General features: G+C 70.8%; 88 protein-coding genes and 2 pseudogenes (2 of these 90 cut by a window edge). 47 read left to right on the top strand and 43 right to left on the bottom strand.

From position 1 onward, the window contains the following. Positions 1–1,123, top strand: the 3' portion of a protein-coding gene (locus AC0AIB_RS03250) for a GH1 family beta-glucosidase (protein ID WP_465095972.1). The gene continues 275 nt to the left of window position 1, outside the view; the window shows 1,123 of its 1,398 coding nt (coding positions 276–1,398); the start codon falls outside the window, past its left edge; the stop codon is at positions 1,121–1,123. A gap of 293 nt (positions 1,124–1,416) precedes the next feature. On the opposite strand, the gene AC0AIB_RS03245 is transcribed toward AC0AIB_RS03250, so the two are convergent. The 5 genes from AC0AIB_RS03245 to AC0AIB_RS03225 all read right to left on the bottom strand — a co-directional run bounded on the left by AC0AIB_RS03245 (position 1,417) and on the right by AC0AIB_RS03225 (position 7,440). After that, a complete protein-coding gene (locus AC0AIB_RS03245; RefSeq protein ID WP_328345595.1) occupies positions 1,417–3,315 on the bottom strand; it encodes an ABC transporter permease in 1,899 nt (632 codons plus the stop codon). A 125-nt stretch (positions 3,316–3,440) separates the two neighbouring features. Further along, a complete protein-coding gene (locus tag AC0AIB_RS03240; RefSeq protein WP_328345593.1) occupies positions 3,441–4,871 on the bottom strand; it encodes an extracellular solute-binding protein in 1,431 nt (476 codons plus the stop codon). Between the two features lie 337 nt (positions 4,872–5,208). Further along, entirely contained in the window at positions 5,209–6,030 is an 822-nt protein-coding gene (locus AC0AIB_RS03235; RefSeq protein ID WP_465095971.1) for an alpha/beta fold hydrolase, read from the bottom strand. Between the two features lie 11 nt (positions 6,031–6,041). Next, positions 6,042–6,611: a DJ-1/PfpI family protein gene (locus tag AC0AIB_RS03230; RefSeq protein ID WP_328345589.1), complete on the bottom strand. Its 570-nt coding sequence runs from the start codon at positions 6,609–6,611 to the stop codon at positions 6,042–6,044. An 85-nt stretch (positions 6,612–6,696) separates the two neighbouring features. Then, positions 6,697–7,440, bottom strand: coding sequence for a GntR family transcriptional regulator (locus tag AC0AIB_RS03225; protein WP_328345587.1), 744 nt, complete (start codon positions 7,438–7,440; stop codon positions 6,697–6,699). 426 nt (positions 7,441–7,866) lie between these two features. Here AC0AIB_RS03225 and AC0AIB_RS03220 point away from each other — a divergent pair, with 426 nt between their 5' ends. The 8 genes from AC0AIB_RS03220 to AC0AIB_RS03185 all read left to right on the top strand — a co-directional run bounded on the left by AC0AIB_RS03220 (position 7,867) and on the right by AC0AIB_RS03185 (position 17,878). Further along, the gene (locus AC0AIB_RS03220) at positions 7,867–9,252 is read left to right on the top strand and encodes a sugar ABC transporter substrate-binding protein (RefSeq protein ID WP_328345585.1); all 1,386 of its coding nucleotides are present in this window, start codon (positions 7,867–7,869) and stop codon (positions 9,250–9,252) included. Further along, positions 9,249–10,202, top strand: coding sequence for a carbohydrate ABC transporter permease (locus AC0AIB_RS03215; RefSeq protein ID WP_328345584.1), 954 nt, complete (start codon positions 9,249–9,251; stop codon positions 10,200–10,202). The genes AC0AIB_RS03220 and AC0AIB_RS03215 overlap by 4 nt, the downstream gene beginning before the upstream one ends. Next, complete coding sequence (locus tag AC0AIB_RS03210) at positions 10,202–11,119, top strand: carbohydrate ABC transporter permease (RefSeq protein ID WP_465095970.1); 918 nt, start codon at positions 10,202–10,204, stop codon at positions 11,117–11,119. Before AC0AIB_RS03215 ends, AC0AIB_RS03210 begins: the two co-directional genes overlap by 1 nt. Beyond that, entirely contained in the window at positions 11,119–12,186 is a 1,068-nt protein-coding gene (locus AC0AIB_RS03205; RefSeq protein ID WP_328345580.1) for an ABC transporter ATP-binding protein, read from the top strand. Before AC0AIB_RS03210 ends, AC0AIB_RS03205 begins: the two co-directional genes overlap by 1 nt. Then, a complete protein-coding gene (locus AC0AIB_RS03200) occupies positions 12,186–13,262 on the top strand; it encodes an ABC transporter ATP-binding protein (protein ID WP_465095969.1) in 1,077 nt (358 codons plus the stop codon). Before AC0AIB_RS03205 ends, AC0AIB_RS03200 begins: the two co-directional genes overlap by 1 nt. 65 nt (positions 13,263–13,327) lie before the next feature. Beyond that, positions 13,328–14,788, top strand: coding sequence for an NAD-dependent succinate-semialdehyde dehydrogenase (locus AC0AIB_RS03195; protein WP_328345576.1), 1,461 nt, complete (start codon positions 13,328–13,330; stop codon positions 14,786–14,788). Between the two features lie 63 nt (positions 14,789–14,851). After that, complete coding sequence (locus AC0AIB_RS03190) at positions 14,852–16,072, top strand: iron-containing alcohol dehydrogenase (RefSeq protein WP_328345574.1); 1,221 nt, start codon at positions 14,852–14,854, stop codon at positions 16,070–16,072. Between the two features lie 489 nt (positions 16,073–16,561). Further along, a complete protein-coding gene (locus tag AC0AIB_RS03185; protein WP_465095996.1) occupies positions 16,562–17,878 on the top strand; it encodes a ricin-type beta-trefoil lectin domain protein in 1,317 nt (438 codons plus the stop codon). A gap of 123 nt (positions 17,879–18,001) precedes the next feature. Here the strand turns inward: AC0AIB_RS03185 and AC0AIB_RS03180 are convergent, their stop codons facing one another. The 4 genes from AC0AIB_RS03180 to AC0AIB_RS03165 are packed head-to-tail and all read right to left on the bottom strand — an operon-like array spanning position 18,002 to position 21,001. Then, positions 18,002–18,691: a glycosyltransferase family 2 protein gene (locus AC0AIB_RS03180; protein ID WP_465095968.1), complete on the bottom strand. Its 690-nt coding sequence runs from the start codon at positions 18,689–18,691 to the stop codon at positions 18,002–18,004. 5 nt (positions 18,692–18,696) lie between these two features. Further along, positions 18,697–19,314, bottom strand: a complete 618-nt coding sequence (locus AC0AIB_RS03175; RefSeq protein WP_328345572.1) for a class I SAM-dependent DNA methyltransferase — start codon at positions 19,312–19,314, stop codon at positions 18,697–18,699. Next, entirely contained in the window at positions 19,311–20,048 is a 738-nt protein-coding gene (locus AC0AIB_RS03170) for a PIG-L deacetylase family protein (RefSeq protein WP_465095967.1), read from the bottom strand. The genes AC0AIB_RS03175 and AC0AIB_RS03170 overlap by 4 nt, the downstream gene beginning before the upstream one ends. Beyond that, entirely contained in the window at positions 20,042–21,001 is a 960-nt protein-coding gene (locus AC0AIB_RS03165; RefSeq protein ID WP_328345571.1) for an acyl-CoA dehydrogenase family protein, read from the bottom strand. The genes AC0AIB_RS03170 and AC0AIB_RS03165 overlap by 7 nt, the downstream gene beginning before the upstream one ends. 429 nt (positions 21,002–21,430) lie before the next feature. On the opposite strand from AC0AIB_RS03165, the gene AC0AIB_RS03160 reads away from it, so the two are divergent. From AC0AIB_RS03160 to AC0AIB_RS03125, 8 genes are all read left to right on the top strand, one after another. Beyond that, on the top strand, positions 21,431–22,462 hold the full coding sequence (locus AC0AIB_RS03160) for a LacI family DNA-binding transcriptional regulator (RefSeq protein ID WP_465095966.1): 1,032 nt from the start codon (positions 21,431–21,433) through the stop codon (positions 22,460–22,462). Between the two features lie 84 nt (positions 22,463–22,546). After that, complete coding sequence (locus AC0AIB_RS03155) at positions 22,547–23,830, top strand: extracellular solute-binding protein (RefSeq protein ID WP_328345569.1); 1,284 nt, start codon at positions 22,547–22,549, stop codon at positions 23,828–23,830. Next, the gene (locus AC0AIB_RS03150; RefSeq protein ID WP_328345568.1) at positions 23,830–24,792 is read left to right on the top strand and encodes a carbohydrate ABC transporter permease; all 963 of its coding nucleotides are present in this window, start codon (positions 23,830–23,832) and stop codon (positions 24,790–24,792) included. The genes AC0AIB_RS03155 and AC0AIB_RS03150 overlap by 1 nt, the downstream gene beginning before the upstream one ends. A gap of 1 nt (position 24,793) precedes the next feature. Next, positions 24,794–25,654 carry a carbohydrate ABC transporter permease gene (locus AC0AIB_RS03145; RefSeq protein ID WP_328345567.1) on the top strand — a complete coding sequence of 287 codons (861 nt, stop codon included), beginning with the start codon at positions 24,794–24,796 and terminating at the stop codon, positions 25,652–25,654. A 2-nt stretch (positions 25,655–25,656) separates the two neighbouring features. Continuing rightward, positions 25,657–26,727 carry a glycoside hydrolase family 130 protein gene (locus AC0AIB_RS03140; RefSeq protein WP_328345566.1) on the top strand — a complete coding sequence of 357 codons (1,071 nt, stop codon included), beginning with the start codon at positions 25,657–25,659 and terminating at the stop codon, positions 26,725–26,727. A 35-nt stretch (positions 26,728–26,762) separates the two neighbouring features. Then, complete coding sequence (locus AC0AIB_RS03135) at positions 26,763–28,862, top strand: hypothetical protein (RefSeq protein WP_465095965.1); 2,100 nt, start codon at positions 26,763–26,765, stop codon at positions 28,860–28,862. Positions 28,863–29,069: 207 nt separating this feature from the next. Continuing rightward, on the top strand, positions 29,070–29,357 hold the full coding sequence (locus AC0AIB_RS03130; RefSeq protein ID WP_328345562.1) for a type 2 periplasmic-binding domain-containing protein: 288 nt from the start codon (positions 29,070–29,072) through the stop codon (positions 29,355–29,357). Between the two features lie 143 nt (positions 29,358–29,500). After that, positions 29,501–31,855, top strand: a complete 2,355-nt coding sequence (locus AC0AIB_RS03125) for an AbfB domain-containing protein (protein ID WP_465095964.1) — start codon at positions 29,501–29,503, stop codon at positions 31,853–31,855. A 64-nt stretch (positions 31,856–31,919) separates the two neighbouring features. Here the strand turns inward: AC0AIB_RS03125 and AC0AIB_RS03120 are convergent, their stop codons facing one another. Then, positions 31,920–33,137: a chitosanase gene (locus AC0AIB_RS03120; protein ID WP_465095963.1), complete on the bottom strand. Its 1,218-nt coding sequence runs from the start codon at positions 33,135–33,137 to the stop codon at positions 31,920–31,922. A gap of 449 nt (positions 33,138–33,586) precedes the next feature. Between AC0AIB_RS03120 and AC0AIB_RS03115 the strand changes: the two genes are divergently transcribed. The 4 genes from AC0AIB_RS03115 to AC0AIB_RS03100 all read left to right on the top strand — a co-directional run bounded on the left by AC0AIB_RS03115 (position 33,587) and on the right by AC0AIB_RS03100 (position 38,463). Then, positions 33,587–34,807 carry an extracellular solute-binding protein gene (locus tag AC0AIB_RS03115; protein WP_465095962.1) on the top strand — a complete coding sequence of 407 codons (1,221 nt, stop codon included), beginning with the start codon at positions 33,587–33,589 and terminating at the stop codon, positions 34,805–34,807. A gap of 25 nt (positions 34,808–34,832) precedes the next feature. Beyond that, positions 34,833–35,189, top strand: a complete 357-nt coding sequence (locus tag AC0AIB_RS03110; protein ID WP_328345555.1) for a hypothetical protein — start codon at positions 34,833–34,835, stop codon at positions 35,187–35,189. 128 nt (positions 35,190–35,317) lie between these two features. Continuing rightward, entirely contained in the window at positions 35,318–36,583 is a 1,266-nt protein-coding gene (locus AC0AIB_RS03105; RefSeq protein WP_328345553.1) for a prolyl oligopeptidase family serine peptidase, read from the top strand. A gap of 269 nt (positions 36,584–36,852) precedes the next feature. Then, the gene (locus tag AC0AIB_RS03100; protein WP_328345551.1) at positions 36,853–38,463 is read left to right on the top strand and encodes a cellulase family glycosylhydrolase; all 1,611 of its coding nucleotides are present in this window, start codon (positions 36,853–36,855) and stop codon (positions 38,461–38,463) included. A gap of 86 nt (positions 38,464–38,549) precedes the next feature. Here the strand turns inward: AC0AIB_RS03100 and AC0AIB_RS03095 are convergent, their stop codons facing one another. Together AC0AIB_RS03095 and AC0AIB_RS03090 are read right to left on the bottom strand one after the other, a co-directional pair. Beyond that, a complete protein-coding gene (locus tag AC0AIB_RS03095) occupies positions 38,550–39,776 on the bottom strand; it encodes an acyl-CoA dehydrogenase family protein (RefSeq protein ID WP_442930686.1) in 1,227 nt (408 codons plus the stop codon). Positions 39,777–39,885: 109 nt separating this feature from the next. Beyond that, positions 39,886–40,731 (bottom strand): maleylpyruvate isomerase N-terminal domain-containing protein, encoded by an 846-nt coding sequence (locus tag AC0AIB_RS03090; protein ID WP_465095961.1) that lies wholly within the window; start codon positions 40,729–40,731, stop codon positions 39,886–39,888. A 115-nt stretch (positions 40,732–40,846) separates the two neighbouring features. Here AC0AIB_RS03090 and AC0AIB_RS03085 point away from each other — a divergent pair, with 115 nt between their 5' ends. Then, positions 40,847–41,782: a hypothetical protein gene (locus AC0AIB_RS03085; protein WP_328345545.1), complete on the top strand. Its 936-nt coding sequence runs from the start codon at positions 40,847–40,849 to the stop codon at positions 41,780–41,782. Positions 41,783–41,834: 52 nt separating this feature from the next. Here AC0AIB_RS03085 and AC0AIB_RS03080 read toward each other — a convergent pair whose 3' ends face one another. Continuing rightward, the gene (locus tag AC0AIB_RS03080; RefSeq protein WP_328345543.1) at positions 41,835–42,386 is read right to left on the bottom strand and encodes a carboxymuconolactone decarboxylase family protein; all 552 of its coding nucleotides are present in this window, start codon (positions 42,384–42,386) and stop codon (positions 41,835–41,837) included. Positions 42,387–42,623: 237 nt separating this feature from the next. On the opposite strand from AC0AIB_RS03080, the gene AC0AIB_RS03075 reads away from it, so the two are divergent. The 3 genes from AC0AIB_RS03075 (at position 42,624) to AC0AIB_RS03065 (ending at position 45,709) form a co-directional block, all read left to right on the top strand. Beyond that, positions 42,624–43,790 carry a M20/M25/M40 family metallo-hydrolase gene (locus AC0AIB_RS03075; protein ID WP_465095960.1) on the top strand — a complete coding sequence of 389 codons (1,167 nt, stop codon included), beginning with the start codon at positions 42,624–42,626 and terminating at the stop codon, positions 43,788–43,790. 50 nt (positions 43,791–43,840) lie between these two features. Beyond that, on the top strand, positions 43,841–44,959 hold the full coding sequence (locus AC0AIB_RS03070) for a carboxylate-amine ligase (RefSeq protein ID WP_328345540.1): 1,119 nt from the start codon (positions 43,841–43,843) through the stop codon (positions 44,957–44,959). A 150-nt stretch (positions 44,960–45,109) separates the two neighbouring features. Then, positions 45,110–45,709 carry a nitroreductase family protein gene (locus AC0AIB_RS03065; RefSeq protein WP_328348755.1) on the top strand — a complete coding sequence of 200 codons (600 nt, stop codon included), beginning with the start codon at positions 45,110–45,112 and terminating at the stop codon, positions 45,707–45,709. Positions 45,710–45,713: 4 nt separating this feature from the next. On the opposite strand, the gene AC0AIB_RS03060 is transcribed toward AC0AIB_RS03065, so the two are convergent. Continuing rightward, positions 45,714–47,267, bottom strand: coding sequence for an NAD(P)-binding domain-containing protein (locus AC0AIB_RS03060; RefSeq protein WP_328345539.1), 1,554 nt, complete (start codon positions 47,265–47,267; stop codon positions 45,714–45,716). A 153-nt stretch (positions 47,268–47,420) separates the two neighbouring features. Beyond that, entirely contained in the window at positions 47,421–47,735 is a 315-nt protein-coding gene (locus tag AC0AIB_RS03055) for a hypothetical protein (protein ID WP_328345537.1), read from the bottom strand. 580 nt (positions 47,736–48,315) lie between these two features. On the opposite strand from AC0AIB_RS03055, the gene AC0AIB_RS03050 reads away from it, so the two are divergent. The 5 genes from AC0AIB_RS03050 (at position 48,316) to AC0AIB_RS03030 (ending at position 58,079) form a co-directional block, all read left to right on the top strand. After that, positions 48,316–50,286 carry an ASPIC/UnbV domain-containing protein gene (locus AC0AIB_RS03050; protein WP_328345535.1) on the top strand — a complete coding sequence of 657 codons (1,971 nt, stop codon included), beginning with the start codon at positions 48,316–48,318 and terminating at the stop codon, positions 50,284–50,286. Next, the gene (locus AC0AIB_RS03045; protein WP_328345533.1) at positions 50,283–51,260 is read left to right on the top strand and encodes an enediyne biosynthesis protein; all 978 of its coding nucleotides are present in this window, start codon (positions 50,283–50,285) and stop codon (positions 51,258–51,260) included. Before AC0AIB_RS03050 ends, AC0AIB_RS03045 begins: the two co-directional genes overlap by 4 nt. Next, positions 51,257–57,076: a type I polyketide synthase gene (locus AC0AIB_RS03040; protein WP_465095959.1), complete on the top strand. Its 5,820-nt coding sequence runs from the start codon at positions 51,257–51,259 to the stop codon at positions 57,074–57,076. Before AC0AIB_RS03045 ends, AC0AIB_RS03040 begins: the two co-directional genes overlap by 4 nt. Positions 57,077–57,080: 4 nt before the next feature. Further along, complete coding sequence (locus AC0AIB_RS03035; protein WP_328345530.1) at positions 57,081–57,557, top strand: acyl-CoA thioesterase; 477 nt, start codon at positions 57,081–57,083, stop codon at positions 57,555–57,557. Between the two features lie 63 nt (positions 57,558–57,620). Beyond that, positions 57,621–58,079 (top strand): flavin reductase family protein, encoded by a 459-nt coding sequence (locus AC0AIB_RS03030; protein ID WP_328348754.1) that lies wholly within the window; start codon positions 57,621–57,623, stop codon positions 58,077–58,079. A gap of 229 nt (positions 58,080–58,308) precedes the next feature. On the opposite strand, the gene AC0AIB_RS03025 is transcribed toward AC0AIB_RS03030, so the two are convergent. Both AC0AIB_RS03025 and AC0AIB_RS03020 read right to left on the bottom strand, forming a co-directional pair. Beyond that, complete coding sequence (locus tag AC0AIB_RS03025; RefSeq protein ID WP_442930685.1) at positions 58,309–59,676, bottom strand: cytochrome P450; 1,368 nt, start codon at positions 59,674–59,676, stop codon at positions 58,309–58,311. Further along, positions 59,673–60,659, bottom strand: a complete 987-nt coding sequence (locus AC0AIB_RS03020; RefSeq protein WP_328345528.1) for a DUF1702 family protein — start codon at positions 60,657–60,659, stop codon at positions 59,673–59,675. The genes AC0AIB_RS03025 and AC0AIB_RS03020 overlap by 4 nt, the downstream gene beginning before the upstream one ends. A 232-nt stretch (positions 60,660–60,891) precedes the next feature. On the opposite strand from AC0AIB_RS03020, the gene AC0AIB_RS03015 reads away from it, so the two are divergent. Together AC0AIB_RS03015 and AC0AIB_RS03010 are read left to right on the top strand one after the other, a co-directional pair. Next, positions 60,892–61,974 (top strand): NAD-dependent epimerase/dehydratase family protein, encoded by a 1,083-nt coding sequence (locus AC0AIB_RS03015; RefSeq protein WP_465095958.1) that lies wholly within the window; start codon positions 60,892–60,894, stop codon positions 61,972–61,974. Then, a complete protein-coding gene (locus AC0AIB_RS03010) occupies positions 61,971–62,672 on the top strand; it encodes a maleylpyruvate isomerase family mycothiol-dependent enzyme (protein ID WP_328345523.1) in 702 nt (233 codons plus the stop codon). Before AC0AIB_RS03015 ends, AC0AIB_RS03010 begins: the two co-directional genes overlap by 4 nt. Positions 62,673–62,854: 182 nt before the next feature. Here the strand turns inward: AC0AIB_RS03010 and AC0AIB_RS03005 are convergent, their stop codons facing one another. Together AC0AIB_RS03005 and AC0AIB_RS03000 are read right to left on the bottom strand one after the other, a co-directional pair. Then, a complete protein-coding gene (locus AC0AIB_RS03005; protein ID WP_465095957.1) occupies positions 62,855–63,595 on the bottom strand; it encodes a helix-turn-helix transcriptional regulator in 741 nt (246 codons plus the stop codon). Between the two features lie 482 nt (positions 63,596–64,077). Continuing rightward, positions 64,078–65,118, bottom strand: a complete 1,041-nt coding sequence (locus tag AC0AIB_RS03000) for a carboxymuconolactone decarboxylase family protein (RefSeq protein WP_465095956.1) — start codon at positions 65,116–65,118, stop codon at positions 64,078–64,080. Positions 65,119–65,440: 322 nt separating this feature from the next. Between AC0AIB_RS03000 and AC0AIB_RS02995 the strand changes: the two genes are divergently transcribed. Next, a complete protein-coding gene (locus AC0AIB_RS02995; protein ID WP_328345517.1) occupies positions 65,441–66,040 on the top strand; it encodes a carboxymuconolactone decarboxylase family protein in 600 nt (199 codons plus the stop codon). 25 nt (positions 66,041–66,065) lie between these two features. Continuing rightward, positions 66,066–66,941, top strand: coding sequence for an SDR family NAD(P)-dependent oxidoreductase (locus AC0AIB_RS02990; RefSeq protein WP_328345515.1), 876 nt, complete (start codon positions 66,066–66,068; stop codon positions 66,939–66,941). A gap of 78 nt (positions 66,942–67,019) precedes the next feature. Here the strand turns inward: AC0AIB_RS02990 and AC0AIB_RS02985 are convergent, their stop codons facing one another. From AC0AIB_RS02985 to AC0AIB_RS02975, 3 genes are all read right to left on the bottom strand, one after another. Beyond that, positions 67,020–67,625 (bottom strand): copper resistance CopC family protein, encoded by a 606-nt coding sequence (locus tag AC0AIB_RS02985; protein ID WP_328345513.1) that lies wholly within the window; start codon positions 67,623–67,625, stop codon positions 67,020–67,022. Beyond that, the gene (locus tag AC0AIB_RS02980) at positions 67,615–68,205 is read right to left on the bottom strand and encodes a hypothetical protein (RefSeq protein WP_328345511.1); all 591 of its coding nucleotides are present in this window, start codon (positions 68,203–68,205) and stop codon (positions 67,615–67,617) included. The genes AC0AIB_RS02985 and AC0AIB_RS02980 overlap by 11 nt, the downstream gene beginning before the upstream one ends. Positions 68,206–68,360: 155 nt before the next feature. Continuing rightward, a complete protein-coding gene (locus tag AC0AIB_RS02975) occupies positions 68,361–69,707 on the bottom strand; it encodes a carotenoid oxygenase family protein (RefSeq protein WP_328345509.1) in 1,347 nt (448 codons plus the stop codon). A 95-nt stretch (positions 69,708–69,802) separates the two neighbouring features. Between AC0AIB_RS02975 and AC0AIB_RS02970 the strand changes: the two genes are divergently transcribed. Both AC0AIB_RS02970 and AC0AIB_RS02965 read left to right on the top strand, forming a co-directional pair. After that, positions 69,803–70,453, top strand: coding sequence for a TetR-like C-terminal domain-containing protein (locus tag AC0AIB_RS02970; protein ID WP_328345507.1), 651 nt, complete (start codon positions 69,803–69,805; stop codon positions 70,451–70,453). Between the two features lie 198 nt (positions 70,454–70,651). After that, the gene (locus tag AC0AIB_RS02965; protein WP_465095955.1) at positions 70,652–72,190 is read left to right on the top strand and encodes a GMC family oxidoreductase; all 1,539 of its coding nucleotides are present in this window, start codon (positions 70,652–70,654) and stop codon (positions 72,188–72,190) included. 543 nt (positions 72,191–72,733) lie between these two features. Here AC0AIB_RS02965 and AC0AIB_RS02960 read toward each other — a convergent pair. The 4 genes from AC0AIB_RS02960 to AC0AIB_RS02945 all read right to left on the bottom strand — a co-directional run bounded on the left by AC0AIB_RS02960 (position 72,734) and on the right by AC0AIB_RS02945 (position 76,903). Next, positions 72,734–74,197, bottom strand: coding sequence for an MFS transporter (locus AC0AIB_RS02960; protein ID WP_328345505.1), 1,464 nt, complete (start codon positions 74,195–74,197; stop codon positions 72,734–72,736). 219 nt (positions 74,198–74,416) lie between these two features. Beyond that, positions 74,417–75,217, bottom strand: a complete 801-nt coding sequence (locus tag AC0AIB_RS02955) for an SDR family NAD(P)-dependent oxidoreductase (RefSeq protein ID WP_465095954.1) — start codon at positions 75,215–75,217, stop codon at positions 74,417–74,419. Positions 75,218–75,308: 91 nt separating this feature from the next. Then, on the bottom strand, positions 75,309–76,568 hold the full coding sequence (locus AC0AIB_RS02950) for an RNA polymerase sigma factor (protein ID WP_465095995.1): 1,260 nt from the start codon (positions 76,566–76,568) through the stop codon (positions 75,309–75,311). After that, the gene (locus AC0AIB_RS02945) at positions 76,565–76,903 is read right to left on the bottom strand and encodes a YciI family protein (RefSeq protein ID WP_328348751.1); all 339 of its coding nucleotides are present in this window, start codon (positions 76,901–76,903) and stop codon (positions 76,565–76,567) included. Before AC0AIB_RS02945 ends, AC0AIB_RS02950 begins: the two co-directional genes overlap by 4 nt. Before the next feature lie 108 nt (positions 76,904–77,011). On the opposite strand from AC0AIB_RS02945, the gene AC0AIB_RS02940 reads away from it, so the two are divergent. Further along, positions 77,012–77,896 (top strand): alpha/beta fold hydrolase, encoded by an 885-nt coding sequence (locus AC0AIB_RS02940; protein ID WP_328345501.1) that lies wholly within the window; start codon positions 77,012–77,014, stop codon positions 77,894–77,896. A 127-nt stretch (positions 77,897–78,023) separates the two neighbouring features. Next, complete coding sequence (locus tag AC0AIB_RS02935; protein ID WP_328345499.1) at positions 78,024–78,887, top strand: helix-turn-helix transcriptional regulator; 864 nt, start codon at positions 78,024–78,026, stop codon at positions 78,885–78,887. Between the two features lie 192 nt (positions 78,888–79,079). Here AC0AIB_RS02935 and AC0AIB_RS02930 read toward each other — a convergent pair whose 3' ends face one another. Further along, positions 79,080–79,829 carry a DUF899 domain-containing protein gene (locus tag AC0AIB_RS02930; protein ID WP_328345497.1) on the bottom strand — a complete coding sequence of 250 codons (750 nt, stop codon included), beginning with the start codon at positions 79,827–79,829 and terminating at the stop codon, positions 79,080–79,082. Positions 79,830–80,054: 225 nt separating this feature from the next. On the opposite strand from AC0AIB_RS02930, the gene AC0AIB_RS02925 reads away from it, so the two are divergent. Further along, positions 80,055–81,239: an acyl-CoA dehydrogenase family protein gene (locus AC0AIB_RS02925; protein WP_328345496.1), complete on the top strand. Its 1,185-nt coding sequence runs from the start codon at positions 80,055–80,057 to the stop codon at positions 81,237–81,239. Positions 81,240–81,408: 169 nt separating this feature from the next. Here AC0AIB_RS02925 and AC0AIB_RS02920 read toward each other — a convergent pair whose 3' ends face one another. The 4 genes from AC0AIB_RS02920 to AC0AIB_RS02905 form a co-directional block, all read right to left on the bottom strand. Further along, entirely contained in the window at positions 81,409–81,912 is a 504-nt protein-coding gene (locus tag AC0AIB_RS02920) for a cellulose binding domain-containing protein (RefSeq protein WP_328345494.1), read from the bottom strand. A 274-nt stretch (positions 81,913–82,186) separates the two neighbouring features. Next, a complete protein-coding gene (locus AC0AIB_RS02915; RefSeq protein ID WP_328345493.1) occupies positions 82,187–82,579 on the bottom strand; it encodes an acyl carrier protein in 393 nt (130 codons plus the stop codon). Further along, on the bottom strand, positions 82,576–83,868 hold the full coding sequence (locus AC0AIB_RS02910) for a class I adenylate-forming enzyme family protein (RefSeq protein ID WP_465095953.1): 1,293 nt from the start codon (positions 83,866–83,868) through the stop codon (positions 82,576–82,578). The genes AC0AIB_RS02915 and AC0AIB_RS02910 overlap by 4 nt, the downstream gene beginning before the upstream one ends. 28 nt (positions 83,869–83,896) lie before the next feature. Then, positions 83,897–84,904, bottom strand: a complete 1,008-nt coding sequence (locus tag AC0AIB_RS02905) for a biotin synthase BioB (RefSeq protein WP_465095952.1) — start codon at positions 84,902–84,904, stop codon at positions 83,897–83,899. A gap of 280 nt (positions 84,905–85,184) precedes the next feature. On the opposite strand from AC0AIB_RS02905, the gene AC0AIB_RS02900 reads away from it, so the two are divergent. After that, the gene (locus AC0AIB_RS02900) at positions 85,185–86,651 is read left to right on the top strand and encodes a condensation domain-containing protein (protein ID WP_465095951.1); all 1,467 of its coding nucleotides are present in this window, start codon (positions 85,185–85,187) and stop codon (positions 86,649–86,651) included. 365 nt (positions 86,652–87,016) lie between these two features. On the opposite strand, the gene AC0AIB_RS02895 is transcribed toward AC0AIB_RS02900, so the two are convergent. Both AC0AIB_RS02895 and AC0AIB_RS02890 read right to left on the bottom strand, forming a co-directional pair. Continuing rightward, positions 87,017–88,849: a carbamoyltransferase family protein gene (locus AC0AIB_RS02895; RefSeq protein ID WP_465095950.1), complete on the bottom strand. Its 1,833-nt coding sequence runs from the start codon at positions 88,847–88,849 to the stop codon at positions 87,017–87,019. A gap of 169 nt (positions 88,850–89,018) precedes the next feature. After that, on the bottom strand, positions 89,019–90,047 hold the full coding sequence (locus AC0AIB_RS02890) for an Inducer of phenazine A (RefSeq protein WP_465095949.1): 1,029 nt from the start codon (positions 90,045–90,047) through the stop codon (positions 89,019–89,021). Between the two features lie 227 nt (positions 90,048–90,274). On the opposite strand from AC0AIB_RS02890, the gene AC0AIB_RS02885 reads away from it, so the two are divergent. Beyond that, positions 90,275–91,147: a phytanoyl-CoA dioxygenase family protein gene (locus tag AC0AIB_RS02885; protein ID WP_465095948.1), complete on the top strand. Its 873-nt coding sequence runs from the start codon at positions 90,275–90,277 to the stop codon at positions 91,145–91,147. Positions 91,148–91,197: 50 nt separating this feature from the next. Here AC0AIB_RS02885 and AC0AIB_RS02880 read toward each other — a convergent pair whose 3' ends face one another. Beyond that, complete coding sequence (locus AC0AIB_RS02880) at positions 91,198–91,434, bottom strand: hypothetical protein (protein ID WP_328345484.1); 237 nt, start codon at positions 91,432–91,434, stop codon at positions 91,198–91,200. A gap of 746 nt (positions 91,435–92,180) precedes the next feature. Here AC0AIB_RS02880 and AC0AIB_RS02875 point away from each other — a divergent pair. Beyond that, positions 92,181–92,648, top strand: a complete 468-nt coding sequence (locus AC0AIB_RS02875; protein WP_465095947.1) for a hypothetical protein — start codon at positions 92,181–92,183, stop codon at positions 92,646–92,648. After that, complete coding sequence (locus tag AC0AIB_RS02870) at positions 92,645–95,923, top strand: tetratricopeptide repeat protein (RefSeq protein WP_465095946.1); 3,279 nt, start codon at positions 92,645–92,647, stop codon at positions 95,921–95,923. Before AC0AIB_RS02875 ends, AC0AIB_RS02870 begins: the two co-directional genes overlap by 4 nt. 109 nt (positions 95,924–96,032) lie before the next feature. On the opposite strand, the gene AC0AIB_RS02865 is transcribed toward AC0AIB_RS02870, so the two are convergent. Then, positions 96,033–96,956 (bottom strand): AEC family transporter, encoded by a 924-nt coding sequence (locus tag AC0AIB_RS02865; protein WP_328345479.1) that lies wholly within the window; start codon positions 96,954–96,956, stop codon positions 96,033–96,035. 118 nt (positions 96,957–97,074) lie between these two features. Then, positions 97,075–97,677 (bottom strand): nucleotidyltransferase family protein, encoded by a 603-nt coding sequence (locus AC0AIB_RS02860; RefSeq protein WP_465095945.1) that lies wholly within the window; start codon positions 97,675–97,677, stop codon positions 97,075–97,077. 79 nt (positions 97,678–97,756) lie between these two features. On the opposite strand from AC0AIB_RS02860, the pseudogene AC0AIB_RS02855 reads away from it, so the two are divergent. The 3 genes and pseudogenes from AC0AIB_RS02855 to AC0AIB_RS02845 all read left to right on the top strand — a co-directional run. Next, positions 97,757–98,115, top strand: a pseudogene (locus AC0AIB_RS02855) (dihydrofolate reductase family protein); the annotation flags it as partial. A 143-nt stretch (positions 98,116–98,258) separates the two neighbouring features. Then, on the top strand, positions 98,259–98,966 hold the full coding sequence (locus AC0AIB_RS02850; protein ID WP_465095944.1) for a TetR/AcrR family transcriptional regulator: 708 nt from the start codon (positions 98,259–98,261) through the stop codon (positions 98,964–98,966). 135 nt (positions 98,967–99,101) lie between these two features. Further along, on the top strand, positions 99,102–100,250 hold the full coding sequence (locus AC0AIB_RS02845; RefSeq protein ID WP_465095943.1) for an FAD-dependent oxidoreductase: 1,149 nt from the start codon (positions 99,102–99,104) through the stop codon (positions 100,248–100,250). 647 nt (positions 100,251–100,897) lie between these two features. Here the strand turns inward: AC0AIB_RS02845 and AC0AIB_RS02840 are convergent. The 7 genes and pseudogenes from AC0AIB_RS02840 to AC0AIB_RS02810 form a co-directional block, all read right to left on the bottom strand. Then, positions 100,898–102,556 (bottom strand): ABC-F family ATP-binding cassette domain-containing protein, encoded by a 1,659-nt coding sequence (locus tag AC0AIB_RS02840; RefSeq protein WP_465095942.1) that lies wholly within the window; start codon positions 102,554–102,556, stop codon positions 100,898–100,900. Between the two features lie 89 nt (positions 102,557–102,645). Further along, complete coding sequence (locus AC0AIB_RS02835; RefSeq protein ID WP_465095941.1) at positions 102,646–103,926, bottom strand: ABC-F family ATP-binding cassette domain-containing protein; 1,281 nt, start codon at positions 103,924–103,926, stop codon at positions 102,646–102,648. Between the two features lie 221 nt (positions 103,927–104,147). Then, on the bottom strand, positions 104,148–108,506 hold the full coding sequence (locus tag AC0AIB_RS02830) for a non-ribosomal peptide synthetase (protein WP_465095940.1): 4,359 nt from the start codon (positions 108,504–108,506) through the stop codon (positions 104,148–104,150). A 34-nt stretch (positions 108,507–108,540) separates the two neighbouring features. Next, positions 108,541–110,061, bottom strand: coding sequence for an amino acid adenylation domain-containing protein (locus AC0AIB_RS02825; protein ID WP_465095939.1), 1,521 nt, complete (start codon positions 110,059–110,061; stop codon positions 108,541–108,543). A gap of 31 nt (positions 110,062–110,092) precedes the next feature. Further along, on the bottom strand, positions 110,093–110,320 hold the full coding sequence (locus tag AC0AIB_RS02820) for an acyl carrier protein (RefSeq protein ID WP_328345466.1): 228 nt from the start codon (positions 110,318–110,320) through the stop codon (positions 110,093–110,095). A 919-nt stretch (positions 110,321–111,239) separates the two neighbouring features. Next, positions 111,240–111,773, bottom strand: coding sequence for a TetR/AcrR family transcriptional regulator C-terminal domain-containing protein (locus tag AC0AIB_RS02815; RefSeq protein ID WP_465095994.1), 534 nt, complete (start codon positions 111,771–111,773; stop codon positions 111,240–111,242). Positions 111,774–111,885: 112 nt separating this feature from the next. After that, a pseudogene (locus AC0AIB_RS02810) lies at positions 111,886–112,065 on the bottom strand (3-ketoacyl-ACP reductase); the annotation flags it as partial. A gap of 520 nt (positions 112,066–112,585) precedes the next feature. Between AC0AIB_RS02810 and AC0AIB_RS02805 the strand changes: the two are divergent. Continuing rightward, positions 112,586–115,343: the 5' portion of a PQQ-dependent sugar dehydrogenase gene (locus tag AC0AIB_RS02805; protein WP_465095993.1), read on the top strand. The gene runs 50 nt beyond the window's last position; 2,758 of the gene's 2,808 nt are visible here — the first part of the coding sequence; it begins with the start codon at positions 112,586–112,588; its stop codon lies off the right edge, out of view.

Raw genomic sequence — 115,343 nt, 5'->3', positions numbered from 1 at the left:
GTTCCACTCCGCCGGCCTGGACTTCTACTCGCGGCTGGTCGACGGCCTGCTGGAGCGCGGCGTCCGACCGGTCGCGACCATGTACCACTGGGACCTGCCGCAGGAACTGGAGGACGCCGGCGGATGGCCGGTGCGGGAGACCGCGCTGCGCTTCCAGGAGTACGCGTCGGGGATCGTCGCGGCGCTCGGCGACCGGGTACACACCTGGACCACGCTCAACGAGCCGTGGTGCTCGGCCTACCTGGGTTACGGCTCCGGCGTCCACGCGCCCGGTCGGACCGAACCGGCGGCCGCGCTGGCTGCCGTGCACCACCTGAACCTGGCGCACGGCCTGGCCGGGCGGGTGGTCCGGGAGCTGACGCCGGGCGCCGAACTGTCGGTGACGTTGAACCTGCACGTCGTGCGGGGCGCGTCCGACTCGGCCGCCGACTCCGACGCGGTCCGGCGGATCGACGCCCTCGCCAACCGGGCGTTCCTCGGCCCGATGCTGGACGGGGCGTACCCGGCCGACCTGCTCGCCGACACCGCCGCCGTCACCGACTGGTCGTTCGTGCACCCCGGTGACGAGAAGCTGATCGCGGTGCCGCTGGACGTCCTCGGGGTCAACTACTACTCCAGCACCCTCGTCCGCGCCTGGGACGGGCACTCGGCCCGCTCCGACGCCGACGGGCACGGCGCCTCGGCCCACTCGCCGTGGGTGGGCGCCGACGACGTCGACTTCCTGCCGCAGCCCGGCCCGCACACGGCGATGGGGTGGAACATCGACCCACCGGCCCTGACCGAGCTCCTGCTACGTCTGCAGCGCGAGTACCCCGGCCAGCCATTGATGATCACCGAGAACGGCGCGGCGTTCGACGACGTGGTCTCGGCCGACGGACGGATCCACGACGACCGGCGGATCGACTACCTGCGCCGGCACATCGGTGCGGTGGCCGACGCCCGCGCGCAGGGCGCGGACGTCCGCGGCTACTTCGTCTGGTCGCTGCTCGACAACTTCGAGTGGGGTTACGGCTACGACCGCCGCTTCGGCATCATCCGCGTCGACTACGACACCCAGGAGCGCACCTGGAAGGACAGCGCCCACTGGTACCGCCACCTGGCCGGCAACGGCCAACTGACCTGATCTTCCTCCACCCGGGTCCGGTCACCTCGCCGCGGGGATCACGGCCGCAGAGGCTGCCGGTCACGACCCCCGACGGCTGCCCCGGGAGGCTGATCAGCAGGGTACCCAGCCTGTCCAGGCTGCCCGCGACGGCGGAGCCGCCTATCGCGTTCGGGTAGTCGTGGTACGTGACGATCTCACCGTCCCGGATTCGCAGGACGCCGAGTGTCGACTGCGAACAGGTCGGCCATCCGGCGCCGAGCGGCCAGCTGAACCGACCCGACCGCGAGACCGCCCCTCCTCGCTTGTCCCGGTCAGCCCTTCACCGCGCCCGCGGTGAGCCCGTCGGTCAGGAAGCGCTGCCCCAAGGCGTACATGACCACCACGGGGATGCTGACGAGCAGTGACGCGGCGGCGAGCTGTCCCTGCGGCACGACGTCCCCGGTGATCATGGATTGCATGCCCACAGGGAGCGTCTTGTACTCGTCCTTGGTGATGAACACGAAGGCGAAGAGGAACTCGTTCCAGGCGTTGGTCAGGGTGAACAGCGCGACCGCCAGCAGTCCCGGCTTGGCCAGCGGCAGCACCACCCGGCGGAACGACTGGAGGCGGGTGCAGCCGTCGACAAGCGCGGCCTCCTCCAACTCGACGGGGATCGACGCGAAGTATCCCGTCAACAGCCAGGTGGCGAACGGCAGTGTGAAGGTCGGGTACGTCACGACCAGCGACCACAGCGAGTCGGTGAGCCGGACCCCGATGAGCAGCTGGTAGAGCGGGATGAACAGCAACGCGCCAGGCATCACGTAGGTGATCAGGACCGTGACGGTGAAACCCTGTGCCCCGCGGAAGCGCAGCCGGGCCAGCGCGTAACCCGCCAGGGCGGCACAGACCAGCGCCACCACCGTGGACGCCACGGACACCAGCACCGTGTTGAGGTACCAGCGGCCGAACGGCTTGGTGGCGAAGAGGTCGGTGAACTGCTGCAGGGTCCACGGCGTCGGCCACAGGTCGCTGGCGTGCATGACGATCTGACCGTCGGACTTGAAGGCCGTGACGGCGATCCAGTACAGCGGGGCCAGGACGAAGAGGAGCAACCCGGCCAGGGCGATGCCCGACGCCAGGCCCGACACCAGCGACGACGTCCGGCGACGACCCGACGCTCCGAGCGTAGAGACCACCCGGCCGACCACCGCCGCGATCACCACGAACACTCCGAGAACCAGCGCCGCCTTCCAGAAGATGTGCGGCGACACCCAGGCCAGCGCCCCGGTGACCGCCACGGCGACCACCCACGGCAGTGCCGCGCGGGCCGTGCGGGTCGGCGGGGCCGTCCGGGGCCTGCGGGCGCGTCGGGGCGGCGCGGTGCCGGCGTCCCGGCGTAACAGCCGGACCAGGACGAACACCAGCCCACCGATGACCGGCAGCATGACCAGCGTGACCGCCGCCCCCGCGCCGTACTGGAGTTGGAGGATCGCCTTCGAGTAGGCGACCAGCACGTACGGCGCCGTCGCGTCGCCGGGGCCGCCCTGCGTCAGCAACCAGATGAGGTCGAAGTTGTTGAACGTCCAGATCGACGACAGGGTCACCGTCACGGTGATCACGTGACGCAGTCCGGGCAGCGTCACGTGGACGAACCGCCGCCACGCCGAGGCGCCGTCGACGGTCGCCGCCTCGTACAGGTCGGTCGGGATGGCCTTCAACCCGGCGAGGAAGGCGACGGTGAAGAACGGCACCCCCTTCCACACGTTGACTCCGATCACCGACGGCATGGCCAGGGACGCCTCGGACAGCCAACCCGCGGGCCAGCTGTCGACCAGGTGCGCGCTGACCAGCAGCGGCCCGATCCCCGACTCGGTGAGCAGCATGTTGACGCTGCCGAAGATCGGGTCGAGCAACGAGCGCCAGCTGAATGCGGTGACCACCGTCGGCACCACCCACGGCACGAGCAGCAGCCCGGCCAGTACGGCCCGGCCGCGGCGTCGGTGGTGCAGCAGCAGGGCCGAGACGAGCCCGAGCACCGTCTTGAACACCTCGGCGTACGCGGTGAAGACGAACGAGTTCATGACGCCGGTGTGGAACTGCCCGTCGTCGGCCAGGGCGAGGTAGTTGGCCAGACCGACGAAGACACTGTGCTGCCCGTGCCGCTCGGTGGTGCTGGTGACGACAGCCCAGCCGATCGGGACGAGCACGAGAGCGCCGACCAGCACGGCCATGGGAGCCAGGAACAACGCCGCCAGCCGCCAGTCACGACCCAGCCGTCGCTGGATCGCGCCGGGAGAACGGGACTCCGGTCGCGGGGATGCTCCTGACGCCGGGGCCGGTGCCGGGCGGACCGACGTCACTGTGGCAGACCCTGCTGGGTGAAGATCTGCACCATCTTGGCGTGGGCGGCCTGCACGGCCCGCGCGGCCGGCGTGCCCTGGATGACCTGTTGCATCATGTCGGTGAGGACGTAGGCGCCGACGGCTGCCTGCTGCCCCGCGCTGGCCTTCTGCGGGAATTCCAGGCCGTTCTTCGTGGACAGCGGCAGCTTCTGCTGGGTGATCCTGCGCATGATGGGGAACGCCGGGTCGCCGCCGGTGAAGAACGGGTCGGCGTCCCAGACCTTCTCCCAGGCCGGCAACGCCAGACCGGGCGCCTCCTTCGCCACCCCGACCAGTGCGGGCGCGGTGACCAGGTACTGCGCCAGGAGCTTGGCGAGTGCGGCGTTCTTGGCCCCCTTGAAGATGACGAAGCCCTGGGACTGACCGAGCAGCAGGGAGTTGTCGGTGGCCGGCCCGATGCAGTCGGCGAAGACGTGGGTGCGTTCGTAGACGGGGTTCTTCTTCGTCTTGGAGTCCGCGTAGACGCTGAACTGGTTACGGGTGTAGCCGAGGATCCCGGCGAGCCAGTTCTCGTTGTTGCTGGAATCGGTCCAGGCGGCCACCCCGGGCGGCAGCATCGGCTTGTACCTGGGGTTGGTGTAGATGTCACCGAGGAAGGTCACCGCCTGCACCGTCTCGGGAGAGTCGAACGTGACCTTCCTACCGTCGTTGGAGGCGATCGCCCCGCCGTAGGAGTTGATCAACGCCTCGATCATGCCGTTGGCGTCACCGGACCGGTTCACGGTCATGCCCCAGCCGAACCGCCGCTTGCCGGGATCGGAGATCGCCAGGCAGAGGTCCCGTAGCTCCTCCCAGCTGTAGATGTCCCTGGGGGTGATGCCCTCGTCGCTCATCCAGTCCTTGCGCAGGAAGGACCCGATCCCGATGAAGTGGTAGGGGATGGCGAACCATTTGCCGTCGAAGACACAGAAGTTCTTGGACTCTGCGGTGGGTTCGCCGTACTTCGCCGTCAGTGTCTGGACGACGTCCGTCACGTCCTCCAGGTCGCCCAGTGACTGGAACTGGGCGACGAACCGCGAGTCGGTCATGAACGCGAGGTCACGCGCCACGCCACCCTTGACCTCGGCGTCGATCTTGGCCACCAGGTCGCCGGCGTCGGCCTGGACCAGACTGTTTCCGATCTTCGTGCCGGTGGTGTCGGCGAACTTCCTGATCGAGGCGTCGAGCGCCGCGTTCGCCGCCTCCGAGTACAGCTTCTGCGACAGCATCCCCAGCGAGGCGCCCTTCAACGGTGCCGCGGCGTCGACGAGCTCCTTCGGGACCTCGGCCTGCGCCCCGGGCGTCGACGGCGGGTTGCCTCCGCATGCGGCCAGACCGGCCGCACCGAGCAGCCCCACCCCCATTCCCAGAAAGCCGCGCCGGGACCGTAACGCATTGTCTTCCATGGATGCTTTCCTCCTCCACCTCGCCTCGCCGAAACTCGTCGGGGGGTCAGCCATCCCCGATAGACGTCGGTGCCGTTCGCGCCCGGAGACGATCGCCTGCTCGGGGGGCCTCAGCCCACCCCTGGCGCATAGCCATCGGAAAAGTCGCCCCACCACCGGCGGGCCCTCCCCGGCCTGCCCGAGATACTCGTCGCCCCGAGCGGCGGAATGCCAGCCGGGGCTGCGCTGCGCTCACTCTACACATTTGGGAAAGTCGCGACCAGACTTCTCTTCCACCTGAAAGACTGCTTTAGCAATTTACGCTGGCCGATAGGGCCGAACGGATCTGCACAGCCAGTCAGTGACGGCGGTCCCGGCGGAGGAAGCACGACAGGAGTTGCCTGAACTCGTCCGGGTGCTCGATCGCCGGCACGTGCCCGCAGCGGCCGAGCACGTGCAGACGGACATCGGCCAGGTTTTCGAGCAGGGGCCGGGTTGCCGTCCAGAGCGGGGTGACCCGGTCCTCGGCACCGTGCACGAGCAGCACGGGCGCGCGGACCGCCGCCAGCGTGCGCGCCGGGAGGGTGAGATCGTCGACCCATCGTGCCCTGGGTGGCGGGAACAACGACGCGTAGGCGGCCGCCCCCGCCCGCATCGCGTCCGCACGGGCGTCGACTGCCGCATCGGTCACGAGCGTCTGGTCGAGGACGAGGCGACTGAGCATGTCCCGTGCCCCGAGCGGGCCGGCCGGGGCGGCCCAGAGCGCGTCGAGGTCGGCGGAGAGCGGCGCCCCGGGGGCGCCCATCGTCGAGACCGCCACGACCCGGGTGACCTGTCGGGGGCGGGCGGCCGCCAGCGCCAGCGCCACGGCACCGCCCATGGAGTGACCCACCACGGCGTAGTCCTCGATGCCGAGAGCATCCATCAGGCCGGCGGCCTGCTCCGTCCACATCCGGAGCCCACCGGAGGAGCCCGCCGGGACAGGGGTACGGCCGAACCCCGCCTGGTCAGGAGCCACCAGGCGCCAGGACGTGCCAAGCGCCTGGGCCGTGCTCGCCCAGGCTCCGGACCCGGTCGTGCCGGGTCCGGAGCCGTGCAGCATCAACACCGCAGGCCCGGTGCCGCCCTCCAGGACGTGGACGGGGGAGCCGCCGACGGTGACGGTCCGAAGCGCCGTCACCGGGGCGGGGCTCATGCCGATGCGGAGTCGACGGACTTCGAGAAGAGCTCCATCATCGCCCTGCCGAACTGCGGCATGTCGGGCCATCCCCGGCAGGAGACGAGGTTGCCGTCCACGACGTCGGGAGCGTCGATGACCGTCGCGCCCGCGTTCTCCATGTCACCGGTGATGGGCGGGAAGCACGCCGTCTTCCGGCCCTTCAGCAGCCCGTACACCGCCGGCACCTGCGCGCCGTGGCACACCAGCGCGACGGGGAGGTTGCGGGCGAAGAAGTGCTCGGTGATGCGCCTGACGTCGGCGTCGACCCGGATCCACTCGGGGGCCCGTCCTCCGGGGATGATGAGGGCGTCGTAGCGCTCGACGTCGACCTCGGCCCAGGGCACGTCGACCGGCAGCTTCCGGCCGTTCTTCTCCACGTAGGCGTCGGAGTTGGGGTCGAACTCGTGGATGACCAGTTGCACGTCACGTCTCGTCCGTGACGAGACGTCGACGTCCCAGCCACCCTCCTGTACGCGGTAGTAGGGATACATGGTGTCGAGTTCCTCGGCGGCGTCGCCGGTCAGGAGCAGCGCTCTGGGCACCTGCTTCTCCTCGCATGTGGTGGCGGTGGTGGACGCGATCCAATCCGATCCGATTGAGCTAGCATTCCCCTGCCCTGCCCGCCCGTCAAGCCTCCACCGCCACCGCGTCCGCGTCCCCGATCTCGTCGAACAGTCGACGGAACCGCTCGCCCGAACGCAGGATGTGCCGACGCATCGCGTAGGCGGCGGCGTCGGGTTCACGCGCGGCGATCGCGGCCACCACCTCCTCGTGCTCGGCCATGGCCAGGTGGGTGACCTGGGTGTCGTGGTGCAGCCGGAAGAGGTGCACGTGGCTGTGCAGGCGGGCGAGCGCTTCCCGGATGACCTGGTTCTCCGCACTCAGGGCGACGAGATCGTGGAAGGCCGCGTCGCGTAGCCCGAAGGCGCCGTAGGCGGTGGGCCCGTCGCCCCCCTCCAACTCCGCCATCTCCGCCAGCATCCGTCGCAGCCCGGCCACCTGCTCCAGAGATGCCCGTTCGGCGGATCTGCGCGCCGCCGCCGGCTCGAGGAGCAGGCGGGCTTCGAGCATGTCCTCGAATCGGTGCCGGGTGATCTGGGGGGGAATGCGGTAGCCGGCATGGGGCACCCGCACGACCAGACCCTCGGCCTCCATGCGGTTCAGCGCGTCCCGGATCGGCGTCTGCGAGACCCCCAGCTCTCGGGCCAGGACGTCGATCGTGACGCGGGAGCCAGGCTCGATCCGCAGCGACATCAGCTGGCCGAGCAGCGTGTCGTACACCTCGTCGGCGAGCCGGCCGCCAGAGCGCCCCGACGACGTTCCGCCCGTCACGGCCCTGCGGCCCCGGGCGGTCATCGCTTCGTCGTCCATCGTGACGTGAGGTCCTCTCCTGCGTCTTCGGGAACCTGTTGACATCGGTCACCACGCTGCGACATGCTGACGCCCCCCACCGGATCGTATAGGAAAACTGACGGACACCCGTCATCCTGCACCGTCGCGACACCGCCTGCCATCGCTCCGCCCGTCCCCTGGAGCTCCCATGAGCATGCTCGACGTCCTGCCCGGTTCGTCACCGGGCCGCCGATGCACCGACGTCCCTCTCGACGGCCTGAAGACCCGGCACGTCGCGGTGTACCCGTGAGTCCGGTCCGCGGGTCGACCCCCGCACCAGCCCGGCGACACGTCTGAACGACCAAGCACCTGCTGAGCGAGGCCCTGGAAGTCCCCACCCAGAAAGCAGGCACGAAGATGCGGCACCCGAAGCGAATAGTACGAACATCCGTTTCCGGTCGGAAGGTGAAGCTGGCGACGGCGGCCATGCTGCTGGTGGCCACCACCCTGGCGGCCTGCGGCGGCGGCCAGGACGACGGCGCGAAGACGAGCGCCCCCAAGGCACCGGCGACCATCCCGGAGCTCACCAAGGACCCGCTGACCCTCAGCTTCATCTGGTTCGACTGGCCACCCGCCCACGCACTGGAAGCCTTCGCGAACGCGGAGTACAAGAAGGAACGGCCGAACGCGACCGTCAAGGTCAACACCGTGCCGAACGCGAACTGGCACGACGCGATGTTCACCCAGTTCGCCGCGCGCAAGACCGACTTCGACATCGCGATCCTGGACTCGCAACACATCGGCGAGGCCGTGACGAACGGCAACATTCTCGACCTCACCGACTTCGTCAAGAAGAACATCGACGTCAAGGCCTACGACCCGTACCTTCTGGCGGCCTACGGCCAGTTCCCCCAGGCCGAGACCGGCAAACGCGACGAGAACGCCAGCCTGTACGGGCTGCCGCTGCTCGGTGACACCTGGACGATGATCTACCGCAAGGACCTGATCGGCGACAAGCCACCGCAGACCTGGGACGAGATGATCTCCGTCGCCGAGAAGTGCCAGGCGAACAACCCCGGCGTCAGCGGGCTGGCCTTCCACCAGGCCAACGGCTCCGACGCGGCGGCCGTCACCTACAACACGGTCAACGGCGTCTACGGCGGCAACCTCTGGGACGCCAAGAAGCGCAAGATCGATGGCGTCCTCAACGACGCTGCCGGCCATGAGGCGATGGACGTCCTGGTCAACAAGATGAAGCCGCTGACCGCCAAGGGCTCCGGCAACTGGTTCATCGACGAGGTGAACGCGGCGGTCGCCCAGGGCAAGGCATGCATCGGGTTCAACTGGATCGCCGCGAGCGGCGGCCTGCTGGATCCGAAGCAGTCGAAGCTCGGCACCACCCGGGAGCAGATCCTCGACAAGCTGGGCTTCGCCACCCTGCCGAGCCAGAAGACGAACCTGGTTCCGCTCGGCGGTATGGGGATGCACGTGTCGGCTTACTCCCCCACGGCGAACCAGGCCGAGGCCCTGAACTTCATGCAGTGGTTCGAGCGGGCCGACGTCCAGAAGAAGTGGGCCGCGGCTGGTGGCGTGCCGTCGCGTACGGACGCCCTCCAGTCGCCCGAGTTCCTCAATGCCGGGCCGTTCAACCAGGTGTACACCGACTCGGTGCCGCGGATGCGGGACATGTGGAACGTGCCCGAGTACGCGCGTCTCGTCGACATCGAGAACACAGGCGTGAACGCGGCCCTCAACGGCGCGAAGAAGCCGAAGGAGGCGCTCGACGACATCGCCAGGGAGCAGCAGGGCGTGCTCGACTCCAGCAACCGCAAGGGCGGCGGCGGGCTGTGAGTGACCCCATCCCCGTGCCGACCGACCACCCCGGGCAGGTGGCGTCCGCGACGCCGCCTGCACCGGGGCGGTCCCGCCGCCGGCTGGGCGACCGCGGGCTCGCCGTCGCCTTCATCTCCCCCGCGCTGCTGCTGTTGCTCGGCATGTCGGTGTTCCCGTTGCTGTGGGCGTTGTACCTGTCCTTCACCGACTACTCGGCCACCCGCGGCGGGCCCGCCCGTTTCGTCGGCTTCGGCAACTACACCGCCATCCTGACGTCGGCGCAGGTCCACCAGCGGGCCCTGACGACATTGATCTACGTGGTCGGCGCGGTCGCCCTGCAGACGGTGCTCGGTTTCGCCATCGCCTACCTGATCTCCCGGCGTACGCACGGGCGGGGGCTGCTGACCACCCTGTTCCTGGTGCCGATGATGCTGTCGCCGGTCGTGGTCGGGCTGTTCTGGCGGTTCATGCTCGACGCGCAGTTCGGCGTGGTCAACAGCATGCTCGGCTCGCTCGGGCTGGGGCAGGTGGAGTGGCTCACCCGGCAGCGGACGGCGTTGGTCTCCCTGATCATGGTGGACACCTGGCAGTGGACGCCGTTCATCATGCTCATCGCACTCGCGGGCCTCACCGCGGTGCCCAGGTACCTGTACGAGGCCGCCTCGATCGACCGCGCGTCCGAGTGGTTCCGGTTCCGCACCATCACGCTTCCACTGGTGTGGCCGCTGCTGCTCATCGCCGTGTTGTTCCGGGCCATCGAGGCGTTCCGGCTGTTCGACCTCGTCTACATCCTGACCAGCGGAGGGCCGGGTGTCTCCACCGAGACGTTGTCGTTCCACGTCTACAAGGTCGCGTTCCTGGGCTTCAACACCGGCACCGCCTCGGCGTACGGGATCCTCATGGTCCTCGTCGTCATCGTCCTCACGCAGCTCTACCTGCGTTACCTGAACAAGCTCAAGGAGGACTGATGGCCGTCTCCGTCGACGAGGCCGTGGCCGCAGGTCCTGCCCCGGACCCCCGGCCCTCCGCGCGCCGCCCCGGCGGCCGGGGCCGTGGCCGGTCCGCGCTGGAGGTCGCGCTGCTGACCGTGCTGGCCGTCGTGATGCTCTTCCCGGTGCTGTGGATGATCGAGACCTCCATCAAGGAGAACCGGGACGTCTACGCCGTACCCGCCGAGTTCTTCGGCTTCACTGTCACCCTGGACCACTTCAGGGACGTGTTCGTCGCCTCCGGCGGCGGACGCTCGGCCCTGTCCGGCTCGTTCCTCAACTCCGTCGTGGTCGCCGGGGTCTCCACGGTGCTGGCCACCGTGCTGGGGGTGCCGGCGGCCTGGGCCTACTCACGCTTCACGTTGAAGGCCAAGAAGGACCAACTCTTCTTCGTCCTGTCCACCCGCTTCATGCCGCCCGTGGTGGTCGTGGTGCCGATCTTCCTGATGTACCGCCAGGTCGGACTCATCGACACCAAGCTCGGCCTGATCCTCATCTACGCCGCGTTCAACGTCCCGTTCACGATCTGGATGATGAAGGGGTTCGTCGACGAGGTGCCCGCCGAGTACGAGGACGCCGCCATGCTCGACGGCTACACCCGGCTGCAGGCGTTCTGGAAGTTCACCCTCCCCCTGCTCCTGCCCGGCATCGCCGCGACGGCGGTCTTCGCCCTCATCTTCTCCTGGAACGAGTTCGTGTTCGCCATCTTCCTCACCTCCAGCGACAGCGTGCGCACGGCCCCACCCGCCATCGCCGGCCTCATCGGTGGCACCACCGTGGACTGGGGTCTGGTGGCCGCCGCGTCGGTGGTGTTCGCGCTACCGGTGCTCGTCTTCGCCTATCTGGTGCGCAGGCACCTCGTCGCCGGTGTGACGCTCGGGGCGGTGCGACGCTGATGGCAGCCATCGAGGTGACCGCCCTGCACAAGCGCTATCCGGACGGCACGGTCGCGGTCGAGCACGTCGACCTGTCCATCGGCGATGGTGAGCTGTTCGTGATGCTCGGCCCCTCGGGGTGCGGCAAGACGACCACGCTGCGGGCCATCGCCGGCCTGGAGAGGCAGACGACCGGCGACATCCGCATCGGCGACACGCTGGTCAACGACCTGCCGCCTGCCGAGCGCGACATCGCCATGGTGTTCCAGTTCTACGCGCTCTACCCGCATCTGCGCACCCGCGACAACCTGGCGTTCCCGCTGCGGGCCGAGGGGCTGCCCAAGCCGGAGGTGCGCGCGCGGGTCGAGGAGGCCGCCCGGCTGATGCGGCTCGGTCCGCTGCTGGACCGGCGGCCACGCCAACTGTCCGGCGGGGAGCAGCAGCGCGTCGCACTCGCCCGCGCCCTGGTGCGACGACCGCGCGCGTTCCTCATGGACGAACCTCTCACCAACCTGGACGCGGAGCTGAGGGCGGACATGCGTACGGAGATCAAGCACCTCCAGGGAGAGCTGGGGGCGACGATGGTCTACGTCACCCACGACCAGGTCGAGGCGATGTCGCTCGGTCACCGGATCGCCATCCTCAACAAGGGCCGCGTCGAGCAGATCGGCACGCCCCTGGAGGTCTACGACCGTCCGGCGACTCTCTTCTGCGCCGCGTTCATCGGCTCCCCGCCGATGAACCTGATCGAGGTGGAGGTGGCCGACGGGGAGCTGCGCGGTCAGGGCGGACTGGCCCTCACGCCACCGCCGGGCCTGCCGCGCGACAGTCGTCTGGTCGCCGGCGTCCGGCCGGAGGCACTGGAGGTCACCGCACCAGGGGCGGAAGGTTCGGTCCCGGCCCGCGTGGTCTCGGCGGAGTGGCTGGGTGACGAGATCATCTACGTGGTCGACCACGACGGCCGACGCGACGTACGGGTGCGGATGCCACCGACCGTCCGTTTCGCCGCCGACGCACCGGTCGGGCTACGGCACACCGGCGGGACCCCGGCGGTCTACGACGTGCGCACGGAAGAGCTGGTGGCCTGATGGGAACCGTGGCAGCACACGGGCTGTGCAAGTCCTTCGGCAAGGTCCAGGCCCTGGACGGGGTGACGCTGGACGTGCCTGACGGTTCGTTCTTCGTCGTGCTCGGGCCCTCCGGGGCGGGCAAGACGACGACCCTGCGGGCGATCGCCGGCCTGGACAAGCTCGACGCCGGGTCGGTGCACCTGGACGGCCGGGACGCGACCGGTGACACCCCGGCCGCACGCGACCTGGCCATGGTCTTCCAGAACTACGCCCTCTACCCGCGACACACGGCCTACGAGAACATCGCCTCGCCGCTGCGGGCACGCCGCTGTTCCTCGCGTGAGATCGCCGCCGCCGTCGAACGGATGTCGAACCTGCTGCACATCGAACGGCTGCTGCAGCGTCGTCCCGCGCAGTTGTCGGGCGGCGAGATGCAACGGGTCGCCCTGGCCCGGGCGCTGGTCCGCAGCCCGCGCGCGTTCCTCATGGACGAGCCGCTGACGAACCTCGACCTCAAGCTCCGCATCGAGATGCGCACCGAGCTCACCCGCATCCACCGCAGCCTCGGAGCGACCTTCGTCTACGTGACAAACGACCAGGTCGAGGCCCTGGCCATGGCCGACCAGGTCGCGGTCCTCAAGGCGGGGAAGGTGCAACAGGTCGGCACGCCGACCGAGGTGTACGAGCGTCCCGCCAACCAGTGGGTCGCCGGATTCGTCGGGAGCCCGCCGATCAGCCTGCTCGCCTGCCACGCCGAGGGAGATCGTCTGGTCGGCGCGGAGGGTTGGACGCTACCGCGGCCCCGCTGGGCCACCGCCGAGGACGGTCGTGCGCTGCTGCTTGGCCTGCGTGCGGAGGACCTGTCCGTCGAGCAGCGTGGGGACGCGTCGTTGTCGGGGGAGCTCTACGGGCTCGAACCGCTCGGTGACCGCACGGTGGTCGACGTCCGGGTGGGAACGAAGATCATCAAGGTCAAGGCACGACCCACCGTCACCGGTACGCCGGGCGAGCGGGTGCGTGTCACGGTCGACCTGGACCGTGCGCACCTGTTCGACGCGGGCACCGGGCTGTCGCTGTCCGAGGCCGGGCGGTAGCCGCGCCGTGCGGCGACGGCGACCTGCGCCGGCACATCACCACGAGGATCACAGGAGGCGACGCGATGAGTGACCCGATCAACGTCCTGGCCCCCGAGCACCGGCGGCTCCGGATCGGCGACGCCTGGCGCGACGCCGCAAGCGGCGCCACCTTCGCCGTCGAGGACCCGGCCACCGGCAGGACCATCGCCGAGGTGGCCGACGCCGACGTCGTCGACGGGCTCGCCGCCCTGGACGAGGCGGACAAGGCAACGACGGGGTGGGCGGCGACCCCGCCGCGGAAACGGTCAGAGCTGTTGACCGCGACGTACCGGGCACTGACCGAACGGTCCGAGGAGATCGCCCGGCTGATCACGCTCGAGATGGGCAAGCCGCTCGCCGAGGCGCGGGCGGAGGTGACCTACGGCGCCGAGTTCTTCCGCTGGTTCGCCGAGGAGGCGGTACGCGTCGAGGGGCGCTACAGCACCGCTCCCGCAGGTGGATACCGGATCCTCACCGTACCGAAGCCGGTCGGACCGTGCGTCTTCGTGACGCCCTGGAACTTCCCGTTGGCCATGGGTGCCCGCAAGATCGCTCCGGCGCTGGCCGCGGGCTGCACGACGATCACCAAACCGGCGGCCCAGACGCCACTGACCATGCTGCTCCTGGCCCGCCTCATGGAGGAGGTCGGGGTTCCCCCGGGCGTCGTCAACGTGGTGACCACCAAGCGGGCCGGCGAGGTGGTCTCCGCACTGCTGGCAGACGGTCGGACCCGCAAGCTGTCGTTCACCGGGTCGACCGAGGTCGGGCGCGTGCTGCTCCGACAGGCTGCGGACAACGTGCTGCGTACCTCCATGGAGCTTGGCGGCAACGCGGCCCTGATCGTGTGTGCCGACGCCGACCTGGACGTCGCGCTCGACGGTGCCATGGTGGCCAAGATGCGCAACATCGGGGAGTCCTGCATCGCGGCCAACCGGATCTACGTCGAGGAACCGGTACGCGAGGAGTTCACGGCCCGCTTCGCCGAGCGGATGGGCGCGCTGTCGGTGGGCCACGGTCTCGACGACGGCGTGGACGTCGGGGCGTTGATCGACGAGGCGTCGGTCACCAGGATCGACGAGCTCGTCACCGACGCGGTCGACCGTGGCGCCCGGGTCCTGGTGGGCGGCGCGCGTCCGGACGGGCCGGGCCACTTCTACCCGCCCACGGTCGTCGTCGACGTACCCGAGGATGCGCGGATGCTGAAGACGGAGATCTTCGGCCCGGTGGCGCCGGTCATCTCGTTCACCTCCGACGACGAGGTGCTGGCGAGGGCCAACGACACCGAGCACGGCCTGGTCGGCTACGTCTTCACCCGTGACCTGCAGCGGGCGCTGCGGTTCGCCGAGGGGCTGGACACCGGGATGCTCGGCATCAACCGTGGCCTGATCTCGGACCCGTCGGCTCCTTTCGGAGGCGTGAAGCAGTCCGGGATCGGCCGGGAGGGATCGCACGAGGGCATCCTCGAATACCTCGACCTCACCTACGCGGCGATCGACCTACCGTGACCGGCCTGCTGCTCCGGGCGTCCGCCCGACATACCGCCGCCGACGCTCCGGAAAGGCACCGACATGCTTGAGACCGTCCGCGGACCACGCCAGCTGATAGTGGGCGAAGGGGTCGCACAGAACATCCCACGAGTGGTGGCCGAGAGCGGCTCGCGAGTCCTCATCGTGACCGACCGGGTTCTGCTGGGGCAGCCGGGCGTGGCCGGGATCGTGGCCGCCGTCCGGGAGAAGGTCGAGGTCGTCGAGGTGTTCTCCGACGCGACCCCGGACGTGCCGCTCACCGATGTCGACCTTGCCGTCGCGGTCGCCGCCGAGGTGGACGCCGACGTGATCCTCGCCATCGGGGGCGGCACGGTGATCGACCTCGCCAAGATCGTCGGCGTCATCCGGCGCCACGGTGGGACGCCGCGCGACTTCTACGGCGAGTCGAAGGTGCCGGGGCCGACGATTCCGCTCGTCGCGGTGCCGACGACGTCGGGCACCGGCTCCGAGCTCACCCCCGTCTCGGTGTTGACCGACCCGGACCGCGAGCTGAAGGTGGGGGTCTCCAGCGTCCACATCGTGCCCGACTTCGCCATCGTCGACCCCGAACTCACCTACACCTGCCCGGCGACGGTCACCGCCCACTCCGGCATCGACGCGTTCTGTCACGCGGTGGAGAGCTACACCGCGCGGCCCCGGGCCCACGGACCGCGCGACCCGGTGGAGCAGGTGTTCCTCGGCCGCAACCCGGTCACCGACCACTACGCGCTCCTGGCCGCGGAGCGGATCGCCCGTAGCCTGCGTCGTGCCGTCAGGAACGGAGGCGACACGGACGCGCGCGCGGACATGTCCTACGGGGCCGTGCTCGCCGGGCTCGCCTTCTCCCACGCGGGCAACGGGGCCCCGCACGCTCTCCAGTACCCCATCGGTGCGGCCACGCACACGCCGCACGGCCTGGGCGTCGGGCTGCTGTTGCCGTACGCGCTGGACGCGGCCAGGGACGCCGTCGGCGACCGGCTGGCCGTCCTCGCCGGGGTGTGCGGGCTCGACGTGACCGACGCCTCGGAGGCCGAGGCCGCAGACGCGTTCCTCACCTGGCTCGACGGGCTCCTCGCCGACATCGGCATCCCTGCGACCCTGGCGGACATCGGCGTGGCACGCGCCGACCTCCCGCGCTTCGCGGAGATGGCCAGTGGCGTCACCCGTCTGATCCAGAACCATCCGGGCCCGACCGACACCGACAGCCTGACCGCGATCCTCGAAGCGGCCTGGACCGGGGAGCGGACCCGACAGCGACAGTGACCGGCCTTACCCGCGGCTTCGCGCAGGTCGTGCCACAGGTGCCAGCTGTCCGCGACAGAGGCCAGGCCCACTGCTTCATCGACGATCGTCACTTGACGCACTGATGGGCGCGGATCTATGGTGTGTCGAATCGATTCGCCGAGCCTGTGCAAACCCTGTCTGAGTTGGGCCTGTTTGCCCGGTCAGCAGTTCGGCCGTGGGCCAACCCCCCGGCGACCGAGCTGACCCGGGCCCGGCACCGTAGCGCGTCACCTCCACATCCGAGGCTCGACGCACGGTGCCGTCGCGGCCAGCGGAATCGACGAGGTGACCGGGGGTGATCCCGGGAGGCCCGCCGCCGAGGCGCAGACCCGGGGAGACGGCGGTCCGCCACACCGTCTCCGCACCGGCCCGCAGCCCGATGTGACATCTCCAGGACAGAAGGAGTTGAAGGTCTTGAAACACCGGTCAACCGCGGCGACCGTGGCAGCCGCCGCGGTCGCCCTCACCATGGCCGCCGGTCTCGCCCTCAGCGGCGGACTCGCCTCCGCAGCCACCAACACCGCCACCCTGGCGACCACCGCCGGCTGCGGAAAGGCGCCCACCCTCACCAGCGGCACCCACACCATCTCCAGCGGCGGCCGTAGCCGCAGCTACATCCTGCGCATCCCCGACACCTACGACATGAATCACCCCTACCGGCTGGTCTTCTCCTTCCACTGGGTCGGCGGTACCGCCGAACAGGTGGACAACGGCAGCACCAGCGGCATCGAATGGTCCTACTACGGACTTCGTGTCGACAAGTACGGCAAGACCAACACCATCTTCGTCGCCCCCCAGGGCATCAACAACGGCTGGGGCAACAGCAACGGCCAGGACCTCACCTTCGTCGACGACATGACCCGGCAGATCGAAAACAGCCTCTGCGTCGACACCACCCAGCTCTTCGCCTCCGGCTTCAGCTACGGCGGTGCCATGGCTTATGCCATCGCCTGCGCCCGCGCCACCGTCTTCCGCGGCGTCATCGTCTACTCCGGCGGCGTCCTCAGCGGCTGCCAGGGCGGCACCCAACCCATCGCCTACTTCGGCATCCACGGTCTCCGCGACGGCACACTCCCCATCTCCGGGGGACGCTCCATGCGCGACCGGTTCGTCCAGAACAACGGCTGTACCCCCCAGAGCCCGCGAGAACCAGCCCAGGGCAGCCTCACCCACATCGTCACCTGGTACACCGGCTGCCGCACCGGCTACCCCGTCGTCTGGGGTGCCTTCGACGGACCACACGCTCCCAACGCCGTCGACGGCTCCGCCGACCCCTACGCACCCGGCGCCAAGTCCTGGACGCAGGCCGAAGTCTGGAAATTCATCACCTCACTCAACGGCGACGGACCCACCACGCCGCCCACGACCGCCCCGCCCACGACGCCACCACCGGGTAACGGGCAGCAGATCGTGGGCTCCCAGTCCGGCCGGTGCGTTGACGTACCGAACTCGACCCAGAACAACGGCACCCAGGTGCAGCTGTGGGACTGCGGCAGCGCCACCGGCCAGCGCTTCACCTACACCGGGGGCAGGCAACTGCAGGTGTACGGCAACAAGTGCCTCGACGCCAACGGCCAGGGCACCAGCAACGGCACCGCGGTGATCATCTGGGACTGCAACGGCGGCGCCAACCAGCAGTGGAACGTCAACGCCAACGGCACCATCACCGGTCAACAGTCCGGCCTGTGCCTGGACGCCAACGCCGCCAACACGGCCAACGGCACCAAGCTCGTCCTCTGGTCCTGCAACGGCGGCGCCAACCAGCGGTGGAGCCTGCGTAGCTGACCGCCACCTGTCCCGGGGCCGGACCCGGTCCGGCCCCGGGACAGGGCATGCGACAGGTCTCGGCCCCGGTACTCGCCGAGAGCGGCGTCGTTCCTGGCCGGCGCCCCGCCGGACGGCCCTCGCTCAGGCCCGACCGTCGAGGGCCGGTGGCCGGTCGTCGAGGGCGTCGAGGTAGCCGGCGAAGCCGTGCGGTGCTCGGCCATGTCGCCGGGCGCTGGTCCGGACCGCGCAGCCGGCGTCGGTGACGACCCGCATGGCACGCCGACGACCGCGCTCGACGAGGTCGTGGTCCTCGCCGTGGCGCAGGTCGGCGAATCCGCCCAGCCGCTCGTAGGCGGTGGCGGCGCAGCCCAGGTTCGCACCGTGGACGTGCCGGTGACCGGTGCCGGTCAGACCCCGCCGGTACCGGGTCTCGAAACGTTCGCGGACCTGAGTGGATCTGGGCGCCCAGTCGGTGACGCGCACGGTCCCGACCAGCAGGTCGGTGCCGGCACGGGCGTGGCGCAGCTGCCAGCCGCCCCACCGCCGGGGCACCCGGCTGTCCGCGTCGGTGGTGACGAGCCACAGACCCTGCGGGCCGTGCCGCAGCGCGTGCGTCATGCCGGCGGCGCGGGCCCGGCCGACGCTGCGGGCCCGCACCGTCAGCACGACGGCGCCGAGACGTTCGGCGACGGTGGCCGTGGCGTCCCGACAGTCGTCGGCCACGACGATCACCTCCGAGCGCACCGGCAGGTGACGCAGCGAGTCGAGGAGCGAGGTCAGACAGGCGGGCAACAATGCCTGCTCGTCGTGGGCGGGCACGACGACCGCCATCCGGTTCACCACAGACCTTCGGCCTGTGCGACGGATCCGGCCGGCGGCGGCACCCGGAGGAGGACGTCGAGGAGGAAGTCCGCCTCCTCGTGCCGTGCCGTCCGCACCAGGCCGTCCACGCCGGCGAGCAGCCGGTGCACGTCGTCGCCGCCACGTGCGTGCTCGGCCACCGCCGGCCGCCAGTGCACGGCCACGAGCGTGCCGCCGGGTTCGAGCGAGTCCACCGTCCGGGCCACCAGCCGGTCCAGTCCGGCGTCGTCGAAGTAGTAGCCCAGCTCGGAGAGCACGATCAGGTCGAAGCGGTCGGCCGGCCACTCGTCGGGAACGCGCATCCGCTCCACCCGTACGTGCGGCTGGCCCGACAGCCGTTGCCGGGTGGTCGCCACCGGTGCGGCGGCGATGTCGACCGCCAGCAGCCGGTCGCACCGCGGTGCGAGGCGGCGGGTGAGCATGCCCGTCGAACATCCCGGTTCGAAAGCCGACCGGTAATGCCGGCGCGGCAGGCAGGCGACGGTCACCTCGTGCTTACGCTGGTCGTACCAGCGGGTTTCGAAACTCCACGGGTCCTCGGCGCCGGCATACAGGTCGTCGAAGTATCCGGCCGGGGTGCCGCGTGAGGTCATGGTACGAACACCGTTTCGTAGGGACGCGCGAAGCGTGCGAGAACGTTCGGGGGAAGGATCGCGGCGTCGGCGGGCGCCGGCCCGAGCGGCAGGACCTGGCTACGAAAGGCGTCGATCGCCTTCCGCTTGGCCGATCTGGCCACCCCGGTCAGGTCGATCCGGCGCGCACGGTGCCACGGCACGTCGGGATGGTCCGGTCGGGCCCAGTGCCACGTCCACACGGGAAACTCCAGCAGCGTCGCACCGGTACGCCGGCAGGCGACCGCGGCCGCGCGCCCGACCGCCTCGTGGTCCGGGTGGCCGTCGCCGCGCCACGTCGTGACACACCACCGGCCCGGTGCCAGCCGGGTGGTCAATGCGTCGGTGAGCGCCGCTTCGTCGACTCCGCCGTCGGGATGCCCGAGATGGTCGATGGCGGCGGGGACGACCCCGAGCAGCCCGCAGGCCGTGACCGTCTCGGCCCGCCGGATCGCCGCCAGCTCCGCCTGCGAATGGACAGTCGAATCCGGATGTGAGGCCTCGCCGTCGGTGACGACCGCGATCTCGACGTCGCCGGCGAGCATCGCGACCAGGCCGCCGACGCCGAGCACCTCGTCATCGGGATGCGGGGCGACGACCAACGGCGGCACCGTCCACGCCCGGTCGTCAAGCGCCAGTACGGGCCAGCCGGCCGGTGCGGGCCATGCCCGCCAGGTGCCCTCGTCGGTGCCCGTGTCGACGATCGGCCTCACCATCCGGGGTCTCCTGCCGCCGTCACGAGTTCACCGAGATGGGCCAGGTCCGCCTCCGCGTGGCTCTGCCGCAGATACACCGTCAGGTCGGCGACCCGTCGGGCGTGCCGGGCGTCCCGGCACAACGGGCCCGCCCCCAGGGCCCGGCCGACCCGGTCGAGGACCGTGGTGGCGGCCGCCTCGACGGTGGCGCGAACCTGGTGCGCCAACCGGTCCGCGTCGCTGCTGGGGTTCGCGTCGATCTCGTCGGCGGCGGCGAACAGGACGGCGCGGGCGGCGGTCAGGACCGCGTCGACCGCCCCGAGGTGCGCCATGGCGTGCGGGCCGAGGCGGCGGTGCCGCGCCGCGGCGTACAGGGTGTCGGCGATCCCGACCGCCCCGCCGTACCAGCATGCCGCGACGCCGAGCCCGCCGTGCCAGAAGCCCGGCCGCGCGGTGTAGCTGCCGGGTCCGCCCACGGCAACGGCGGTCACGCCGTCGAAACTGACGGTCCGGCTGTCGCTGGCGGCCATGCCGACGGCGGGCCAGGTGTCGGCCAGCGGGGTGACCCCGGCGGAATCGACCTCGACCGCGAACAGCCGGACGCCGTCGGGGGCAGTCGCGGTGAGCAGGGCACGGGACAGCAGCCCCGCCCCGGAGCACCACGGCCGGTCACCGGTCAGCCGCCACCGGTCGCCGTCCCGGGTCGCGGTGACCGAAGCCGGCACGGCCGCCCACACGCCCCACGGCTCGCGGCGCCACCCAGGATCGATCGTCGTGCCGAGTTCGGCGAGGATCGCCAGGGCGTCGGCGTGCCCCTCCCCCAGCCGGGCCAGCGTCAGGTCGGCGCGACCGAGCTCGACGAAGCGCGACCACCGCTCACCCGTGTGTCCGCCACCGGGTAACGGCAGATCGAGACGTCCGGTGAGCACGGCCGAGCGGAATGCCGCCCCCGGATCCTCACTGCCGGTGGTCACCATCGGAGTCCCGCCACCCGAGACGGCCTCGCGGACCGCACCTGGTGCCCGGCCCCGTCGCCGACAACGGACGACGTCTCCGAACGGCCGACCGTCATCGTGCGCCTCCACCGGGTAACGTGCGGCCCACCTGGGACGCAGCCGGAAAATGCCCCTCTCCCCCTGGACGAAACATGGCATCTGCCCACACCGCCACGCGCGACACGCAGGCGCCCGCGTCGTCGACGATCCGGTGGTCGTCGAGAGGTCGGCGGAGCGGGGCGTCGAGTCCGACCGCCACCACCGTACGTGAGCAGGTGGGGACCGAAAGCAGGGTCCGACGCTGGGCTTGCGCGGCTTACTAAACCGGTCTAGCGTCCCTCCGCAGTGAGTTTTGTTACGTCGATGTGAATCGAGTAAAGCCGGATTGTGACCGAGGGGGTGCCGCGCGTGAGACCGAGCCGACCGACCATCGCCGACGTCGCCCGGGCGGCCGGGGTGTCCAAGGGCGCGGTGTCCTTCGCTCTCAACGGACGCCCCGGGGTGGGCGAGGAGACCCGGACCCGGATCCTCGCGGTGGCCGCGTCGCTGGGCTGGGCACCGAGTCACCGGGCCCGGGCCCTGTCCGTCTCCCGGGCGTTCAGCGTGGGCATGGTGATCGCCCGGCCGCCCGAACTGCTCGGGGCCGACCCGTTCTATCCGTCGTTCATCGCCGGCGTGGAGCGGACCCTGGCCGACCGCGGGCAGGCCCTCGTACTCCAGGTGGTGCCGGACCTCTCGGTCGAGGAGGCCAGCTACCGCCGGCTCGCCAACGCCGAACGGGTCGACGGCGTGTTCGTGCTCGACCTGCGGCTCGGCGACCCACGGATCGCCCTGCTGGCCGAGTTGCGGCTGCCCGCCGTCACCATCGGTCGGCCGGACGTGCCGAGCGACCACCCCGCCCTCCTGGTCGACGACCGGCCCGGGGTCGCCGCCGCCGTGAACCACCTGGTGGAACTCGGGCACCGTCGCATCGCCCACGTGTCGGGGCCGCTGCACTTCCTGCACGGCTCCGTCCGCCAGCAGGCGTGGGAGCAGGCCCTCGCCGCCGCCGGCCTGCCCACCGGCCGGTCCATCGAGTCGGACTTCTCGGCGGCCGGCGGCGCGCAGGCCACCCGCACCCTGCTGGAGGGCGACGACCCGCCCACCGCGATCGTCTACGGCAACGACCTGATGGCGATCGCCGGCCTCTCGATCGCCGTCCAACACCGCATCCGCGTGCCCGACGAACTGTCGATCACCGGCTTCGACGACACGGAACTCGCCGGCTACGTCAATCCCGCCCTCACCACCGTCCGCACCGACCCCTTCGGCTGGGGTCGGGCCGCCGCGGACGCCCTGCTCGACCTCATCGACGGCAAACCCGAAGCGGACATCCCCATCCCGCCCGCGCGGCTGATCGTGCGGGGATCGACGGCACCACCGCCCATACCACCCTCCTGACCCCACACCGCTGCACCCGCACCGCCGACGGCCACCGGCCCGGCGGGCGGACGAACCTGACCCCGTTCCCGGATCGGAGAAGACATGAGACGGACCATTCCCGCCGCCCTGTTGACCGTCGCCCTCGCCGCCACCGCCGGCTGCGGCGACTCCGGCGGCGGCGACGCCGGCAAGGCCAACGCCGCTCGCGGCCCGATCACGGTCTGGCTGTCCAACAACGCCGAGGAGGTCGCCTGGGGCAAGGCGATGGTGCAGGCGTGGAACACCCAGCACGCCGAGGAGCAGATCACCGCCCAGGAGATCCCGGCCGGCACCAGCTCCGAGGAGGTGATCGGGGCGGCCATCACCGCCGGGAACGCCCCATGCCTGATCTTCAACACCGCCCCGGCCGCCGTGCCGCAGTTCCAGAAGCAGGGCGGCCTGGTCGCGCTCGACTCCTTCGCCGGCGCGACCGATTACATCACCGGGCGCACCGGCGCCAACGCCGGGCAGTACACGTCGCCGGACGGCAAGTTCTACCAGTTGCCGTGGAAGTCGAACCCGGTGATGATCTTCTATAACAAGAAGATCTTCGCCCAGGCCGGCCTCGACCCGGAGAAGCCGCAGCTGGCCACGTACGACCAGTTCCTGGCCGCCGCCCGGAAGATCAAGTCTTCAGGTGCCGCGCAGGCCGCGATCTACCCTGCGCCGACAAGCGAGTTCTTCCAGTCCTGGTTCGACTTCTACCCGCTGTTCGCCGCCGAGAGCGGCGGCAAGCAGCTCCTCGACGGCGGCAAGCCGCAGTTCGACTCCCCCGAGGGACAGCGGGTCGCCGAGTTCTGGAAGACCCTCTACGACGAGGGGCTCGCCCCCAAGGAGAAGTACAACGGCGACTCCTTCGCCGACGGCAAGGCCGCCATGGCGATCGTCGGCCCGTGGGCCATCTCGGTCTACCGCGACAAGGTCTCCTGGGGCGCGGTGCCGGTGCCCACCTCCGCCGGCACGCCCGCCGACCAGGTGAAGACGTTCAGCGACGCCAAGAACGTCGCCATGTACTCGGCCTGCCAGAACCGGGCCACCGCATGGGACGTGCTGAAGTTCGCCACCAGCAAGGAACAGGACGGCGCGCTGCTCACCGCCACCGGCCAGATGCCGCTGCGCGCCGACCTGCCGGCCGCCTACCCCGACCACTTCGCGAAGAACCCGGCCTACCAGGGCTTCGCCCAGCAGGCCGCGCGCACCGTCGAGGTGCCCAACGTGCCGAACTCGGTGGCCATCTGGCAGGCGTTCCGCGACGCGTACACCGAATCGGTGATCTTCGGTAAGAAGCCGGTGTCCGACGCCCTCTCCGCCGCCGCGGAGAAGGCCGAGCAGCTCGCCGCATCCTGATGGCCACCGCCCACGCCGCAGCCGCCACCGACGCCGGGCCGAAGGCCGGCGGCGGGGGCACCGGACGCCGCGCCCCGCGCGGCCGGGTGGCGGCGGTGCTCGGCCGCCACCCGGTGGGCCTGCTCCTGGCCGCGCCGTACGCCGTGTTCGTCGCCGCGGTCTTCGCCTACCCGCTCGGGTTCGCGATCTGGATGAGCTTCCACGACTACTTCTTCGCCGCGCCCGGGGCGGTGGTGGACCGGCCCTTCGTCGGGCTCGACAACTACCGCGCGGTGCTGGTCGACCCGCAGGTGCGCCAGGCGTTCGGCAACATCGGCGTCTTCCTCGTCATCAACGTGCCGCTCACCGCCGTGCTGGCCCTGCTGCTGGCGGTGGCGCTGAACAAGGCGGTGCGGGCACGGATGTTCCTGCGGGTGGCGTTCTACGTCCCGTACGTCACGGCGAGCGTCGCCGTGGTCGGGGTGTGGCTGTTCCTGTTCAACTCCGAAGGGCTTGTCAACCAGCTGCTCGGACCGCTCGCGCCCGACCCGTCCTGGCTGGTCAACGAGGGCCTGGCGATGCCGGTGATCGCCGTGTTCGTGGCCTGGAAGCAGCTCGGCTTCTTCATCCTGCTCTACCTCGCCGCGTTGCAGAACGTGCCGAAGGAGCTGTACGAGTCGGCGGCCGTGGACGGGGCGTCGGCGTGGGCCCGGTTCCGGTCGGTGACCGTACCGGCGGTACGCCCGGCGACCGCCCTGGTGGTCATCCTGGCCACCATCACCGGCGCGAACCTGTTCACCGAGCCCTACCTGCTCACCGGCGGCGGCGGCCCGAGCGGGTCGTCGGCCTCCCCGGTGCTGGTGATGTACCAGCGCGGCATCCAGCAGGGCCAGCCCGACGTGGCCGCCGCCATCGGCGTGCTGCTGGTGATCGGCGTGCTGGTGATCTCGGCGATCAACCGACGGCTGCTGGAGAGGGACTGACATGGCAGGCACACCCGGGAAGCGCGCCACCGGCGGTCGGCTGACGACGGTACTGCGCACCGTCGCGCTGTTCGGCGGGGCGCTGGTCTTCCTGTTCCCCTTCTACTACATGTTCGTCGGGTCGTTGCAGGCCGAACCGGACACCTCCCCGGCCGGGGCGTTCCCCACCTCGGGGCTCACCCTGGACAACTACCGGGACATCAACTCCCGGGTGGACCTGCTCGGCTCCCTGGTCAACTCGGGGATCTTCACCGGCGGGGTCATCCTCGGCACTGTGGTGTTCGGCCTGCTCGCCGGCTACGCGCTGGCCCGGCTGCGGTTCCGCGGCCGGGGGACGCTGTTCGCGCTCGTGCTGCTGGTGCAGGTGATCCCGTTCCAACTGCTGCTGATCCCCCTGTACGTGCTGATCGTGCGCGGTTACGGGCTGGCCGACTCGTACCTCGGGATGATCCTGCCGTTCGCGATCAACACCACTGCCGTGTTCGTCTTCCGGCAGTTCTTCCTGCAACTGCCCGACGAGCTGTTCGCCGCCGCCCGCATCGACGGCGCCGGTGAGCTGCGGGTGCTCTGGTCGGTGGCACTGCCGCTGGTGCGCCCGGCGCTGCTGACCGTCGTCCTGCTGACCTTCATCGGCCCGTGGAACGAGTTCCTGTGGCCGTTCCTGGTCACCAAGCAGGCCGACATGCAGCCGCTGGCGGTCTCGCTGGCCAACTACATCAGCAACGTGGCGGCCCGCGCCGCCAACCCGTACGGGGCGGTGCTGGCCGGGGCGTGCGTCCTGGCCGCCCCGGCGGTCGGCCTGTTCCTGGCCTTCCAGAAGTACTTCGTCTCCACCGACATCGGTTCCGGAGTGAAAGGCTGACGATGACTGTCTCCACCACCGTCCCCTACACCCTGACCAGGATCGGCGTCGTGATGACGCCCGAGCCCGGCCAGCCCCTGGAGGCCGAGGGGGTGTTGAACCCGGCCAGCGGCCGCACCCCGGACGGACGGCTGCACCTGCTGCCCCGGCTCGTCGCCGAGGGCAACGTGTCCCGGGTCGGCCTCGCCGAGGTCGAGCTGCGCGACGGCGTACCGGCCGGGGTCCGCCGCGACGGCGTCGTCCTGGCCCCCGACGAGGGCTGGGAGCGGGGCAAGAACAACGCCGGGGTCGAGGACCCCCGCACGACCTGGGTGCCGGACCTGGGCCGACACCTGATGACGTACGTCGCGTACGGGCCACTGGGCCCGCGCCTTGCCCTGGCGGTGTCGGCGGACCTGCGGCACTGGCAGCGACTCGGGCCGGTGCAGTTCGGCTACCAGCCCGACCTGGACACCGACCTGAACATGTTCCCCAACAAGGACGCCGTGTTCTTCCCCGAACCGGTGCCCGGCCCGGACGGGCGGGACTGCTACGCGATGCTGCACCGTCCGATGTGGGACCTCGGCTGGTTCCGCCCCGGCGAGGGGGTGCACCTGCCGGCCGGCGTCACCGACGAACGGCCCGGCATCTGGATCTCCTACGTGCCCGTCGACGAGGTGCGCGCCGACATCGGGGCGCTGGTGCGGCTGCGCGGGCACCGCTGCGTGGCGCTGTCGGAGTTCCCGTACGAGGAGCTGAAGATCGGTGCCGGTCCGCCGCCGCTGCGGGTGCCCGAGGGCTGGCTGCTGATCCACCACGGGGTCACCGGCGAGATCCCCGAGGGCTTCGACCCCACCACCCAGCGCGTCGAGTACGCCGCCGGGGCGATGCTGCTCGACCCGGCGGACCCGTCGCGGGTGCTGGCCCGTACCGCCGAGCCGATCCTCGTGCCGGAGCTGGCCGAGGAGCGCAACGGCACCGTGCCGAACGTGGTGTTCCCGACCGCCGTCGAGGAGGTCGACGGTGTCCGTTACGTCTTCTACGGCATGGCGGACTCCCGCATCGGCGTGGCCCGGCTGGACCGGCTGCCGTGACGACACCCCCGTCCCGACCGCACCGAGGAGCCACAGTGAAGCGCCGCACCCTGCTGCTGGGCGGGCTCGCCCTGAGCACTCCCCTGCTCGCCGGCACCCCCGCCGGGGCGGCCCCCGCCACCAGGTCCACCGCCACCAGGTCCACCGCCACCAGGTCCACCGCCACCGGGTCCACCGCCACCGCGCCGGCTGCCGGGGCGCTGACGAACCTCTCGCACCTGGACTTCCTGCGCCAGGCCGTCGCCCCGCCCGCGCTGGAGGGGCACACCACCTACCGGCTCGCCGAGTCCCCCGAGGTCGGCATGCTGTGGACGTACGCCGAGCCGGGACCGGACGGGAACCTGCGCCGGGTCGGCGGCGGGGCGTACGACCCGGCCACCGACACCTGGGGGCAGGGCGCGTACAACGCCGACGACGTGGCCCGGGCCGCCGTGGTCTACCTGCGGCACTGGACGCAGACCGGGTCGACGGGCAGCCGGGACGTCTCCCGGGAACTGCTGCGCGGCCTGACCTACCTGCAGACGACGACCGGGCCGCACGCCGGCAACGTGGTGCTGTGGGCGCAGCCGGACGGCACCCTCAACCCGAGCGCCGAGCCGGTCGAGCTGCCGGACCCGTCCGACAGCGGCCCGTCGTACTGGTTGGCCCGCACGGTGTGGGCGCTCGGCGAGGGGTACGCCGCGTGGCGTACCGCCGACGTCGGGTTCGCCGGCTTCCTGCGCGAGCGCCTCGACCTGGCCATCGGCGCGCTGCAACGGCAGGTCCTCTCCCGGTACGGCACCTTCCAGACCGTCGACGGCGAGCGCACCCCCGCCTGGTTGATCGCCGACGGGGCCGACGCGACGGCCGAGGCGGTCCTCGGGCTGGCCGCGTACGTGCGGGCCGGCGGCGGGGCGACGGCCCGCCTGGCGTTGCGCCACTTCGCCGCGGGCATCGCCGCGCTGGCCGGCGGCGACGCCCGGCACTGGCCGTTCGGGGCGGTCCGCCCGTGGGCGCTGTCGCGGTCGATGTGGCACGGGTGGGGCTCACAGATGCCGGCCGCGCTGGCCGCCGCCGCGCGGGTGTCGGGCGACCGGCGGCTGCTCGACCCGGCGGTGGCCGACTCCGCCGTCTTCACCCCGTGGCTGCTCACCTCCGGCGGCCCGGACAACGGGCGGATCCCCACCCCGGTGGACCGCAGCCAGATCGCCTACGGGGTGGACTCCCGCCTGCAGTCGCTGCTCGCCGTCGCCGACGCCACCGGACGCGGCGGCTTCGACCAGCTCGCCGGGGTCGTCGCCGCCTGGTACTTCGGTGCGAACCCGGCCGGCGTGCCCGCGTACGACCCGGCGACGGGGCGCACGATCGACGGCATCTCCGGCGACGGGACCGTCAACCGCAACTCCGGCGCCGAGTCGACGATCCACGGCCTGCTCAGCATGCTGGCCCTCGACGCCCGACCGGAGGTGGCCGCGGCGGCCCGGCAGGGTCGGATCGTGGAACGTGTCGGCACCCGCGTGGTCGAGGCCGAGCAGGGCACCCGCGAGGGTGGGGCCACAGTGGTCACCCCGCCGTCGTCGTGGAACGGTGAGTCGTCGATCAGCGGCGGGTCCCTGGTCCGGATGCCCGCCGGGTCGACCGTCCGCTGGGAACTGCCGCCGTCGCCCCAGCCGGAGCTGGTGCTGCCGGTGGTCGACCTGACCCCCGGCGCGTCGGCGGTCACCCGCTGGTCCGCCCTGGCCGGTGACGGCCGGACGTCGCCGCTGGGCCAGGTGCGGCACGGGCAGACCGGCGCGCAGGGCACCTCCCCCGCCCCCGGGGCGCTGCTGCCGGTGACCCTGTCCGGGGCGGGCGAACTGCCGGCGGGGGCCACCGCGCTGGCGGCCACGGCCACCGGCGACGGCGCGGTGGTCGACGCGGTCATGCTGGAGCCGCTGCTGTCCCGGTTCGTCGTCGCGGGCGACGGCCACGCCACGGCGGTGCTGCGCAGCGCCGCCCGCGCCCCGCGCACCACCACTGTCACCCTGCCCGGCACGGGACCGGCCGTCGTCGAGTCGTACGACCCGGCGGGGGTGCGCCGGTCGCGGACGGTGGTGTCCGGCGCGACCGTGCCGGCACGGGTCCTGCCGGGCGGCTTCACCGTCGTGCGGCGCTGACGCGACCTGCGGCGGGACCGCGATGGTGCGGTCCCGCCGCAGGCGGGCTGGCGACGCAGCTCGCCGCCGGTCTCGGGGCGGGCGCCGTGACCCAGAGTCGTACGCCGGGGCGCCTCCGCCGGTCGAGCCACCGACCGTTGCCGGCGCGCAGGCCCTGATCGAGGCCGCACGTGACGTCGACGGCGGCCGGCGCCCGGTGGCCCGCTCGTGACGGCAGCCGAGGACAAGCTGGAACTCGTCGCCGCCGGTCAGGCGGTGGCCATCGTGCCCGGCGGCATCCGCGGTCTGCGCCCGGACCTGACCACCGTGGCGCTGGAGGGCATCGCCCCCGGCCACGTGGTGCTCGCCACCCGATCCGGTGACCGGTCGCGTCTGCTGGCCGAGTTCAGCAAGGCGGCCCGACGCCATCTGACCGGGCCTCAGAACGACACCCGTCCGTCGCCCCTTTGTCCCCCGAAGTCCGATACCGTGGACGGACAGCGCGCAGAGTCATGACTACCACCACCGATCCCTCCCGGAACTCCCGACGTCCGCGCCCGGCCCGTGGACCGGACGTGACCTGACCGGCCGCCCGACACCCCCACTGCCAGCCGCCGGTGGCGCAGCTCGGCCCTGACGGCCCGTCCGATGGAGACGGCATGACACGTCCCGATCCCGTCCGCCTCGTCGCACCCCTACTGCTCGTCCTCACCCTGGTCGCCGGCCTGCTCGCCGCGCCGGCCGCACCGGCGCACGCCGTACCGGCCAAGAACCCGCCGCTGACCACCCCCTGGACCGCCCAGGCACTCGACGGCACGCCACTGCCGGAGTACCCGCGACCGCAGATGACCCGGTCGGACTGGCTCAACCTGAACGGCGAATGGCAGCTACGTCAGTCCGCCACCGACGACGCCCCGCAGTTCAACGCCGATCTGCCCGAGCGGATCAACGTGCCGTTCCCGGTGGAGAGCGCCCTGTCCGGCGTGCGGCGCGCCGCCGGGGACAACCGCAACTACCTGTTCTACCGCCGTACCGTGACGGTGCCCGAGAACTGGAACGGACGCCGGGTGCTGCTCCACTTCGGCGCCGTCGACTGGCAGACCACCGTCTGGGTCAACGGCGTGCCGGTCGGTGGCCACACCGGCGGCTACGACGCCTTCAGCTTCGACGTCACCGCACCGTTGCGGGGCGGCGCGAACGAGATCGTGGTGAAGGTGTGGGACCCGACGGACAGCCGGCAGAACGGCAGCCTGCCGCCGATCGGCAAGCAGACCAAGCAGCCCGGCGGGATCTTCTACACGCCGAGCTCCGGCATCTGGCAGACCGTGTGGCTGGAACCGGTGCCGACGGCCTCGATCAGCAGGGCCGACCTCACTCCGCGCCTGACCGACAACACCCTGCGCGTCCGGGTCCTCACCCGGGGAGACGTCAGCGGTCACAGCGTCCTGGCCGAAGCGCTCGACGGCACCACCGTGGTCGGCTCCGCCACCGGCGGTCTCACCGAGTTCGCGGTGCCCGTGCCGAGCGCCCGCCGCTGGTCGCCCGACGACCCGTTCCTCTACCACCTGCGCATCACCCTGCGTAATGCCGCAGGTGCTCAGGTCGACCGGACCACCCACTACTTCGGGATGCGCGAGATCAGCACCGGCATGGTCGACGGTGTCCTGCGACCCAAGCTCAACGGCCAGTTCGTCTTCCAGACCGGCACCCTGGACCAGGGCTTCTGGCCGGACGGGCTCTACACCGCCCCCACCGACGCCGCGCTCGCGTTCGACCTGCAGAAGCACAAGGACCTGGGCTTCAACATGGTGCGCAAGCACATCAAGGTCGAACCGCAGCGCTGGTTCTACCACGCCGACCGGCTCGGTCTGCTGGTGTGGCAGGACGTCCCGTCCCTGACCGCGCAGGACATCAACGCGACCGACGCGCAGCAGGCGCAGCTCGAAACCGAGGCCCGCGAGATCGTGGACGAGCATCGCAGCTCACCGGCCGTCGTCACCTACACCGTCTACAACGAGGGGTGGGGTGAGCGGGCGCTGGCCGACACCCGCCGGGTCGCCCAGGCCGTCAAGACCCAGGACCCGACCCGGCTGGTCAACGCGCACAGCGGCCACAACTGCTGCCAGTCGTCGGGTGATCCCGGCAACGGCGACATCGACGACTGGCACGTCTACCTGGGGCCGGACTCGCCGGTGCCGTCGAGCAGCCGGATCGCCGTGCTCGGCGAGTTCGGCGGCCTCGGCCTGCGCGCGTCCGGACACGAGTGGAGCCCGAACGGCAGCTTCTTCGCCTACGAGTGGCAACCGAACTCCACCGCGCTGACCGACCGCTACGTCGGCCTGGTGCAGGGCACGCAGAACCTCATGCTCGGCAAGGGGTTGAGCGCCTCGGTCTACACCGAGATCGCCGACCAGGAGGGTGAGCTGAACGGATTCCTCACCTACGACCGGCAGGTGGTCAAGATGGACCAGGCCCGGGTACGGGCGGCCAACCTGGCCCTGATCAACGCGTCCAGGACGATCGGCAGCTCGGCGCCGGTGGCGCTGCCACTGAACACCCGCCGTTCCCTACAGGTGACGACCCCCGGGTACACCAACCGGTTCCTGCGACACCGGGACAGCCTCGCCTATACGGAGGTCGTGGACGCGAACAGCTCGGCGGTGCTCAGGAGCGACGCGACGTACACCGTCCGGGCGGGTCTGGCCGACGCGGCGTGCTATTCGTTCGAGTCGGTCAACTTCCCCGGGCAGTTCCTCAGGCACCAGGAGTCGCGCGTGCGCAACTCGCCGAACGACGGCTCGGCGCTGCTCCGCGCGGACGCCACCTGGTGCGCCCGGGTCGGGGTCAGCGGAGGCGGGGTCTCGTTGGAGTCCTACAACTTGCGCGGCAGATACCTGCGGCACTACGACTCGGAGGTCTGGCTGAGCAACGGCACCGGCGGCGCGGCGTGGAACACACCCGTGCTGTGGGCCGCGGACAGCACCTGGAACATCACGACACCCTGGGCACCGTGAGCGGGGCGGTCCAGGGCGCCGGCACCGCGCCGACACCCTGGACCGCCCCGTGGCACGGCGCGAGTCAGCCGATGCGGAACTGCTCGCCGTAGACGGCGAAGACCAGCGGCGTGTTCAGGTCGAGGTTGCCGTTGTCGAGGAACACCCGCTGTGCCGTGTCGACGCGGGAGGTGTCCGAGTGGGCCTCCTCCTTCTTCATCTCGACGACCCGCTCGTCGAGGAACGCGTGGAGCCAGGTCCGCTCGTTGCCACCCTGCGCCGGGGGCTTCGCCCGGGTGAGGGCACGGCTGCGGATCTGACGCATGCCCTCGTACCCGTGCATGACCGCCGCGTCGTAGTAGGCGAACTGGCCGAGCGCCCGGACCCCGTCGTTCTTCCCGTCGCGGACCGACGGGGTGAAGTAGACCCGGTCCCGTTCGGACTCCTGGGCGGCGCGGAACACCGGGTCGTTGGCGGCGGTGCGCCAGTCACGGGGGTAGTTCGGGTCGAGACCCGCGTGCGACGCGGTGCCGTTGACGGCGCGCAGCGCCGGCAGGTAGCCGGCCAGCACGTTGCCGGGCTTGGTGTTCGTGTACGCCTGGACCAGTTCGAGCATGTCGCCGGTGCCGGAGCAGAAGCCGATGATGCCGGCGGTGTAGCCGCGGCCGTCGCCGATGTCCTCGATGTAGGAGAACTGGGCGCGCCAGTCGAGCGAGGAGTTCTCCGCCGCCGAGACGAGCTGCATGGCGACGTCCTTCTTCGCCGGGTCGTCGAGGTTGGTGCCGGCCGGGGCGGTGGCGGTCGGGGTGGGCGTGGGGGTGCCGGCACCGGGAAGGGTCCACTGCTGGTTGGTGGTGCCACCGCAGGTCCAGATCTGCAGTCGGGCACCGTTCGCGCTGCTCCGGTCGGTCACGTCGAGGCACTTGCCGGAGGCGGTGTTGACCAGGGCGCCTCCGCTGGCGGCGGTCCACTTCTGGGCACCGGTGCCGTTGCAGTCGTACAGCTGGATCTTGGCGCCGTTGGTGGTCGACGCGGCGGTGACGTCGAGGCACTTGCCGAGCGCGCGGATCGAGCTGTCGCTGTTGCCCACCGTCCACGTCTGGGCCGCCGTGCCGTTGCAGTCGTAGAGCTGCACCGCCGTGCCGTTGGCCGGGTCGGCGCCGGCCACGTCGACGCATCTGCCGGCCAGACCGGTGATCGGGCCGGCGGTCGCGGCGCTGGCCGACGGCAGGCCGTAGCCGACCGCCGCGATGCCGGTCAGCAGGGTGCCCACGGCGTAGGCGACTGTTCTTCTGCGCACCATGGCGTTTCCTCGGGGAAGGGGCGGCGGGCCGCCAGCCGGACGGTGCCCAGGCTCGACGTGCGCCCGGGCGGGCACCACAGGAATCAGGAAACTATATTAACTGGTTGTGGTGGGTCAATCGGCTGCCCATCAGGGGTCCGGGTGATCAGGTCAGACCGTGGCGACCCGCTGCGCCGGATCCGGGTGAAGAGGCCCGACGTTCCACCGACCCGGCAGTGCGACAGCGGCGACCCGTTGCCGCATATTCCAGGACTGACAATTGCGTCGGAAGATGTTGTCAGGCGAGAGAGCGGAACACCGGAGCCGGCCCCGGCGTCGAATCCGGTTTCCGACAGTACAACCTCCGCCAAGCGCCCCTACCGGGCCCGTCATTCATCAACGCCAAAGCGTAACGTGATGAATGACTCGTTGCGCGCATGTAACCGGCCTGGATCGAAGGAGTCCGCACCATGTCCGAGCAGTACTCGCGGCGCTCCTTTCTCAGCGGGGTGCTGACCTGCGGCGCGCTGAGCGCCTCAGCGGTCTACCTGCTACCCGGCGGACATCGCCCACCACCGGTCGAGCTCCGACTCGCCACCGGCGCCGACCCCACCGGGGCCCGCAAGCTGCTGATGGACATGTGGAACCAGGCCAACCCCGACACCCCGGTCCGGTTCACCGACGAGGTCGAGGGCGGATCCGGCGACGAACGCAAGAGACTGTTGACGGCAGCCCAGAACGGCAGTGCCGACATCCTCAACCTGGACATCGTCGACATCCCCGAGTTCGCCGCGCAGAAGCTGATCACCCCGATCCGGCTGACCGACCCGAACTTCCTGACGTCGGTGAAGGATCTCCACCAGGTCGCCGACGCCCCGAACAGCTACTGGGCCGCGCCGCTGAACACCGATGTCGGCATGTTGTTCTGGCGCAATCCCGCGGCCGAGCAGCCCGACAAGGTGACGTTGTCGCTCGTGCTCGACACCTTCGCCACCGCCGGTAAGCGCTCGTTCGTCGGCCAGCTAAGTCCCAACTCGTCGAACTACAACGAGGGTTTCCTGGTCAACGTCCTGGAGCACGCCATGTCCGTGGACCCTGAACTGCTGAGCGCGAACGGCGAGATCCTGTTCGAGCTGAAGCCCTGGCAGAAGGCGCTGCAACCGTTGCGGGCGGCCATCGAGGCCAAGAAGGTCACGCTCTCCAGCGACGAGAACGCGAGCCTGAACACGTTCGTGCAGGCCAGACCGACGTTCATGCGTAACTGGCCGGTGAAGTACCGCGAACTCCAGCAGCGTAAGGACCCCGACCTGTTGGCCGGAAAGATCCAGGTGGACCCGCTGAGGCCCGGGGTGCTCGGCGGCCAGAGCCTCGCACTCGTGCGCACCTGCCCCCACCCCGACCACGCCCTCCGGTTCATCAACTTCATGACCGGCGCAGCAGCCCAGAAGATCCTCGCCGGGCACGGCTTCGCCCCGACCTTGGCCGACGCGTACAACGACAGGAACCTCCAGGCGGTCATCCCACACCTGGAAGCACTACGGGGTGCGGTGGAGAATGCCCGGCCCCGGCCGATGCACCCCGGATACCGCGCGTTCGCCGAGGTCTTCGTCGACCACACCAACCAGATGCTGACCGGTGAGTCCGACCTGACCTCGGAGTTCATCGCCGCCATGAAGGCGGCACTCGAATAACCGGAGACGGGGTGAAGGAGGATCCATGAAGGTCGAGCCGTGGCAGGTGCCGATCCTGGTGATGGCCGGCATCATCCTGGCGGAGTTGGTGATCAGGGTGATCCCGCGCCGTTGGACGGCGCACCTGGCCAAGCAGCAGGTCCGCACCGTGGCGCTCGGCGGGCTGGCGGTCCTGATCATCGTCGTCGGGGTGTTGGCGCTCGGCCCGGACCTGGCCGACCAGCTCGCCAGCGTGGCAGCGGCAGTCGCCGGGCTGGTCGCACTCTGGCTGACCTACCGGTCGTACCAGTTGCAGACCGCCGCGAGCCCCGACGCTCCGACCAATGTCGGGCCGGCCGACCCAGAGGCCGCGAGCACCGGCAGTCAGCCGACCGCGCGGTAAGGGGCTGTTGCGTCGGCGGGTCGGTGGGCACGCCGAGCCTCACCGAGACGGCACCGGTTGCCAGCGGATCCCTGCGGCGCTAGGTTGATCCTCTATCGACGAACGTCTACATAGGTGCCGGGAGCCGCATGTCCACGTCTGTCACTCGCCGCACCGTCCTGGCCGGCGGCGCCGGCGCCGCTGTCGGCCTGGCACTGCCCGGCCCTGCCGCCCACGCCGACGGCCACCGTCCCACCGGTGTGAGCTTCACCCTCGACGCGCGGACGCTCGACGGCGGCGAACAGGTCACCTCGGTCACCCTCGACACCGGCCGGCTCGGGCCGATCGACCCCGCCGGGCTCCACCCCGGCACGTTCACCGTGCACGCCAAGGCCACCAGCCCGATCCCGATCGCTCCCGGCGATCTGATCTTCAGCGAGTACGACCTGGACCGCACGGTGACCGCAGCCCGGCTCGACCGGCACGGAAACATCGTGCTCGACCTGAGCCATGCCGAAGGTCAACTCGGCGGTGGCACCCTCGGCTACATCGTGAGCAGGGGCCGCAACGTCCGGCTGGACCTCGTCTACACCATCAGGCAGAACATCCCGCTCGTCCGGCGTCACGGCCCACCGGTCACCATCACCGGCTTCGCGCAGGGGCGGCTGTCGAACCCCGAGGTGGACGCCTTCAGCCACCACGTCTCGGGCTCGGGCCTGAAGTACCGGTTGTACTCCCCGAAGCGGTCCCCCCGCCGCGGTCGGCTGCCGCTGATCCTCTGGCTGCACGGTGCCGGCGAGGGCGCCTCACTGCCCGACGACTACTACGACAACGAGACCACGCTGCGCGCCAACCGCGGCGCGTTGGGCTTCGCCACCCCGGAGGCGCAACGGATCTTCTCCGACGCGTACGTCGTCGCTCCCCAGAGCACCTCCTACTGGATGGAGGACGGTCCCCGGTTCGCCCCGCTGATCCGCGAGATCGTCGAGGACCTCGTCCACCGCGAGCGCGTCGACCCCGACCGGATCTACGTGGCCGGGTGCAGCAACGGCGGCTACATGTCCCTGGAGATGACCGTCGCCTGCCCCGACCTGTTCGCCGCGTCGGTGCCGGTCTGCGGCGTCGTCGAGCCACTCGGCGGAGAGGGCCCGCCGCTGATCACCGACGCGGAGCTGGCGAAGATCCACACCCCGACCTGGCTGGTCACCTCACGCGACGACGACACCGTGCCGCCCGAGACCAACACGGTCCACGCCCACCACCTCATCCCGGGATCACTGATAACCCTGTACGACCACGTCGTCTGGGACGGCTACCGGTTCCCCGGTCACTGGTCCTGGATCTACGTGGCCCGCAACGACCCGAGCCTCGACGGCACCCGCATCTGGCAGTGGATGGCCCGCCGCCACCGGTGATCCGCCGCCTCCGCGCATGCCGGCCGGCTGCTGCCGTCCGGCACGCCCATCGGGTCGAAGCCGGGCCGTCCACCCGCAGGTGCACGGGGGTGCCGCCCGCCGCACGGTGATCAACCCTCGACGGAGACGTGCTGCCGGCAATCTTGCTTCATTTATATACAGGCATCTATTCTTTGACCGCCCATCGACCGCCCCATCCAGGCAGTCGAGTATCGTCGAATCGCTTCGACAACCCAGCGTGACGGTTGGTTCGAAGACAGGAGATGCTCGTGAAGTCCACACTGAGAAAGGTCCAGTTCGCCTTGCTCTCCGGCGTACTGGCGCTGGCCGGATCCACAGCCGTGCTGGCGAGTTCCGCATCGGCTGACAGCATGGCCCCACTGAACGCCACCCAACTCGTCGCCGACATGGGGGCGGGCTGGAATCTGGGGAACGCCCTGGAGGCCAACGCCAACGGGATCCCCAGCGAGACGGCCTGGGGCAACCCGGTCGTGACGCAGGCCTTCATCGACCGGGTGAAGGCGGCGGGATTCAAGACGATCCGCATCCCGGTCTCCTACCTGGGAAACATCGGGTCCGCCCCCAACTACACGATCAGCTCCGCCTGGCTGAACCGGATCAAGGAAATCGTCGACTACGCCTACGGTCGCGGTCTGTATGTGCTGATCAACATGCATGGCGACGGCTACAAGACCATCACCGGCTCGTGGTTGATCTGCGACTCGTCCAACCAGACGACGATCAGGGACAAGTACCAGAAGGTCTGGCAGCAGATCGCGACCAGGTTCCAGAGCTACGGCGAGCACCTCATCCTCGAGTCCATGAACGAGGAGTTCGACGGACAGTACGGCAATCCCACCCAACCGTGCTACTCGAACATCAACGCCTACAACCAGATCTTCGTGGACACGGTCCGCCGGACCGGCGGGAACAACACCTCCCGCTGGCTGCTCGTCCCCGGCTGGAACACCAACATCGACTACACCGTGGGCAACTACGGCTTCGTGCTGCCGACGGACCAGTACCGGTCGACGTCCGTTCCCGCCAACGAGCAGCGACTCATGATCTCCGTGCACTACTACGACCCCTGGGACTTCGCCGGCGAGGAGAACGGCACCATCACGCAGTGGGGGCCGGCCGCCACCAATCCGGCACGGAAGTCGACCTGGGGCCAGCAGGACTTCATGGACGCGCAGCTGAAGAAGGTACGCGACACCTTCGTCTCGCGTGGCTACCCGGTCTTCGTCGGTGAATACGGTTCGGTCGACAAGACGGCCGCCGACTCGACGAACAACCGTTACCGCGCGGACTACGCGCGCACCCTGGTGTCCACCGCCAAGAAGTACGGGGCGGCCACCGCCTACTGGGACAACGGCTACAACGGGGCGTACGGGTTCGGGCTGTTCAACCGCAGCAACGCCACGGTCACCCAGCAGGGCATCATCGACGCCATCATGAGCGGCGTCGGCAGCACCACCCCGACGACGCCGCCGACCACCACCCCACCGACCAGCACCCCACCGACGACCACCCCGGCACCGACCACCGCCGCGCCGACGACCACGCCGCCGTCGGGCGGGCGGTCCTGTTCGGCGTCGTACACGGTGACCGGCCAGTGGCAGGGCGGCTTCCAGGCCGAGGTACGGGTGACCGCCGGCAGCTCGGCGATCAGCGGTTGGACGGCGACCTGGACCTTCGCGAACGGACAACAGGTGACGCAGGCGTGGGGCGCGACGGTCACCGCCAGCGGCGCGACGGTCACCGCCCGAAACGTCGGTTACAACGGTGCGATCAGTGCCGGCGGGAGCACGACCTTCGGCTTCCTGGGATCGGCGAGCGGCACCAACGGCGTACCGTCGTTGTCCTGCGCGGCGAGCTGAGCCGGCCGTGACCGCACCAGACGACCGACGCCGCGCCGGCTCTCCCCACGGCGGTGGTGGGAAGGGCCCGGCGCGGCGCACAGGCGTCACATGTAGAGGGTGTTGGGCTCCAGTCCGCACAGCACCCTGCCGTACAGCTCGGTGTTGACGTCGGGGACGACGAGGCCGTGCAGCGCGGCGGAGGTGATGTCCCGCACGATGCGCTGGATCGGGACGTCGGTGTAGATGGAGGTGCCGCCGCTGGCCATCTGGAAGATGTCGGCGACCTCCTTGGCCAGTCGCGCCGCTTCGCCCTGGTCGGCGCGTACCCGGACCCGCTCCTCGACCGTCCACGCCTCGCCGCTGAACGCCTTGTGGTCGACGACCTCGGCGATCCGCCGGGCGTGGAACACCGCCTGGTCGATCTTGTGGGTGGCGGAGCCGACCCGTAGGTGGGTCAGCGGGGCCTCGGCCTGGCTCGGGTAGTCGGTGTAGATGATCTTCCGGTCGGGCAACCGGTCGAAGAAGGTGTCCCGGGCCGCCTTCGCCAGCCCGGCCAGCATGCCGACCCCGGAGACCGCGGCGACCAGCGTGGCCGGAGTGGAGTAGATCGGGATGTTCCGGTTGGTCGCCGACAGCGTGTCCGGGCCCAGCGCGGCACCCAGCGGGATGACCCGCTCGGCGGGGAGGAAGACGTTCGTGGCCACCGTCGTGATGCTGCCGGAGCCGCGCAGCCCGGTGGTGTGCCAGTCGTCGACGAGCTCCATGTCGGACATCGGCACCATGGTCATGACCGGCTCCGGCTCGGCGCCGTCGCGCAGAATGACCGCCGCCGCCTCCATCCAGTGCGCGTGGTGCGCGCCACTGACGAAGGGCCACCGGCCGTTGAGGATGTAGCCGCCCTCGACCGGGACCATCGTGCCCTTGGGGGCGTTGGTGCCACAGACCCGCACGTCCGGAATCGAGAACACCTCGTCCTGCACCTCGTCGGGAAACATGCAGACCAGGTACGTGGGAATCCAGTTCACCATCGCGACCCAGCCCACGGAGCCGTCGATGCGGCCCAGCGCCGTGCCGACCTCGACAAGCGTCGCGCCGTCGCACTCGTAGCCGCCGTAGCGCTTGGGCACCCGCATCCGGAAGATGCCGGCCTCGGCCATCGCCTCGACCGTCGCCTCGTGCAGGCGGCGGTTCTCCTCCGACCAGGCCACGTGCTCCCGCAGCACCGGCTCGGCCTTGGCGACGCGGCTGAGGATCTCCTCGCGCGTGGGGGTTTCGGTAATCGTCACCAGTTCCTCCTTGGGCAGGCTCTCCGCCTCGTGGACCTTGTCCATCCCACGGTCGCACCCGTCAGCGCGCGGGCACTTCTTCCGTGTTGCGCCCGTGCCCTTCGCCCCGCCGGCGCGGTCGCCGCCGCACGGCAGGCGAGGTCGGCGACCCGGGTCAGGACGGCAGGCGCATGGTGCGCAGGAAGATCGGCAGCAGCCAGGGCCGCCGGCCGCCCACCCGCACCGCGCCACCGAGGACCGCGCGTACCCGGGGCACCCGACCGAACAGCATCAGCGTGAAGGTGGCCGGATCGAAGGAGAGCCGGACGTCGGGACGGCGCTTCGTCGGTGCCACCGTCACCCGGCCGTCGATCAGCGCCATGGTCACCTCGGGACCGAAGCGGTGCCGGAAGTTCACCGAGATCGGTCCGGGATGCGCCGGGCCGTCCCGGTCCAGCAGCCGGCCGTAGCCACGGCGGGTCATGCCGATCATGAACAGGTCGACGAAGAGCGCGGCGTCGGCGGGGTCGACGGCCCAACGTCGGCCGAGTGCCCGGGCGATGTCCCAGGCGTGCAGGTTCAGCTCGTTGAGCAGGTGGGCCAGCAGCCCGGCGACCGGCAGCCGGGCCCCGCCCAGCCAGGACACCTCGTGCTCCGGTCCGGCCTCGTCGGCCGCCCGCAGCACCTCCTCGACGTCGGCGCGCAACCGGTCGGCCAGCACCGGCAGCCGCCGCTCGGTGAAGTGCCGCAGCACCTCGGCGTTCATCACCGAGATCGTGTCGACGGTGGTGCGCCGGCGCAGCTCGAGCAGATCGGGCACCGGCAGGTCGGGTGGGGCGCTCCGGACCAGGGCCAGCCCCATCGCGGCGACACTGCACAGGTGGGCCATGGTGTCCGCCACCGTCCAGTGCGCGGTGGCGGGCCGATCCGGCGGGGCCTCGCCGACGAGGTCGAGCAGCCGCCCGAGGACGACGGGCACGGAGGTACGGACGCGACGCCACTGGTACGGAGTGACCGACATGAGTCCACCATGGAGGAGACGGGCACGCGGGCACTTGTTCGAGGTTGCCGTCCTGCCCGACGCACAGGGCAATCCGGAAGAAGGCAACGGGGGGTTCCGTCTCCACAATCCATCCATGACTGACACCGAAACAGTGCGCGCGGTCCAGCTCACCGCGCACGCCTATCCGCGCTCGCGCGGGCGGATCGTCCTGGGCGGCGTCGCGGCGGGAATCCTGCTGGCGGTGCTGTGGTCGTACGAGTTCGTCGACCACGTGATCGGCGACAACGTCGCCAACACCCTGCTGGGCCACGATGCGAAGGCCACCGCCATCGGTGGCACCGTCGCGGGTCTGGTCTTCGCGTTCGTCTCGGGCCTGGCCGGCACGTTCACGGCGTGCAACATCGCGATGGCCGCCGCGGTCGGCCCGATGAGCCAGGCCAGCGACGCCGATGCGACCCGGGCCGGGCTGCGTGTGCTGCTGCGGCCGGTCGGCTGGCTCACCGTCGGGATGGTGGCGGTCGCCGCGACGTACGGCTTCGTGGGCGTGCTGCTCGGCGACCGGCTGCCACAGTTGTCCACCGACACCGTCGGCGGGCTGCCGGTGCGCCTGGTCCAGTCGATGGTCGTCTTCGGCGTGATCGGGCTCGCCTTCGTCTACCTCGGTCTGGCCGCGCTCGGCACGCTGCCCGACTCGTTCGCGCGTCGCCCGGTCGCCCGGGTGGTGGTGCTCGGCGCGCTGGTCGGCGGGTTCCTCATCGGCCGGCCGTACCCGCTGTTCAACAAGCTCTTCCACTGGGCGGTGGAGACCGGCAACCCGCTGTACGGGGCGGGCGCGTTCGTGCTCCAGTCGCTCGGCAACATCGCCATCGTCACCGCGTTGTTCGCCCTGGTCATCGTGGCCACCCGGGGCCGGTTCGTGCGATGGCTCGCGGCCAGCCCGACCCGTACCGCCGCGGTGACCGGGGCACTGCTGATCGCGTTGGGTGTCTTCATGGTCGTGTACTGGGACGTGCGGCTGCCCGCGATGTTCGGCTACGGCTGGTTCCCCACCATGCCGTACAACGGATAGGACGGTGGTCGTGCCGGCGGGCGCGGCCCCGCGCCCGCCGGACCGGGGCGGGTCAGGCCGAGCCCACGTATCCGCCGACCTTGATTCGCTGCGCGGTCTCGGTGTAGGCCACCGGGTCCTCCGGCAGTCGGGTGCCGAGCCCGTCGACGTAGCGGTTGAACATGCAGAACGCGGCGGCGATCAGCACCGTGTCGTGGATCTCCAGGTCGGTCGCGCCCTCGGCGCGTGCCGCGTCGACAAGCGCGGTGCTCACCTGGCGCCCGCCGGACTGGACCGCGGCGGCGATCCGCAGCAGGCCGCGCAGCTTCGCGGAGACCTCGGCCGTGTCCGGGTCCGTCCGGACCTGGACCACCAACGGCATGCCGCCGTCGAGCTGGGCGGCGGCGAATGCCGAGTGCGACGAGCAGCAGAACGTGCAGTCGTTCAGCCCGGAGACGTACGCCGCGATCAGCTCCCGCTCGCCGGCGCCGAGAGTGGGGTGCGGGGCGTGCAGCAGCGCCTCGGCCAGGGCGTTGAGCGCCTTGGCGGTCTCCGGTCGGTAGTGCATGAGCCCGCTGATCCCCGGGTACTGCGTCTCGTCCAGACCCAGATCGATGTGTGCCACGTGTCTCTCCTCGGCGTGACAGGCCGCGGCCGGCGGCGACGCGGTCCTGCTGCGCATGCTGCCGGCCCGGCGGCCCGTCCGCTTCTTCGACAGTGCCCATCGCGGCCCGACGCTTCGGGTCGCGGGCTCTTCGAGAATGCCGTCCGCGAGGCCGGCACCTGGGCCGACACCTACGGTGACGAGCAGGGCACGGATGCGTATTGCCGCTGCGTAAGGGCCGCTGCCACGATCGGCACCATGGTCGACACGACGCACATACGGCAGGAGGTCCGGACGCAGGCCGGGCCCATGGTGGACCGACTCCGTCAACTCGTGCACGCCGAATCCCCGCCCGGGGCGGTGCGGCACCTGCACGCCTGCGCCGACCTGTTGGAGAGCTGGATCAGCCCGCTGCTGGGCCGGCCCGCCGTGCGGGTCGTGCGCGACGGGCTGCCGCACCTGCTCTGGCAGGCCGAGGACCAGCGGGTGCTGCTGCTGGGGCACTACGACACGGTGTGGCCGGAGGGCACCACGCGGGACTGGCCCTTCGCGCTCGCCGACCACATCGCCACCGGGCCCGGGGTGTGCGACATGAAGTCGGGCATCGTGCAGCTGGTCACCGCGCTGTCGCTGCTACCCGACACCTCCCGGGTGGGGGTGCTGCTGACCTGCGACGAGGAGAGCGGGTCTCCGACGTCCCGGCCGCTGATCGAGCAGCAGGCCCGGCGGTCGCGGGCGGTGCTGGTGGGCGAGCCGGCCACGGAGACCGGCGCGCTCAAGGTCGCCCGCAAGGGCGGTTCGAGGTACGACATCACCGTCCGCGGCCGGGCAGCGCACGCGGGCGTGGAGCCGCACCGGGGGGTGAACGCTGCCGTCGAGCTGGCCCACCAGGTCCTGGCCGTACGGGCGTTCGCCGCCGAGGGCACCAGCGTCACGCCGACGGTGCTCAGCGCCGGCAGCATCAGCAACCAGGTGCCCGAGTCGGCGACGTTCTGCGTCGACGTGCGCGCCTGGACGAGGGAGGAGCTCGACCGGGTGGACCGGCTGATCCACGCGCTGACCCCCCACCTGGCCGAGGCCGCTCTCGTGGTGGGCGGCGGGATCAACCGCTACCCGTTGCAGGAGGCGGTGGCCATGCCGCTGCTGGAGATCGCCCGGCGGGCCGGCCACGAGCTGGGCCTGCCGCCGCTGGAGGCCGCGCACGCCGCCGGCGCGTCCGACGCGAACTTCACCGGGTCACTGGGCGTGGCCACGCTGGACGGCCTGGGCGGGGTGGGCGGCGGGTCGCACGCCCGCAGCGAGTGGGTGGACGTGAGCCAGTTGCCCGACCGCGCCGCCCTGCTCGCCGCGACGATCGTCGGCGTCCTCGCCCGGCAGCGGCGGGGTCCGGTCGGCGCGGCCCGAGGCGTTCCCGCGCGCCTATGAGGCGCGTCGTTGCTGGCCACGGGCCGATCAGCCGTCCATAATGGTGTGTCATGACCCTCACCACGCCCCCGGCCGCCCCACCGCCCCGTTTCGGGGTGGAGGAGGAGTTCCTCGTCGTCGACGCCGTCACCCGGGCCCCGGTGCCCCGGGCCGCCGAGGTCGTGGCGGCGGCGTCCGCGTCGCTCGGGGAGCGGGTGTCGGGCGAGATCACCGAACTGCAACTGGAGACCCGGACCCACGCCTGCGGCACCCTCGGCGAGCTGACCGACCAGCTCGGCGAGGCCCGCAAGGTCGTCGCGGACTGCGCGCGGGCGGCCGGGCTGCGGGTGGTCGCCACCGGCACGGCCCCCGTCGCGGGGGCGGTGCCGCCGCCGATGACCGTCGGCCCGCGGCAGACCCTCGGCAACGAGATGTACCGGGGCCTGCACGACGAGCTGGCGTTGTGCGCGCTGCACGTGCACGTGGAAATGCCCGACCGGCAGCGTGCGGTGCTGGTCGGCAACCACCTGCGGCCGTACCTCCCACTGCTGCTGACCCTGACCGCGAACTCGCCTTACTGGGACGGCCGCGACTCCGGGTACGCGAGCTGGCGCACCACGGTCTGGGGCCGGTGGCCGGTGGCCGGGCCGCCGCCGGTGTTCGACTCGGCGGAGCACTACGACCAGGTGGTACGGCAACTGCTCGACGTCGGCGCGCTCGTCGACCGGGCCACCATCTTCTGGGACGTACGCCCCTCGGAGCGGTACCCGACCCTGGAGGTCCGGGTCGCCGACTCCGCCACCACCGCCGAGGACGCGGCGCGGTACGCGGCACTGGTGCGGGCGCTGGTGGTGCACCTGTCGGCCGCGGTGGCCGCCGGCGAACCCACCCCGCACGTCACCGGTGAGCTGCTGCGGGCGGCCTACTGGCGGGCAGCCCGCGACGGCCTGGACGGCGAGGGCCTGGACCCGCGCACGGGCAGGCTGCGGCCGACGACCGAACTGGTCCGCGACCTGCTGGCCACGGTCGAGCCGGCGCTACGCGCCCACAGCGACCACGACCCCGTCGGACAGTGGCTGGAGCGGCTCGGCGTCGACGGCACCGGGGCGCGCCGCCAGCGGGCCGTCGTCCGCGACGGCGGCACGCTCGCCGACGTCGTCGACGACCTCGCGGAGCGGACGGCGGGCTGACTGTTCGCGGGCGGCGATCTGGGCAATCACGCACAACCGGCGGCGGGTGGCGTGGGTGATGCTGGAGGGGCCCCGACCTGCCGATGGAGGCCCCCCGTGAACCAGATCGCGACCACCCCGTTCCAGCTGCAACGGCTGGATCCCACGTCGATGAGCCGCACCGCCCGGGACTTCGCCGACCGGATGGCGGCCCGCCGGTCGGTGCGGCACTTCTCGGCCGAGCCGGTGCCGCTGGAGGTCGTCGAGGAGGCCGTCCGGGCCGCCGCGACGGCCCCCAGCGGCGCCAACCTGCAACCCTGGCGCTTCGTGGTGGTGACCGACGCCGACCGCAAGCGGCGGCTGCGCGAGGCCGCCGAGGCCGAGGAGGTCGAGTTCTACACGCGCCGTGCCTCGCAGGAGTGGCTGGAGGCGGTGGCCCCGATGGGCACCGACTGGCAGAAGCCGTTCCTGGAGACCGCCCCCGTGGTCATCGTGGTGTTCGAGGTGCACCAGGGGCCGCACACCCCGAAGCCCTACTACGTCAAGGAGTCGGTGGGTATCGCCGTCGGGGTGCTGATAACCGCCCTGCACCTGTCCGGGCTCGCCACCCTCACCCACACGCCCAGCCCGATGCGGTTCCTCAACGACATCTGCGAGCGTCCGGGCGAGGAGCGCGCCTGCCTGGTGATACCGGTCGGCTACCCGGCCGAGGGGGTCACCGTCCCGCAGCTGACCCGCAAGAAGTTGTCGGAGGTCATGGTCCTCCGGTAGGACCTCACCGCCCCAGGTCCGCGGTGAAGAAGTCACGCAGGGGCTGCACGTGCCGGTCCTGCCGACGCCACTCGGCCAGCAGGTCCTCCAGCAGGTGCAGCTCCTCGACCAGTTCCCCGCCCCGGTAGCGGCGCACCACGGGGTGGATGAAGGCGCTCTCGGCAGCCCGGTCGGGCTGCGGATGCCGCTCGATGGCGAACACGTCGGAGTAGCTGTCACGGCCCCAGCGCAGCGAGAACGTGTAGTAGTGGCTCTCGCCGCCGAACCGGGCGACCGCGTGGTCCTCGGGCAGGTCGTGGTAGTGGCGCACCACCCCGGCGCCGGCGTCGACGACGAGGGCGTCGCAGAGGAACTCGAACTGGGTCCACAGCGCCGAGCTCCAGTTGACCCGGTCCAGCACCACCTCGGTGAGCGCCTCGGCGTCCGCCGCGACCTTCTCGTACGCCAGCGGCGCGCCGTCGTACCGCTCGCGCAGCAGAGCGGCGAGGGTACGCAGGTTGTAGCGAAACCCGTCGATGAAGGCCGACGAGGCCTTCTTGAAGTCCCGGTCCTGGGCCAGCGTGCCGGCGAAGTAGAGCCCGTCGACGTCGACCGACTGCCAGTCGGGGCGGGTGGCGGGCAGCCGCCCGCTGGGCACCATGCCGGGGCGGCAGTCGTCGGCGAAGATCGAGGTGTCCATGGCGAAGCCGGTGCAGCGCAGCACCGACTCGTACTCCATCACGGCCGTCTCGCCGTCGGCGTGGGTGTAGGTCAGGCGCACCTCGTACCTGTCCCCCACCGGGCGGATCTCGTCGACGACGCAGTCGAGCACGGAGTGCAGGGTCTTGAACTGGTAGCTGTCCAGGACCGCGCCGTGGTGGCCGCGTACGTCGCCGGGGTGCTTGGTGTTCCAGGCCAGCCGCAGGGGGCGCGGGCTGGCCAGGTGGATCATGGCGGCGTGCCCGAGGATCGCCGAGGCGGTCTCGAACGCGGAGTTGCCCTTACCGAGGATGAGGACCCGCTGGTCGGCGTAGTCGGCCGGGTCGGTGCTCATGTCCTCGTAGCCGATCGCGTGCTCGATGCCGCGTACGTCGGGGATGTGGGGCCTGCCCCAGCCAGCCGCCACCACCACGCAGTCGGCGTGCAGCAGCCGCCCGCCGGCGCGGACGAGGAAGCCGTCCTCGGTCCTGGACACCCGCTCGACCGTCGTGTCGTAGCGGACGGCGAGCCCGTGGTGGCGGGCGAAGTCGCCGAGGTAGCGGACCATGTCGTCGGCGGAGGGGAAGTATTCCCGGCTGTAGTCGGCGAACGGCAGGTCGGCCGGGGTGTGCAGCAGCGAGTTCCAGTCCCAGCGCAGCCGGATCTCCGGATCGGTGCTCGTGGTGTGCACCTTGTTCAGGGAGATCAGCTTGCGGTGGCGGGGGAACCGGCGGAAGAACTCGCCGGGCTCGGCCGCGCGCTCCAGCGTCAGGTAGTCGCTGCCGGCCTGCTGGAGGTAGTAGCTCAGCTGGAGGCCGGCCGGACCACCGCCGATGATCAGATAACGATGGTGCTCGGTGCCCGCTGGCAAGTCGGTCATGGATGCTCCCGCGTCGAGTACCCATGACCATTGTAGATAAATGCACTTAAGTCAATACATATCCGGGTTGGATGGTGCAGCCGAAGAGCCGAACTGGGCCGGCGGTCCCGCCCCCGCCGGGCGGGCGGGGACGGGCCGACACACGGCGACGGTTCAGGCGGGCTGGGTCGCCGGCTCGCGGTGACCGCTGACCTTCGCCGCCGGCATCGGGCCGCCCTTGGCGGTGCCGGTCATCTCGTCGCCGTCGATCGTCACGTCGAAGGCCAGGTCCATCCGCATCGGCTTCTTGATCGACTGGTACCAGGACAGCTGGTTACCCTCCAGCCGGAGGTCGTTCAGGGTGAGCGTCTCCTTCTCACCACGGGAGATGCCCTGCAGGACACCGTCCTTGCTGAACAGCTCCAACTCGGTGCGGCGGACGCCGAACGGGGTGGCGACGGCCACCTTCCAGAAACCCTCGACAGACACGGCGGCTTCCTCTCTTCCCGGAACCCGGGCGGGGGCGGTCCCTGCGGACGACGCCCGGGCGGCGCCTCGGGCAGCGCCGCCACCCACGCTAGCCATCGCGGCCACGACAGTTAGTCGCCATATTGCCGTCTTGCACCGGACGGGTGGACACAGCGGATCAACGCGAACGAGATCGACCAATAGGGATCCGGCGCGGCAAATCGTCCGCTATACGCGAACTAAACCGCTTTCATGCTGCGAAAACGTCGGGAGCAATGTGAAAGAAGCGCGCCCCGGCGCCACCGTCGCACGATGAACCTGGCCCGATCCGGTCGCCGAACATCCACCCTTCCCGCCGCTACAGGAGGAAACCAGGCACGCCAGAAAGCAGCTTCGCCGCACGGACCGAAGTGGCTGGAGAACGCCCTCCTCCGGCCGCACCGTCGGCCGCGAGGCCCACGACGTCAGGTGCCACTTCCCATCCCTTACCGCGCAGCACCCCGGGGCCGCCCGTGGAACACCGCCGCGGTGATGCCGTCTGTCCTGTTCACGCCATCGGCTTTGGCAGAAGCCGATGGCTCTGTTGTAAGGAGACCGTACCGTGCTGGGTCAACGCGCACGCTCGCTCAGTCCCGGAATAGTCGCGATTCTACTCGTGGCCTCGCTCTTTTTCATCATCGACAGCCGCGTGTCCGTCGCCGGTGCCGATGAGACCGCCACACGATACCGCTTCACCGAGCAGCCGATCGCCTACCCGGACGGCTACGACCAGCTACCCAAGAAGACAAGTCGCGACGTCAACCGGTCTTACCACAAGATCCGCGCCTGGGTCTCGTCGGTCGGCGCGAGCATCGCCGTCAACGACCTCACCGGTCACGGCCGCGCCAACAGCCTGTGCTTCGTGGACGTGCGCACCGACAAGGTGGTCGTGACCTACGCGCCCACCGCGCCGAAGGAGGACCAGTTCGCGCCGTTCATCCTCGATCCGGCGCCGCTGCCGATCGACGACACGATGGCGCCGATGGGCTGCGTGCCGGGTGACTACAACCTCGACGGCCGGATGGACCTCATGGTCACCTTCTGGGGCCGGGTGCCGATCCTGTTCCTGCACAAGGCCAGCGCCACCACGGTGTCCAACGCGACGTACCAGCGCCAGGAGCTGCTGCCGCAGAGCTCGCCCGACGGCCTCTACCACGGGCCCAAGTGGCACACCAACGCCACGCTGGTCAGCGACCTCGACGGCGACGGCCGGCCGGACGTGGTGATCGGCAACTACTTCCCCGAGTCCGACGTGCTCAACACCAGGGGCCAGGACAACGTCGAGATGAACGAGACGCTGTCCAGCGCCACAAACGGTGGTGGCAGCCACGTCCTGCGCTGGCTGTCGGCGACCTCGGGCGACGCCCCCTCGGTGACCTTCGTGCCGGAGCGCGCAGCGATCCCGTTCGTCGCGTCGACCGGCTGGACGCTGGGCCTCAACGCCGCCGACCTCACCGGCCGGGGCCTGCCCGACGTCTACGTCGCCAACGACTTCGGCCACGACCACCTGCTGCACAACGTCTCCAAGCCCGGCCGCATCGAATTCACGGTCGCCGTCGGCGAGCGCACCCCCACCACGCCCAAGTCGTTCGTGCTCGGCAACGGCTCGTTCAAGGGCATGGGCATCGACTTCGGTGACCTGGACCGCAACGGCACCTTCGACATGATGGTCTCCAACATCACCACGGCCTGGGGCCTGGAGGAGAGCAACTTCGTCTGGATCAACCGGGCCCGCGACGAGGGTGACATGCTCGCCAAGCTGGACAAGGGCGTCGCCCCGTTCACCCAGGAGGCCCGCCCGCTCGGCCTGGCCTGGAGCGGCTGGGGCTGGGACGTGAAGTTCGGCGACTTCCTCAACAGCGGCGACCTGGACGTCGTGCAGACCCTCGGCTTCGTCAAGGGCAAGATCGACCGCTGGCCGTGGCTGCAGGAGATGGCCATGATGAACGACGACCTGATGTCCAACCCGGCGATGTGGCCGAACATGCAGCCCGGCGACGACATCGCCGGCAGCCAGCCGCTGGCGTTCTTCGCCCGCACGGCAAGCGGCGAGTTCGCCAACATCACCGGGCAGGTCGGCCTGGACGTGCCGATCCCCACCCGGGGCATCGCCACGGCCGACACCCGGGGTATCGGCGCGTTGGACCTCGCGGTGGCCCGCCAGTGGGGCCCGCCGGCGTTCTACGTCAACGAGGCGCCGGGCAAGGGCAACTACCTGAACCTGCGGCTGTACCGGCCGGCGGTCGACGCCCCGGCGGGCAAGATGCTCTGCACCCCGGCTTACGGCGCCACCGTCACCGTCACCACGCCCGACGGACGCAAGCAGATCTCCCAGCTCGACGGCGGCAGCGGCCACGGCGGCAAGCGCAGCTTCGAGGTCCACTTCGGACTGGGAGCCACCAGTGGCCCGGTCACCGTCGACATGCGTTGGCGTGACCTGAGCGGCCAGCAGCACAGCGTCAGCGAGCAGCTCACCGCCGGCACGCACACCCTCGTGCTGACCGACCGCGTCGAGGAGGTTCCGAACCGATGACCACGATCGCCTCTCCCCCCAGCATCGACACCGCGCCCGCGGCTCCCGTCGTCCCGGCCAAACCCGCGCCCGACCGCCGCTACCTGGCCCTGCGCAACTTCGCCCTGTCCATCAGCGTGTTCAACATCTTCGGCTACACGCTGCTCGGCTTCGAGCAGCCGTGGCTGTGGCCCATCTTCGCCGTGCTCACCGGCTACGCCGCCGAGATCAGCTTCGAGCTGGTCCGGGCCTGGGCGAAGAAGGACACCCCCCGGTTCCTCGGCGGCGGCGCCCGCCGGGTGTACGAGTTCCTGCTGCCTTCGCACATCACCGCGCTGGCCTGCAACATGCTCCTGTACGCCAACGACATGTTCCTGCCGATCGCGTTCGCCGTGATCGTCGGCGTGACCGGCAAGTACGTCTTCCAGGCGCCGGTCTACGGCCGGATGCGGCACTACATGAACCCGTCGAACTTCGGCATCACGATGGCGCTGGTCTGCTTCGGCTCCTGGATCTCCATCGCCCCGCCGTACCAGTTCACGGAGAACGCCAACACGTACTTCCGGATCATGATCCCGATCATCATCGTGACCGCCGGCACCGTGATCAACGCGCTGCTGACCCGCAAGGTCCCGCTGATCGTCGGCTGGCTCGGCGGCTTCGCCATCCAGGCGTTCATCCGGCACTGGATCTGGGACGTGGCGCTGTTCTCCGCGCTGGGCGTGATGACCGGGGTGGCGTTCGTGCTGTTCACCAACTACATGATCACCGACCCGGGCACCACCCCGGTCAAGCCGATGAACCAGTTCATGTTCGGCTCCGGCGTGGCCATGACCTACGGCGTGCTGATGCTGTTCAACGTCGTCTACACGCTCTTCTTCGCGGTGGTCGTCGTCTGCGCCATCCGCGGCGTGGGCTGGTGGATCGCCGACCTCCGCAAGAAGTCCCGCACCGCCACCGCGCTGACCCTCGACACCCCCAGGAGCATCGCGTGAGCGAACGCATAGCCGTCGTCGGGATCGCCTGCCGGTATCCCGACGCGGAGGACCCCAACCAGCTGTGGGAGAACGTCCTCACCGGCCGTCGGGCCTTCCGCCGGTTGCCCGACGAGCGGATGAACTCCGAGGACTACTACTCCCCCGACCCCGCCGCGCCCGACCGGTTCTACTCGGCCAAGGCCGCCGTGATCGAGGGCTTCGAGTTCGACCGGGTCAAGTACAAGATCGCCGGAAGCACCTTCCGGTCCACCGACATGACGCACTGGCTGGCCCTGGACACCGTCTCCCGGGCCCTGGCCGACGCCGGCTTCGCCGACGGCGAGGGGCTGCCGCTGACCACCACCGGCGTGATCATCGGCAACACCCTCACCGGCGAGTTCAGCCGGGCCAACCTGCTGCGGCTGCGCTGGCCGTACGTGCGGCGCACGGTCGGGGCGGCGCTGCGCGAGCAGGGCTGGGACGACGCCGCCGTCGGCGCGTTCCTCGACGGGCTGGAGCCGCGCTACAAGGCACCGTTCCCGCCGATCGACGAGGACACCCTGGCCGGCGGCCTGGCCAACACCATCGCCGGCCGGGTCTGCAACCACTTCGACTTCAAGGGTGGCGGCTTCACCGTCGACGGTGCCTGCTCGTCGTCGCTGCTGTCGGTCGCCACCGCCTGCAACGCCCTGGCCCGGGGCGACCTCGACGCCGCCGTGGCCGGCGGGGTGGACCTGAGCATCGACCCGTTCGAGGTGATCGGCTTCGCCAAGACCGGCGCGTTGGCCACCGGCGAGATGCGGGTCTACGACCGCAACTCCAACGGGTTCTGGCCCGGCGAGGGCTGCGGGATGCTGGTGCTGATGCGCGACTCCGACGCGGTGGCGCGAGGCCTGCGCCGGCACGCCGTCATCGCCGGCTGGGGTTACTCCTCCGACGGCAAGGGCGGCATCACCCGGCCGGAGGCCAGCGGCCACCGGCTGGCCATCCGGCGGGCGTACGAGCGGGCCGGCTTCGGCATCGACTCGGTGTCCTACCTGGAGGGCCACGGCACCGGCACCGCCGTCGGTGACGCCACGGAGCTGCGCGCGTTCACCGAGGCCCGGCAGGAGGCCGACCCGGTGGGCGCACCCGCCGCGATCAGCACCGTGAAGGGCAACTTCGGGCACACCAAGGCCGCCGCCGGGGTCGCCGGACTGCTCAAGGCGATCCTCGCGGTACGCCAGCAGGTCATCCCCCCGGCCACCGGGCACGTGGATCCGCACCCGGTGCTCGACGTGGAGCAGCCCGCCCTGCGGGTGCCCGCCACGGCGGAGCTGTGGCCGGCCGACAGGCCGGTCCGGGCGGCCGTGTCGTCGATGGGCTTCGGCGGCATCAACGCCCACCTGGTGGTCGAGAGCGCCGAAAGCGGCCGACGGACCCGCATCGGGGCGTCGACGACCGCGCTGGTGCGCTCCCGGCAGGACGCCGAGCTGCTGATGTTCGACGCACGTACCCCGCAGGAGCTGGGCTCGCGGCTGTCGGACCTGGCGCCGTGGGTGGGCCGGCTCTCGTACGCCGAACTGGGCGACCTGGCCGCGGCCCTGGCGGGAAAGCTCACCGGCCGACCGGTGCGGGCAGCGGTGGTCGTCGCCTCGCCCGAACAGGCGCGGCAGCGGCTGGAGCGGTTGGTCGAGCTGCTCGACGCGGGCGAGCAGCGGGTGATCGACGCGGCCGGCGGCGTCTTCCTCGGCACGGCGGGGCCCGCTCCGAGGATCGGGTTCCTCTTCCCCGGCCAGGGTGCGGGCCGACGGGCCGACGGCGGCGCGCTGCGCCGACGGTTCGAGGAGATCGACGCCCTGTACCAGGCCCACCAGCCGCCGCCCGGTGCGGACCTGGTGGCCACGGCGGTGGCCCAGCCGCGGATCGTGACGGCGTCGGTCGCCGGCCTGCGGGCGCTGTCGATGCTCGGTATCCGGGCCACCGGCGCGGCCGGACACAGCCTCGGCGAGCTGACCGCCCTGCACTGGGCCGGCGCCATGGACGAGCAGACGCTCATCGCGACCGCCGGCGCACGTGGGCGGATCATGGCCGACGCCAGCGCCGGGGACGGCACGATGGCCAGCATCTCCGCCGCCCCCGAGGTGGTGGAGCCGCTGCTGGCCGGCACGCCTGTGGTCATCGCCGGCTACAACAGCCCGCAGCAGACCGTGGTCTCGGGCCTGGTCGAGGACGTGCAGCAGGTCGGTGCGCGCGCCGAGCGGGCCGGGTTGTTCTGGACCCGCATCGCGGTGTCGCACGCCTTCCACTCCGAGGCCGTCGCCCCGGCGGCCGTCGCGTTCGCCGAGCACCTGCGCGGCGAGACCTTCGCGCCGCTGTCGCAGACCATGGTCTCCACGGTCACCGGCACCGTGCTGCCGGCCGACACCGACGTGCCGGACCTGCTGCGCCGGCAGGTACTGGACCCGGTGCGGTTCACCCAGGCGGTACGCCGCCTGGCCGACGACGCCGACCTGCTGCTGGAGGTCGGCCCCGGCCGGGTGCTGCGCGGGCTGGCCGCCGACATCGCCCCGCAGGTGCCGACGATCTCGCTGGAGACCGACAGCCTCTCCCTCGCGGGCCTGCTCAACGCGGTCGGCGCGGCGTACGCGGCGGGGGCACCGGTCAACCACGGGGCGTTGTTCCAGGACCGGTTCACCCGGCCACTGGAGCCGGGCCGGCCGCTGCGCTTCTTCGCCAGCCCCGCCGAGTCGGCGCCGGCCGGGGACTTCGCGGTGGCCCGTACCGCCGAGGAGCCGGCCGCCGTCGCGGTGGCGCCGGGCGGCGCGTCGGTGGCGGTCTCCGGGCCCGGCGCCACGGTCGACAGCCTGGGGTTGCTGCGCCGGCTCGCCGCCGAGCGGGCGGAGCTTCCTCTGGAGGCGGTGCGGCCGGACAGCCGGCCGCTCGACGAGCTGCACCTCAGCTCGATCACCGTCGGCCAGATCGTCAACCAGGCCGCCCGGGAGCTCAACGTGGCGGCGCCGACGCTGACCTCCAGCTACGCCACCGCCACTGTGGCGGAGATCGCGCAGATCCTCGACGACGCCGGCGCCACGGCCGACACCGACGAGTCGGACACGTCGATCGCCGGGGTGGCGCCGTGGGTGCGGGCGTTCGCCGTCGACCTGGTGCCCACCGAGGTCGGGCCCCGGGTCGACGCCCCGGTCGACGGCGGATGGCAGGCGTTCACCGCCGGGCACAGCGCACTCGCCGAGCCACTGCGCACGGCGCTGCAACAGGCCCGGGTCGGCGGCGGGGTGCTGCTGTGCCTGCCCCGCGACTGCCAGCCCGAGCACATCCCGGTGATGCTGCGGGCGGCGCGGGCCGCGCTGGCACAGGGCACCGCCGTCCGGTTCGTGACGGTCGGCGACCGGCGCAACGCCGCCGGCCTGGCCAAGACGCTGCACCAGGAACACCCGGAGATCGCCACCACTGTGGTCACCCTGCCGCTCGCCGACGCACCGTCCGAGGAGGCGGTGACGGCCACGGTGACCCGGGTGGTCGCCGACGTGGCGGCCACCGCCGGGTTCAGCGAGGTGCACTACGACGCCGACGGCAACCGGTACGTGCCGGTGCTGCGGCCGGCGACCCTGCCGCCCAACGGCGGGCCGGGGCTCGGCGTGGAGGACGTGCTGCTGGTCACCGGCGGCGGCAAGGGCATCACCGCGGAGTGCGCCCTGGCCCTGGGCCGGGACACCCTCGCGGCGGTGGGCCTGATCGGCCGCTCCGATCCGGCGACCGACGCGGAGCTGGCGGCCAACCTCGACCGGCTCACCGCCGCCGGGGTGCGCTTCCACTACGCCCGCGCGGACATCACCGCGCTGGACGAGGTGAAGGCGGCCGTCAACGACATCGAGCGGGTCCTCGGCCCGGTCACCGGCGTGCTGCACGGCGCCGGCCGCAACGAGCCGGCGGCGGTGGCCAACCTCGACGAGGCCACGTTCCGGCGGACCCTCGCCCCGAAGATCGACGGGCTGGAGGCCGTGCTCGCCGCGACCGACCCGCACACGTTGCGGCTGCTTGTCACCTTCGGCAGCATCATCGGCCGGGCCGGGCTGCGCGGCGAGGGGCACTACGCCACGGCCAACGACTGGATGACCGACCTGACCCGCAAGGTCGGCGAGGACTACCCGCACATCCGGTGCCTGGCGCTGGAGTGGTCGGTGTGGTCCGGCGCCGGCATGGGCGAGCGGCTCGGGGTGCTGGAGGCCCTCACCCGCGACGGCATCGCGCCGATCCCGGTGGAGGCCGGCATCGCGACGCTGAAGGAGGTGCTGGCCAGCCCGGCCGCACCGCAGACGCTTGTGGTGATGGGTCGCGCCGACGGCCTGCCGACGGTCACGCTGGAGCGGTGCGACGTGCCGCTGCTGCGCTTCGTCGACCGGCTGCAGGTGCACTACCCGGGCGTGGAGCTGGTCGTGGACGCCGACCTGACCGCCGAGGACGACCTCTACCTGCCCGACCACCTGCTCGACGGGGACCTGCTCTTCCCCGCCGTGCTGGGCATGGAGGCGATGGCGCAGGCGGCCTCGGCGCTCACCGGGCGCACGACGGCCCCGGTGCTGGAGGACGTCGAGCTGCTGCGGCCGATCGTGGTGCCACCCGCGGGCGGCACCACGATCCGGATCGCGGTGCTCGCCGCCGCCGACGGCACGGTCGAGGCGGTGGTGCGCAGCAGCGACACCAACTTCGCCGCCGACCACTTCCGGGCCCGGCTGCGGTGGGACCGGCCGCTGCGGGTCGAGCCCCGGCCGGGCTCCGCCGCGGCGGAGTTGCTGCCGATCGACCCGGCCCGCGACCTGTACGGACCGGTGCTGTTCCAGGGACGGCGGTTCCAGCGCCTGCTGGGCTATACGGACCTGGCGGCGACGAGCTGCACGGCGCGGGTGTCCAACCGGCCGGTCGACGGGTGGTTCGCCCGGTACCGCCCCGGTGACCTGGTCCTGGCCGACCCGGGCACCCGGGACACGGTGATGCACGCGTTGCAGTGCTGCGTGCCGGACGCGACCCTGCTGCCGGGTGCCGTCGAGCGGCTGCACCTGGCCGATCCGAAGGTCGCCGCCACCCTGGACACCGTCACCATCCACGCGGTGGAACGGCTGCGCCAGGGCGACACGTACCACTACGACGTGGACGTCTGCGACGCCGACGGCAACGTCGTCGAGCGGTGGGAAGGGCTACGCCTGCACGCCGTACGCAAGCAGGACGGCACGGGGCCGTGGCTGCCGGCGCTGGTCGGCCCGTACCTGGAGCGGCGGGTCGGCGCGTTCCTCCCCGACGAGCTGCGCGTCGTGGTGCGACCCGACGACGCGGACGCCACCGGTACGGCTGCCCGCCGCCGGCAGACCGCCCGCGCGGTGAGCTGGGCGCTGGGCACGGAGACGACGGTGCGCTACCGGCCGGACGGCAAGCCGGAGGTCGACGCCGACGTGCGGATCTCCGCCTCGCACGGGGGCGGGGTCACCGTCGCCGTCGCCGGCGCCTCGGCGGCGGTGGGGTGCGACGTGGAGCTGGCCTCGGCCCGCTCCGGTGACGAGTGGGCCGGCCTGATCGGCCCCGACGGGCTCGCCCTGGCCACGCTGCTGGCCCGGGAGCAGGGCGAGGACCTGTCCGTCGCGGCCACCCGGGTCTGGGGCGCGGTCGAGTGCCTACGCAAGAACGGCCATGCCCGGGTCGACCTGGTGGCCGAGCCGAACGGCCCGGCCGGCTGGGTGGCCCTGCGGTCGGGGGCGGCGCGGATCGCCACCTTCGTGACCGCGCTCGACGACGTCGAGGAGCCGGTGGTGTTCACGATGATGGCGCAAGGAAGCAGGTGAAGTCGTGGAGTCCTACTACGAGTACCGGCACCTGGTCGGTTTCGAGGAGACCAACCTCGTCGGAAACGTCTACTACGTCAACTACCTGCGCTGGCAGGGCCGGTGCCGGGAGATGTTCCTGCGCGAGCAGGCACCGGAGGTCCTGGCGGACATCCGCGACGACCTGAAGCTGTTCACCCTCAAGTGCGAGTGCGAGTTCTTCACCGAGATCACCGCGTTCGACGAGTTGTCGATCCGGATGCGGCTGGAGGACCTCACCCAGACCCAGATCGGCTTCGCCTTCGACTACGTGCGGCTACGCGACGGCTTCGAGGAGCTGGTGGCCCGGGGACGGCAGCGGATCGCGTGCATGCGCGGCCCGAACACCGACACCCGCCCGACGCGGGTACCGGACACCCTGCGGACGGCGTTGTCGCGGTACGCGGTGGCCCCCGCCGCGGGCGGCCAGCGCAAGGTCCTCGAAGGCGTCGGGGAGGGCTGAGCCGTGACCAGAGCGGACCAGCAACAGACCTCCACGGCCGACCACGCCGAACTGCGGGCGGTGATGGGGATGTTCGCCACCGGCGTGACGGTGGTGACGTCCGGCCGGGACCTGCCGCACGGGATGACCGCGAACGCGTTCACCTCGGTGTCGCTGGACCCGGCGATGGTGCTGGTGTGCGTGAAGCGCAGCTCCGTCATGCACGACACCGTCCTGGCGCAGGGCACCTTCGCGGTGTCCATCCTGGCCGCCGGCCAGGAGGGGCTGGCGCGCTACTTCGCCAGCTCCAGCCGGCCCCGCGACGAGCGGGAGTTCGCCACGGTGCGGTGCGAGACGGGCCCGCACACCGGGGCGCCGATCGTGTCCGGGAACGTGGCCTGGGTGGAGTGCAAGCTGGCGGCCGTGTACGACGGCGGCGACCACTCCATCTTCCTCGGCTCCGTGCTCGGCACCGGCCGGGGCGGCAGCAGCGACGCGCTGCTGTTCCACGGCGGCCGGTTCTGCGAGGTCGGCAAGGACTGACCGGGTCGGCCCGGTGCCCACCGGGCCCACCCGCCGACGGCCGGGCGGCCACGCACCCCGCGTGGTCGCCCGGCCGTCACCGTGCCCGCCTGTGGATCCGGCCGCACCGAAGGGCGCTGGGAGCTCGGACCACGACGGGGCACCACCCGCGACGCCGCCGTCCGGCGGACACGACGAGGCGCAACCGGCCGGGAAGCACCGATTGCGCCAGGTCGGGGCGGGGGCGGGGTCAGGCCTCGTAGACGTGCATCGGCAGGGCGCCGCGCACCCGCAGGGTCAACATCGGCTCCGGCACCACCGGGTGCCCGGGTCGCAGCGACAGGCGCAGCTGCCGGGTCACGCAGGCCAGGACGAACACCGCCTCCAGCAGGCCGAGGTTGTTGCCGACGCAGAAGCGGGGGCCGGCGCCGAACGGGAGGTAGGCGTACCGCGGCCGGTCGGTGCGCCGGTCCGGGTCGAAGCGCTCCGGGTCGAAGCGGTCCGGGTCGGGCCAGAACTCCGGGTGCCGGTGCAGGGTGTACGGGCACAGCACGACGTCCGCGCCGGCGGGCACGTGCCAGCCGCCCACCACGTCGTCGCCCTGGGCGATGCGGGGCAGCAGCCACACCGGCGGGTACAGCCGCATCACCTCGTCGACCACCATCGCGGTGTACCGCAGCCGGTGCAGGTCCTCGTACACCGGGTTGCGGTCACCGAGCACCTCGACGGCCTCGGCGTGCATCCGCTCCCACACCTCGTGGTGCCGGTCGAGGAGATAGAAGGCCCAGGTCAGGGTGCTGGCGGTGGTCTCGTGCCCGGCCAGCAGCAGGGTGACCAGCTCGTCGCGCATCCGCTGTCGGGCCACCCGGGGGTCGGCCTCCCGGCTGGTCGACCCGATCAGGCGGGACACCACGTCGTCGCGGTCGGCGATGCCGCCGGGCTCCGCCCGCCGGTGTGCCACCAGCCGGTCGACGATCTCCTGCAGCTCGGCACGGGCCCGACGGAAGCGCCGTTGCCGGGGCAGCGGCACCCAGGTCGGCACGGCGCCCAGCGACATCATCTCGAAGATCGCCTGGTCCTGCACCGCCTCGAACGCCGCGCCGATCCCCCCGAACTCGCCGAGGTCCGCGTCGAGCAACGTGCGGCCCAGCACGCCGAGGGTCAGCTCGGTCATCTCGTGTCCGATGTCGACGGGGCCGGCACCGACCATGCGCTGCAGCCGGGCGGCCATCCGCACCGCCTCCTCGGCGACCGCGTCGGCCTGGCGGGCGATCCGACGGGCCTGGAACACCGGCTGGATCACCTTGCGCTGTTTGGTCCACAGCGCGCCCTCGCTGGTGAGCAGGCCGTCGCCGAGGGTACGGCGGGCGTGCACCAGCCCGATGCCCTTGTGGTAGTTGCCCGGGTTCTCGGCGAGCACGTGCTTGGCGTGGTCGGGATGGTTGAAGAACCAGAGCGTCTTCGGCCCCAGCGGCAGCCGGACCGCGTCGCCGTACCGGGCGGACACCGCCCGCATGACGTCGAGCCGGTTGCGGGCCATCCGCCCGAGCAGGGCCGGGGCGGTCCAGGGCGACGGGCCCGGCGGGCGCAGCCGGTTCGGGTCGGCGATCGCGGTCACGGCTGTACCGGGGCGTCGGCCCGGAACCGCGCGGCCACGGCTCGCCGCCACACCTCGTACGCCGGCCGACCGGAGGCGTCCGGGCCCGCGGGGATCAGCTCGTCGGTGACCCGAGCCGCGTCGACGGCCGACGCCTGGCAGAAGACCTGGGTGGCCAGCTCCGTGTGCGGCACCGGCAGCCCCGCCCGGATCCGGGCCTGCGCGGCGAACGCGCTGGCCTGGGCGACGAACGGGGCGTGCTCACCCGAGCGGGCCAGGAACAGCCGCAGCTCGTCGGCGGTGCACCCGCCCGCGTACGTCGCCGCGAGCCCCGCCCCGCTGTAGAGGTCCTCGTGCCGCGTCGCCGGGAACCGGTCGATCAGGTCGGCGGCGACCGTCGGGTCACAGCCGGCGACGAACCAGGTGGCCCGGCCGATGCCCTGGTCGATGGCGCGGGCCGCGTACGCGGTGGGGCCTTCGGGCGGCCACGGGAAGTCGGTCACCGCCCGCCGGCCGTGCACGTACTCCGCGGTGTGGAAGTACGCCTGGTGGAAGCCGTAGCCGTCGTGCACGAGCCAGCGCAGCAGCGGGTCGGTGGCGGCGGCCAGGGCCCGCCGCCACAGGAACTTCGGCAGCCGCGCCAGCGCCCAGCCGATCCCGACGTACGCCATGTAGACGTGGCGGTCGCCGGTGCCGGCGAGGAACTCGGCGCTGCGCCGGGGTGTTCCCGGGGTGAGCGCGTCGACCAGCGCGAAGCCCATGGCCGCGCCCTCGTAGGCGAACCCCTGGAAGCGGGTCGGCAGCTCGGCGAGCTCGGTGTCGACGTCGGTCACCCGGCGGGCGCCGGCGGCCGAGGAGAGCCCGGTCAGAAATGACGAACCGACCGTCTCCAGGATGGTGCGGGCCTCCGGATTCTTGTCGTGGAAGCCCCGGGTGGAGACGAGGGTCTCCTTGACGTCTGGGGTGAGGACACGGCGCCTGAGCGCCCTGATGGTGCCGGCCACCTGTAGCTCCCATTCATCCAGATTCGACGATCCAACTGGTCAATCTTCCCGACCGCGCGACGCCCGCAGCCACTTCCCGATTGCCCTCTGACCTGCGACGCAGTGCCGGACAACGGCACGTTGGGAGTAGCCCGCCGCTGGCGGGCGGGACACGATCGAGCCGCCCGCCAGGCCCGGCAGCAGCGTCGCGCCGCGCGTCTGCGCGCCGGTCGCGGGCGGAGAGGAGCTCGCGATGTTGGTGCTCGTGACGGGTGGTACGGGCTTCGTCGGCGCGCACACGGTGGCGGCGCTCGCCGCAGCCGGGCACCGGGTGCGGGTGCTGGCCCGGGATCCGGACCGGGTCGTCCCGGCCCTGTCCCCGCTGTCGGTGCCCGGCGACGCGGTGCAGGTCTGCGTCGGCGACGTGCTGGACGAGACGGCGGTGGCCCGGGCCGTCGGTGGTGTCGACGCGCTGGTGCACGCCGCCTCGGTCTACTCGTTCGACAGCCGGTGGCACGGGGCGACCCGACGGACCAACGCGCGCGGCACCGAGGTGGTGCTCGCGGCGGCCCGCCGGGCCGGGGTGGGGCGCTCGGTGCACGTGTCGACGTTCGGCGCGCTGGCGCCGTCGGCGGCCGGGACGGTGGGCCCGCAGTCGCCACCGACCACGGCCCGGGAGACGTACCTGGCGAGCAAGGCCGCCGCGGAGCGGGTCGCCAGGAGGCACCAGGCGCAGGGCGACCCGGTGGTGATCGCCTATCCGCCCGCCCTGCTGGGCCCGGACGACCCGAGGCTCGGCGACCAGAACGCCCGGCTGCGCAACGTGCTGCGCGGCCTGATGCCGATGTGGCCCACCGGCGGCTTCCCGGTCGGCGACGTCCGGGACACGGCCGCGCTGCTCGCGGAGCTGGCCACTACGCCGGCCGGGGACGGTGGGCGGCACCTCGGTCCGGGCCGCTACCTGAGTACCCGCGGCTACCTGCGGGCCGTTCGCGAGGCGACCGGCCGCCGGCTGCCCACGCTGTTCCTGCCGGCCCGGGCGGTGCTGCCCTTCGCCTACGCCACCGACCTGGCGCAGCGGGTGTGGCCGTGGCACATCCCGGCCGAGTACGGGGCCTGCTACGTCTGCGCCGTCGACGCCCACCCGCAGGACGTGGCCCGGTCGGCGGGGCCGGTGCCCCGGCCGATCGGTGAGACGCTCGTCGACACCGTGGGCTGGCTGCACCGTACGGGACGGCTCACCGCCGGCCAGGCCGGCGCACCTGTCGTTCCCGCCGCGCCCGCGTCGGGTTCCGTCGAAGCCGTGGCGTCGCCACGCGAGGAGGCACGACCGTGACCATCGTCGAACCGCAGCCGTCCCGCCCGTCCCGGGTTCCCGCCGACGCGGCCTACCGCCAGGTCCGGCGGGCCACGGCGGACCTGCTTGCCGAGGGGCCGCCCGGCGCGGGCACGCTGCCGGTGGCGCACTGCCCGGACTGGACCGTCGACAGGCTCGTCGCGCACCTGGTGGAGGTCTGCGCGCGGGTGCACGGTCGGGTCACCGGTGCCGTCCCCGGCGCGACGCCCGACGCCGGGCTGCCGGAGCTGCTCGTCGAGTGGGAGCGGCTGAGCGGGCCGGTGGAGGAGTTCCTCGCCGGCCCGGACTCGATGGACGGGCACATCCTGGTGATGGACGCGTTCACCCACGAGCTGGACCTGCGTCAGGCATTGGGCGTCGCGCCGCCGGTCGACCATCCGGCGCTACCGGCGTCCTTCGACGTGCTGTTGAGGGGACTGTCCGCCGCGCTCGACGGCCGTGGCCTGCCGCCGCTGGCGGTGCAGACCGAGCACGGGCGGGCCGTGGCGGGTACGGGCGAGCCGGCGGTGACCGTGGTCGGCCCGTGGCACGAGGTGTACCTGTCGCTGGCCGGTCGCCGCAGTGCGTCGCAGATCCGGTCGCTGCGGTGGAGCGCCGACCCGGGGCGCTGGCTGCCGGCGTTCACCTGGGGGCCGTTCCGGGTGCCGGAGTCACCGATCGCCGCCTCCGTACGCTGAGCCGCACCGCTGTGCTGAGCCGCTGTCGGCGGGCGGCCGGTGGCCCGGGCGCCACCGGCCGACCGCCTTCTGCGCGGGGTGTTCCTGGGCGCGTGGCCGGGTCCCGTTCGGCCCGCGCCCTCATTCCCCGGTTACGGTGCCGCCATCCGGCCTCCGGGGTCGCCACCACCCGGAGGCGGCGGTCACGACTTGGCCCGGTGCAGCAACCGGGACGGCCTGGCGGTACGCCGGTCGGTGCGGGTGAACCCGCGCCTGGTGCGGCTGGCGGGGTCGTTGCTGTCCAGCTCGGGCAGCGCGATCAGGATGGGCAGGTCGAACACCCCGGTGTGGTGCAGTTCCAGGTCGACGGTGAGGTTGTCGCTGGTGGCCACGGTCAGCGCGTCGTGGGAGCCGACCGCCAGGGGGCGACGCATGGACGGGCGGGCCGCGATGTCACCGAGCGCGATCGCCGCGGCCCGCAGGTACCACTGCCCCTCCGGCACGTCGCGCAGCACGTACTCGCCCGAGGCCTCCAGGATGTCGCAGGAGGCCGGCAACCCCTGCACGATGGGGCTGTCGAAGATGCCCACGTACACCTTGACCGGCACGTCGACCGGGGGCAGGACGAGTCGGCCGGTGATGGTGGCCCGGCGGCGCGGGCCGGCCGTGCGGGTGCGGGACAGCTGCGGGATGCCGTTCTCGGCGAGCCATCGGTAGCGGGCCGGCGAGATACCCACGCTGCGGGTGAACCGGCTGATGAAGGTGCCCAGGCTGTTGTAGCCGACGGCGTAGGCGATGTCGGTGACGCTCATGTCGGTCTCGAGCAGCAGGTTCTTGGCCTTGTAAAGCCGGATCGCGGTCAGGAAGCGCCCCGGCGAAGTGCCCGTCTTCGACCGGAACAGCCGAGAGAAGTAAAAGCGACTGAGAAAGGCAGAATCGGCCATCGCATCAAGTGACAGGGGTTCGTGGTAGCGATCCCACATGATCGAGATGGCTCTTTCGACAGCATTGTGCACAGCCCATCACTCCATTCGGTTAACACGTGGGGGACACTCCGACCGCACCAGGCACGGCATGCCCGTGCACTGGGGTCGCCGGTCGTCGGGACATCCCGACGACCGGCGATCTGACCCTGCTCGGAGCGGCCACGACGGCGTCGTCGCATGCAGCGGAACAGGTGTTCGACTACCCGGCCTGAAATGTCGCTAAGCACCGCACGCCGGGTGGCGTAAGTGCGGACCCGGAAGATATCGGACCGCGCTTACTGTGAGTGTTCCAATGTGGTCCGGATGAAGTAGGACGATACCACGCATGGAGTTAAATCAATACGAAGACTTCTCTGGTCCCACTGCGGCAAGGTGACTTATTCCGACAGTCGCAGCGATTATCCGAATTGTTCGGCGATGCCACTCCTGTCCGGGAGTGATCACCCCGGGGTCGGGAGCTGGGCGCCCAGCCACCGGGCCGCGGTCATCGCCGACCAGGCGGAGACCTCGACCAACGTCGGGGCGTCCGCCCCGGCGGCCCGACAGTCGCGCACGACCGCCGAGTCCACCTGATAGGAGGCGAAGGCGACCAGCAGGGCGAACCGGGCGACCGGCCGCTGCCGTTCGGGCATTCCCTCGACCAACCCCTCCACCCAGGCCCGGCTGATCCCCCGCGGACCGCCGCGCCAACCGACCAGGTTGACCTGCACCAGGTCCCGGACAGCCTCGGGGACCGAGCGGCGGCCAGCCTCGTCGATCGCGGCACAGGCCCGGCCGAAGGCCTGGGCGACAGTCGGGTTGCCGGCCGCCCAGGACAGGTCCGCCGGCAGCGGCGCGGCCGGCAGCAGGTCCAGCGAGAGACCGGGCCCGTGCGGACGTCGCGCGGCGCTCATCATGGCCCAGCCGAGCACCCTCAGCACGACGGGCAACGCCACCTCCGGCACACCCGGCGGCAGCGGCATGTCACGCAGGAACACGTTGACCATCCGGTTGAGGTAGTGCAGCAGCACCGCCACCCCGGCCAGTTCCGGGGTCTGGACGGCGGGGAACGGCGGCGGCTGCGGCGGGCCCCCGTCGGTCAGCATCGCCCAGTTGACGACCTCCTCCAACGCTGCCGCGCCGGCGTCGGGCCGGGCGGAGCCGCCGCCGGCGAGCAGGCCGAGCGCGTTGTTGTGGATGGTCGCGCAGTACGGGCAGGCGTTGCCCAGCGAGACCGCGGTGGCCACCGCCTCCTTGGCCGCGCGGGGGGCGGCACCGGGGACGACAAGCGTCTCCCGCAGCAGCATCCAGGCGGCGGCCAGCACCTCGGGAGCCGGGGCGTGCAGGGCCACCGGTGGGGCCAGCACACCGAAGTCCCTTTCCACCTGCCTGTACACCTCGGCCACCAGGCCGCTGGCCCGCCCGCGACGCACCGGGTCGACGTATCGAATCTGCGTCAACCCGAGCGCGCCCAGCACCGGTCGCAGAACACTTGCCGGCATCACGTACCTCATCCATCTCTGTGAATTGAACAGATTATCGGCGAAAAGTGCCTTCAGCCAGTGGGCTGTACGGTCCGACCGCGCCGACGGTTCAACCGTGGGAGTTCCCGCACTAGGCAATCTGGGAGAGCACCGGAGCTGCGACGACATGCCATCATGGGCCAGCGGAATCGCTGCCCGACCGCCGTCGCCAGCGTTTCCGTGTTGCCCCGCAGCCCCGTCGGAGATTGCTGCGGCCAGCGCCGACAGCGGCCCTGCTTCGTCGTGGAACGCAACGTCGCCCACCTGGCCCGGGATCGCCCGAGCAACGAGGAGATGGCCCATGGAAACGACGACGAGACAGCCGGGAATCAGAGTCCCGATGATTGACGAGGATCAGGCTCAGGGTCGCACCGCCGAACTCTACGAGGAAATCAAGGCGGTCACCGGGTTGCCATTCGTGCCCGACATGTTCCGGCTCACCTCCACCAATCCGCGGCTGCTCGCGGTGGTGATCGCCGGCTACGGCGGCATCTTCGGCGGGGAAACCCTGCCCCGGCACCTCAAGGAGCTGATCTCGGCCTGGACGTCCAAGCTGAACGGCTGCCCGTACTGCGTCGGAACGCACAGCTGGTTCCTGAGCCAGTTCGGCGGCAGCGACGAGCTGCTGGAGGCGGTGTCGGACGCCGACAGCGTCGAGGAGCTGCCTGTCGACGAGCGCACCATGCCGCTCATGCGGCTGGTGACGAAGGTGAGCACCGGCGCGTACAAGATCACCGACGCGGACTGGGAGAAGGCCGCGGCAGCTGGTTGGAGCGACGCCGAGATGCTGGAGGCGGTCTTCTGCGCCTGCCTGTTCGCGTTCATCAACCGCCTGGTCGACGCCACCGGGCTGGGCTCGTCGGTCGATCGCAGCCGCATCGCGCGGCTGGGCGACGAGTGATCTCCGGCCGGGAAGGGACGCCATCATGACCCAGTCACGCGCCATCCTGCTGACGGGCGCCTCGTCGGGCACCGGTATGTCCTCGGGCAGCGGCAAGGCCACCGCGCTGCGGCTGCACCGGGCCGGCTGGCCGGTCTACGCCACCGGACGTAACGTGGACGCCCTGGCCGACCTGGCCGACGAGGGCATCACGGTGCTCCACCTCGACGTCAACGACGAGGAGTCGATGACCGCGGCGGTCAAGCGGATCACCGACGAGCACGGGGCGGTCGGCACGCTGATCAACAACGCCGCGTACAGCCTCAACGGCACCATCGGGGAGACCCCGATGGACGAGGTCCGCGCCCAGTTCGAGACGAACGTCTTCGGGCTGTGCCGGCTCACCCAACTGGTCCTGCCGGGCATGCGGGAGCAGGGCGGCGGCCGGGTGATCATGATGTCGTCGATCTTCGGCATGTTCGCCACCCCGGGCCGGGGCTACTACCAGGCCACCAAGCACGCGCTGGAGGCCATCAGCGACTCCCTGCGCCTGGAGGTCGCTCCCTTCGGCATCAAGGTGGTGGTGCTCCAGCCGGCGCCCATCCTCGGCGGCTTCGTCCCCGACAGCGTCGCCGACCTGGGCATGGACTCGCACGAGAACCCCGCCCTGTACCGGGACTTCTGGGAGCACTTCGTCGACTGGCACCAGGCGTACCGGCTCAGCGACGACCCGCCGCTGCGCGGCAAGATCGCCGTCCGCGCCGAGAACGTCGCGAAGGTCCTCGAGACAGCGGTCTCCACCCCGAACCCGCGCATCCGCTACCGGCTCGGCATGCCGCCGCGCCTGCTGCCGAAGATGCGGGCGCTCATCGGTGAGCGCGGGTGGGAGAAGTTCGTCCGTGCGTTCTTCCCCACCCCCTGACCACCCGCACGAGCGGCGCCGACGGATCTCGTCGGCGCCGCTGCGCGTTGTCCGGAGTGCCGTCACGTCGTGCCGCCGTCAGGTCCGGGACTCGTCGATGCGCAGGGCCAGCGCCCGCCCGCCCCGAGGACGTAGCCACAACAGGGCGAGGACCACGACCAGGACGACGCCGTCGACGAACAGCAGGAAGGCGCTGAAGCCGTCGACGCCGTGCCCGTGCGCGTCGGCCACCACCTCGGTGCTGACCCGGCGCGCGGCGTCGTCCAGCGGGGCCGGAGCGACGCCCGTGCCCACACTGAACCGGTACGCCCCGGTGCTGGTCGTGCCGTCGACGAAGGTGACGTGGTAGGCGACCGTGTAGTCGCCGGCCGCGTCGACGTGCATCGGCAGCCGCAGGCGGGTGGAGCCGACCCGGACCGGCTCGGCGTCGGTGAGCCGCCCGCCACCGGCATCGAGCACCGCGACGTGCGACTGTCCCTCGTCGACACCGGCGCCGAAGCCCAGGGTCACCTCGGCGGGCGCGGCGGTGAGCGCCGCGCCGGCCGGCGGGTCGGTGGAGACCGGGCCACCGTCGGCCCGGGCCGCGCCGGAGGGGAACGCGAGCAGCCCGGCGACCGCCACCGCCACGGCGACGGCCGCCGCCCGGCGACGGCCGCCGGGCGGGCGGCTCAGCTCACGCGGCATGAGGGGCGAGGGACCGGCCGGCGATGCGGTGTCCGACGCAGCTGCACGTCATCAGCTCCTGTTCGCGCCGGTTCGGCCGCAGGTGCAGGTACATCGCGATCACCATGGGAACGAACACCACCGAGTTGTAGAACAGGTGCAGTTCCACCCGCGGCAGCACGAGCTGCAGGATGCTGGTCGGCACCTTCTGGCCGAAGAACATGGTGCCGGACTGCACCTGCCACAGCAGCAGGAAGTGCTCGATGTGGTGCCAGAACTGGATGGCCAACGCCACGGTCCACCAGGTGCGGGCACGCCCGACGAAGCCCCGGCGCAGTGCGAAGAGAAAGACCAACATCACGATGGCGTAGCCGTAGTGCAACCACTCGGAGGAGACCAGCCACGGGTAGAACTGGCCCAGCACGCCCCGCGCCTTCGGCCGGGGCATGCCGAGGACCCAGATCTGGTACGCCTGAACCAGGTGCTCGGCCCAGTGCGCCAACACGACGATGAGGAAGCCGTTGAGAGCGGCCCGGTGGTAGGCCCCGTTGAGCCGCGCGAGCAGCCCGGAAGACGGTGCGACGGCGAGGGATTGGGTCATCTTTGGCACCTTCCATGGAAACGCGGGAGAGTCCGCCGTACGGCCCGTGGAAAACGAGACAGCGGTTGCCGCGAAGCTAACCGGCCGGCCCGCGCCACGGTTCCTTCAGATTGCCCAGGTGCTGTCGGAGATCTGTCCGTTCCCGGAGTGCCGGGTCAGGATCCGATCCAGTTGGCGTGGAATCCGCTGGGCACCCGGCCGGGCAGGTGCACGACTGCCACCGGTGGCCCGGCGAAGTCGCCGGCGTCGAGCACGACCAGATCGCTGCGGTCGGTACGTCCGTCGTGGACGTAGGTCAGCAGCCACCCGTCGTCCTCGGCCGAGCGTGCGTCGCGCGGGACGAACACCGCCTCCCCCGCCTCCCGGTACGGCCCGAAGTCGTGCACCGCCACCTCCCGGCGCAGCAGGTCGTGACGCAGCAGCGCCGAGCCGCCCAGCACCCCCGCTCCGGACTGCATGGCCACGGTGTAGGCGTACCGGTGCGGCATCGTCTTGCGGCGCTCGTCGATGCGGGGGAACTCCTGCGGGATGTCGTCGAGCTGCTCGGCGGCGACGGTGCCCCGGGTCAGGTCCAGCGTCCAGCGCCACAGGGTCGGCGCGGTCTCCCCCGGGGCGTGCAGATCGCGGTCGAAGACCCGGGCGTGGCGCACCACGTCCACCACGCAGGTGTCGTCGACCTCGTAGGCGTTGACGGGGTGGAAGACGTAGCAGGGGTCGACGTCGAACCAGCGCACGTCGGCCCCCCGCCCTTCGCGGGGCAGCAGCCCGAGCCGTGCCGGTCGACCGGGCGACCACGCGTACGGGAAGCGGGAGCCCGAGCGGGCCAGCGCCGGCTGGAAGGTGACCGGCAGGTCGAACAGCACCGAGTGCCTGTCGGTCAGCGCCAGCGAGTGCATCAGCGGCGGGCCGCTGACCTCGATGCGCTCGCTGCGGCGCACCCGCCCCTGCGGGCTCAGCACGAGGTGTTCGACGTACGGCAGCTCGTGGTGGTAGGCCACGGCGAACAGCTCCCCGGTGACCGGGTCGCACTCGGCGTGCGCGGCGAAACCGTGCGGCAGGGTGGCGTCGAAGTCGATCCGGGCCACGGAGCCCAGTTCGTCGTCCAGCTCGACCGGCAGCACGCCCGCCTCGCCGAGGGCGAGGGTGCGCCCGCCGTGCCGGATGACGTTGGCGTTGGCATTGTCGGACAGCCCGTGCCGGGGGCCGGGCAGGGCGAGCTCACCAAGGGCGCGGGTGGTGCGGTCGGTGCGGATCCACCGGTTGCGGTACCACAGCGCACGGCCGGCGCGCAGGCGCACCCCGTGCACCATGCCGTCGCCGACGAGGGCGTGGCCGGGCAGGTCGCCACCCATCGGATTCGGCCCGATGCGGACGAGGCAGCCGTCCAGCTCGGCGGGCAGCCGCCCGGTGACGGTCAGGTCGAACTCCGTCGCCTCGGTGGCGACGGGGCGCCGGTTGTCGTTGCGAGAGAGGGTCTTGGGGGCGAGGGCGACGACGCTCACTGGGACCTCCACGAGCTGGGCGACCTTTTTGCGTATCGCGGTTACGTAACAGCGTTACTCCATCGAAGGTACGCCGGGCGTGAGACCATGTCAACGTGAGTCCCCGCCGAATCGACCCCAACCTGGCGACGGCCCTGCTCGAGGCCGCGGCCCGGCTGCTTGCCGAGGAGGGCACCGCCGGCCTCACCACCCGCCGCCTCGCCGCCGCCGTGGGCACCTCGACCACGGCCGTCTACACGCACTTCGGCGGCATGGACAACCTGGTCCGGGCGATGGTGCACGAAGGCTTCGCCCGCCTGCACCGGCGCATGGCGACCGTGCGGGCCACCTCCGACGCCGTCGCCGACGTGATGGCCCTCGGGCACGCGTACCGGGCCAACTCCCTCGACCACCCGCAGCTCTACCAGGTCATGTTCGGCAGCGGGGCGCTCGGCGGATTCGTCCTGGCCGACGGCGACCGGCAACACGGCAAGTACACGCTCCAGCCGCTTGTCGACGCGGTGGCCCGCGCCACCGAACAGGGCCGGTTCCGCGCCGGAGATCCGCTGCTGGCCGCGCAGAACATGTGGATCGCCCTGCACGGGCTGGTGAGCCTCGAACTCGGCGGCTACCTGATCGACCCGTACGACGCCGACGTCTGCTTCGAGGCACAGCTGCGCTCGCTGATGGTCGGCGCGGGCGACGGGTACGAGGCGACAGCCGCCTCGCTTGCCCGCGCCCGGCGCCGGCGCTCGCCCCGCGCCTGACGCGACAGCCGCGGCGCGACAGCGGCGGTACGGCGACAGCGGCGCAGCGGGCGGCACGGCAACGGCGGAGAAGCGGCGGCCAGCGCTCGGTGTGATGCTCAGGACGGGTCCCGAGCACGTCCGCAATGGAAGCGCATCCACCCCTGTCCGGCACGCCGACAGGATCGCCCATCCCCCACGCACCGAAGGACGCCGATGATGCACGGAATCGATTATCTGGTGGTCGGATCCGGCTCCGCCGGAGCCGCGCTGGCCGCCCGGCTCAGTGAGGATCCCGCCCGCCGGGTGCTGCTGCTGGAGGCGGGCCCCGACTTCGCGACGGTGGCCGAGACCCCGTCCGATCTGCTCGACGGCAGCGCCATGTCGATGGACCGCCACGACTGGCACTTCAAGGCCGAGATCACCGACCGCCGGCGGATCATCTTCCCGCGGGGGAAGGTCACCGGCGGATCGTCCGCCGTCGGCGCCACCATCGCACTGCGCGGCACCCCGGACAACTTCGACGAATGGGCCGAGCTGGGCAACCCGGCCTGGGCCTGGGACGAGGTGCTGCCGTTCTACAAGCGGCTCGAGGACGACCAGGACTTCGACGACCAGTACCACGGCAAGGGCGGCCCGATCCCGATCCGCCGGTTCACCCAGGACGAGATGGCCCCGGTGCAGCAGGTGTTCCACGACGCCTGCCTCAAGGCCGGTTTTCCCGACGTCGAGGACCACAACCACCCGGAGGCCACCGGCGTCGGCCCGATCCCGTCCAACCGCCAGGGCAACAACCGGTTCTCCACCGCGATGGGTTACCTCAGCGAGGCCCGGGGCCGGGAGAACCTGGAGATCCGCTCCGGGGTCCACGTCAACCGGGTGGTGTTCGCCGGCACCCGGGCGCGCGGCGTCGAGATCGCCAAGCCCGGCGGCGGCACCGAGGTGATCGAGGCCGGCACCGTGGTGCTGGCCGCCGGGGCGGTCAACTCGCCCGCCATCCTCATGCGCTCGGGCATCGGGCCCGCCGGCGACCTGCGGCGGCTCGGCATCGACGTGCTGCTGGACCGGCCCGGGGTCGGCGCCGACCTGATCGACCACCCGCGCACCGGCGCCTTCATGGTGCCGCAGGAGGGCAGTTTCGACCCGCAGGACGCGTTCCTCCAGACGATCCTGCGGACCACCGCGCCGGGTTCGGCGGAGTTCAACGACCTCCAGTACTACATGATCAACCATTTCGACCTGACGCTCTTCCCGGAGCTGCAGATGCTGGCCGCCGCAAAGACGATCTTCGGGGTGATGGTCGTGCACCAGCGGCCCGAGTCGCGGGGACGGCTCACCCTCACCTCCGCCGACCCCACCGCGCCGCCGGACGTCGCGCTCAACTTCCTCGACTCCGAGCGCGACATCCAGATCCTCGTCGACGCCGTGCGCCAGTGCTGGCAGTTCATGCAGACGGCGGGCATCAACGACCAGGGCCAGCGGTTCGTGGTGCTCGGCGAGGACATGGTCGCCGACGACGAACTGATGCGCCACTACGTCCGGCTCAGCCTGGACAGCGGCTACCACCCCGTCGGCACGGCCCGGATGGGCGTGGCCGGCGACGAGGGGGCGGTGGTCGACGAGCGGCTGCGGGTGCACGGCATCGAGGGCCTGTACGTCTGCGACGCCTCCGTCATGCCGTCGATCGTCAACTGCAACACCAACCTCACCTCCATCATGATCGGCGAGCGGCTCGCCGACTGGCTCAGGCAGTCCTGACCGGTCCCCGGCACGGGCGTCCCGCGGTGCGAAGTCCCGCAGGGCGCCCGTCCTGCTGTCCACCTCCGGGGGCGCAGCGGTCGGCGTTGCCGGCCGGCCCACAGTGAGTCGAGTCGCCGACGTCGTCGCGCCGGCCGCACCGTCACCGGCCGCGTAGCCGCTCATGGTCGTCCGGGCCTCCCTGCGTTCCAGGTCCGCATGTGGTCCGGGTCCCGTGTGGTCCGGGCCCCGTGTGGTCCGGGCCCCGTGTGGTCCGTGGTCGGGGCGCGTCATCGCCCGTGACTGACGGGTCCTGGTCCTCCGGGTGGCCGGAGGGAGAGCCTGCCGGGGCGCGTCGGGGCGCGTGATGTCGCATTCGACTCAGCGCTGTCGGTGCCGGCGAGTCACCGCCGCCGACGCCGACAGGTCCGCGCGCTCCACCTCAGGCCCACGGGCCGCCGCCGGGTGGCGGACGCCCGGTGGGCGCGAGCATGTGGTGTACGGAGCGCGCCCAGGGGGTGGCCAGCGCTCCGTACACCACGGTCAGGCAGGACGCGGCAGCGTCTAGACGGTGTTCTCGCTGACCGTGCGCGGCACCGGCACCGGGGCGGGCTGCTGCGCCTCGGCGGTCGGCACCGGCTCCTGCCGCTCGGCGGCGGCTGGCCCGGTCGGAACGCCCCGGTCCCGCAGGCCGATCCAGATCAGTGCCACGGAAACCAGGATCACGACGATCTGCACCTGCATGGCGAAGTGGACGCCGTCCAGCACGTCCGTGCGGGCGGCCACGAGCGCCCCGAAGATCGGGATACCGATGGTGACCGCGATCTGCTGGGCCAGGGTGGCCAGGCCGGTGGCCAGGCCCTGCTGCGAGTCGTCCAGGCCGGAGGTGGCGGTGACCGTGTAGGCGACGACTGCCGTGACGTGCCCGAAGTACATCAGGAACAGCGACGGCACGATCAGCGCCAGGCTCGGCGTCGTCGACGTGCCGGTCAACAGCAGCGGGACGGTGGTCAGGCCCTGCGCCAGCAGGCCGATGGCGAGCACGTTGCGGTAGCCGTACCTGCCGATCATGCGGCCGGCGATGACGCCGGCGACGACGGCCACCAGACCCGGGCCGCCGAACACCAGACCGGTGGTGAACGGCGCCATCTTGAGCACGTCCTGCATGTAGAGGGTGAGGCCGAAGTTGACGCCGCTGGCCATCACGAAGGCGACGATGCCGCCGTAGTTGCCCCACTTGATGTTGGGTCGGTTGAGCAGGGTCAGCGACACCAGGGGCGCCTTGGCCTTCAGCTCGACGAACCAGAAGGCCGCGATGAGCACCGCGCCGACGACGAGGGCGATCCAACTCTGCATGCTCACGCCGTAGACCAGGGCGAGCAGGCCGGCGGTGACCGTCACGGCGCCGGGCACGTCGAGCTTGACGCCGGCGGGCCGGACGCTCTCCTTGATGACCAGCGGGGTCAGCACCAGGATGGCGACCGCCACCGGCACGTTGATCCAGAACGCCCAGCGCCAGTCCAGGGCGCTGACCAGGCTGCCGCCGACCAGGGCGCCGACGGTGAAGCCGCCGGAGAGCAGCGCACCGTTGAGGCCGAGCACCCGGGCGCGGGCCCGCTCGTCGGAGACGGTCGTGATCAGCAGCGCCATCGCGGCCGGGATGGCGATCGCGTTGGCGAAGCCCTGCAGCACGCGGGCGCTGAACAGCATCTCCGGGTTGGTCGCGAAGCCGCCGAGCAGCGAGGCAACAGTGAGCAGCGCGATGCCGGTCAGGAACAGCCGCCGCCGGCCGAACAGGTCGGCGACCCGCCCGAACAGGAGCGTGAAGCCCGCGGCGGGCAGCGCGTACGCGCTTGCCACCCACGGCAGGTCCGCCAGCGACAGGCCGACGCCCTCGCCCATCCGGGGCAGCGCCACGTTGAGGATGGAGAAGTCGACAGACAGCATGAACTGCGCGCCGAGCAGGACGAATAGGGCAAGTTTCTGCGCGGAGCTGAGCTGCTCCGACGTGCTCTGGTTCTCCGCCATGACCACGAACACTAGGTAGCCGCGACCTCGCTACCTATCCCCCTGCCATGCGTACCACTGACAGTGGCACCCTTGCTGAGGGCATCTTCGGCATCCGCTGCCGGTCCCGACCAACGCTACCCGGTCGAGGCACTCTTCGAGCTTGCTCAATTTCGCACCCGGCGTCGAGAGGGACACCGGCCGCCCGGGAGAAAAATCCGTCGGGCGGCCGGCGCACGATCAGTCGACGAGCACTCCACAACCGACCGTGGTGATCGAGCCGGTGAGGCCGCTGGACAGGTCGGAGGCGAGGTAGACGGCCGTGCCGGCCACGTCGGCCAGGGTCACCGCCCGACCCAGCAGCGGGTTCGGCATGCCCGGCTTGGCCGCCAGCATGTCCTCCAGCGTCGCCCCGTTCGCCTCGGCCGCGCGTCGCCACGTCTCGCGGACGTAGGAGCCGTGCCGCACGCTCTCCGGGATCGCGTCGGGACGCAGGCAGACCACGCGCACCCCGAACGGGCCCACCTCGCCGGCCAGCTCCCGGGAGAGCGACTCGATGCCGGCGCAGGCCACCCCGAAGCCGCCCGAGGGCATGGGTGCCCGCGCGGCGGACGTCGACAGGATGACGATGACCCCGCTGTGTTGCTCCACCATCCGTCGCGCCGCCGCCGACGCGGTGAGGAACTGGGTGCGCACGAAGGTGTTCATCGGCATCAGGAAGTCGTCGAGGCCCAGCTCGCGCAGCGGGACGCCCTGCACGTGGTCCAGGCCGACGGCGTTGAACGACACGTCGATACGCCCGGCCCGTTCGGCGACCAGCGCCGCGTGGGCCTCGACCGCCGCCTGGTCGAGCGCGTCGACCTGGTGGGCGTACGCCCGGCCGCCCTCGGCGGTGATCTCCTTGGCGAGCGTCTCCACCCGGTCGAGGTGGTGACCGGCCAGGTACACGGTCGCGCCCTCCCGGGCGTAGGCGCGCGACACCGCGCTGCCCAGCGCGCCCGCGGCGCCGTAGACGATCGCGGTCCTCTTCTCCAGCAGCATGTCTGATCCCCTCGTCATGGCCCGGCGATGCCGGACCGGGTTCGTCAGACCGACGGGTGAACCTCGGGGAAATATACATTTCCCTGCTGATTCATCCTGCTTGATCCGGAAGACCGCCGGTGACCTCCGCCAACCGGTCCCGCAGGTACCGACGCTCGACGTCGTTGCCCGCGAGCTCCACCGCCCGCCGGTACGCCCCGGCCGCGTCGGCAGGACGGTCCAGCCGGCGCAGCAGATCGCCGCGGACGGCCGGGACGAGGTGGTGGCCGGCCAGCTCGCCGGAGCGTTCCACCTGCTCCAGCAGCGCCAGGCCCCGCTGCGGGCCATCCGCCATCCCCACCGCCACCGCCCGGTTGAGCCGCACCACGGGAGACGGCGTCAGTTGGGCCAGCTCGGCGTAGAGCCCGGCGATCTGGGGCCAGTCGGTACGGGCCGCGTCGGGGGCGGTGGCATGACAGGCGGCGATCGCCGCCTGCACCTGGTAGGGGCCCGGTCGCCCCTGACGCAGCGCCCGGTCCAGCAGGCCCACCCCCTCGGCGATCCGACCCTGATCCCACCGCCGGCGGTCCTGCCGCTCCAGCGGCACCAGGCCGCCGCGGGCGTCGGTGCGCGCGTCGCGCCGGGCGTCGTGCAGCAGCATCAGCGCGAGCAACCCGAGGGTCTCCGGGTCGTCGGGCAGCAGCCGGGCCAGCAGGCGGCCCAGCCGCACGGCCTCCGCGCACAGCCCGCACCGCAGCAGGTCCCCGCCGGCCGTGGCGGCGTACCCCTCGGTGAACAGCAGGTACAGCACCGCCCGTACGGCCGTGGCCCGGCGGGGCAGCTCGCCGGCCGGCGGCAGTTCACCGCACAGGCCCGCGTCGCGGACGCCGCGCCGGGCCCGCACCAGGCGCTGGGCGAGGGTTCCCGGCGCGACCAGCAGGACGCGGGCGATCTCCGCCGGGCCGAGCCCCAGGACGGTACGCAGGGTCAGCGCGACCTGCGACGGCAGCGACAACGTGGGATGGCAGCAGGTGAAGATCAGCCGCAACTGGACGTCCCGGATCACCGGCGGCACCGGCGGGGTCTCGTCGTACGCCGGGAGGGTGGCCGCGGCCTCGCGCAGCCGGGCGGCGGCCATGTTCTCGTGGCGCAACCGGTCGACGGCCCGGTTGCGCGCCACGGTGGTCAGCCAGGCCCCGGGCCGGCGCGGCACACCCTCGTCGCGCCAGCGTCGCAGCGCGATGGCGAAGGCGTCCTGCACGCAGTCCTCGGCCAGGCCCCGGTCGCCGGTGAGGCCGACCAACCCGCCGACGAGCTGGCCGTATTCCCGGCGGAACGCCCCGGCAACGGCGGCGTCGACCGCGAACGTCAGCGGGTCCAGACCGGCCTCACCTCGATGGTGCCCAGCTCGGCGAACGGGTGCAGGGCGGCCAGCTCCGTCGCCTCGTCGAGGTCGGCGCAGCGCAGCAGGACGAACCCACCCACCTGCTCCCGGGCCTCGATGAACGGGCCGTCGGAGACCAGCACGGCTCCGGACCGGGCCCGCACCGTGCGGCCGACCCGGCCGGGGCGCAGGCGCTGCCCGCCGGCGAACGCCCCCCGTCGCTGCACCTCGTCGAGCCAGGCGCGGTGCCGGGGGTGTTCGTCGAGCTCCGCCGGGCTCAGCTCGCCGGCCTCGTCGTGAAAGATCACCAGTGCGTACTCCACGGCCCCTCCCAGGTCCGCGCATTACAACGAGGCAGCACGCAGGAAGAAGCGGGCGGTGCTCGGCTCGGCCAGTCTTGGGGCAATCCGTGCCCGCCGAGGAGGCATCCCATGCGTCAGTCACAGGTCACCGTCAACGGCATCGACATCGCATACCGTGAGCTGGGCGAGGGCCCCCTGGCCCTGCTCGTGCACGGCTTCCCGTTCACCCCCAACACGTACCGGCACCTGATGCCGGCGCTGGCCGACGCCGGCTACCGGGTCGTGGCGCCGTTCACCCGGGGCTTCGCCCCCAGCTCGGTCCCGCCGCCGGGCCGCGAGCACATCCGCGACCTGATGGCCGACGTCAACGCCCTGCACGAGGTCCTCGGCGGCGACGAGCGGGCGGTGCTGATCGGCCACGACTTCGGCGCCGCCGTCTCGTGGTGTGCGGCCGTGCAGGCGCCGCAACGCTGGTCGCGGCTGGTCGCCTGCGACGTGCCACCGTTCCAGTTCTTCGGCGAGTTCGTGCTCGACCCCAGGGGCATCGACGTCCAGGTCCACTTCTGGTTCTTCCAGATGGCTGCCGCCGACGAACTGGTCGCCGCCAACGACCTGGCCTTCCTCGAATTCATGCTGCACAAGTACTCGCGCGACGGCTACGACGTCACGCAGGACCTGGCCGACATCCGGGCCGCCCTCGGCAACCCGGAGAACCTGCGCGCCGCCCTGGGCATGTACCGGACCAACTTCCCGGCGGCGACCTTCGGCAGCCCGGAGTGGGCGGCCGAGCAGGGCGCGCTGTGGGGTGCCCTGCCGACCCAGCCGACGCTGAACATCTTCGGTGCGCAGGACGTCTCGTTCGCGATGGACGAGGAGAGGCTCGCCCGGATCGTCGAGGCCCTGCCGAAGGGTTCGGCCGGCGCGCTGGTCCCCGACTCGCGACACGTTCCGCTCACCGAGCAGCCGGAGATCACCAACGCCCACATCCTGCGTTTCCTGGCCGAGACGGCCTGAACGTCCGTTCAGGACACTGATCGGGTCCGGCCGGGCACGGCACCCCGCTCCGCCCGGCCGGAAACCGTTGGTACTTCCACCGTGGGTACCACTGACAGTGTCATGCTCGTCGGTCATACTGGTTCGCATGAATTCGCTGGGCGAGTTCCTCCGATCGCGACGCGGCGTCATCAGCCCGCAGGACGCCGGCCTGACCCGCTACGGCGAGCGGCGGCGGGTCTCCGGGCTACGCCGCGAGGAGCTGGCCCAGCTCGCCGGCGTGAGCGTCTCCTACTACACCAGGCTGGAGCAGGGCCAGGCACACAACGTCTCCGACGAGGTGCTCGACGCCGTCGCCCGGGCCCTGCGGCTCGACGACGACGAGCGGTCCCACCTGTTCGTGCTCGCCCGCCCAGGCCGGGCGGCGCCCGAGCGGACCGCCCTGGCCCACGCCGCGCCACCGGCCCTGCGCCAGATGCTCGCGATGATGCCCGACGTGCCGGCGATGGTGCTCGGCGCCGCGACCGACGTGCACGCCTGGAACCCGCTGGGCCACGCGCTGCTCGCCTGGCACCTCGACGAGGCACCCAACATGAGCCGCTCGGTCTTCCTCGACCCCCGCATGCGCGAGCTGTACGCCGACTGGCCGGGCAAGGCCCGCTCGGTGGTGGCCTACCTGCGGATGGCAGTGGGCCGCTACCGGGGCGACCAGCGGATCGTCGGGCTGGTCGAGGAGCTGCTGTCGCGCAGCCCGGAGTTCGCCGGGATGTGGGCCGAGCACCCGGTGAGCACCTGCGAGACGATGACCTACGACATGGCCCACCCGGTGGTCGGGGCGCTGACGGTCAACCAGCACACGCTGCGGCTGGAAGAGATGTCCGACCTGATGCTGGTGACGTTCACCGTCGAGGCGGGGTCGCCGTCGGCGGCGGCGTTGCGGATGCTCGGCGGCATCCCCCGACGCGCACCGGCCCCGGTGCCGGCGCCTCGGCACAGCGTCACCGTCCCCTGAGCCGCCCGCACCCGCGACACAGCAGGTCATCCCCACGACGCGCCCGGCGGGCCGTCGCACACAGGCCCGCCCACGCACCCCGGACAGTGCACGCGCACGGCGGCGGCCGGCTCCCGGGGGCGGGATGAGCCGCCCGGCCGGGAACCGGCCGCCCCAGCGGGTGGAGCGCCGCCGCGCCCCACCGCGCCGGCGTCACTGCGTCCCGGCCTCCGCCGCCTGCACGGCCGCGCCCTCGTGCTGCACCCGGAACTTGTTCACCCCGGTCCACCAGTTCTCACCGGGGTTGGCGGCCTCGTCGGAGCCGTAGCGGTCGTGGTGCCGCCACCAGTCCCACGGGTGCGCCAGCTCCTCCTCCTGCCGGCCGAGCGGGGTGACGTCGAGGTAGTTGTAGGTGTTGATGAACACCTCGCCGCCCCGGTCGAACACCGAGCTGGCGTGGAAGATCTTCTCGCCCTCGCGGATGAACGAGCTGACCGCCGGCAGCTCGCCCTTGTCCATCGAGACGTTGAAGTCGTAGTTGAAGTCGCTGCCGTACGACGAGACCCACGGGATGTGGCTCCAGCCCATCCGGGCCTTGAACTGCTCGATCTTCTCCAGCGGGGCACGGGCGATCATCACGAACGAGGAGTCCCGGGCGTGCATGTGCGACAGGTCCCCGACGTTGTCGGCCTGCATCGAGCAGCCGACACAGCCCTCTTCCGCCTCCGGGGCGAACATGAAGTGCCGCACGATGAGCTGACGGCGGCCCTGGAACAGGTCGAGCAGTGTCACCCGGCCTGCGGGCGAGTCGAAGACGTACTCCTTCTCCACCGGCACGACGGGCATGGCCCGGCGGGCGGCGCTGAGCTGGTCGCGGGCGCGCGTCAGCGCCTTCTCCTCCTCCAGGAGCTTCTCCCGCGCCACGATCCACTCATCACGCGAGACGATCTGCGGAAAACTCATCGTTCCTCCCTAGACGGTCGCCGCCGGGCCGGGGTCAGGCCGGGCGACACCTGCGAGCGTGACACGGGCCCGAACGGCCGACTTCTCCGCTCGTGCCCTTCCGCCACTGGTCATGAGTCGACACCGAGCAATCCGGAAGAGGTGACGGCCCACGGGGTGTGACAGCGTCGATGGTGCCTGGCCGACACGACCCCGGTCGATCCGGTCACCCGTTGAGGAGGACACGTGCCCACGACCACCGAAGCACCCACCCGCGAGGAACTGGTCCAGCGTGCGGCGGGTCTAGTCCCGCTGATCCGCAAGCACGCGGCGTGGCAGGAGGAGAATCGTCGGCTCCACGACGAGACGGTCGCCGCGATCGAGGAGGCGGGGCTGTTCAGGCTCCGCACGCCCCGACGCTACGGCGGCTACGAGGCGGACACCCGCACGCTCGTGGCCGTCGCCACCGAGTTGGGCCGGGGCGACGCCAGCACCGCCTGGGTCACCTCGGTGCTGTGGATTCCCACCTGGCTCGCCGGCCTGTTCCCCGACGAGGCCCAGGACGAGGTGTTCGCCGTACCCGACACCCGGGTGTGCGGCACCAACAGCGTCGGCGGCACGGCCGTGCCCACCGACGGGGGCGTCGTCGTCAACGGCAGCTGGCACTTCATCAGCGGGGCCCACCACGCGCAGTGGCAGGAGATCGCGGTGGTCGTGTTGCGCCCGGACGCCGAGCCGGAGCCGATCATGGCGCTGGTGCCGATCGGCAGCCTGGAGATCGTCGACGACTGGTACACCACCGGCCTGACCGCCACCGGCAGCGTCACCACCGTGGCCCGGGACGTGTTCGTCCCGAGCAGCCACATCATCCCGATGAGCGCGGCGATGATCCCGCAGGGCCTGTCGCAGGGCAACGCCGACTCGCCCGTCTGGCGTACCCCGGCGGCGCTCAACGCGGCGGCCTCCGGCGTGGGGGCGGTCGTCGGCGTGGCGAAGTCCGCCCGCGACGAGTTCTTCGACCGGCTGCCCGGCCGGAAGATCACCTACACCGAGTACGAGAACCAGAGCGAGGCCCCGATCACCCACCTGAAGGTCGGCACCGCGCTGATGAAGATCGAGCAGGCCGAGTTCCACGCGTACCACGCCGCCGACCTGGTCGACAGCTTCGCGGCCACCGGCGCGGAGTGGACCCTCGAGCAGCGGGCCCGGGTCCGCGCCGACCAGGGCTGGGCGACCCGGCTGGCCAAGGAGGCGGTCGACATCTTCGCCTCCGCCGGTGGGGGCACGTCCATCTACCGCGACGTGCCGATCCAGCGGATCGTGCGGGACGTCAACGCGATGAGCCTGCACGGGCTGATCAACCCCGACACCAACACCGAGTTGTACGGCCGGATCGTCTGCGGCATGGGTCCGAACACCCTGTTCATCTGAGCCTTCCCCACGTGGCGGGCCGCCCGGCGCACCCCTCGCCGGGCGGCCCGTCGCACCCCCTGCTGGTTGGGCGACCACTCGTCGCCAGGCGCGCAGCGCGTTGATCCGAGCCGTCCGTGACGTCGGCAACGGTGATCCGGCCCGGCCGCCCTGACCGGCCGCCCGCAGCTCAGCCGAGCGAGCAGGGCGTCCCGTTGAGGGCGAACGAGGACGGGCTGCCGGTGCCACCGGTGTGGGTGGCCACGAACCCGATGGCGATCGCGGCACCCGGCCCGATGACGACGTGGTCGTCGAGGCCACGGGCGGTGACATTGCCGCTGGACGGCGAGTACACCGCGTTCCAGTCGCTGGTGATGCGTTGCCCGGCGGGCAGCGGGAACGTCAGCCGCCAGGAGGTGACAGTGGTCAGGCCGGTGTTGGTGATGGTGATGCTGCTGGTCAGGCCGGTGTCCCAGGTGTAGACCGAATAGCGGACGTTGCACGCGGCCCCGCTCGGCGGGGGGTTGGTCGGCACCGCGGTGCTCGCCGGCGGAGTCATGCTGGGCGGCGGAGCGCTGCCGGGCGGCGGAGTCGTGCTGGTCGGCACGGTGGCCGGCAGGCCGGTGCCGTCCAGGGCTGCGGCAAACGTCACGGCCGCCGCAGTGACACCGAGAAGGCTGCTCTTCAGTCCCATGGTGGCTGCGATTCCTCCGGGGGTCGGCGCACGGCAGCGCGACGGAACGAGGGACGCCGGACGCCGGACGCCGGTGATCGTTCGGTTCGCCTCGCGAGCACCAGCATTAATCGGTATGTTTCGATTGTCAAGCCGGCGGTGGAGCCGACGAAGGGGATCCCCTCGCCCCTGTTCGGTCTGCGGACCGCCGTGACGGTCCTTACGGCGCGTGCTCGGCGTCGGGGGCGGGGTGCGGTGGCGGGTAGGTCGGGCGGCGGGCGAGGGGTCGCTCGATTCAGGGGTGCATGCCAGGCAGATGCCCTCGCTCGTCGGCCCGTCGAGTACCTGCCGCTCGACCTTCGTCGTCATGTCCCAGGTCCGCGTGCCCCTTCCGGAGGGCACCAGCCAGAAACAGGCACTCCGACCAGCTCGCGACGGATCGACGCCGCGGATCGGTCAGCACCTCGTCGTCCAGTTCCACACCTGTCTCATCCTCGAGCCGCGAGGCCAGCGCCATCCTGTCGAATGAACTCAGGCCCAGCATCGCGAGGTCCCGGAACCGCAACGCCTCGTGCTGGATGAGCTCATCTTCGGTGAAGCTCGGCGGGCCGCTCGCGGCCAAGGCGTCGATGACCGCCGCGGCGACCAGGTGTCCGCATGCACGACGGCGCCGGTCCTCCCGGCTCATGCGTCCCCCGCCCGGACAAGTGCGATGATCTTCTGCCGATCCGGTTTGCCGACCGCGTCCGACGGCAGGCTGTCGCATCGGATGATCCGTGGGATCGGAACGTCGTCCGGCAGGGATGCCAGGCATGCTTCGAGCTCTGCCGCGTTCGGGTCGACCCCTGCCACCACGGCGTAGAGCCGCTCTACCTCGGGTCTGTCCGGGCTGGCCGTCGTCAGAAGGTGCACGGCTTCGACGCCGTTGACGCCCCGCAGCACACGCTCCAGGTGGTAGGCGTCGATGAACCGGTCGTTGAGGCGAATGGCGGGCCGGAGCCGCTCCAGGAAACGCACGACACCGTCGGCGTCGTGGTGCACCAGATCACCGGTGTGCCAGGTACAGCTGGGCGGTTCGGTGGAGTCCAGGTAGCCCTCGACGGGAGCATCCAGCTGCAGCTGCAGCTCACCAGAGTGGCCGGGTAGCGGATGGACGACCTTGACGCCCGAAACAGGTCGGCCGATCCCCCGGTTCCCGATGAACGTCCCACCTGTCTCCGATGCCCCGTATCCCCGCGTCAACTGGACTCCGAACCGCGCGCCGAATTCCTCGTCCAGTTGGTCGGAGACGGCACCGGCACCGACGAAGGCGCAACGCAGGACACGCCCACCGGGATGGCGCGTGGTCCCGGCGAGAAGTCGCGCGGCCAGTGGAGTCAGCGCCACCACCGTCGCCGCGCCGCTGTCTATCTTCCGTGCCACCGCGGACGGCCGGACCATGGGTTGTGCGTCAACAGCGCAGCCGCTCAGCAATCCGCTCATCGCCGTACCCCAGCCGAGCGAGTGGGCCAGCGGTATCGGGACGAGCAACCGGTCCTCTTGACTCAGCGACAGACCATCCTGGTAGCCGTCAGCCTCCATGAGTACGCTCGCGATGCCACGTCGCACCACTTTGGGTCGGCCGGTGCTGCCCGAGCTGACGTGAAGAACGGCAGTCGTCCCGAGTCCCTCCGGCACGGGTTGCCCCGACCGCGCGGCGTGCACTGTGAGGTCCGCCTCGATCCGAAACGAGGCGAGGCCGCTCGGCGCGTCGGAACTGCGCAGGCACGGCAGGGGAATCGCGTCGCGGCTCCACAGTGCCATCGCCGCGACAGCGACGCCCTCCCCCCGCAGATCGTCGAGCATCACGACGTCGCCCGCTCGCACACCCGCTTCGGTCAGTCGCTGGCCGAGCGCTCCGCACCGCTCCTGAAGCCCGATGGGCTGTGGCGCCCGACCCAGGATGCGAGCGGTCAGCGCTGGACGAGTAAAGGTCATCTCTCCGCAGCCGCCGCTTCCTTGCCGGTCATGCCGGACGACCCGCGCCGTCGGGCAGAAAGATCGAACCCCGGATGCCGAGGCCGGCGTTGCGGACGATCTCCTGCACGTGCTGCATCCGCACGACGAACCGATTCTTTCCGTAGATGAGGTACCGCTGGCGATCGCTCTCCGCCGTGAAGTTGATCGTCAGGACGTTGGCGCCCGCCTCCAGACCCCTTGCCTGCCCTCCGCTGTCCGCCTTCTCCAGCGCGCTCACCGACGGAATGAGCAGGTGTGGATAGCAGATGCGAAGGCATGCGATGGAGTTGAGCGCGAGGTCGAGGGAGCCGCTGGGCTGGTCCGCGAGGGGCGTGTCCGGTGCCGGGGCGAAGGAACTCACGCTACACATGTGGACGCCGAGTCGCCCGGCGAGCTCGATGTCGTCGACGATGCTCTCGATCCGCTGGCCAGGCAGGTCGGAGATGAATCCGGTGCCCACCTTGTAGCCCAGATCGAGCAGGTCCCGCAGGCTCTCCAGTCGGGACTCCAGGGTCTCCCCGCGAACCTGCTCATGAAGGGCGGCGTCGCTTGTCTCGTGCTTGAGGATGTAGCTCGTGGCTCCGGCCTGTCGCAGTTCGGAGTACTGATCCCTGGTGAGGCTGCCGAGATTGAGCAGCACCTCGACGCGGCCTCCGTAGAGTTCTTTGATGGCCGCGATCGCCTCCTTGACCGCAGCCAGCACCCGCGGCGCCTCGCCGCCCTGCAGCAGGATGACGTCGATACCGGCTTCGTGAATCTCGCGAGCTCGTTGGACGATCTCGTCGCTGCTCATGAAGTAGCGGTCGTTGTACCGGGTGTTGTCGCGGCGCATGGGGCAGTAGTCGCAATTGACGCGGCAGACATTGGTGACTTCTATTACCCCACGGAGGACGATGCTTCGCGCGAAGTGCTTGTCACGTAGGCGGCGTGCCTCAGCGAATAGTTCCTGCTGACGCGATCCGCGAGCATCGAGTGCAGCACGGATTTCCGAGGTAGAAAGCATGCTCACAGCCATTCAGGAAGTCGTCGCGCCGCAGCGCGATGGCACTGGATGGGTGTCGATTGGATGTGGCTGCCGAACAGCCAGACTGTCCGAAGTGATGCGCGTCACGCACCTCCCTCACGCGAGTCACGAACCCGCGCGTTTCCCCGTAGATGCATCTCTGCGATCACCCTAGCAGCACGAGCGAAGTTCATCGATTGATTTACCGACTTTCTTCGCACTCGACGAGCGACTGCCACACACGCCGCAGCACACTTGCCCCATCGAAGTGTGAGGATGTAGCGTCGTAGCGGTGCTGGACTCGACACCAGACCACGACGCCGCACCTATTCGTGAGGGCGCGACAGATCAGCAGACCGGCGCCGGGTATGCAGTCGCCGCATCCTTCTCCGGCGCACGCGGCGAAACGGCGCCGCTGACCTGGGGTCAACAGGGCATCTGGGACGCGATCCAACGCAACGCGCCGGGCCACTTCAACGTCGGAACGGTTGTCGCGGTACCGCCGGGGCTGAAGCAGGATGCCCGCACGATCGCGGCGGCGATCGGACGCCTGCTCGACCGGCACGAATCACTGCGGACCAGGATCCTCGCTGTCGACGGCGAGTATCGGCAGGCGGTGGAGCGCTCCGGCGCCCTGCGCGTCGAGGTCGTGAAGGCCGGAGGTTCGGGGATCCACGCGGTTGCCCACCGGCTGCGATCCATGGCGTACGACTACGCGCGGGGTGACCTCCCGCTGCGCGTTGCCCTGGTCACGAGGGGCGGCGCCATAGAGCACGTCCTCCTGACGTTGTGCCATTCCGCCGCCGACCTGCAGGGGCTGAGCGTCGTCCGGGAGGATCTCGCCAAACTGTTGGAAGGTGCGGAACTCCCCGGCCAGGTCCCGCAGCCTGTGGATCTGGCCCGGAATCAGCTGCTTCCCGCCGCGCGACGGCGTTCGGCCAGGTCCGTGGAGTACTGGACGAGGCAGATCGGGCGGGTCCGATCGTCGATGTTCACCGAGGCCGAACCGCCTCAGACCCCTGCGTTCCGGAGCGCGCTGCTGACGTCGCCGGCGGTCGGGGCGGCCGCCCGGCTCCTCGCCGCGCGGCACGGCGTCGGCGAATCCACGGTGCTACAGGCGGCCTGCGTGTGCGTGCTCACCAGCTGGACCGGTCAGCACCGGTGCCACCTGCAGTCGTTGACCAGCAACCGGTTCTGGCCCGGCCACCAGGGCATGGTGACGCACATGTGCCAGCAGGGCCTCTTCGTGCTCGACGTCTCTGCGGCGTGGACGTTCGACGACCTGCTCTCCGCGACCGACCGCGCCGCAGCCGAGGCACACTGGCACGCGTACTACCGCCAGCGGGACTTGGACGCGGCGGTGGAAAGGCTGCAAGCGGAGGACGGCGTGGTCCAACGCGACTGTTACTTCAACGACACCCGCTCTGACGGCCCGCCGGTCTGGACCGCGGCGAGTCAGCCCCAGGAAGACGAACTTGTCGTGTCGACGTCAGCAGACAGCGCCGTCGCGGTGCCCGCAGACAGCACCGACGTCCGTCGCCTGGCGGCGGAGACGTCCTTCAGATGGCAGGCCGATCCAGGGTGGCTGCAGTGCAGGTTCTCTCTCAAGATTTTCGGTCCGCCGGCTGTTCCTCGCGTTTCCCTCAGCGCCGACACCAGATACCTACCGGCGGCGCGGATCGAACAGTTCCTCGCGGACTTCGAGGGCTGTCTGGTGAGGGCGAGCGAGGATTCGAGGACCATGGCGGTCGTCCGGTAGCGGGCCATGGGCATGGCGTCGTCAGGTAGCTGCGGGTCACGGCGGTGATCAGGCCGGGTCAGCGACGGGGGGCCTGGCGGGTGGCGCGGGCGATGTCGGTCGTGCCGGTGATGCGGTGCCAGCCGGCGTCACCGAGCCGGGGCGTCACCGAACCACGGCACCACTTCAAGCCCGGTCGCGGCTTCCCGAAGGGTCGGTGAAATAGGTCATGTAGGTCGACGCGTGCGGGTTCCAACGACGTCGCAACGGGTCGTGGACGACCCGGCTCACGAGACCGACCGGGGTGACCAACAGGTAATACACCAGGGCAAGTAGAGCGGTCCCCATCAGGCTCCTTCCGACGATTGGCAGGCAGGCGAACGGCGCTAGTCCATCGGAATCCGCGAGCGCCATTCGTCGTCCTGCAACGGAGGCTGCGTCGCCTTCTCCAGCAGGTGGTCGCCGATCGCGAGCAGATCGATGTCGGTACGCATGAAGCATGTGTAGGCGTCGTCCGGCGTACACACGATCGGTTCGCCCCGGACGTTGAACGACGTGTTCACCAGGACCGGGCATCCGGTCGCATGATTGAACGCGGTCAGCAACCGATGAAAGTGCGGATTGTCGTCTGCTCGGACGTGCTGCACTCGGGCGGAGAAGTCCACGTGGGTGACCGCGGGGATCGATGAACGCGGGATCCTCAGCAGATCCAGCCCCGTGGACCGGCTCGTGGGCTCGACGTCCAACCGTCGCGCAGCGGATACGTTCGCCACCAGGAGCATGTATGGACTGTCCTGGCTCAGGTCGAAGTAGTCCTTGGCGTCCTCCGCCAGCACCGCCGGTGCGAACGGCCGGAAGGACTCCCGGAATTTGATCTTGAGGTTCATCCTGGACTGCATGTCGGGGTCCCTCGGGTCACCCAGGATCGAGCGTGCCCCGAGAGCGCGTGGCCCGAACTCCATCCGGCCCTGAAACCAGCCGACCACCTTGCCGGCAGCAAGCGCGGCGACGACCTGGTCGATCAGGGCGGCCTGACCCAGCGTCCGGTAGACCGCCCCCCGGCGCTCCAGGCTGGCCCGGATCTCGGCACCGTCGAAGTCCGGTCCGAGCAGCGCCCCGGACATCGCGTCGCGGCCGGTGCCCAGGTGCACACGGGATGCGCCGCGGGCCATCGCCACGGACAGAGCCGCGCCCAGCGCTCCGCCGGCATCACCGGCGGCGGGCTGAATCCAGACCTCGTCGAAGACCCCCTCGCTGGCCAACCTGCCGTTCGCCACACAGTTGAGTGCCACTCCCCCGGCCAGGCACAGCCTGCGCTCGCCTGTCAGCTGGCGTGCGGTGCGCGCCAGCCGGAGGACCACGTCTTCGGTCACCTGCTGCACCGACGCGGCCAGGTCGAACTCGCGCTCGGTGAGCGGAGATTCGGGATCGCGGCGCGGCCCGCCGAAGAGCCGTTCGAAGCCATGACCGGTCATCGCCCGGCCACGCAGAAACTCGAACCAGCGCAGGTCGAGCCGGAACGACCCGTCTGGCTTGATGTCGATCAGGTGCTCCCGGATGAGGTCCGTGTGGCGTGGCGTGCCATAGGGGGCCAGCCCCATGAGCTTGTACTCACCCGAGTCGACCTTGAACCCGCAGAAGTAGGTGAACGCGGAGTACAGCAGGCCCAGCGAGTGCGGGAAACGCAGTTCCGCGAGCTGGCGCAGCTGGATGCCGGTGCCGTGCCACAGCGTCGTGGTGGCCCACTCGCCGACGCCGTCGACCGCCAGCACGGCGGCGGACTCGTACGGGCTCGGAAAGAACGCCGAGGCCGCATGCGACAGGTGATGCCGACCGGTGACGATCCGCGGCGGTTCGCCCATGTCGAGGTCGGTCAGGTGGCGGCGAATGTCGCGGCGTATGGCGAGCTTCCAGGACAACCAGGACGGCAGCGTGTCGCGGAACGTCCGGAAGGCCCGGGGAGCCGCACCCGCGTAGCTGGCCAGCACCCGCCGAAACTTCAGCACGGGGTCCTCGTAGTAGGCCACGGTGGACACGTCCGGTAACGCCACCCCGGCTGAGTCCAGGCAGTACCGGACGGCAGCGGCCGGGAACGCCGGGTCGTGCCGGCGCCGGCTGAAGCGTTCCTCGTGCGCGGCGGCGATCGGGACCCCGTCGGCAAGCAGCGCCGCGGCGCTGTCGTGGTAGTGGGCGGACACCCCCAGGACCAGGTCAGGCATCGCGGCTCCGCCGGACGACCGGATCAGAACATGGGGTACGTGGAGCCGTCACCGTTGTGGCGACGCTTTTCGCGCCTGCGTGGGCGTCGAAACAGGCGGAGCAGGAAACTTCGCAGCAGGGCCAAGGCATCGACCGTCCTTCCTGTTGAGCCAGCGCTTCCGGCGCCGGCTATCGCAAGTCGCAGTGGCTGGCAAGCAGGGCGGCGACGACGTCGCAACCCCTGTCGGTCATATGCGCGCGGTCGACGAAAATCCAGTCGTCGGGTCGGACGGCATCCGCGAGCAGCGGGGCGAGATCGACGAAGCGGACCCCCAGCTTCTCGCAACCGACCCGTAACACCGCCGCATAATCCTGGCCCACCTGCGGCGGGATGATGTCGCCATAGGTTTCCCGGAAGTTGAAGACCGCATCCAGCTCGTCGAAGAGCAGTTGCTCCGGCGGTGACGGACGTTCCCGAACCCAGGTGGCAAGTGGCTGGAGAACGAACGACAGTGTCGCCCCCAACGCGTCCGCGAGCAGGCGCCACGTGCCGAGGTGCCGCAGGGTCAGGTCGGCAGCGATCTCGATCTGCTGCTCGGCCGGGGGTCTGGCGTGCGTATCGCGCTTCGCTCCGGCCTTTCCGGCATCCCGTCGCAGTCGTTGTGACAAACCAATTAGTCGAGGTGGCCGCTGCCGTTCGTGCATGATCTCGTTGAACTCGTCACAGTGATAGAACGCGCCGTGCTCGCCGCGAATACGCCCTGGCAGCCGCGCCAGTCCGAGGTTGTTGAGCCCGGAGAAGAGCACGATGTTCCGAATACCGGACAGCAGGTGCCGGTGCAGCGTGAAATTGACCAGTTCCTGAGCCGAGTTGTGAGCGCGACCGCCGAGGTTCACCCAGGCATGCTCGGGCGCGTACGCGGACCACAGCCTCGACGACACTGTCGCGGCGTCGGCGGTGGCACCGACACCGAACGCGGTGGAGCCACCGACCAGGATGTTCACCCCACCGTCCGGCTGCGGGCCTGCCACCGACACTTCCTCGGCTCCTCGGCGGGAAATGCGGAAGCCCAGCCGGTCGGTGTTGACAAAAGCAGAGCGATGGCTCGCCGGATGAAAAAACACCACGTACGGCAGCCAGCTCAACTTGCCGTCCGCATAGAAGTTTTCCATGTAGTGCATCATCTGCGGTGCGAGCGTGACGACGTGCGGTGTCATCGTTGAGCACTCCAGATGGTCGGTAGCAACGGATCGCCCCCAGCCAAAAGACCCGGCTTGGCTCCACAGGCCTCACCCCGCGACCCAGGTCACCGGCGGCCAGCATGGCAATGCTAGGCGTACGATCAAAGCCAGTCAACCCCGACACATTGATTATCGTGGCTTGATAAGCAACATACCATGCGCTAGGATCAGTCCTGGAACTGACAGAGTCAGCAGGGGGAACTTTGCCACTCAGCGATGCACAGGTACGCATTTTCCACAAGGAAGGTGTACTGGTCGCGGAGAGCATTTTCGACGACGCCGACCTCGCTCCGATAATCGACGAGTACGCGGCCTGGTTGACGGAGCGCGCGAACACTCTCCGCGCCGAAGGTCGCCTCGCCGATCTTTACCCGGACATGCCGTTCGCACGGCGGACCGCGTTGCTCCACGCTCAAGCCCCTGAAATCACCGAGCATATGGACATCGCCACGGTGCTCGGTCCGGCTACGTTTGCGTTCCTGCGGCACCCGCGCCTACTGGCCGCACTGGAACTCCTCATCGGGGCAGAGATCACCTGCAATCCCATTCAACACGTCCGCGCAAAGCCACCGGCAGATTCCACAGGCGCGAGAGATGGATTCTATGACGTGCCGTGGCACCAGGACGCGGCGACGATGTCGAATGAGGCCGACAATTCAGATATTGTCACCTGCTGGATTCCGTTGGTGGACACCACGCGACACAACGGGTGCCTCGAGGTGATCCCCCACGCGTGGCGGGGTGGGTACATCGCGCACGGCCCCGGTCCCCGGATCGCATCGGGCCACCTACCCGCCGAGGCACCACGACCAGCCCCGGTGAGACGGGGCGGCGTCGTGTTCATGCACCGGTACACACCACACCGTTCCACCCCGAACCTCAGCGACCACACTCGCTGGAGCATCGACTTGAGATACCAGCCGACCGGCACTCCCACCGGACGGCCTTTTCACCCGAGCTTCGTCGTGCAGAGCCGTCAGCAGCCGGCGGAGGTGTTCACCGACTACGCGGCGTGGTGCCAGACGTGGCGCGACGCTCTGGCCGCGACGCCGGAAATGCGCAGCCACCGGACGTGAGGCCACCACCCGGCGTGCCACTCTCGTCATCTCGGGGTGCTTGCGGGCATTCAGGTGCATCTCATGGTGAGCTCCCCGCCGTCGAGCGCGAGCGTCACGACAGCGCCCCGACCCAGATCCACCACCCGCCCGTACCGACCGTGGCCGTTGACCACTGCCGCAAAGCGACCGCAGGCGGAGGCATGCAGCCGGTACCTCAGCCGGCGGTCCATCCACGGCGCGTGCTCCGGCTCGTCGACCAGCTCGACGGTCGCCAACACCGTGAACCGGTCGTCGTCCCGGATCAAGCTCGACGATCGTGCCGTCGGCGGTGAGCGCCAGCCACCGGGAACCGTCGGTGTCGTCGATCGGAGCAAGGTCGATCACCTGCCCCCACGACACCGGTAGCGACCAACCCGGCCGGCCGACCAGCCTCGTCGCACTCCCGGCAGATCAGGTCGAGCCATCCCACGCCCGCTCGGCAACCGGAAGCACGCCACCTCCCCGCCCTCCGGTCCGACGACCAGGTGGGAGCAGGCCTGGCTGACGGCCGCATCCGCCGGATGTCCGCAAGAGAGGGTCAGCACGGCAGCACACCATCCGGCCCCGTCAGCACCTGGAGCGTCCCCGATACCGCGCGGCCCGGCAATCGGCAGTGCCATCTGAGCACCGCCCCTCAGCTCACCCCGGCGACCTGCTCACCCGGCTCGTCGACTACGGCATCAAGCCGGTCACCACCACCCCACAGATCCCCTGAATTCCGCCGGTCCACAGATATCGACAATCGCTCGCCGCCTCGCTGCGGGATATGCGGCGCCCACATTGTGCGCGCCGGGCACCTTACCGGAGGTCGCATTTCCGACACCACATCGACGTCTTTGTCGACTACGTTCACCTGGCAGCCCGTGCCGCCCCTGATACCAATCTGCCACCCGATGTGCGGCTACCGCGACCGCCGCCCGAGCCGGAACAGGTGCTTTTCCGGCCCGTCGCATCGGCTTGATAGCGTAGAGACATATCGATTCCTTCGGATGAGGAGGAGCGCCACGTGGATATGAGCACGCTGACAGATCTGGGTATGACCGGAGCGGCGGTACTGGTACAGGCGGCCGCGACGGACATGTGGCAGGTGGCACGCTCCGGGTTCACCCGGCTACTCGGTCGTGGTGACCCGCACCGGGAAACCGCCACGGTTCGGCGGCTGGACGCCCTGGCCACGGAGGTGGAGCAGGCCCCGCCAGCCCAGCGCGATCAGGTACGTCAACGGCTACTGCCGGCCTGGCAGATGCGCCTGTCAGACCTGATCGAGGAAGATCCGGCCAGGACCGACGCCCTGCGTGATCTGCGTGACGAGTTGTTGACCCGGCTGCCCACTCCCCAGCAGCAGTGGATACAGAACATCACCGCGACCGCCTCCGGCGCCACCGCGCAGGGAGTGATGTTCGGCAGCATCATCAACCACCCCGCCCCGCCGGGAGCTGACCCGATCGGCCCGGTGCCCGACCCGGGACCTTCCCGGTGAATATCGAGCCCTCCCCCGTTCACCAGAACGTCTCCGCTGTCGCCGGCACCGCCTACGGGGTGATCGGTGCCGACCTGCATGTCTTCGGGGACGGCACACCGCTCTATCTATTGGAGGAACACCGCCGGCCCCACCCGCCGGACCGGAGCTGGCTGCGTGAGATGCCCTCCCGGATGCTCAACGCCCACGCCTGCGTGGTCCCGTTCACCGGTCGCGAATCTGATCTCGACGAGCTGCGTACCTGGTCGGAGACCGGGCCGCGACTGGCGGTGCGCTGGCTGCACGCACCCGGGGGCCGGGGTAAGACGCGGCTGGCCGACCATCTCGCCGCCCAGGTCGCCGCCGAGGGCTGGAAGGCCGTCACCGCGGTGCCCCACGTGGGGATGCCCAGCGCCCTGCTGAGCAGCCAGGACCTGCGACTGGACCGCCACCGGGGAGTGCTGCTGATCGTCGACTACGCCGACCGTTACCCGCTGTCCACCCTGCTCTGGTTGCTGCGCAACTCGCTGCTCCATCAGGCCGGCAAGCCGGCACGGGTGTTGATGGTGGCACGCAGCGCGTCCTTCTGGCCGGCACTGCGTGCCAACCTGGACGATCCCCGGGTTCAGGCCGGCACCTCCGAGCACTACCTGGACCCGCTGCCTGACGACGAGGACGACCGGTGGGCCATGTTCACCGCCGCCCATGACAGCTTCGCCGCCGTCTACGAGATCCCCGGCCCGGCCGCCTTCCCCCCGCTCCTCGACCTGGGTCATCCGGAGTTCGGGCTCACCCTCACCGTGCACGTCGCCGCGCTCGTCGCCGTCGACACCCGCGCGACCGGGGACCAGCCACCCACGCGGATCAAGATGCTGACCCGCTACCTGCTCGACCGCGAACGTCAACACTGGGTCCGTCTGTACGAGGGCCACGTCCACGGGCTCAACCACCACACGCCCGACGATGTCATGGCCCGTACCGTCTTCACCGCCGCCTTCACCGGCCCGCTCCCCCACCCCGAGGCCACCGGGCTGCTTCGTCGGATCGAGCGGGAACTGCCCGCCGAACGGATCATCAGCGACCACAGCCGCTGCTACCCGGCCGCCGATCCCCATCGGGTCACCGCGCTCGAACCGCTGTACCCGGACCGACTGGCCGAGGACTTCATCGCTCATACCCTGCCCGGTCCCGACCACCCGGCCGAACCGTGGGCGCCCACCCGACTGGGCGAGCTGCTGCACGACCCACCATCGCCGGCGTCGGATCACTCCCCGCCGCGTACGACATCCGCGACGTACGCTTCGCGGGCGGTCACCTTCCTCACCGCCGCCGCGGCCCGCTGGCCCCACCTCGGGCCCGCACACCTGTACCCACTCCTGTGCGACCGGCCACAACTCGCGATCATCGCCGGCAGTGCCGCCCTCAGCACCCTGGCCGGCATACCCGGTGTCGACCTCACGGCGCTGGAAGCGGTCGAGGCGCTGCTGCCCGCCGACCGACACGTCGACCTCGATGTCGGTGCCGCCGCGATCGTAGACGTCCTCACCACGCATCGGCTCACCATGACCGACGATCCGGCGGAAGAGGCCCGCCTGCACGCCACCCGCTCCTGGCGCCTGGCCAACGCCGGCCGCTACGCGGAGGCCCTGGCGCCCATCGAGGAAGCCGTGGCGATCCGCCGCCGGCTGGCCGACGCCGACCGCACCACCCATCTGCCCGCCCTGGCCAGATCGTTGCACAACCTGGGGCAGGTGCTGTCGGAACTGGGCCGGCGGGAAGAGTCCCTCGTCCACAGCCAGGAAGCCGCGGACACGTACCGGCAGTTGGCCCGGACCGATCCCGCCACCCACCTGTCGCACCTGGCGAGAACCTTGCACAACCTCGGCATGGCGCAGGGCGGCCTGGGCCGGCAGGAGGAGGCCCTGGGGCTCGCCGAGGAGGCCGTGACCATCGGCCGCCTGTTGTCCGACATCGACCCGACCGCCTACCTGCCCGACCTCCCCGGGCTGTTGAACAGCGCCATCAAGGTCCTGGTGGAGTTGCGGCGCCACGAGGAAGCCCTGGGGCTCGCCGAGGAGGCCGTGACCATCAGCCGCCGGCTGACCGACGCCGACCGCACCGCCCACGGGCCCGAGCTGGCGAGATCGTTGCAGAACCTCGGTAATGCCCTGGTCGAACTGGGTCGGCCCGAGGAGGCCCTGGTCCACAGCCAGGAAGCCGCGGACACGTTCCGACGACTGGCCGGGACCAACCCCGTCGCCTACCTGCCCGAGCTGGCAAGGTCCCTGGTCGCCCTCGGCAACACCCTGGTCAAACTCAGGCGGCGGAAGGAGGCCCTCGCCTACACCCAGGAAGCGGCGGACACGTTCCGACGACTGGCCGAGACCAACCCCGTCACGAACCTGCCCGACCTGGCAAGGTCCCTGAACGCCCTCGGTGAGGTGCAGTCCGAGCTGGGCCGGCGACAGGAGGCCGTCACCCTCTTCAGGGAAGCCGTGACCATCGGCCGGCGGTTGACCGAGGCCGACGACGACGCCTACCTGCCGCACCTCGCGAGGCAGCTGGGCAACCTCGGTTCAGCGGAGGCGGAGCTGGGTCGTCAGGAACAGGCCCTCGTCCACCTTCGGGAAGCCGTGGACGCCCATCGACGGCTCGCTGCGGCCAGCCCCGCCGCCCATCTGGGAAACCTCTGCACAGCGCTGCACAACCTCGGCGTGGTCCTCGACAGGCAGGGTCAGTCGGACCAGGCCCTGGCCTGCGCCGAGGAAGAGGTGACCATCGCCCGGAAACTGGCCCGGAGCAATCCCACCGCCCACCTACCCGACCTGGCACAGTCGCTGAACAACATTGCTGGATTCCTGGCCATCCTGGGGCGCAACGAGGAGGCCCCGGGGTTCGCCGAGGAAGCCGTCGCCGTCACCCGACAGCTGGCGGAGAACAATCCCACCGCCCACCTACCCGACCTGGCACACTCCTTGAACAACCTCGGTGTGTTCCTGTCACTGGCGCACCAGCGCGAAGGCGCTCTCGCCGCCTGCCGAGAAGCCGCGGACCTGCACCGGCAGTTGGCCGAGACCGATCCGGACGCTTACCTGCCACACCTCGCGCAGTCGCTGTACAACCTCGGTCTCCGGCTGGCGGAGCTGGGACGGCGGAACGAGGCCCTGGCCCCGGCCGAGGAGTCGGTCACCATCTACCGGCAGGTGGCGCACACGAATCCGGCGATCTACGGACGCAACCTCTCGATCGCGCTGGCGGCGTACATGCGGGTGAGCAGGGGGTCTTGGTCCGGATGAGACACCTCCGCACGTCACAGCCTCCGGGCGACGATGCTGGCGGCAGATCTGGCCGCCAGCACGATGGTCGGCTATTCGCCGAGGTCGTGGGGTGAGTTGGCTGGCGGATCTATCCGAGCAGCGTCGCCGCCGTGTACAGGGTGGCCAGGGACAGCGTCGTGGTGGCCACCACCGCCCGGTTGGCCACCGTCTCGCCGACGCCGTACTCCTGGGCGAAGATGAACGTGTTCTGCGCTGTCGGTAGGCCCGCGCACACCACCACGGTCAGCAACTGCGGCGCGGACAGGTGCAGGGCGAGTCCGGTCGCGTACGCGATGACCGGTTGTGCGACGAGCTTCAGCGCGGTGATCACGGCCAGGGCGGCGAACTCGGCCGGCTCTGCCCGGGTCGGCGCGGTGCGGTGCAGCGACGCGCCGAGGGCGATCAGGGCGGCGGGAACCGCGGCGCCTGCCAGCAGGGTGAGCGACGCGTCGGCCGCCGACGGCAGGCGCAGGTCGGCAGCCGAGCAGCCGACGCCGAGCAGCGACGCCAGGATCACCGGGTTACGGACCGGCAGGGAGGCGATACGGCGGACCCGGACGCGCCCGGCCGGGTCACTGTGCCGGTCCAGGGCGGTCAGGATCACGGGCGTCACCACGAGCACCTGTAGCAGCACCACCTGCGCCAGGAACGACACGTCGCCGAGGACCTGGGTGGCGATCGGGATGCCGAGGTTCGCCGAGTTCACATACCCGGCGGCCATGCCCCAGATCGGCCACTCGCCGGGCTGGCGTCCGAACAGCCTGCCCGCGCCGACCCACCCGAACCCGACGACCACGGCCGTGCTCACCCCGAAGGCGAGCAGCGGACGGCCGGCGAACCCGGACAGCGGCATCCGGGACAGGGCCAGGAACAGGGCGGCCGGCATCGCCAGATGAAACACGAACCGGCCGAGCACCGACGCCACCGCCTCGCCCAGCAGGCCCCGACGACAGGCCGCGTAGCCGACCCCGGTGAGGATCCAGATCGGCACGAACGCCGACACCAAGCTCATTCGTGCTTTACCGGCGGGCGTCGCGGCTTGCGCCGGTCGGCAGATACACCGACGCCCGAGGTGCGTGCCGAGCCGCCGGGCAATCGAGTGTCACGTGCTTCCAGGCACCGGTCGCTGGTCACGGCGGTGTCGCGGAGGTGCGGTCGGCGGCGGGGGTCACGACGCGGACGCCGGGCCAGCGTTCGACCGGGCGGTGGCGGGCGAGTCGTTGCCGCGAGATCTCCGGGTCGACCCTGGCCGGGTTGCGCCGCCACACCCCGTCGAGCAGGTCGTCGAGGCCGTACGGCGCACACACCGCGAGCTGGTCGTCCGCGTCGAGGCGTACCGCTACGGCGGTGGCGTACTCGGGCCAGGTCGCGACCGCGTCGGCGACCGTGTGGAACGGGGCCACCGGGTCGCCGCCGTACTTCGCCGGATACCAGGTGTGCACGGCGGCCTGGTTCTTCGCCTCCCACGGCAGCTGCGGCCAGGCCGCCACCAGCCGGGCGGTGGCCCGGTCGTCGTTGGCGCGGGTCAGGTCCGTCGGGTCGAAGAAGACGACATCGACGTCCCGTACCGACGAGGGGTCGAAGCCGTCGCCGTACCGCTCGCCCCAGACGAGGTCCCGCTCGGCACCCGCGCCGATCCACGCAGCCGGCAGGCCGCAGCCCCGGACGACGTCCAGCGCCCGGTTCCACCACGGGCTGGACCGGACCAGGGCCCGCAGCTCGTCCTCCCGCACCATCCCAGCCTAGGGCGGTCGAACCATCGTCTGCATGCACCCGCGCCTCGGGTGCGTGATCCCGTCGCAGGATCAGGGCGTGACGGAGAGAAGGTCGGCGTCGTGGCCGGGCCGTTGTGTCGACCACCAGGAGGGGATCGCCGACGACGAGACGCGCGCCTTCTATACCCGTCTCATGGACGAGGGCGGGGCGATGCTGTGGGGGCGCGTCACCCACGAGATGACGGAAAGCTACTGGCCCGCCGTCGCCCGCGGCGACGCCGAGGCGCCGCCGGCCATGCGCGAGTGGGCGGTCGAGCTGGAGGCCAACCCAGTTACGTGGTGTCGTCCACGCGTCAGGACTTCCCGTGGGCCAACAGCCACCACATCGCCGGCGATCTGCGCGAGGGCGTACAGAAGCTCAAGGACACGACCCCGTGCGGGGTCCTCCTCGGCAGCGACCCCGCGTGGCGGATGCGTAACCGATTGACCCACTCGGCGGCCGGCGACCCGGCAAGCACGTCGCCCTCCCGGTCGACACGATGGCGACCCGGCAGCAACCATCCCTTGGTAATCACGAACACGTTCGCTACGATCACGTTATGAGTCCCCGCCGAGCCCCCGTCAGCCGCCGCGACCGTCCCGCCAAGCCGCCACTCAGCCGCGCGGGCGCCGTCGCCGTGGCGTTGCAGATCATGCGGGAGGAGGGCCTGGAGCGGGTGACGATGCGCCGGTTGGCCGCCGAACTCGACACCGGCCCGGCCTCGCTCTACGTCTACGTGCAGAACATGGCCGAGTTGCACGGCGCGATCCTCGATGAACTGCTCGCCGACCTTCGCCTGCCCGACCCGGCCGGCGCAGGCGAGACCTGGCGTGGTGAGCTGATCGGGCTGCTTACCGGCTACACGCAACTGCTGCTCGGCTATCCGAGCCTGGCACGGTCGGTGCTTGCCCTGCGGCCGTCGGGCCCGCACTACGTGCGTCTGATAGACACGCTGCTCGGGCTGCTCCACGAGGGCGGCGTGCCGGTGGCGCAGGCGGCGTGGGGCGTGGACCTGCTCCTCCAGCACGGCACGGCCACGGCCGCCGAGCAGGGTGTGCGCGACGAGGCCGTTGAGGCGCAGGACGAGCAGGACGCGTTCGTCGAGGCGTTGAACGATGCCGCCGACGCCGACTGCCCGAACATCGCCCGGGCCCGCCACGACCTGTTCTCCGGCACTGGAGGGCAACGCCTGACTTGGATGTTCGACGCCCTGATCACCGGTATCACCACCGTCGCGGTGCCCGCACAGGAGCCTGCGGCGAGCTGACCCGGGAACCTCTCCTGCCGTGACCGGCGGGAGGATTGCGACACCCGCGAAGAACATGTTCGTCAGGAACAAGTTCTTCAGCGTTCATCTCGGCCCTACCGACGAACCGGCACGCAAGAGATCTTGGAGGAAGCCATGACCACCACACCCATCACGATCGTGGGAGCCGGCCTGGGCGGCCTGACGCTCGCCCGTGTGCTGCACGTTCACGGTATCCCGTCGACCATCTACGAGCTTGACGCTTCACCGCAAGCGCGTACGCAGGGCGGGATGCTCGACATCCACGACTACAACGGCCAGGTCGCGGTCAAGGCCGCCGGACTGTTCGACGAGTTCCAGAAGATCATCCACCCGGGCGGTCAGGCGACCCGGATCCTCGACAAGCACGGCACCGTGTACACCGACGAGCCCGGCGACGACGGCGACGGTGTCGGCGGCCGGCCGGAGGTCGACCGCGGCGATCTACGGAAGATGCTGCTCGACTCGCTGCCCGAGGGCACGATTCGCTGGGGCAGCAAGGTCACCGCAGTGAAGAGCCTGGATGACGGCAAGCACGAGCTGACCTTCGCCGACGGCTCGACCGTCATCACCGGCCTGCTCATCGGCGCGGACGGCGCCTGGTCGCGAATCCGGCCGCTGCTGTCGGACGCCAGGCCCGCGTACACCGGGATGTCGTTCATCGAGGTCGCCCACCACGACGCGGCTGAGCGGCATCCCGGGCCGGCGAAGACGGTCGGCGCGGGCATGTTGTTCGCGCTCGATGCCGGGCAGGGCTTCCTCGCTCACAGCGAGACCGACGGGAGCCTGCACATCTACACCGCGCTGACCAAACCGGCGGACTGGGTCGACAGCGTCGACTGGACCGACACCGACAAGGGCAAGGCCGTCCTGCGGGAGGAGTTTCACGACTGGGCGCCGGAGTTCCACGCCCTGATCAGCGAGGCCGACAGCGCCCTGGTCCCGCGGACCATCAACGCCCTGCCCGTCGACCACCGCTGGAACCGGGTCCCCGGCGTCACCCTGCTCGGCGACGCGGCCCACGTTATGTCTCCGTTCGCCGGCGAGGGCGCCAACCTCGCGATGCTCGACGGCGCCGAGCTCGGCAAGGCCATCGCCGCCCATCCCGGCGACATCGAGGTCGCGCTCGCCGCGTACGAACAAGACCTGTTCCCGCGCAGTGCCGAAGCCGCCGAAGAAGCCGCCCGCAACCTGGAACTCTGCTTCGACGACCGGGCCCCGCACAGCCTGCTCGACCAGTTCGCCGCCTACGCGAAAGCCCAGTGACGATGACCGGGCAGGTAGTCACGCCGCGTCCCGGCCCGGGTTCGAAGCCGGGTGTCCGGATGGCATGGCACCAACCCCACCGCCCCACCGCCCCGCCGCCGCTGGGGCGACGTCCGGCGATGTCGGCGGTGTCGCGGCCCGGTGAACGCCCACGGACACCGCACCAGCAAGCAGTTGGCGATGCCGGTGGGGTTCCGTGCCGTCGCCCGTGCGGTAGGAGTGGGGGTCAGGCAGCGGGTCGGGGGGGCCGCGACCACCACGGCCGCACCACCACACCCATTCCGTCCATCATGGACAGCTTCGCTGTACAGCTCATCCCGGTTCCGACCTGACGCGATGTCCCGAGACAGCCGCTGGAACGCGACGCCCTACGCGATCCGGGCGGGCGTGTCGGTCATGACGTTGCCCGGCACGACCCCCTGTCCTCCCGACTCGGTGTGGAGGCCAGTTCGGGAGAGAAGGTGCATACGGCACCGTCGCGACGGATGGTGAGAATCCGGAAGGTACGGTCTTGATCTCATATCCGAGCCCGTCGCACGTCGTATGAGGGCACCTGGTCCCGACACGACGAAGTCCACCTCGGCCGACGGTGTGGTCAGCGTGCTCATGCCGGACCGCTCATTGCCGGACCGCTCATGCCGGACCGCTCATGCCGGACCGCTCCCTGCGTCGACGCGGACCCGATCGTCGGCGTCCCACCGCACGACCCGCCCGGCCCCCAGGACGAGTTCGCCGCCCCGCCACCGCTCGCGCAGCATCCGGTCGTGCGAGACCACGACGGCCGCTCCGGTGTAGACCGCGAGGGCGGCCTCGAACTCCTCGACCAACGCCAGGGACAGATGGTTCGTCGGCTCGTCGAGCAGCAGAAGGTCGACGTCGTGGTCCAGCAGGCGGGCCAGCGCGAGCCGACGCCGTTGCCCCACCGACAACGCGCCGACCGGGGTACGGAAGTCGGCCGGCCGGAACAGCCCGAGTGACCGTAGGCGGTCCCCGTGCTCCTCCATGGTGCCCACCCGTCCCTGGCCGAAAGCGGTCAGGAGACTGACGTCCGCACGGGGCGAAGGCACGTCCTGGGGCAGGTATCCGATCCGACCGTGGCGGTCGATCGTGCCCCGGTCAGGACGCAGCCGACCCGACGCCACCTGGAGCACTGTCGACTTCCCCGCCCCGTTGGGGCCCGACACCAGCAGTCGCTGGCCGGCGTACAGCACCAGTTCGTCCAGGTCGAGCCGTCCGTCGACCCGTACGTCGCGCAGTTCCAGCACCGGCCCCTCGCAGTCGTCGGCGTCCAGCGGAGCGTGCAGGTGCAACGGCTCGGGCGGCTCGGGCACCGGCTCGGCCCGCAGCCGTTCGAGCCGCTCGGCTGCGCTCCGGACCCGGGTGGAGATGGACTCCTGCACCCGCCTGCCGTCGCCGTTGTACTTGCACTTGTTGTGGTCCTTGATCGCCCGACCGGGTGCCACCCGGTAGGCGGTGGTCGCGCCCCACTCCGACCAGTGCGCGATCTCGCCCACCCACTGCGCGTACGCCTGCTCCCAGCGCTGCCGGGCGGCACGCCTCTCGGCGAGATAGCTGGCGTAGCCGTTGCCGTACCGGTGCACCGTCCGCCGGTCGCCGTCGACCTCGACGATCGCGGTAGCGACCCGTTCCAGCAGCAACCGGTCGTGGGTGACGACCACGACTGTACCGTGGTGACGCCGCAACCGGTTCTCCAACCAGGACACCGCCTGCTGGTCGAGGTCGTTCGTCGGCTCGTCGAGCAGCAGCAGTTCCGGCTCGGCGGAGAGCACTCCGGCCAGGCCGAGCCGGGCGAGCTGACCGCCGGAGAGCGTGCCGAGCCGACGGTCCCGGTCGAGGTCGCCGATGTCGAGTTTGGACATGGCCGCCTCGACCCTGGCGTCGGCACGATATCCGTCACGCAGTTCGAAGGCCGTGCGCAGTGTGCTGTAGTCGGCCATCCGCTCGGTCGAGGCGAACCCGAGTTCCCGCTCGGCGACGGCGATCCGCCGTTCCAGATCGCGGATCTCGCCGAGCGCGGCATCGATCGCGTCGCCGACGGTCGAGTCGTCCGGCAGGTCGAGCACCTGTCCCAGGTGCCCCACCCCGCCGTCCGCCAGCACGATGACCTCGCCGTCGTCCGGATGGTCCCGGCCCGCGATCAACCGCAGGAGCGTGGACTTGCCGGAGCCGTTCTCCCCCACGACGCCGACCCGTTCGCCGGGCGCGATGGTGAGCGAGACGGCGTCGAACACGCGGCGGTGGGCGAACGACTTGCTGACGTCCCGGAGCGTGAGCTGAGCTGACATGGAAACCTCCGATCTCCGGGCGCGGAGGACGGAACATCCCGTGTTCAGCGATCGAACCGGGGTGTGATCCGCGCGCGAGGGTTGTCGATTCAGACGATCTTGCCGCTGACCAGGGAGAGCTCGGAGCCTTCCCAGCCGCGCCGCAGCCAGCGGTCGTGCGAGGCCACGACCACCGCGCCGGGTGCCGTCCGGAGCGCGTCCTCCAGCTCCTCGACCAGGCTCAGGGAGAGATGGTTGGTCGGTTCGTCCAGCAACAGCACGTCCGGTGGTGTGGCCACCAGCAGCGCGAGCGCCAACCGCCGCCGCTGCCCGACGGAGAGGTGACCGAGCGGGCGGTCGACGTCACACGGAGCCAGCAGACCGAGCTGCGCCAGCGACACCGCGTCGGCGCCGGCCGCCGCGTCGTACACCTGCCGCGCGGTCTGTTCGTCATCGGGGAAGTCCAGGCGTTGCTGGGCGTTGCGCACCCGCCGGGAGATCTGCCGCTGCACCCGGCCGCCGTGCCGGTCGTACCCGATCTTGTTGTTGTCCTTGATGGTCCGCGCGTGGTTGACGGCACGCGCGGTGGTCCGCACGGCCTCGCGGAGTTCTTCGAGCTCCTCCTGCTCGGCCGCGTACTGCTCCTCCCAGCGGATCCGCTCCCGACGCTTGGCCGCCAGGTATTCGGTGTACGCGCCGCCGGAGCGGGTCACCGTGCCGCGGGTCGGGTCCAGGTCGACGATGTCGGTGCAGACCTCGTCCAGGAACATCCGGTCGTGCGAGGCGACGACGACCACCCCGGGCAGCCCGCGTAACCGCTGCTCCAGGAAACCGACCGCCTCGTCGTCGAGGTGGTTCGTCGGTTCGTCGAGCAGCATCGCCTGCGGCTGCCGGATCAGCAGGGCGGCGAGACCCAGTCGGGAGCACTGGCCGCCGGAGAGCGTGGCGAGCGGTCGCGACCGCTCCGTGTCGGCCAGCCCGAGCCCGGCCAGCACGAGTTCGGCTCGGCGGTCGGCGTCCCAGAGGTCGTGGTCCTGCGCCCACTCCAGCAGGTCGCCGTAGGCGGCGAGCACGTCGGCGTCGTCCGGCCGCCGTTCCAGCTCCCCGGTGAGCTGCTCAAACCCGGCCCGGGCGGCCCGCAGCTCGGCGAGCGAGTCGTCGACGACATCCTGCACCGTCGCATCCGGCGCGAACGGCAACTCCTGCCGCAGGAAACCGCTGTCGGCGGGGCGCTGCACCTCGCCGGCGTCGGGTTCCTCCATCCCGGCCAGCAGTCGCAGCAACGTCGACTTGCCGACGCCGTTCTCCCCCACCAGACCGATGCGCTGTCCCGGGGACGCGGACAACGACATCCCATCGAAGACCTGCCGGTCACCATATGATTTCGCCATATCACGGGCATACAGAAAGACCCTGTTTGACACTTGGACACCTGCCACCAGAAGAGATCGAACCTGAAAGGCGATTCGTATCCGGATTCCCGTGCGGGCGTCTCCTGATCAGGCAGGGTCGCCACAGGCACGAGCGGGCGCAGTGTCAGTAGATCATGAAACTGATCATATCGTCGCTCCTACCGACCGTCAACCGCACCGGCGGGAACGCGTCGACCGCGTCAACGCTCTTCCCGCACGTTCGCGCTGCTTGTCAGGGTCGGCTCGGGAAGCCAGCGGCGGCGGAGGAAATGGTCGAGCACAGCCTCGAACAATTCCCTTCCGTACTCTATGCGAAGAACACCCGAACCTGACAACGCGCTGTCGGTGGCGGCGGTGTCGAAGCTCAGCCCGCCTTCCGAACCGGCTCCCCCGAATTCCATGCCGAGGGTCCCGAGCAGCGGGAAAGCGGCATTGCCGGTATCGGCCTCGACGCGTCGCAGCCACTCGTCGGGCTGCACCGGCCGCAGGGCGTAGCCCCGCGAGCGGAGCCAGCCGACCATCTTCCCCAGTCGCACCGGCAGGCCCGCAACCAGGTTGAAGTTGCGGCCGGTCGAGTCCTCCCGGAGGGACAACGCGACCATGGCGTTGCTGACGTAGTTCACCGGGACCAGGTCGAAAGCAGTGTCCACGCCGGTCGGCGCGGCCCCCGCCTGAATGCAACCCTTGAGGATGAGCCACAGGTAATCACCGCTTTGGCAGGCCCCCGTACGGCTATGTCCGGTGATCCGACTCGGCCGGTAGACCGTGGCCGGCAGACCGCGCCGGCGCGCCTCCTCCACGAGCTGCTCGGCCACCCATTTGCTCTGGGTGTAACCATGTACGAGGGCGTCGGGCGGACCGGTCCGGTCGTCCGGTCGGAGCGTCCCGCCCGCCGACGGGGCGTACACGCCGACCGTGGAGACGTAGTGCACCGGGACGCTGCGATGCCGGGCGGCAAGCCGGAGAATCTCGGTCGTTCCGCCGACCGTAGCCTGTCTGAGCAGCGGGTAGGGCGCGGTGAGATGCACCGCGGCGCCGACGTGGTAGACCGCGTCGACCTGGCGGGCGAGCTCGTCGAAACCACTCTCGGACAGTCCCAGGCGTGGCTGCGCAAGGTCGCCGGGAAGGACCTCGATCCGGTGTTCCTGGTCGTCCGGCCGGATGCCGTACCCCTCGAGAGCGTTGTGCAGACGTGCCGCGGCTTGGTCGCGGTCGGTGCCGCGCACCAGGCAGCACACCGTGGCACGGGTACGCCGGAGAAGGGCGTGGAGGGTGAACGCTCCGAGAAATCCGGTCGCCCCGGTCAGCAGCACCCGGCCGGCATCAGCCACGTGCCGGACCACCTCCGGCGCGGCCACGATGTCGGCCGGCAGCGTAGCCTCGGACGCCAGGTCCGGCCGGGCGCCGTCCGGACCTGCGGCGGGCGGTTCGACCCGGTCGACGATCGCCGCAAGGCCGCTGACGGTCGGCGCCGTCAGGATCGCGCTCAGCGGGATCTCCACGCCGAGTTCCGCACGAACCCGCAGCAGCAGGCGCGTCGCCAGCAGCGAATGCCCGCCCAGTGCGAAGAAGTCGTCGTCCGGATCCACCGAGGACACGGCGAGCATGTCGCGCCAGATGTCGGCGATCCTCGCTTCGGTCGGGGTCGCGGCCGATGCCGTGGCGTCGCGGTCGATCGGCACGATCCGCGGCAGCGCCGCCAGGTCCACCTTGCCGCTCGGCGTCCGCAGGAAGGTCGTCAACCGGACGAAGGCCGAGGGGACGAGGTACTCCGGCAGCCGGCCGGCCAGTGCCGTGCGGAGTGTCTCCGGCGTCGGCACCTGGCCCGTGGCCGGGACGTAGTACGCGATCAGGCGTTTGCCGTCCGGGCCGCGGTCCTCGGGCAGGACCGCGGCATGGGCGACGCCGGGGACGCCCTGAACGGCCGAGGTGACCTCGCCGAGCTCGACCCGGTAGCCGCGTACCTTGATCTGGTCGTCTCCGCGACCGACCCACTGGATGCTCCCGTCCGGGAGGTAGCGGGCGAGATCGCCGGTCCGGTAGATCACGTCGGAGGGGTCGAGCGGATCGCGGACGAACTTCTCGCCGGTCAGCTGAGGTCGGCTGAGATAGCCCAGCGCCACCGGGGAGCCGCCGACACAGATCTCCCCGACCGTCCCGACCGGGCACAGTCGCAGCCGCCCGTCGCGCAGGGTCACCCGGGCACCCCCGACGGGACGGCCGATCGGCGGGAGGCTCGGCCAGCGGTCCGGGTCCGCGCCGAGACGTTCGGCGGTGACCACGTGGGTCTCCGACGGGCCGTACTGGTTTTCCAGGTACGCGCTCGGAGCGTGCTTGCGGAAGAACTCACGCACCGCCGGTGTCGCATGCAACTGCTCGCCGGCGGTGATCACCTCGGTCAGCCGGGGTACCGACCGGCCGGTGGCACAGGCGTACTCGGCCAACTGCTGCAACGCCACGAAGGGCAGGAACACCCGGTCGATCCGCTCCCGGTCAAGCAGGTCGAGAAGACGGGCGGGGTTACGCCTCGCCTCGTCGTCCGCCACGACCAGGGTGCCGGCCGTGGCCCACGTACCGAAGATCTCCTGGAACGCCACGTCGAAGCTGAGGGCTGCGAACTGCAGCGTCCGGGTACCCGGCCCGGCGGACGACCGGGCCGACTGCCAGGACAGCAGATTGGTCAGAGACCGATGCGGAACGGCCACCCCTTTGGGACGGCCGGTGGAGCCCGATGTGTAGATGAGATAGGCGATGTCGTCCGGCCCGACCGGCGGGCGGGCCGAGCCGGGCATGGCCGGTGGATCGCCGAACTCCTCGACGGTGATCGTCTCCGCCGGAAGGGCGGCACGGGTCTGATCGCCCTGGACGATGGCGACCCGGATGCCGCTGTCGGCCACCAGGTACGCGATCCGGTCGGCCGGGTAGGCCGGGTCGAGAGGCAGGCAGGCGCTGCCCGCGCGGAGCACACCCAGCACCACCACGGCCATCGCCGCCGAGCGGGGCAGGCTCACGCCGATCGGCTCGCCGGCGAAACCACGAGCGGCCAGATGCGCTGCGATCGTCGTGGCGGCCACGTCGACCTGGGCGTACGTCAACCTGGTGGCCGCGTCCACGATCGCCGGAGCGTCAGGTGTCCTGCGGGCCTGGACCGCGAAAGCGTCGGTCGCGGAGCGCGGCACGGGTCGCCCGCCCGGAGCGGCTGCCTCCCGCGACCAGGTGTCGATGATCCGCCGCTCGGCCGGCGGGATCACGTCCAGCTGCCCGATCTGTGTCTCCGGGGCGCCTGCCACGTGCCGGAGCAGCGTCCCGAGGCGTGCCGTCAGGAGCTCGGCGGTACGGCGGTCGTAGAGATCCACGGCGTACTCGAGATAGCACTGGAAACCGCCGTCCCTGGGCGCCACGTGCAGGAAGATGTCGTACTTCGCCGTACCGGAGGGCAGGTAGAGCCGCTCCGCGGTCAGACCCGGCAGGTCGAGGTCCGGTGCCGGAGTGTCCTCGTAGCCAAGGACCACCTGGAACAGGGGAAAACGGTTCGGTGTACGGGAGAGCTTCAGGTCGCGGATCAGATGGGCGAAGGGCACGGCACGGTGTGCGATGGTCGTCCACAGTTGTTCCTTGACCCGGAGGACCAGATCGGCGAACGCGATGTCGGACGGCACCTCCTGACGTAGCGGCATGACGTCTGAGAGGCAGCCGATCATCGGATCGAGGATGTCATCGCCGCGGCGCGACACGGGGATGCCGATCACCACGTCACCGGCTCCGGTGTGTCGCGAGATCAGCACGACCAACGCGGCCGCCAGAACGGTGAACGGCGTGCACCGGCCCCGCCGGGCAAGACGACGCAGACCAGCACCGACCTCCGGGGCCACCCGGAACTCGACGCGATCCCCCCGGCAGCTGAGCCGCTCCGGCCGGGGCCGATCGGCCGGGAAGGTGGACTCCTCCGGCGCGGCGCGCAGTGCCCGCCGCAGGTGCTCGGTGGACTCGTCGAGGGTGCTTCGAGAGGCGCGACGGCGCTCCCGTGCATAGGGCCCGTGCTGGAGCGGAATGGCCGGCAGCGCGACCTCCCCGCCGGTGGGTGCGGCCCGGTAGAGCGCGCTGAATTCGGTGCTGAGCACGCGGAAACTCCAGTCGTCGACCACCGCGTGATGGATCGCCACCACCAGGATCGCGTCGTCGTCGGAGAGCCGCAGCAGGGTGGCGCGCAGCAGCGGTGGCCGGTCGAGGTCTATCCGGCGGCTCGCCGCCGCGGCCAGCGCCTCGGCCAGTCCCCGCCGGGTCACCTCCTGCACCTGCACCTCCACCTCCACCGCGTCCGGCGGCATCACGGTCTGTGACGCCTCGCCGCCCGTGAACGACAACCGGCTGCGCAGCACCTCGTGGCGCGCAACGATGCCGTTCAGCGCCCGGCTCACGGCGCCGGTGTCGACGCGGACGCCACGCAGCCGATAGGACCACGACTCGACATACCGGGAGCCGTCCTCCTGCATCTGGTCGTTGAGCCAGATCGACTCCTGCTCGAACGACATCGGGTAGGTAGCCCCCGGGTGAGTCACGACTGAACCCTTCCGATGTGCGGACGCGAGGATCTCAGAGTGATCGGAGCAGGACCGCACGGTCGATCTTGCCGGTCATCGTGGTGGGCAGTTCGTCGCGGGCCCGCAGGACGTGCGGTACGAGATGCGGTGGGAGCGCGTCGGCCAGCGCTTGCCGGATCACCGCCGGCGAGGTCGCGACGGCCCCGTCGGTGACGTAGAACAGCGCCAGCCGGTCATAGCCGGTGACCTCGGCCGGGACGGGGAGCACGGCGGCGTCCCGGACTCCGGGCACCCGTCGTGCGGCATTCTCGACCTCCGCCGGCTCGATCCGATGCCCGGATATCTTGATCTGCAGGTCCGCCCGGCCGCGGAAGTGCAGAAGCCCATCGGAGTCCAGGCATCCGACGTCGCCGGTGCGGTATACGCGCTGCGGCACGCCGTCGATGGTGAGGTACGGGAACGCGGCCGAGGTGGCGTGGTCGTCGTCGAGGTAGCCGAGGGCGAGTCCGTCTCCCGCCAGGCAGATCTCGCCGACTTCTCCGGCGCCGACGCTCTCGTCGCCGTCGAGGATGTGCACTGTCGTCCCGGGCACCGGCCGGCCGAGCGGAATGCCGTCCGGGCGGTCGCAGTCGGCTGCCGTGATGCGGTGGGTGGTGGCGAAGACACAGGACTCCACCGGGCCGTACCCGTTGGTCAGCCGGCAGCCGGGGTGGCGCAGCAGGAACCGGGCCACGTGCGTCGGTGAGAGCCGCTCGCCGCCGGTGATGACGTGCCGCAGTCCGGTCAGGCAGGACCGGCCGGGATCGTCCTCGTCGATGAGGAAGTTGAGCAGCGACGAGGTGAGCCAGACCGTGTCCAACCCGGCCCGGCTGGTCAGGCGGACGAGCTCCGCGGGCAACAGGTGGTCGGTCTCGGCGAGGACGCACGACCCGCCGCTCGTCAGCGGACCCCACACTTCGAGGCTGAAGGCATCCCAGGACGGAGGTGCGGCCTGCAGGACGACCCTACCCGGGCCGAGGTCGGCGAACCCACCGCCACCGAACAGCCGGGTGGTCGCGCGATGTGGTGACAGCACGCCCTTGGGGACGCCGGTGCTCCCCGACGTGAAGAAGATCGCGGCGGGGTCCGTGCCACTGACCGGGACGCTCGGTGGCCGGCCGTGCCGTGCGCCGACACGGCCGGGCATCGGGTCCGCGGGGGTCCAGCTCGCCGGGCTGCCGGTCACGTCAACATCGGACACCATCAGCGGGGCCCGCAGGGTGGTGGCGAGGTAGGCGACGCGGGCCGGCGGCCAGCGACGGTCCATGGCGGCGTAGGCCGCGCCGCATTTGAGGATGCCGAGAAGAACCATGATCAACCGCGGCGTCCGCGGGAGGAGCACGGGGACCCTGTGCCCCGGCCGTACCCCGTTCGACCAGAGGTCGGTGGCGTAACTGTCCGCGGCGGCGTCCAGCGCCGCATAGCTGACGTGTTCATCCCGGTGGATCAGGGCAACCGCGTTCGGCCGCGATCGGGCCTGGGCCGCGACCGCTTCGTGGATCGGCGGGGACGGCGGGCGAGTGGTCCAGGGCACGGAGACTGCTCCCTCGGCCGGTGGGAACGGATCAGGCTTCGGTCATCGAGATGACGTCGGCGAGCGTGTCGCTGTCGAAGAGAACCTGCGCCGGGATCTCGATCCCCAGTTCTCTGCCGATCCGGGCGCAGATCCGCATGGCCTGCAGGGAGGACCCACCGAAGTCGTAGAAGCTGTCGGCCGCCGTGACGCCCGGCACCTCGAGCACATCGGAAACGATGCGTAGGACGATCGTGCGGTTGCCGCCGGGCTCAGGCATGGGCTGCCATCCTTACTTCGTCGAGGTTGCGCAGTGCCGCACCTGGCTGCACCACGGTGCGGGGAGAGCACTGCCGGCGCCCAGCACAAGGCCGGCGCGGGGCTCCCGGAGCTGGGCGAACAGGCCCGCCAGCAATGAGCCGAGCGGAATGGTGCCCCAGGAGATGGACCGGACTGAAGCCCTGACCTGGGTCGGCAGCTCCGGTGGCGGCTCCTGCTGCCGGTGGGGACGCAACAGCACGCTCAGCGTCGTCACGCCGGCCGCGAGACCGGTGGTGCCGGCACAGAAGATCACCGGAGCGCCGCTCGCCGCCGGCCGGTATCAGCAGCGCGGCACGTGCGCCGAAGGTTGTCGCAGCCACCGGCAGTCGCGCGGTGCCGAGGCGCTCCACCAGACGGGCGATCGGCGCCTCGAAGGCGAGGTTGACGCTGGTAACGTCCAGACGGCTCACTCGTACGTGCCCGACAGGTCTCCGGCTGCGATCCGGGCCGACGCGCGCGTGCCACCGCGTCCGGCGAATAGAACGGTCAGAGACGTGATTCTTCCGTCTGATCGGACGCATCCCCCGCCATTTCCTGGAGGGAGTTCGAATACCCCACCTGAGCCCCCGAGACACAGTAGTACATTCTCTACAGCACTGTTCCGCGATCAAGTCTGTCGATCTACTGCCAGCAGCGGAACCAGCTTCCCACGATGTGGAATTCACCTTGGGTGTCCCGACTGATCAGGTGGCCAATCGGCGGGTTGGCTTTGACCGCCGTATGGAGTAGCTCGTGGTGGGGTGCCTGGAACGCCGTCCATCGCGGCAGGCTCTTTGCGTAGTCGATTGAGGTGCGTCCGACCTGGCCGTACGTCAAGCGCCGATTTTTTTGGAGAGTGGGTTAGCTGGTTTCCACGGGTGCGGTGACCGGGCGGAGGTTCAAGCCTGACGCGCTCGGACCTGGCGGCGCTGATCGACAGAGCGCCTCCGCCAGGAGTGCCCGGCCACCCCTGACGGTGGTGTTGTCGATGCGTCTGGCCAACCCGAAGGCCAGCAGGAACGTATCCACGGCGGCCACGGTGTGACGACCCGCTGTTTCTGCGCGGAGACGCTGCGGTTGCCGTAGCACGACCGGCTCTCCAACGGCCCGGTGATCAGCGCGAGGAACTGCTCGGCGGCCAGGACCGGATCGGAGATCCGCGATCGGCCGCCCAGCGCAAGGCGGTCGAAGCGGTCGGCCAGGGCCTTGGTGAGCCTGTCCGGCCCCGGGCGGGATCGGCCGACAGCGCAGACCCTGTGGTGACGCGGCAGGGCGGCACCGAGGACGACGCGGTGCGCGTACCGACGCCGTGAGGACGTGCCCACTGCGGCGTACCGGGATGGGTGCCGCGACCTGCGGCCGGAAACGCACCCGCCGCCGGCCGGGCACTCCGTGACCCCGAACTCGAGCGATTCAGAGAATGCCGATGGCATCTCATTGCTCACCTAGAGATGGGTCGACGTCGACATTCGACAGTGATGTTGACACTCGCGTATGTGTCACCCTTCCGGCGGGCATGGCATACCTCCACTTGAGTCTCGACGGTCAGACGATTCCGCCGTTGGTGTAGATGACCTGACCGTTGATCCAGCGCGCCGGCCCGGCAACGAAGGCGACGTCGTCAGGCCGGCCCAGCCGTTGCAGCGGCGACAGCGAGGCGAGGTGGTCGATCGTCTGCTGGTCCTTCCCGTCGAGGAACAACGGGGTGGCCGTCGGCCTGGTCGCCGTTCGGGAGGCCGGCCTCAGCTGAGCCGGGCCAGCGAGCTCCTCGACGCCGCCGGGCGTGGCCCATCCGGCGACATCGCGTTCCCCCACCACCACGTACGGGCGGTGGCCGGCGCGACCCGGGCCGCGCTGCGCCTGGAGCTGGGGTGACCCGGCAGGTGCGCGGCACGCCCTGGAACAGGCGTACGCGGCGGCCCTGCGCAGGCACGGGTGCCGGTCCTACTGCGGTCCACAGTCGTCGCCGTCGTCTCGGCCCCGTGCTGCAACGGTGGGGACTTTTCAAGGTTCAAGCGAAAGTCCGCCGTGGTTCGACAGAAGGCATGGACAGCAGGATCGAAACGGCTTAATGTCTTCGCCATCACGAAAGTGTTTCGGCGAGGTGAACCGGCGGCGCGGTGATCCATCGACCCCTCCCCCGCTACGGCATCCGGCGCGACGACACGCGCCCCGCCCTGGCATTCGCACGTCAGGAAGGGACGGACAGCCAGTGTCCACACACGATGGCGCAACCGGCCGACGAATGGCGTCGGTCAGCTCCGCACTACTACTGGTGGCCGCCGCCGGGCTGGTCGCCCTCGGCAGCCCGGCACCCGCCCAGGCCCACACCATCACCCCCACCGACTTCCAGCAGGTCACCCTGGCCAAGGGGGTAGCCGAGGTCGGCGAGCCCATGACCATCGCGGTGCTGCCCGACCGGTCGGTGTTGCACACCGCCCGTAACGGCACACTGCGTCGCACCGACGCGGCCGGCACCACCACCGTGGTGGGCACGATCCCCGTCTACACCCACGACGAGGAGGGCCTCCAGGGCGTCGGGGTGGACCCGAACTTCACCACCAACCGGCACGTCTACCTGTACTACGCCCCGCCGCTGTCCACCCCCGCCGGGGACGCTCCGGCCACCGGCACGGACTTCTCCGCCTGGCAGGGCGTGAACCGGCTGTCCCGGTTCACCCTCAACGCCAACTGGACGCTGAACACGTCCAGCCAGGTCAACGTCCTGGACGTGCCGGCCGACCGGGGCATCTGCTGCCACGTCGGCGGGGACATCGACTTCGACGCGGCCGGGAACCTGTACCTGTCGACCGGCGACGACAGCAACCCGTTCGACTCCGCCGGGTATGCGCCGATCGACGAGCGGACCAACCGTAACCCCGCGTACGACGCGCAGCGCAGCGCGGCCAACAGCAACGACCTGCGCGGCAAGATCCTGCGGATCAAGGTGAACGCGGACGGAAGTTACTCCGTCCCGGCCGGGAACATGTTCGCCCCGGGCACCGCGCGGACCCGTCCGGAGATCTACGCGATGGGGTTCCGTAACCCGTTCCGGATGAGCGTGGACAAGGCCACCGGGGTCGTCTACGTCGGCGACTACGGCCCGGACGCCGGTACCACCAGCACGCGCGGCCCCAGTGGGCAGGTCGAGTTCAACCGGGTGACCGGGCCGGGCAACTACGGCTGGCCGTACTGCACCGGCACCAACACCGCCACCGAGACGTACGCGAAGTGGGACTTCGCCGCCGGCACCGCAGGCGCCAAGTACAACTGCACCGGTGGGCCGACCAACAACTCGTTCCGCAACACCGGCCTGCCCACCCTGCCCGGGGCGCAACCGGCCTGGATCCGGTACGCCGGTGACGCCGGCAGCCCGCCGGAGTTCGGTGGCGGCTCCGAGTCGCCGATGGCCGGTCCGGTCTACCGCTACAGCGCGTCGAACCCGTCCACCACGAAGTTCCCGCAGTCCTTCGACGGCCAGTTCTTCGCCACCGAGCTGGGCCGGGGCTGGATCAAGCCCATCCACGTCAACGCCGACGGCTCCCGGGGCGCCATCGACGCGTCGTTCCCCTGGACCGGCAAGCAGGTCATGGACTCGGCGTTCGGCCCGGACGGCGCGCTGTACGTCCTCGACTACGGCACCGGCTACTTCAACGGTGACGCCAACTCGGCGCTGTACCGGTACGACTACGTCGCCGGTGGCAACCGCGCGCCGACCGCCGCCGCTGCCGCCGACAGGACCTCCGGGGCAGCTCCGCTGACGGTGAACTTCTCGTCGGCCGGGTCGTCGGACCCGGAGGGCGGAGCGTTGACGTACTCGTGGGCGTTCGGCGACGGCACCACCTCCACGGCGGCCAACCCCAGCAAGACGTTCACCGCCAACGGCACCTACAACGTCACCCTGACCGTCAGGGACCCGCAGGGCGCGACCGGTACCGCCGGCGTGCAGATCGGCGTCGGCAACACCGCCCCGACCGTCACCATCACCGGCCCGGCGAACGGCTCGCTCTTCTCCTACGGCGACACGGTGCCGTTCAGCATCACCGTCACCGACCCCGAGGACGGCACCATCGACTGCACCAAGGTCAGAATGACCTACGTGCTCGGCCACGACCAGCACGGTCACCAGATCACCTCGGTCAACGGCTGCTCCGGCTCGATCACCATCCCGGTCGACGGCGAGCACGACGACGCGGCGAACATCTTCGCGATCTTCGACGCCGAGTACACCGACGCCGGTGGGCTGACCACCCACAAGCAGCACACCCTCCAGCCGCGCAAGCGCCAGGCCGAACACCTCAAGACGTCCTCGGGGGTGACCCTCTACGACAAGGCCCCGGCCGAGGGCGGCCGGACCGTCGGCAGCATCGACAACGGCGACTGGATCGCGTTCGAGCCGTACCGGCTCGACAAGGCCACCTCGTTCAGCGCCCGGGTCTCCTCCAACGGCGTCGGCGGCACCCTCCAGGTACGGATGGGTTCGCCCACCGGCACCGTGCTGGGCCAGGCGACGGTCCCGGTCACCGGTGGCTGGGAGACCTTCACCACCGTCACCGGCACCATCTCCGGCGCGCCGGCCAGCACCGGCACGCTCTACCTCACCTTCGCCGGGGGCACCGGGGCACTGTTCGACCTCGACACGTTCACGTTCGTCACCGGCGGCACCACTCCCGGCACCGGGCCGGTCGTCGGGCTCGGCGGCAAGTGCCTGGACGTGCGCAACGCGGCGACCGACGACGGCACCCAGATCCAGATCTACACCTGCAACGGCACCGCCGCCCAGACCTGGTCGGTCACCCCGAACAGCACTGTGAAGGCACTGGGCAAATGCCTGGACATCTCCGGCGGAGGCTCCACCGACGGCACGAAGATCCAACTCTGGACCTGCAACGGCAGCGGCGCACAGAACTGGTCCGCCCAGGCCGACGGCACCCTCCGCAACCCACAGTCGAACAAATGCCTGGACGTGTCGAACAACAGCGCCACCGACGGCCAAGCCGTCC

It is taken from the genome of Micromonospora sp. DSM 43699 (genome assembly GCF_055517075.1).
The sequence above is the reverse complement of the archived record's forward strand: the minus strand, read 5'-3'. Positions and strand labels throughout refer to the sequence as shown.

Excerpts from the sequence above, each read along its gene's own strand:
- AC0AIB_RS02985 (WP_328345513.1), bottom strand. The coding sequence starts at position 67,625 with ATGCCGCGTGAGCTGAGCCGCCCGCCCGGCGGCCGTCGCCGGGCGGCG.
- AC0AIB_RS02845 (WP_465095943.1), top strand. The coding sequence starts at position 99,102 with ATGACCACCACACCCATCACGATCGTGGGAGCCGGCCTGGGCGGCCTG.
- AC0AIB_RS03245 (WP_328345595.1), bottom strand. The coding sequence starts at position 3,315 with ATGGCCGTGCTGGTCGGCGCTCTCGTGCTCGTCCCGATCGGCTGGGCT.
- AC0AIB_RS02940 (WP_328345501.1), top strand. The coding sequence starts at position 77,012 with ATGCGTCAGTCACAGGTCACCGTCAACGGCATCGACATCGCATACCGT.
- AC0AIB_RS03205 (WP_328345580.1), top strand. The coding sequence starts at position 11,119 with ATGGCAGCCATCGAGGTGACCGCCCTGCACAAGCGCTATCCGGACGGC.
- AC0AIB_RS03075 (WP_465095960.1), top strand. The coding sequence starts at position 42,624 with ATGGTCGACACGACGCACATACGGCAGGAGGTCCGGACGCAGGCCGGG.
- AC0AIB_RS02895 (WP_465095950.1), bottom strand. The coding sequence starts at position 88,849 with ATGCCTGACCTGGTCCTGGGGGTGTCCGCCCACTACCACGACAGCGCC.
- AC0AIB_RS03175 (WP_328345572.1), bottom strand. The coding sequence starts at position 19,314 with ATGACCTCACGCGGCACCCCGGCCGGATACTTCGACGACCTGTATGCC.
- AC0AIB_RS02840 (WP_465095942.1), bottom strand. The coding sequence starts at position 102,556 with ATGTCAGCTCAGCTCACGCTCCGGGACGTCAGCAAGTCGTTCGCCCAC.
- AC0AIB_RS02995 (WP_328345517.1), top strand. The coding sequence starts at position 65,441 with ATGGAAACGACGACGAGACAGCCGGGAATCAGAGTCCCGATGATTGAC.
- AC0AIB_RS02935 (WP_328345499.1), top strand. The coding sequence starts at position 78,024 with ATGAATTCGCTGGGCGAGTTCCTCCGATCGCGACGCGGCGTCATCAGC.
- AC0AIB_RS03190 (WP_328345574.1), top strand. The coding sequence starts at position 14,852 with ATGCTTGAGACCGTCCGCGGACCACGCCAGCTGATAGTGGGCGAAGGG.
- AC0AIB_RS03120 (WP_465095963.1), bottom strand. The coding sequence starts at position 33,137 with ATGGTGCGCAGAAGAACAGTCGCCTACGCCGTGGGCACCCTGCTGACC.
- AC0AIB_RS03155 (WP_328345569.1), top strand. The coding sequence starts at position 22,547 with ATGAGACGGACCATTCCCGCCGCCCTGTTGACCGTCGCCCTCGCCGCC.
- AC0AIB_RS02835 (WP_465095941.1), bottom strand. The coding sequence starts at position 103,926 with ATGGCGAAATCATATGGTGACCGGCAGGTCTTCGATGGGATGTCGTTG.
- AC0AIB_RS03180 (WP_465095968.1), bottom strand. The coding sequence starts at position 18,691 with ATGGCGGTCGTCGTGCCCGCCCACGACGAGCAGGCATTGTTGCCCGCC.
- AC0AIB_RS03005 (WP_465095957.1), bottom strand. The coding sequence starts at position 63,595 with ATGGCCGATTCTGCCTTTCTCAGTCGCTTTTACTTCTCTCGGCTGTTC.
- AC0AIB_RS03095 (WP_442930686.1), bottom strand. The coding sequence starts at position 39,776 with ATGGACAAGGTCCACGAGGCGGAGAGCCTGCCCAAGGAGGAACTGGTG.
- AC0AIB_RS02875 (WP_465095947.1), top strand. The coding sequence starts at position 92,181 with ATGAGCACGCTGACAGATCTGGGTATGACCGGAGCGGCGGTACTGGTA.
- AC0AIB_RS03000 (WP_465095956.1), bottom strand. The coding sequence starts at position 65,118 with ATGCCGGCAAGTGTTCTGCGACCGGTGCTGGGCGCGCTCGGGTTGACG.
- AC0AIB_RS03170 (WP_465095967.1), bottom strand. The coding sequence starts at position 20,048 with ATGGTGAGGCCGATCGTCGACACGGGCACCGACGAGGGCACCTGGCGG.
- AC0AIB_RS02955 (WP_465095954.1), bottom strand. The coding sequence starts at position 75,217 with ATGCTGCTGGAGAAGAGGACCGCGATCGTCTACGGCGCCGCGGGCGCG.
- AC0AIB_RS03110 (WP_328345555.1), top strand. The coding sequence starts at position 34,833 with ATGAAGGTCGAGCCGTGGCAGGTGCCGATCCTGGTGATGGCCGGCATC.
- AC0AIB_RS02850 (WP_465095944.1), top strand. The coding sequence starts at position 98,259 with ATGAGTCCCCGCCGAGCCCCCGTCAGCCGCCGCGACCGTCCCGCCAAG.
- AC0AIB_RS03065 (WP_328348755.1), top strand. The coding sequence starts at position 45,110 with ATGAGCCGCACCGCCCGGGACTTCGCCGACCGGATGGCGGCCCGCCGG.
- AC0AIB_RS03085 (WP_328345545.1), top strand. The coding sequence starts at position 40,847 with ATGACTGACACCGAAACAGTGCGCGCGGTCCAGCTCACCGCGCACGCC.
- AC0AIB_RS02965 (WP_465095955.1), top strand. The coding sequence starts at position 70,652 with ATGCACGGAATCGATTATCTGGTGGTCGGATCCGGCTCCGCCGGAGCC.
- AC0AIB_RS02865 (WP_328345479.1), bottom strand. The coding sequence starts at position 96,956 with ATGAGCTTGGTGTCGGCGTTCGTGCCGATCTGGATCCTCACCGGGGTC.
- AC0AIB_RS02815 (WP_465095994.1), bottom strand. The coding sequence starts at position 111,773 with ATGCCATCGGCATTCTCTGAATCGCTCGAGTTCGGGGTCACGGAGTGC.
- AC0AIB_RS02820 (WP_328345466.1), bottom strand. The coding sequence starts at position 110,320 with ATGCCTGAGCCCGGCGGCAACCGCACGATCGTCCTACGCATCGTTTCC.
- AC0AIB_RS03070 (WP_328345540.1), top strand. The coding sequence starts at position 43,841 with ATGACCCTCACCACGCCCCCGGCCGCCCCACCGCCCCGTTTCGGGGTG.
- AC0AIB_RS03210 (WP_465095970.1), top strand. The coding sequence starts at position 10,202 with ATGGCCGTCTCCGTCGACGAGGCCGTGGCCGCAGGTCCTGCCCCGGAC.
- AC0AIB_RS02930 (WP_328345497.1), bottom strand. The coding sequence starts at position 79,829 with ATGAGTTTTCCGCAGATCGTCTCGCGTGATGAGTGGATCGTGGCGCGG.
- AC0AIB_RS02990 (WP_328345515.1), top strand. The coding sequence starts at position 66,066 with ATGACCCAGTCACGCGCCATCCTGCTGACGGGCGCCTCGTCGGGCACC.
- AC0AIB_RS02920 (WP_328345494.1), bottom strand. The coding sequence starts at position 81,912 with ATGGGACTGAAGAGCAGCCTTCTCGGTGTCACTGCGGCGGCCGTGACG.
- AC0AIB_RS02910 (WP_465095953.1), bottom strand. The coding sequence starts at position 83,868 with ATGACCTTTACTCGTCCAGCGCTGACCGCTCGCATCCTGGGTCGGGCG.
- AC0AIB_RS03145 (WP_328345567.1), top strand. The coding sequence starts at position 24,794 with ATGGCAGGCACACCCGGGAAGCGCGCCACCGGCGGTCGGCTGACGACG.
- AC0AIB_RS03045 (WP_328345533.1), top strand. The coding sequence starts at position 50,283 with ATGACCACGATCGCCTCTCCCCCCAGCATCGACACCGCGCCCGCGGCT.
- AC0AIB_RS03140 (WP_328345566.1), top strand. The coding sequence starts at position 25,657 with ATGACTGTCTCCACCACCGTCCCCTACACCCTGACCAGGATCGGCGTC.
- AC0AIB_RS02890 (WP_465095949.1), bottom strand. The coding sequence starts at position 90,047 with ATGACACCGCACGTCGTCACGCTCGCACCGCAGATGATGCACTACATG.
- AC0AIB_RS03125 (WP_465095964.1), top strand. The coding sequence starts at position 29,501 with ATGACACGTCCCGATCCCGTCCGCCTCGTCGCACCCCTACTGCTCGTC.
- AC0AIB_RS03240 (WP_328345593.1), bottom strand. The coding sequence starts at position 4,871 with ATGGAAGACAATGCGTTACGGTCCCGGCGCGGCTTTCTGGGAATGGGG.
- AC0AIB_RS03225 (WP_328345587.1), bottom strand. The coding sequence starts at position 7,440 with ATGGACGACGAAGCGATGACCGCCCGGGGCCGCAGGGCCGTGACGGGC.
- AC0AIB_RS03195 (WP_328345576.1), top strand. The coding sequence starts at position 13,328 with ATGAGTGACCCGATCAACGTCCTGGCCCCCGAGCACCGGCGGCTCCGG.
- AC0AIB_RS02960 (WP_328345505.1), bottom strand. The coding sequence starts at position 74,197 with ATGGCGGAGAACCAGAGCACGTCGGAGCAGCTCAGCTCCGCGCAGAAA.
- AC0AIB_RS03115 (WP_465095962.1), top strand. The coding sequence starts at position 33,587 with ATGTCCGAGCAGTACTCGCGGCGCTCCTTTCTCAGCGGGGTGCTGACC.
- AC0AIB_RS03200 (WP_465095969.1), top strand. The coding sequence starts at position 12,186 with ATGGGAACCGTGGCAGCACACGGGCTGTGCAAGTCCTTCGGCAAGGTC.
- AC0AIB_RS03090 (WP_465095961.1), bottom strand. The coding sequence starts at position 40,731 with ATGTCGGTCACTCCGTACCAGTGGCGTCGCGTCCGTACCTCCGTGCCC.
- AC0AIB_RS02915 (WP_328345493.1), bottom strand. The coding sequence starts at position 82,579 with ATGAGCCGGGAGGACCGGCGCCGTCGTGCATGCGGACACCTGGTCGCC.
- AC0AIB_RS03105 (WP_328345553.1), top strand. The coding sequence starts at position 35,318 with ATGTCCACGTCTGTCACTCGCCGCACCGTCCTGGCCGGCGGCGCCGGC.
- AC0AIB_RS03015 (WP_465095958.1), top strand. The coding sequence starts at position 60,892 with ATGTTGGTGCTCGTGACGGGTGGTACGGGCTTCGTCGGCGCGCACACG.
- AC0AIB_RS02980 (WP_328345511.1), bottom strand. The coding sequence starts at position 68,205 with ATGACCCAATCCCTCGCCGTCGCACCGTCTTCCGGGCTGCTCGCGCGG.
- AC0AIB_RS03060 (WP_328345539.1), bottom strand. The coding sequence starts at position 47,267 with ATGACCGACTTGCCAGCGGGCACCGAGCACCATCGTTATCTGATCATC.
- AC0AIB_RS03150 (WP_328345568.1), top strand. The coding sequence starts at position 23,830 with ATGGCCACCGCCCACGCCGCAGCCGCCACCGACGCCGGGCCGAAGGCC.
- AC0AIB_RS02905 (WP_465095952.1), bottom strand. The coding sequence starts at position 84,904 with ATGGCTGTGAGCATGCTTTCTACCTCGGAAATCCGTGCTGCACTCGAT.
- AC0AIB_RS03030 (WP_328348754.1), top strand. The coding sequence starts at position 57,621 with ATGGGGATGTTCGCCACCGGCGTGACGGTGGTGACGTCCGGCCGGGAC.
- AC0AIB_RS03185 (WP_465095996.1), top strand. The coding sequence starts at position 16,562 with ATGGCCGCCGGTCTCGCCCTCAGCGGCGGACTCGCCTCCGCAGCCACC.